This is a genomic window from Pseudomonas sp. 13B_2.1_Bac1 (genome assembly GCF_025466155.1).
GTDB classification, from domain to species: Bacteria; Pseudomonadota; Gammaproteobacteria; order Pseudomonadales; family Pseudomonadaceae; genus Aquipseudomonas; species Aquipseudomonas aylmerensis.
On sequence record NZ_JANLOH010000089.1, the window covers coordinates 112863 to 226802 of the forward strand.

The following is a 113940-nucleotide window of genomic DNA, read 5'->3' on the forward strand; positions in this document are numbered from 1 at the left end:
CGACTGAGCGGAAGTGGAAACCACCATCGGCCAACGTCTGAAGGCGTGCGCGAGCTTGAGGGCCGGGTACATCCGCGTGCTGCACGTCGTAGAAGCCGTCTTCGTCCGATTGCCAGATATCCATAAGCGCGCCGGCAACAGGATGCCCGTCAAGGTCGCGCACGTGGCCTCTGACCCAGCACGGTATGCCCTTGGCACCTTGACTGATATCGGCGCCGTTATCGAAGATGGGCGCCGCGGCCACATAGAACGGGCCAAGAACGGTGGTTTCGGTGCAGGCCTTGGGTTTGCGATTGTTGAGCGTGGTGACCAACATCGACATTCCCAACGTGTCCGAGAGCAGGATGAACTCTTGGCGCTTATCGTCAGTAATGTGCCCCGCGTCGGTCAGAAACTCTATAGCTGCGTACCACTCGGCTTCTGTCAATTTCACCTCGCGACCAAACGCGTGCAGGTGTTGGACTAGGCTGGTCATCAACAGCCGCAGGCGGTCATCAGGGCATGATGAGAGCGACGCGATTACGGCCTGTGTGATGGTTTCTTCGTCAATGTGGCGCATGGCCAAATCCCTTTAAATATGTACGTACAATTATATTCTGTTGCCGCTAAAAAACGCTAGGATTGGGAAATAACTTTTCCAGCTAGTGGAAGAATTACCGCGATGGATCGACTGAAGCAGATTGAGCTGTTTGTGTTGATTGCTGAGCTAGGAAGCGTATCAAGCGCGGCAGAGCGGCTGGCCATTTCCAATGCGGCGGCCAGTCGCTATCTGAGTGCGCTAGAGGGAGCTTTAGGTACACGTCTAGTTGAGCGTACAACTAGACGATTGTGGGTGAAAGAAGCAGGGGCGCGCTTTCTGCACGGTGCCCGAATGATGCTTCTGGCGTACCAAGAAGCAGAAGCTGCGGTAGCCGAGGTGTCCGTCGCGCCCTCAGGCCTGCTGAGAGTGACGTCTTCTCTTTCTTTTGCTATGCAGCACCTCGCGCCGACGATGCTGGCGTTTCGCCAGCGCTACCCGGCGCTGCGAATAGACGTGGTGGTTGCCAATCGCTACCCGGACTTTGGTGGAAACCAGGCGGATTCTATGTGCTGCACCTGGCTACCTGGTGCGACGTGGCAAGCCAGGAACACCGGCAGACCTGAACCAACACGACATGATGATCTATACCTTGGCGAACACTCCCTATGAATTGTCCATGGAGCGTGCAGGGGAGCGGCAGAATATTCGCTTGAGCGGTATTTTTGAGAGCAATGACGGGCAAGTGCTACGAACCGCCGCCCTAGCTGGGTTGGGTATTTTGATTCTGCCGATGTACATCGTTTTTGACGATGTGGTGGCTGGTCGGTTGGTGCCCGTTCTGGATGACTGGGAGTTGCCCGCGTTGACGATCAACATTGCCTACCAAAGTCGGGCTCACCTGTCCGTCAAGGTCAGGGTATTTATCGACTTTCTGGTCGAGCGGTTTGAACGGTTTGAACGGTTTGAACGGTTTGACTATACCGTAAATACCATACGACTCTTGTCTCACCCAAAGAAAACAATCTGCAGGCAATAGCGCCTCATGCTGCTGAGTTTAAATTTGCTAAAGCTCATTTCGAACAAGCAGGTTGATACTCAACCTGCTTATGCAAAACCTTACCCGAGACTCTAAGTGTATGACGACTTATTCAAGAGTTTTAAGTAAGGTACTTCTCAATTGCTTTAACTATAACTGGATCTTCCGGTGCAATATCTGGAGCAAAGCGCTCTACGACATCCCCATTGCGATCAATAAGAAATTTTTCAAAATTCCAGGCAATATCGCTCGAAAACTTTGGAAGCAGGTTGTGTTTCTCTAACATTGAAAACATAGTCTTATCGCCAGATGACGTCCGAGAGGGTTGCTCGGCGATCAATGCAGCATACAATGGATGTCGAGACTCGCCATTAACTTCAATTTTTTTATACATTGGAAACTGTACACTGTAGTTAAGAGTACAGAAACCCGCGATCTCCTCGGACGAACCAGGTTCTTGCCCTCCAAAGTCATTGCACGGAAACCCCAACACTTGAAATCCGTTAGGAGCGAAGCGCTCTCTGAGCGACTCCAAACCAACATACTGAGGCGTCAAGCCGCACTGGGAAGCTACGTTAACGACAAGAAGAACCTTGCCGCGATGCTCATCCAAGGTGGCACTTTTTCCATCGAGCCGTTTCAAAGGGATCTGGTAAATTGAATCGCTCATCGTTACACCTCTACATTCATGATTTATACTAATCCACAAGCGCAAGTGGTCGTCGGGCACGGTTTCGTAGCGTCGAATGAGGGGCGGCAGGCCGTCGTGCCGCCGCTCTGGAATTGAATTCTCTAGGTATCGCACGCCGCGGGGGCAATAATGTCTTAGGCTGAGCGGAAGGTATTGTGCGGATCAATGACGAATTTTTTCGGCACGCCTGCATCGAATTCGCCATATCCGCGCGGAGCATCGTCGAGACTGATGACCTGCACGCCCACCACTTCGGCGATGTTGATACGGTCCCACATAATGGCCTGCATCAGCTGGCGGTTGTACTTCATGGTCGGCGTCTGTCCGGTATGGAAACTGTGCGACTTCGCCCAGCCCAAGCCAAAGCGAATGCTCAGGCTGCCCATCTTCGCCGCCTGATCGACAGCGCCCGGGTCTTCGGTCACATAAAGGCCAGGAATGCCGATCTTGCCTGCCACGCGTACCACGCCCATCAGTGAGTTGAGCACCGTCGCTGGCGCTTCATGCTGTGCTCCGGCGTGGCCATGGCCGCGCGCTTCAAAGCCCACCGCATCCACTGCGCAATCTACCTCGGGCTCGCCCAACAAAGCCGCAATCTGTTCATGCAGCGGCGTATCGGTAGACAGGTCAGCAATCTCGAAGCCTTGCGCTTTGGCGTGTGCCAGTCGAGCGGGATTGACATCCCCCACAATCACAACCGCCGCGCCCAGCAAACGTGCTGATGCTGCGGCCGCGAGTCCCACCGGACCGGCGCCAGCGATATAAACCGAACTACCCGGCCCAACACCGGCCGTCACTGCGCCGTGATAGCCGGTCGGAAGAATGTCGGACAGGCAGGTCAGGTCACGAATCTTCTCCATCGCTTTGTCGCGATCTGGCAGCTTGAGCAGGTTGAAGTCCGCGTAGGGCACCAACACATATTCAGCTTGGCCACCCACCCAATCACCCATGTCCACGTAACCATAAGCGCCGCCGGCACGAGCCGGGTTAACTGTCAGGCAGACACCGGTGTGTTGCTCTTTGCAGGAGCGGCAACGACCGCACGCCACGTTGAACGGTACCGATACTAGGTCCCCGATTTTCAGGTGCCCAACGTCGCTGCCTTTTTCGATGACCTCACCGGTGATTTCATGGCCGAGCACCAAACCAACCTGCGCGGTGGTGCGGCCACGGACCATGTGTTGGTCAGAGCCGCAGATATTGGTGGAAACCACTTTGAGAATGACCCCATGCTCAATTTTTCGACCACGCGGATCCTGCATTTTTGGATAGTCGATTTTCTGCACTTCGACCTTGCCCGCGCCGAGGTACACGACACCACGATTACCAGACATATGCTCTCCTCTTGTTGTTTGCATGGGGTGGCGTTGCCGCCGAATCTCTACCCGAGTCTTAGGGGCCAAGTGTGAAGGCTGGCTGAAGATTTTTTTCGGGATGCCGGCCTGCACAATGTGGGTGCTACACATCCAGCTCCAATACTTCGCTTTTGGAGCGCGAGACGCAGATCAACATGGTTTGATTAGTGGCTTTCTGTTGCTCCGACAAAACCAGGTCGCGGTGATCTGGGATGCCGGCGATTACCCGCGTTTCACAGCTGCTGCAAAGGCCTTCTCGGCAGGAAAAGGGTAGGCCGATACCACTATTTTCCAGGACCTCGAGTATGCTCTGGTCGGGAGGGATACTGACGGTTAGTCCGCTGCGTCGGGCTATCACTGAGAAGCTGGTCGCCAACTCGCTATCCACCTTGGGCGCTGCGGAAAACCATTCGAAATGGGCGTGCTCGGCCGGGCGCTCAGCTGTAGCGTCTTTCACTCTCTCCATCAGCGGACCAGGGCCGCAGCAGTAAATATGGCTGTTCCAGGGCATCGCAGACACTGCCCCTTCGATATCAAGGGGCTGACCATCTTGCTCATCGAGAAAGTGGTAGCTGACCTTGTGCGCGGACAGTTGCTGCAGCTCTTCAAAGAAAGCCGCCCGAAGCCGACTGCGGGCCAAATAGTGAAGATGCCAGTCCTTACCGTTGTCCACACACCAGCGAATCATGGCGAGGATTGGGGTAATGCCAATGCCGCCGGCAATGAAGTCGTAGCGCTCAGCGCTTTCGATCAGCGGGAAATGGTTGCGCGGAAGGCTGGTGCGGATGCTGTCGCCCACCCGCATACCTCCGTGCAGGAAGCTTGAGCCGCCACGACTAACGGGCGAGAGGCTCACGCCCACTACGTAGCGGTTACGCTCAACGCTGTTGTTGCTGAGTGAGTAGTGCTTTATCAAGCCATTGGGCAGGTGTATTTCCAAATGCGCCCCTGGCTTGAAGGGCGGCAAGTCTTGCCCGTCAAGTGAGGTCAGCTCGAAGCTAAGGACGTCCTTGGCTTCGGCATTGATGGCGCTAATGCGCAACGTCAGGTCGGACATCGAGATGTTCCTTCGCTACCGGCAACATCTGCGGTGGCAGTGTGGCCGGCAAATGCTCAAGGGAAAGTCGCTGCGCCGCGATTACTGCACGGCGACGGCGTGGAGGGCCGGCTGGCTTTCCGGCTGATTTTCTTCCTTGATCAACTTGTCCAGCACCCAGCGCATCTGCGACAGCGCATTGTCGAAGGCGATTGGCACCTGTTTTGGATTAGGCGTTTGTTTAAGCACACGCGCCTGTGCCTCGATCATGATCCGGTCTTCTTCGAAGGCCTTGCGCGCAATGAGCAGCATGCCGTCGGCGATCTCATCGGTACTGCCCAAAATGGTGTTGCGGTTTGGCGCCCAAGAGAAGAAATAGCGCGAGCTGTCATCGGTGAGGGGCGTGATCGCTTGGCAGGTAACGTCGTGGCGGAGTGGGCGGATGCCATGGGGCTCCTGGCCGTCGAACTGTTTGACGGTGCCGCCAGGGAAGCCATAGGAATGCATCACCATCACACCGGCGGCCAAGTAGTCGTAGGTGCTGAACAGGTCCATGGTTTCCATATTCACCGCAGCTCTCAGGTGATTGGGCACTGGCTGGTCTGGCATCCACCGTTGAACCCGTACACCTCGCTCAAGGCGCACAACTTTAGGACGAGTGTGTGCCCAATCTTCCCCTACGCCAAAGCTGTCCTTGTGGAGGAAAAACAGGTGAGAGAAATCCAACAGGTTGTCGTTCACCAGTTGGTAGTTGGCGTCGTAGTCGATGCTGCCGGAGCGAAAGATCCAGTCGGGGTCATTCAGTGCCACTGCCGGCGGGATCAGCGCTGGATCCGCTTTGGCCGGATCACCCATCCATACCCATACCCAGCTGTCTTGCTCGATAACGGGAAAGGCTCGGACACAGGCCTGAGGAGGAATGCTGTCCTGCCCTGGAATTTCGACGCACTTTCCGCTCTCGTCGAACTTCAACCCGTGGTACATGCAGCGTACCGAGTCGCCTTCTTTTCGGCCGATAGACAACGGCGCCGAGCGATGGCAGCAACGGTCTTGCAAGGCGGCAATGCTGCCGTCGGTTTTACGGTAAAGCACCACCGGTTCGTTGATGATGGTGCGCGAGACCAGACCGTCTTCGATCTCATAATCCCATGCTGCGACATACCAGCAATTTTTGAGAAACATGAGGCTCTCCTCCAGACTTGTTGTTGTATTTGTGAGCTCAGAGTACGGGGCGCTCCTGTTTCGATCCATGCTATGTTGTATCGAATTTCGGCTGTATTGCGTAGGGTTTGGTTATGGATCTTCTCGGTGATGTACTGCTGTCACTTAAGGTGGAGGCCAATTCAGCGGGCATCTTTGAGCTGAGGGAGAATTGGGGGTTGGACATGCCGCCACTTTCAGATAATTACTCTCTCGCTCACTGCTGCATCGACTCGCCTTTTTGGTTGTTAGTCAAAGACCGGGAGCCCATTTACCTGGAGCCTGGTGACTCAGTATTGCTGTTGCGTGGCTTGCCCTACGCGTTGGCTTCCAGTCCTGCTGCCGCACGTGCTGATCTGCAAAGCTACTGGACGGACCGCGGCTTGCCGCTGCTGGCGCCCGGACACAGACAGGCCGCGCCCTTGACTGGGTTGGAGCTGGGTGAGGGCAACAAGGTGGGGCGTATGCTGACCTTGGCATTTCTGCTGCAGGCAGGAGACGGCAATGTGCTGACCAAGGCCCTGCCTCCGGTCATTCACCTGCGTGGCAGTGCCAGTGGTTTGTTCCCTTGGATCGGCACGCTGCTGGATTTCCTCGTTTGCGAGAACACGGCGAGCCACAACGGTTACACAGCCACTGCCAGCCACCTTTCCAACCTGATTCTGACGAGTTTTATTCGCGCTTACGCCCTGTCACTGCCGTCCCATAGCACTGGCTGGCTGCGTGGATTGGCCGATCGGCGCATCAGTCAGGCATTGGTGTCCATGCATTCCCATCCTGAGGCGTCCTGGACGGCAGAGGCGTTAGCGGAGCGGGCGGGAATGTCTCGGCAAACGTTCGGCCGGTTATTCACCAAGCTGGTGGGGCAGTCGCCTATCGATTACCTGATTGCGTTGCGCATGCAAATGGCGGCTGAGGCCATCCGTGCCGGCCGTCCCGTTGCGTTGGTGGCCGAGCAGGTGGGTTACCAGTCGGAGCGAGCCTTCAGGGAGCTGTTTAAACGGCGCTTCGGCATGCCGCCATTGCGTTACGCCAAACAGACATCCATTCAGTGAAACGCAACGAAGTGATCACTACGACAATTCGCTCGTCGGCTCGGTGGTAACCGCTGCGTCAGGCTCTAGGCCTGGCTCAGCGCCTGGAGGATGTCCTCGTCCGGGAAGGGTTTTTCCAAGCGAGCACCGGGCATAATGATCTGCGGCCGTTCCGAGATCGGCACCTGTTGCAATGCCGCCGCGATACCGGCAACGCTTAGGTTGTCATCGGCCACCAGAATCTCTTCAGTGGCACTCCAGCCGCTGAAGAGATAGGTGCGACCGCCACCAATGCCGAACACACGGCCGGTAAAACGGCAATCCGACGAGGCTAGGTAGACCACAAGTGGCGCCACGTTGCCTGGCGCATAGGGATCGAAGGTTTCGGTGCGGGGCATCATTGCGTCGACAATCGGTACCGCGTCAGTCATACGGGTGCGCGCCATTGGGGCCAGTGCGTTAACTCGCACACCCAAGCGCGCCAACTCTGCTGCAGAGCTCTGTGTCAGAGCCGCCACCGCTGCTTTGGAAACGCAATACGCCGGGCTGCCTGGCATGGGGTTTACACCCGCTGGTGACGAGGTGTTGATGATCGCCCGGCCGCTCTCGGGCCCTAGTTCATGCCAGTAAGCGGCGGCCCAGTGCGACACGGCTGCAGTGCCGGTGAGGTTGACGGCCAGGGTTATTTCCCAGTCTTCCTTGGTGATGGTGGCGATGTCCGTGCCGAAGCGCGAGATTCCGGCGTTGTTCACCACGATGTCAAGGCGGCCAAAATGCCGGATAGCATCTTCGACCACGCTGCGCGCACTGTCCCAGTCCGAAACCGACGATGTGTTCGCTTCGGCCTGACCGCCGGCAGCGCGTATTTCCTTCACGACGTCATGGGCGGGTGCTTCGCTGGCACCGCCGCCGCGGTCGCTTCCGCCCAGATCGTTTACCAGTACTCGGGCGCCTGCTTCTGCCAAGGCCAATGCATGTGCGCGGCCAAGCCCGCGGCCGCCACCGGTAACGATAGCGACCTTTCCTTCAAGCCATTGTTGGGTCATTGCGGTGTTCCTTAACGTTATGCCGCGTCAGTCGAAGAAGGCGAAGAAGCGAGCTTCAACACTGGTACGCGGAATCGCTTGATCCGATGCCGAAGGAATCTCGAATGCGGTGTGCATGGCATTCATGGACGTGGGGATGTCGCTGTCGAAGCCTTTGAAAATCAGCAAATCCTCGGGTGCCATATCGGATAAGTAATACCAACGATGCCCGGGGTTGCTCAAACACAGGCGTGACTCGAAAAAGGCCCCTGGTTTATCACGCGGACCGATCACTGAATCCATCACGATGGCGTCCGAGCCAGAAGCGCTGCGGCCGTCGCAGATGGCCAGTGTGTTGTCCTGTGGTGCGCCGGAAATGACACGCCAGGTCTGGAATACCATAAAGCGCCGATAGGGTTTGAGCTCGAGGCCGATCTCCTCCACAGACCACTTCAGGAACTTGTTTGCGGAGTTTTCGGTGAAGTCCAGGTGAACAAAGGTGGCTGGGGTTGCCCAGGATTTCTTTTTCGCACGATTGGAGGTACGCACCAGCAGGCCGCTGGTTTGGGCTATGACTTCCCGAGCACCGGTTAGTTGTTGCAGGTAGGCAGCGATCTCGGCCTGATAGGTCTCGTTGATCTCGCTATGCACGCCTTGCAGGGTGAGATTTTGCTCGCGCAGTTCCGAACGGGTAGCGGCGGAGCTAGGGTGGCGAACATAGGCAAAGCCGTGTGTGTCCAGATTGAACTGCTCGCGAACCTCGCGCAGATCGTGAATACGTACAGTGTTGGGCACAAAGGCAACGTTCATGTTGGCGTGGTCAACGACATCAAATACGGCACGCCCTGCAATGTCGCCGGCATAGTTGATCTCGGCTTCCACGAAGGGCAAATCTTCGACAGCTTCCGAAAGCTGCTCAGCCAGGTTACTCATTCTTCAGGTCCTCATAGTTGTTGTTATTGGGAACGCGGTCACTGATGAATCAAAAAAACGCAGCCTTGACCGGTGCGCTATCAACGTATTCGCGCGATGCCTGGATCTTCCCGTCGCGTACCACGAACATGAAGTGGTACTGGTTTTGGTAGTGCCGCCCATTGCTGAACTCTGCCTGCGCCTCAACCTCGACAGAGACCCGATCCGCCTCTGCGGTGGTGGTGATTACCTGACTGGAGAAGGAGCGCATCAACGTACCGAGCTGCTTGAACTGCTCACGCAGCGCCTCCTTGCCCACAGTGCCGGACATGGGGTGCCAGAAGGTGGCATCGTCTGCGGCCAGGTCCAGCGCTGAGTCGATATCGCTTGCGGCTACTAACTCCATGTACTTGCGCACCAGAGCCGTGTTGTCGAAGGTACTCATGGGCTGCTCCTTAAAAATAACGGTTGGGGGCGGAGGGTTGGGTTTCTAACTGGCGAGAAAACAGCAGGCGTTCCAGGCGGAATTCTTTGTCGCTAGCCAAGCGGCGCAAACGAGTGAGGTCTTCTTCCAGGCGCTTGGGGTCTGCCGAGTGGTAGATCAGGCGTTTGTTCTCGCTGGCCTGCGGCGATGCAATCTTGAGGAACTTCTCTTTGCGTTCGTCAGCCCAGTGATCGAGTACATTTTCGTCGGCATCGCCGCGCATTACCGCTGTCAGGGTTGGGTAAAGCGCATAGGCGTCGAACAGACCGGATGTTAGGCCCAGCCCGCCAGTTGGGTTGGTCGCATGGGCTGCATCGCCAGCCAGAATGACGCGGCCGACGCGGAAGCGCTGTGCGGCACGCTGGTGCATGCGATAGGGGGAGTACTGCACCAGTTCGTAGTTCGTGACGCCCGGCAGGATGACTTTGAAGAACTCCGGCATGCGTTCTAGAACTCTGTCTTCGGGCAAGTCCGCACTTTCGCAATAGGTGCAGCGCCACAGGCCGGTGTCATCAATCTTGGCGATGATTGCGCCGTATTTAGGGTCGATCATCAGAGTGGAGCGCGCGTAGCCATGCTGTTCAAAGTCGTAGCGAATGTTGGTTGCCACGAAGCGCTCTGGCCAGGTTGTGCCTTCGAACTCGATATCCAGCAGTTCACGCACCGCACTGCGGGCCCCATCAGCGGCAACAACGCGGTCGGCGCTGTATGTACGCAGTTGTCCGTCTTGTTCGGCCGTGAGTGTCGCCATGTGTTCGTCTTGCTCAAGGCCTATTACCTTGGTGTTCCAGATCACCTTCGCATTGGGTAGCCGTAGCAGATGCGCCAAGGCGACTTCAGCGAGTTTGTTTTGCCCCAGATGAAGGTTGTAGGCGTAGGGCGTATGGGGTTCGAGGTCCTTCAGGTTCCACTCGATGCGCTCCTTGGTGGCAAATACCAGGTAGCTATACTCCTGTTTGCGAAAACCTAGTTTTTCGGCGTCCTGCAGGATACCCAATTGATCCAGGCCTGCTAGCACTGACCAGTGATACACCATCGCTCGTGGGGAATTGACGATAGCGGGCTCGCGCTCAATGACAGTCACGTCTACACCTGACCTAGCAAGGCCCAATGCGGTAATGAGTCCGGTGGGGCCTGCGCCCACGATGATGACTTTGCTTTCTGACATTTCAACACTCTCCAGATCGGGCCACGTTTCGGGTTCCGGGTCGGGGTGACCAGCGCTTGGCTGGCCGGCGACTTGAGGGGCGGGCTACTTGACGTTTTCGCTGAGCCAGGACCCGAGCAGCGCCGCAATCGAATCGCTGTTCTTCTCCAGCATCATGGCGTGCCCGTTGCCGGCGATGCCGGCCTCTTCGAGGCGTATATGCTCGACTGAAGCACCGGCCTGCCGGAGAAAGTCCACGGTGCCGTGGTTGTCCATCGCCATCCATGAGGCTTGCGCGGTAACAACCACGATGGGGAAACCCTGGAAGTTCGGTAGCTGGCGAGCGGGCTCCTGCTGGACCAGGCAAGGGATGCAGCCGGGAGGAGCTGGCCGTTCCTCATGAGTCAAGTCGGCCGGTGAAGCCGCAGGGGGGACAAAGGTCAGCGGGGCCGCGGTGATCCCCCAATGAAGACTACCGGTGGGGCGGTCTACAAAAGGAGGGCCCAATGGCTCAACGGCGATAACGGCTTTAACCAGAGCCGGACGTTCATCGGCGACCATCCACCCGCAAGGCCCCCCGGCTGAATGGGTCAGCAGTACCGCTGGGCCAATGAGATCAAGCAGTTCACCGCCTGCTTTGCGCATTAGGGCGTGCATGGTTGCCATCGCCGGGGAGGGGCCGGAGCTTGCAATGAATTGGTCCAGAGCTGGATCGCCAATGGTCCCCTCACCAGGCCATTGGGTCTGCAAGTCGGCACCTGGCCAAGCCATCGGTCCTTTGGCCGGAGCTGAAAAAAGGCTCGAAAGAAATTCGTAGGTCGGCGGTGAGCTCATCTCCCCGAGCAGATCTGGGTGCAGAGGCGAGCGGCCGTGCCCAGGCCGGTCCACCACGTAAACGGCGTAGCCCTGTCTGACGAACCAGTGGGCCCACCCTGGTCGTCCATCTGCTGTTTGCAAATAGTCCAACCCTTGACCGCCACCGCCATGGATCATCACCAAAGGCGTTTCATAGCGCAGGTGGGAGGGAATCCAATATTCGACGTACATCTGGCCGGTTACACAGGTGCCCACCGCAGTGTTAAGCCTATCAATGCCAACCCAAAAACTTCCTTGAGCTGCCAAGCTCAAGGGCGCTTGCGAAGAGGCGTGGAGATCCTTCGGCTTGTATGACTTCACACGATTGCTCATGTCTTTCGCCCTGTTTTTTGTGATTGTTCAAGGAGCGTTTGAGCCAGTCAGGCTCGATTGCCTACATTTCTATGGCGTTTGGTTGTGCGGTGTCAATATGTAGCGTACAAATTTTTGGGTTGCACTGAAGTCGATCATCGTTAGCTTTTCGACCGCATTGGCTGGTTAAAACATTTAATTAGCTGATATATAAGATATTTTTTAAAAAATAAAAAATAAAGTTGACCGAAAAGCGTAGCTCTGCTGATATTTGTACGAACAAATTTGTGAGGCGTTAGGATGATTAGGTCGATGTTATTTGCGCCAGGCAATCAGCCTCGTCGCTCTCATAAAGCGCTCACCTTGGGTGCGGACGCAGTTGCATTGGATCTGGAGGACGCATGTCCGCTTTCCGAGAAAGTCGCAGCTAGAGGCATGGTGATCGAAGCGCTGATGTTGCCCAGAGTTTGCCTGGGTTATGTGCGCATTAACTCACTGGAAACCGAGTTTGCCTTTGGTGATATTCAAGCCGTGGTGCGGCCAGGGATTGACGGTCTGATGCTGACCAAAGTGGAAAGCGCCGAACAGTTGCGCCAGGTGAATTGGCTTATCGGGCAGATCGAGCGTGAGCGCGGTATGCCGGTGGGCCAATTCGATCTGATCCCGCTTGTTGAAACAGCCAAAGGCTTCGCGCAGATCTTCCAAATCGCCGCAGCATGCCCACGAGTCAGACGCCTAGCAGTTGGCTCGGGAGATCTTACGTATGACCTGGGGCTCGAACAAACCATTGGTGAGGAAGAGATTTTCTACTATCGAAATTTGGCAGTTCACGCTTCACGCGCGGCGGGAATTGACGCCCCCATTGATGTCGCCTGGCTGCGTGTGAATGACTCGGCTGGTTATGCGCAAGCCGTAGACCGCACACGACGGCACGGCTTCCAGGGGCGCCTGTGCATTCACCCCAACCAGATCGAATTAGCCAACGCGGCCATGCGACCTTCGGATGAAGTGGTTGAGCAGGCGCGGCGTATCGACGAGGCATTTCGCCAAGCTGAAGAACAAGGCTTGGCGGCCATTCAGGTGGATGGCCTTTTGATTGATTACCCGATTGCGTACCGCGCTCGCCGGGTTCTGTCACTGATTGACCGTATCGACACTTTGGAGACACCGCGAGAGTTGTAGGGGGTTGTCACCGTTGGGGGGGGCGCCGAATAGGCTGCGCCAATTTTTTCATTCCTTTCTTGTTCGTACAAATATTTTAACCGAATTTATTTGGATGTGGCTCATGTGTGAATTATTCAGAGAAATTGTTTGACAGTTTATTCTTTCAGGATTTAAGTTGTCCGTACAAATATTCAGATCGGTTGATGTGCTGCAGAGCGTTTGTGAGTGCATCGTCAACCGGGTCAAACTTGAGCTAGGAGAGTTGCATGCAGCCGTTCGTTTACAACGCATTGCCTTCGCGGGTGGTATTTGGCTTTGGCACGCTAGCCCAAGTTGCCGACGAGATTCGCGGCTTAGGATGCTCCCGGGCATTGGTGTTAACCACTCCATTTCAGCGTGAAGCTGGTGAAGCGCTGGTATCGCAACTCGGCGAGCTGGCCATCGGGCTCTACGACAATGCCACCATGCACACGCCAGTTGAGGTCACCCGCGAAGCACTTGAAGTGGTTAAAAATAGTGGCGCTGACTGCGTGGTGGCGCTGGGCGGTGGATCTACGATTGGTCTGGGGAAGGCAATTGCCCTGAATACCGACCTTCCTCAAATCGTTATTCCCACGACCTACGCCGGCTCCGAGGCGACCCCCATCATTGGGCAAACCGAGAAGGGCCTGAAGACAACTCAGCGCACGCTGAAAGTGCTGCCCGAAGTCATCATCTACGATGTGGATCTGACCCTGAGCCTGCCGCCGACGATGACGGTGACCAGTGGTATGAACGCTATTGCCCACGCTGTCGAAGCACTCTACTCGAAAGACGCCAACCCGCTGATCTCGATGCTCGCCGAGCAAGGCATCGCCGCCATCGCCCGGGCCCTCCCCAGCCTTCAGGTGAATCCTGCGGACAAGGAGGCGCGCTCCGATGCGCTTTTCGGTGCCTGGGCATGTGGTGTGTGCCTTGGCGCAGTGGGTATGTCCATCCACCACAAGTTGTGCCACACCCTGGGTGGCAGTTTCGATTTACCGCATGCCGAAACCCACACCGTAGTGTTGCCTCATGCCGTGGCCTACAACGCTGATGCGACGCCCGACGTAATGGCCCGGATTGCTCGTGCCTTGGGCGCTGAAAGCGCAGCGCAAGGGCTGTTTGACTTGGCGGCCAAGCATGGTGCGCCGACTCGCCTTGCTGACATAGGCATGAACGAGGCGGACATCGCCCGAGCAGTTGATATCGCCTGCTCTTCTCCCTATTGGAACCCGCGCCCGATCGAGCCAGCGGCCATTTGGGAGCTGCTCGAGAACGCTTTTAATGGCCACCGTCCCTGATCACGTTCGTAAAAACTAACAAAAGGAGAACGTCATGAAGCTCAATCCGCATATCCAGCGTCATCACCACATCACTCTCAACGTCGGCGGTGCGCAGGAGGACTACGACTTCCACACCAAGGTGTTGGGCCTTAAAAGTGTCAAGAAGACCGGGCTTTACGATGGTGAAGATCCCATCTACCACCTGTATTACGGAAATGATTTGGGTGAAGAAAGCACGTTGATTACCTGCTTTCCGTTCCGCCAGTCTGGCCGTAAGGCACGACAAGGTAGCGGCCAAATCAAGACCCTAGCGCTATCGGTTCCAGAGTCATCATTGGTGTTCTGGGCCAAGCACCTGGAGAACCATGGCTTCAAACCTGAATTCCAGGAACGTTTCGGTGAAAAACTACTGCACTTCGCTCACCCCTGCGGCATTTGTTACGAGCTGGTCGGCATTGCCGACGATGACCGCAAGCCATACTCCAACGGGGTGGTTCCCGAGGGCTTCGGCATCCGTGGTACCCACGGCATCACCGTGTCGGTGCGTGATCTGGAGAACTCCAGCGAGTTCATGCATTACGGCTGGAGCGGCTCGTTGAAAAATACCGACGGTATCTACAGCCGCTACGAAGTGGGTAAGGGTGGGAGCGGCACCATTATTGACTTCGAACTCGACGCGGATCTGCCGCAAGGCTCGTGGGCATACGGTGAAGGCGTGGTACACCACTGCGCTTTTGAGGTTAGCGGTCTGGACGTCCAGCGGGACGTGAAGTTGCACCTCGAGGGCCTGGGCTATACCGACGTTTCCGACCGCAAAGACCGCGGATACTTTGACTCCGTGTATGTGCGCACGCCGGGTGGAGCGCTGTTCGAAGCCACGGTTTCCAAGCCCAAGGGTTTTTTGGTGGACGAAACCTATGAGGACTTGGGCAAGACTATCCAGGTGCCGCCGCAGATGGCCGCCCGCGCCGAAGAAATTGCTGCGTATCTCGAGCCCTTGAAGTACTAGGGAGAGACGATGATGAGCGAAAACGTCCATATGCAGGCGCCGCTGCAAACCTCGGGCCCGGCTCCAGAGGTTGCGGGGGTAGTGGCAATCCTTATCCACGGGCGTACGCAATCACCGGCAGATATGTTCGCGATTGCGCAGCGGCTAGGCACTCCCGATCTGGCCTGCGTGGCGGTAGAGGCCGCCGGAAACTCCTGGTACCCAGACAAGTTCATGGCACCGCTGGCCAGTAATCAACCATTTCTCGACTTCGCCTTGGAGCGTATCGAATTACTGGTGGTTCAGTTGGAGGAGTGTGGTATCGCGCGGTCGCAGATTGTGCTGATTGGCTTCTCTCAGGGGGCCTGCCTGGCGTGTGAATACCTCTACCGACACCCTGCACGTTGGGGCGGACTTATCGCTTATACCGGTGGGCTGATCGGCCCGGAAGGAACCTCCTGGTTGACTCCGGGAATCCTGTGGGGAACACCGGTTTTCCTGGGTAACAGCGATGAAGATGTATGGGTTCCTCTGTCGCGCACCGTAGAGACGGTCAGGGTCTTTGAGCGCATGGGGGCAGACGTACAACTCGCCGTGTATCCAGGCATGGGGCACCTGGTTAATGACGAGGAAATTAGCTTGGGGAGGGCACTTGTTCAGTCTCTGCTAAACCGCATTTCGTAAACCTGCGGCAAGCAGCAGATGAACCCCGAATGCGGTCGGTCGAAGAGGCAATACTTCTTGTCAGACTAGGCCGCATTGGGGAACGCCTGCGATGCAAAATGAAGATAACAAGGTGCCACCGTTTCTTCGTTCCCTATTGAATAATTTGCCCGTTGGGCGAAGGCTCCTGATAGCCTTCGGTCTGGTGACATTGCTTTCACTGGCGGCTGGACAATTGCATTCCACTTGACCACCCGTTTGCATTGCCGCTGATCGGTCATTTGCATTCGACCTGACCAGCTGTTTGCATCGGATTTGACCAGCGCAATGGGAGCGCCTTGACCGGTAGCTGGCGACCCAAAGCGGACTCTGGCGATTTAACCGTCTGCCCGCCTCTCCTCATGCTCGGGCGAGTTCCACATACTCGCGGCTAATGTTAATTGAGTGCTTCACCAATCCCCTGATGAATGGCAGCCGAGCCTGCTCATAACGCGCGAGCACCGTAGCTAAGGTTTCTCCGGGGCTTCGCCTCGCCAGCAGCTGCGCCACGGTCGAAGCGTCCTCCATGGCAGTCAAAAGCCCTCTGCCTGTCATCGGCGTGATGAAGTGCGCAGCGTCACCAATGATCGCCATGTTGCCTCGGGCAAGCCGCTGGGGAAGGTATTCAGCGATGGGAGAGCCGCTAAGCGTGTTTGGAGAGCGGATACCTGCCAGCACCGCTTCCCGCCATCTTTCCGGCCATATGGTCTGGGCACGATTCTCTAGTGCGGATTTGACACTGTCATCGATCAGGCCTCGGGCGAGAGTTCCGACAACATGCCCTTCTGCGGTCAAGCAATCAGTACGACGCAACAGCTCATCTTGATGGGCATCAAACCAGGCAAATGTGATTTGTCGCTGTCCAGGCTGAACAGAGCCGTCGCGGCCTGGCAGCGTTGCAGCAACGAATCGATAACCGCCTACGAACTCGATCCAAACGCCACCATCCGAGGGCCAGGACACCGGTTTTTGGAGCGCTCGCTCCTCAACAAGGCCACGCCATACGAGATAGCCCGCGTATCGCGCAAACGGGGCCTCAGGTGATATGGCTCGTCGAACAACGCTGCGATAACCATCCGCCCCAATGTCCACTGGTGCCGTTTGCTGATGGTCATCTGCGAAGGTGATTTGAACTGAGTCGTCCAGGTCAGAAACAGAAGACACTCGTCTGTCGCCTTCAAGCACTATGCCGGGAGTCTTGTTCACTCGATCTCGTAACCAGCCATAGAGCGCTGGCCAGGTAGTGAGGTCTCTGTAGGCCGGGACGACAGGGAGCGCAGGTGGCACGCGGGGATCGTACCCGGTTGTTGTGAGAAGAGCCGAGTCGACGGTTAGGCTGTCGCCACCTAAGGCGTGTCTTTCGGAGTGTTCAGGTACACGAACTGTTAAACCTGATGCTGCGCAGGCGAGTGCTAGGGTGAGTCCGGCGAGTGAACCGTCGATGATGGTGATCTCTTTGTCTGAAGCCATTCGTTCAAGATCCGGTGATGAGGACAACCATGAAGGAGGTGACGCCCTGTCGACGGCATTGCAAAAAGGCGACTCATTCGTCGCCTCTATTGTTGATGAATCAAAGGAACGACATCTCGGCTCCTTTGATCATGATCATGGATCAGTCGCCAAATGCTTCCATCAGCACCTGAACCAACTGACCGCCTTCTGGGGTGGCCCAACTGCCTGCCAACTCGGCGATCAACTGGTTGGTGGTAGTGAGGGTCACGCCGGCTTTATCCATGCGGCGCAAAGCGATGTCATCAGCCATAGCAGTAGGCGAAGCACCACCGTCAGCCACGACCTGAACTTCGAAGCCATCGCGTACTAGCGACAGCGCCGGGTATACAGTGCAGACGTCGTTGGTCACACCAGCGATGATGAGTTTTTTGCGGCCTGTGGCTTTCACGGCAGCGGCGAAGTTTTCGTCGTCCATTGCATTCACGATGCCCAGGCGCTTGATGCGACCGGTGAATTCGGTCGGAAGGATCTCTTCCAGCTCACTCAGCAGAGGGCCTTGTGCATACTCCTCCATACTGGACGTCAGCACGACTGGAAGCTTGAGAATGCGAGCAGCTTTGGCGAGCATCAGCGCGTTGCGTTTGAGTTCTTCAAACGGCATGGACTTCGCCCAACCCATGGTGCCGACCTGGTGGTCGATCAGCAGGAGTGCAGTATTGTCGGCACTGAATTTTTCGTACGTCATGGTCTTTCTCCTAGCGACTGTATGGGGTGTATCACCCCGGTTGGGGATCATTAACTTCAATTGGCAGCTTGCAGAGTTCGAAATGCACCGCGCTGATATCCACTGACTGCATTGGTCAATGCCTCTGCGGAAGCAAGCGCCAGGGGCCCTTGCCAGAACACAGGCTGGTTCAAAGGAACGCCTGAAAATATGACCGCTTTGGCGTTGCCACTCTTTGCAGTCAGAGTCACAACTCGATCCGCTGTTTGTGGCAGATCTACAGCAGCCTCGGGCTTAGTCAGGTCGAAGGGTTTGCCGTCAACCAAAACCTCACCGTCGATGGGCATCACGAAGGCGACATGCCCCTCGGGAATAGAGATCGCGACTTCACTCCCATCCTCCAGTGAGATGTCTAGAAGGCGTACTTCTGTAGGCACTACCAGCGGTGACACCGCACCCTCGAAGCTTCCGAAAGGCACGCGAATCTTTGCTCCTTGTGTATATATGACAGGCACATCCTGAGCTTCGAGACTTATCGCAAATGGCGCAGCGTTCTGCTGTCGCTCCGGCAAATTGATGAATATCTGAAGCATGTGGACGGTCTTGCCGGATTCAGCCGGAACCTCCTCATGCACGATGCCTTGACCTGCTGCCGTCCAGTGCAGCCCGCCCGGTTGAATCAGATTGCGGTTACCCAACGAGTCTCGGTTGTCGATGCCTGTTTCCGAGTCCAAAAACAGGTACGAGACTGCTGAAAAACCTGCATGAGGATGGGGTGGGAACGTCGGCCCGCTGATCCACGCGTGATCGACACCCAAAAATGGATCGATTGGTTTTGCGTACTGGTCACCACGTAGGCTGAACGCCCTGAATTGGCTGCCATGGTTCATACGTTGCAAACGTGCACTGGATGACATGACGGTCTCCTTATGCCCGTTCGGACATGGCTGGATAGTCGATATAGCCTTCAGCGCCAGGGGCGTAGAAGAGGTCTTTGTTCGGTTCGTTCAACTCAGCACCGGCCTGGAAGCGTTGCGGCAAATCAGGGTTGGCCAGGAATGCGCCACCGAACACAGCAGCATCAGTCTTGCCTTCTGCGATCAGAGACTGAGCGCTTTCTTTGGTCTGGCCACTGCCGATCAGGTAGCTACCGTCGAACAGAGGACGCAGGGCTGCGTGGTAGTCGAACTGGGCACCAAACAGCGCCACATGCAGGTAGGCGAGGTTCAGATCGCGCAGTTGCGTGACCAGATAGGTGTAGGTTTCCTGCGGGTTGGCATCGACGATGTCATTGAAGTTCATCTCTGGCGAAACCTTGATACCTACGCGGTCACCACCTACTTCACTGACCATGGCAGCGAGTAGCTCCAGGACGAAGCGGGTGCGGTTTTCGACCGAGCCACCGTATTGGTCGTCGCGCTGGTTGCTGCCGGTGGACAGGAATTGCTCTGGCAGGTAACCGGAAGCTGCATGCAGCTCGACACCGTCGAAACCGGCTTCAATCGCCAGGCGGGCCGCGTTGCGGTATCCAGCGATAACATCAGCAATTTCCGAAACGGTCAGTGCGTGCGGGGTGACGAAATCTTGCAGGCCAGTTGAAGTATAGGTTTGACCCGCTGCCTTGATCGCCGAAGGAGCCTGAGGCTGTGCACCGTTCGGTAGAAGCGATGGATGGGACACTCGTCCACAGTGCATCAACTGCATGAAGATGCGACCACCGCGAGCGTGAACGGCGCTAGTAACTTTCTTCCAGGCGGCCACTTGGTCAGCTGTTTCGATACCAGGGGTGCGTACGTAGCCTTTGCCCATGGCAACCGGGAATACGCCTTCGCTGATGATCAGGCCTGCCGAAGCACGCTGAAAGTAGTAAGTGGTGACCAGATCGGAAGGTACGCCAGCATCGTCAGAGCGCGAGCGAGTCATCGGCGCCATGACCATACGGTTTGAGAGGGTGTAACGACCTACTTTGACTTCAGAAAAAAGAGAGTTCATTGCGGTGTTCCTCAGTGGTGATGTGCCTATGATTAATCAATCCGTATTCGGGATAAATCCGGTAAAATTGAAATCACTGATCCACTGATGGAGCAATGCGTTTGGAGTATCTGAATGACATGGCGTTGTTTGTCGAAGTTGTGAAGGTGCGCAGCTTTCGAAAGGCGGCTGAGGCACTGGACATGCCCAATTCAACGTTGTCGAGACGTATCAGCGGCTTGGAGAGGGCCATCGGCCTTCGGCTGCTACATCGCACAACTCGGAAAATTGAACTGACCGAGGCGGGGCAGCTGTATTACGAACGCTGTAAGCGGATCGTCGACGAGGCGAGACTTGCTCATGAACAATTGGGGGAAATGCTGGCGCGTCCGAGCGGCCTTTTGCGAGCCTCACTTCCAGTGGATTTCGCGAATGTCTACCTGGCACCACTGATCGCGGAGTTCGCTCGGCTTTATCCGGGCATCAGCTTTGATCTCGACCTCACACCCCGACAGGTAGATCTGATCAGCGAACCAGTCGACGTCGTGATCCGCATGGGGGAACCCCCAAGCTCCAATCTGATTGCGCGGAAGTTGGCCAGCCTGCAACGCTTCCTGTACGCCTCACCTCATTACCTGGAAGTGTCGGGAGAGCCACAATCACCTTTGGATTTGACTCACCACGAATGCTTGCGACTGCGCGGCCCAGGTTCGGATCGCTGGACGCTTTCGGGCAACGGTGAAACAGAGCAGGTCGATATCAGCGGGCGTTTCGAACTCAACAGTGTCGGAATGTTGAGGCGTATGGCGTCGTTGGATCTGGGGATTACGTTGCTGCCAGAGGGCATCGCCGCTCAGGACGTGGCGGAAGGGAAACTGCGAAGGATTCTGCCTGACTGGCAGGGCTCGCCTGTCTCGGTGTATGCCCTCACTGAAACTCGATTGCTTCCTGCCAAGACCCAGCGGTTCATCGAATTTGTGCGCGATAAACTAGCCGCCCAATAGCGCCACTAAGATGCCATTTGGATCCACAGGAGTTCCCTTTTGGCCGATTTATGCACCTCGTGAAGGGCAGCTTCGGGTCGATTTTCACCGGTCAGGTTCGGCCAGCGGACTGGTCAAATCCGATGCAAACGACTGGTCAAGTCGAATGCAAATGGGTGGTCAAGTCCATGCAATTACTCAGCGGCCATCAGCATTGCCTTCCAGGCACCAAATGCGCTGCTGTCCGATAGCGCGCGCGGCCAGTCGATTGCTGCGATCAATTTGTTACTGCAGCGGGCACGAAGTGCCGAACGGGATTTCGCGTTGCGTCCTGACGCTATTAGAGTCGGTCAGGTAGAGGACACAATTTCCCAGCTCAATGATCGGGCTGAGGCGTTAAGTTCGGAGCGGTTTCCACCAGTTGTGCAAGTTGGCGCGGCTGGAGAGCTTGTGGAGGTGCGGTTAGACCGGACGAGGCAGTCTGCTGCTACGGTGCGTACCCTACGAGTGGCCACGGTGCGGATGGTGCGTGAGAACGCGGCGTTGATTGTGAAGGACGCACCGGATGCGCTTATGGAGCTTCACGCGGAAATCGAGCGGGTCACCTTGGCCAGCATGATCGAGGGTTATGAGCGGATGTTGGCGCAGGCGCTGCTAGAGGGCCGTTGGCAGCGCTTCTTCGAGGAAAGTATCTTCAACTTGACGACGCTCTTTGCTCGGCCGGTGCGCCTGCTCCACACCCAGTTTCATGCCAAAGGGTCGAACCTGGCCGGTTCCGGTGCCCAAGTGGGGGATTTCCTGCTCGGTGAGTTGGGGCAATCGCTGGCGATCGTTGAGATCAAGAAACCGGCTACGGTCCAAGCGCCGAGTTCAGCGGAGCAATCAATCAGGTCCTCTATCAACAGAGTGCTCTTCAAGCAACTGGTTGTTCCACCAGACACAGCCAGAGCTTCGGGACTCATGTCCTGACGCAACGAAGTGCGTAGTTATCGCAGGCATGACTCCAATGGAAGAAGCGCAGCGACGCAGCTTCGAGATCTTCCGTAACGTATGCAAGAACGTTGAGGTAGTGACCTTCGACGAACTATTGGGCAAACTGAAGATCCTGTTGCACCATCTGACTCCACCAGAGCGGAGAGATGGGGAGGCTGACCCATTCTGACAGAGTTGGTTTCGGCGAATATCGATGACAGGGCGATCCGTCCAGACCACTTCTCTGATGAAGTTGTGGCTCAGCCTGGTGTGTATGAAACCCGCACCAATCTGGTAAAGGATGTGCTGCACGGCTGCGGCCGCCAAGCACGTGCGTCATCATATCGACTGAAGTAAAAAATGAGCACTTGTGTTGCACTTAGATATATTTTTTGAACGTCGCCGCCGTGATTGCCATGGTCACCCCAAGCAACACGGAGCAAGGCAGAAATACCGCCATTGGACTGATCGAAAAGGGTAGAGATAGGTAAATGATCCAGGGCACGATCAGCAGTGGCATCACTGCTCGTTTAGCGCGGTGATAGACAAAACTGCTTTCTCGCCCGGCCCCAAACTTACGCAGGTCGCGACGCATCAAGCCATCGATAAAACCGGTGAGCGTGGCTAGCAGAAACAAGGGTATGGCCAGGACCAGAATGGTTAGGCGCACCACGAAGGTAAAGGTCACATACACCGCCGCCAGCACGAAGTCCTCAATGCTCACGTAAAGCTGATTGGTCCAACTCCAGAAACTGATGCCCTGGCTCGATACCCGTGCCTGCTGGGCAAAGTCCGCAAAGCCGGTCTTGACCAATAACCACTGATTGAGCAAATCCAGCCATTGGACAATCGTTGCCCCAGGCTGTTGGATGAGAAGTGAAGATTTGAAGTGCTCGCTGAGCCAGCCTAACTCACTGGTTAGCATGGCCTGACTATGCCGCCAGCCCTGATCGCCCCAGAACAGCAGCAAACCGGCGAACTCGATGAGGATCGAAAACAGCAACGAGGCGATCAGCAAACCGATGATGCGTAAAACCAAGCCAATCGCCGAGACGATTAATCCCGGGCGCTGGATCGGTTTTGGTGGCGTATTCTGGGCGGAAGTCGCCATCGTTCACTCCATTGCACGCTGCAGCGTTGATGTGGGCACGACGCCTGCCGAATACGTGTTTTCTGAATCGAAACCTGTGGCGGGTACGGACTACCCCGCCTGATCCAGATCGAAGTTTATTGTAGGGCCGCCACCACTGTCGCTCCACCATTGCCCCGCCTGCGCGTTGTAGGTGGCCCGCATCCGCTGTGTGAGCTCCTGCAGGTCCTTCGGCATCGCATCGTCATTGGAGGGCTTAGGCAAGGGCATACGGACTTTCCATAGCTGTCCACCGGACTGGAAGGAGAACATTTGCCCCTTGGGCAAGCTGACGATGTGTGCGGGCTCGATCAACGGCACGCTGGTGCTGCTGACGTGATCCTGGGAGGACGAAGTGAAATCTGTATTGGCTTCAGGATCGGAGGTGTCGGTCGCCCCCGACACCAGGGTTCTAGTTAGCACGTTGATCTTGGGCAACTGCTGTGTGAGCAGCTCCGCAGTGGCAGTCTCGCGTACACGGAGCATCTGCAGGGTGTTGAAGTTGCCAACAACCTGGCCAGCTTTGGCGCGGTTGCCGATACGTGCTTCGATATCACTGAGGGTCTGGGTGTAGGCGGTTACCTGAATACCGGCACCACCGCCCTTATTGATCAGTGGGATGAATTCATCACCCATCAACTCGTTGAACTCATCGGCGTGGAGGTTGATCGGCAACTTGTCACTGCTATTACCCGATGGTGGTAGGCCATGGTCGATGCCGTGTTTGTAAATGTGTCCGGCGACCGAGACTAAATCGGCGAACATGGAGTTGCCCACAGCGGCGGCTACCTCGGCGTCGGTCAGAGCATCCAAACCGACGTAGACGATGCCGCGTTTTCGGATGATCTGCATCCAGTCGAAGATTGGCCGCGGGTCATCTAAGTCGGTGTAGTTTGGCGCCAGCAGTTGGGCGGTCTTACCGGTGGTGAGTTTCTCCAGCAGCGGCAGCAGCGAGGCAACGATTTTGTCGAAGTAAGTACGGTCATATCGTACCGCTGAACGCAGTCCGTCCATTACCGGATCAAATACCCGCTTCACCGCTAGGTACTGCTCGATAGCCACCACACGCTTTTCGCGTCCCACCATATGCCGGGGAATATTCTTCTCGGTGAGCTTGCCTTCAAGCTGGACGATCACTTCCCACGCTTTCGGGTCGGTCTTGGCGAAAAACTGCTGGGCGTATTCGATGAACAATGCGTCGATGTTGACCACATGTCGCTGGATCTGCAGGTAGTCCGGACGTCGGCCCAGCTCGATCAGTGCGCGGGCGATGATGTTGACGAAACGCCAGGCGAACTCACGGAAGGCCGCAGAGTTACCTTCGCCACTGAGCTGCCCGGCGATGCGTGATGCCACTTCCGAGATACGCCCGAAGCGTCCCACCGCATTGTATCGAGCGGAGATCTCCGGCCAGCCTAGATGGAAAACATAAAACTCCTTATCCCGACCGGCCCGCTTGGCTTCAACGTACATCCGTTTGAGCAAGTCGGCGTCGCCCTTCGGATCGAAGACGATGACCACCTCATGTTTGACGCGATGAATGTCCTGGGTGATGTACACTTCGGCGAGCCGGGTCTTGCCGACACGTGTAGTGCCGAGCACCAGGGTGTGTCCGACCCGTTCGCCCAGCGGCAGACTGACTTCCGTTTCATCGGGCTCGACCCCATGCAATAGTGGCGAGCCACCGACTGGGGGCAAAGGCCGCAACGGATTGAAGGCACTGTCCCAGGCCGTGACACGGGCCAGTATCGAGAGTGGAAACGGTGCATGCTCCAGGCGCCGTTCGAGTCCTCGTGCCAGACGATAGCGGGTCGGTTGGTCGACATAGTGTGCGACTGCCGGACCCTGGGCCTCGACCAAGCGTTGGGTGTGCAGGCGGGTCCAGCGAAATCCTCGGCCCATGAACAGACGCTTGCGGCTGACCGGAATCTGCCGACTGGTCAGTTCGTAGCGGGGCAGCCGGCGGATATTGCGTCGATAGCGCAGCACCTCCCAGGCTTGTCGCAATCGGATCAGGCCGAACAGGGTATAGGCCAGCGCCGCAGCCAGCCCGATCTCGGGTGAGAGGGCCACCGCCCAGGGCGAGTACACGCACAACACCGCGGCGGCGATGCAGATCGCTACGGTGTACAGCTCCACTGCTGGCCGGAGCTTGGATTCCATCGCATGCTCGGCCATGACCTGACTCACTGTTCCAATGAGGTGGCGGTGATCAAGACGGGGTAGTGCTTTATCCGCAGGCGGGTAGCGATGTCGTTGCCGTTGACCGGCAGGATGGTGATGTCCGGAGCGGCTGCTCGAATTCGGGCCAAAGCTTCCGTATTGGTTACTTCAACCGCTAGACCGGCCGCGCCTATTTCCTGCAGTTCAGTCGCGCGTTGACGCAACCAAGCCAGTGACTGGGGATCCTCACCGACCAGGAAAAATGGCCGTAAGCCCGGCATGTTCAGGGCGCGAGACGTGATTTGGCCGGGACTCAAGTGAGAGCTGCGGACGGGTAGTATCCAGGCTTCATCGGCAAACGTGGCCAGGTCCGCATGCATGGCCCGATCAGGCAGGGTCTTGTAGTTTATTGGCGGCCTGGCGACCTGAAAATGGGGTAGGGTGAAGTCGCTAGGCTGATCCCCGGCTACGGTCAGTTCCGGCTGGGCGAAAGGAGCCAAGAGCAGGATGAAATAGCAGATAAAGGATATTCGCTTCATGGTGGTGTGCCCTGTTTGAAGGAAACCTGCAGTCGTTCGAGTTGTCGGGAAAAGCCGGCGCGGTAACGCGCGGCCGGCGTTCCTCCTGCCGGGCGGTGATAGCGGCCGGCAGCTGACACCCAATCACCGGTAGCGGCGTGATGCTCCTGCAACAGCACGGCGGTCACGGCGAGATTTCGGTAGGGATCAAGGGCTTCGCAGGGGCTGGAAAAGCGTTGCCCGTGGTAACCCAGGTTGGTTTGTCCGAGTCCGGCATCGACCCGCTTGGCGTCATGTCGGGCGAGTGCCTGAAGTAAGGCGTAACATGCGGCCCGGCGAGTGGCGAAGCGGTAGGGTGTTCCGGCGATGTTCAGTGTCCAAGGCCAGGGCAGCAGCCGACCACGAACGCGGATACCACTCTCCTGCTGGGCAATCGCGAACAGCACCGTAGAAGGGATGTCGGCGTCATGCGCCGCCAGTTGGTAGGCAGGAGGCGGCAGTTCGTCAGCCTGGACGGCGAGCATCGTCAGCAGGAGCGCAATACCACTCAGTCGAGGCGTTCCCATTGTCCATTCACCTGTTGAAATGTGGCAGGCAATGGCCCCGGGGCACCCAGGCTGAACCAGCGACCACGGACATGGTTTAGGGTGATCTGCCGGCGTTGAACCTTTGCCGGATCGATGTCCGCTTGCCGAGCCCAGCGACGGACGCGTTCATCCTCGCCTTGGCTGCCCACCAGGTAGATATCGAACGCCGTGTCACTGATTTGCAAACGTTGTGCTTCAGCGGTGCAGGCAGGACAGTGCTCCTCCACAAACAGGGCTGGGCGCGGGGCGACCGATGAGCTGGTAGGGGACGAAGATGCCATGCCCTGGATCGGCAGCAGCCCGGGAAACAGCTTGGTCCAGGCCGCGGTGTAAGCGTTTTGGTAGGCCAATTCACGCTCGGCGCGTTTGGCTTCCAGTGCTACCTGTAATTCGGCATAGCGCTGGCGCTCTTGGTCGGTCTGGGCCTCGACCCCGAGTGCGGTCAGCGGATCGAGGTTCGGGCTCCAGAAACCGCGTGGACCGGTTTGGATCTGTTCGAAGCGCGTCCACTCCTGCTCCGTCAGGCCCCAGCTTGCCGCCTGTTCAGAGTGAGAGCGCCCCAGCGGAGCGGACTGCGTGTCTTGGATCTGTGCCTGTGTCGTGATGGGGTTAGCCATCGCAGCGCCCATGGCCAGTAGCGAAGCGAGACTGACAACGGTGGGCAGTAGCGCTCTGTTCATGATGACTTCTCAAGGGAGGTGCACGGTCTGGTCTGGCTGAGCGTCCACCGCGAAGATGGCTGAGTTCGGCTCCAGTATTTTCAGGCGCCAAGCCCCTTGCTGCTCACCGCCATGTAGCAGCCGGACATCCGTGAGCGAGCGACTGTCATGGGGTGCGACCGCCAGAAAGCGCTCACCACCGCGGGATTCGACACTCAATACTGAAAACGGTGGCGAGAGCGGGGCGAGTTTGGGGCGAACGGTCTTTTTCGGTTTGGTCGCAGAAGGCGTCGGCGGTGGAGGGAATGGCTTTGTCCTGAGGTCCAGGAGCTGCTGCTCGACCTGTTCAAGGCGTGAGCGCAGCGCTGTCAGGTCTGCCTGGGTGGCGCGGGCTGCGAGACCATCGCGCAGTTCCTGTATCTCTTGCGCCCACTGATCCAGCATCGGATCGAGTGTATTGGCCTGTTGCTCACCAGTATCGACCATCTGCTTCAGGTCTTTCAGCGCGTACTGCAGCTTCTCCTGGGCGTCCTTGAGGGCGTTTGAGTCACGTTGCAGGGTGTCCAGGGTTTGTCGGTATTGCGTGTTCGAGCTCTGCAGTTCTGCCATGCGCTGGTACTGGTTATACAAACCACCACTCAGCCCGGCAACCGCCAGGCAAAGTAAGCCGACGTTGAGGGTTTGAAACGTTGAGGCTTTCATGGCCGCGCCTCCGATCGATGGGGCAAGACGGGTGTGATCGGCGCGACACCGGCATCCGTTTTCTGCTGTTCGAAGCAGGTCGAGCGGTTGACTTCATCGATTGTGAGTTGCCAGGCGGGGCCAGCCAACACTTGTAGCGCGCGGCTTAAAGGGATTGGACCAAGCCGGTAATGGGCCGCGGGCAGGGGCCGAGTAAAGAGCACCTTCACCGCTGCGGTATCGGGACAGAGCGAATAGCCCGAGCGCTGCAATACGTACTGCAGTGCATCCTGCACCGAAGGGTTCAGGCTGGATGGGATGCTCACGTCGATGATCTGGGTGAGAAGGTCGCGTTGTTCCGAGGTGGGCTCGGTGCTGACCAGTGTATAGCGGCCATAGCGGAGTTCTGCCGGGTGGCCTCCTTCGGCCGGGTCCCTCGAAAGCCGGGCCTGATTGGAGCCACTGCCGATTTCTGGATGGGGCGGCAATAGGGTGGGGATTTGCGCGGTGCAGGCGCTCAACAAACCCAGTAGACAGACAGGGGTGAAAAAACGCTCCATGGAAAAAACCTCATGTCAGATTCAGTGCAGAACCTGACATGAGGTGAAGGAGCGATTCAGTGAGAAAGTTGATTCAAAGCGGGTCGTGTTAAAGCAGAACGCGTTGTTACTCATCAAAAATGGCGAGTCCATCCAAGATGGTGGCGTCGGGGTCGAAGATCAACAACCGCACATCCGCCAACGCCGCCAGGTATAACACCGTGACCAGGGCTTCCGGTGTGCCGGCGTCGAGTTGCTCTTGTCTCAAGCTTGAGTAACGTTTGCCCTCAATGTTCAGCAAGTTCTCGTCCGTCCATGGTGTGCCGATCAACTTGCAACCGATGCCGCAGCAATCCGGCAACGCGAAAAGTTCGAACAAAAGACCGGTTTGCCTCGGAGCGGAGTGACTGACCCACCCTTCCAGATAAAACATCGCTTCTTCAGGAAGGTGTGCGGTACTAATCTCCCAGGCTCGACTGTAGTGTCCCGTTTCGAAGCGCAAGCGATGGACCATGGCTTGGGCTTCTTCCAGGGAGTACAGATCACCGACGTGATGCTGCTCGTTGAACATCTCGCCCATCACGGCGTAGATCACTTGGCGCACCAGTCCGGTGGACTGGCAGCGTTCATCCAACTCTTCAGGAATGGATTGACCTTCGCTGATCAAGGCGAAATCGTCATTGAACAGGCAGGGGAACAGTTGCAGTTCATCGTCGGGCAGATGGGCCTGTGAGTCGTGCACGGGTCGAAAGCAGGGAGGACAGTCGTTTTCGTAGGTGATCAGTAGCAGCCGTTCGATATGCAGGTTGTCGTAACCGCGAGCAAAGGGGTTTGAGGCCGTCAGCAGGGCTGGGGCTTGGTGTGTGGGGTTCATGAGCGTGCTCCATATGAAAATGAACAAGGCGCCCATAGGCGCCTGTGAGGTTAAAGGCAGCCGTATTCGGCAAGAGAGAGCGGACGACCTTCACCCACGATGAAGTGATCCAGTACGCACACGTCGATCAAGGCCAAGGCCTCTTTTAACCGTGCAGTCAAGATGCGATCCGCCTGGCTGGGTTCCGTACACCCTGAGGGGTGGTTGTGAACAAAAATGGCGGCCGCAGCGTTATGCGCAAGGGAGCGCTTAACGACTTGGCGGGGGTAAACGCTGGCGCCATCAATGCTGCCGTGAAAGAGGACTTCGAATGCCAGCACCCGGTGCCTGGCATCGAGAAAGATCACACCGAAGACTTCATGCTCATGTTGCGCAAGGTGCAGCTTTAAGTATGAGGCCACAGTGTCAGGCGACGTCAGGTTCGGGCCGCGGGCGAACAGCCGACGATCCAGAATATGCAGCGCTTCGTCGATCACCTGGTTTTCTTGGACGATACGATCTGCCTCGAAATCCGGGGTTTCAATCAGTGTGAGTGGGGTGCTCATGGTGGTACCTCCGAAGGGAACAATCAGGGGTACACGCCCGAGGGGAGTGGTATCCCCAAGGTGGGTGTGGAGTCGTGGGCGTTAGCAGATGACGTGTTGTTTACAGCCGAGTGAATCGGTGACGTTGGCCGTGTAGATGTGAACCACAACCATCGCAAGGCAATGGAGAAAAGGCGCTTACTCCCCAGCCGGCTTCGGGATCGAAATCGGTACTGATGGGCATCAACCGAACCAGCCCACGGTGTATCGCGGCGATGCGTTGTTCGACCTCATCCTGCGAGTGATACAGCGATAACGTGCTGTAGTCCTCGTAAGCCGCAGCGAATAGGCAGTCGTCGCAAAGCCAGAAGGATTCCATGTCGGTTCTCCTGTGCTGATTGAAGAAAAGGCGCTCGATTGAGCGCCTTGATGTAAAATATCGTGGATTGTTCAGGCGGACTGAACAGTACGCGTGGCATCACGGCGGGCCGTGCGCGGAGTGGGTGGAGATTCAGGTTCAACCCGAGCCTCTATTGGGTTTTCGGTCTCCTCAACTTCGGCATCAGCCGATGGTGGGGATGGTTCACTGTTTGGCGCTTGCTCAGCAGGTGCTGTTGCTTCCTGCCTGGCGGGCGCTTTGTATTCGAATGTGCCGTTGACCTTGATCCAGTCGATGAACAACAAACGACCTTTCAGGCTGGCGCCCGGTTGGCCTTGTTTATCGCCTTTCTCGTAGAGAAACGGATCGATCCACAGGTCGCCGATACGGAACGACAGCAAGACCTTTTTCTCGGCTTTGACGGCGTCCATGTAGAGACGAATCAAACGTTCAGCTTCGCCTCCAGCGACCTTGCAGTCGAAGCGGGTGTACTCCACCGCATCGGTGGCACCGTGCAGGGCTGCAATATCGCAGGCCATGAATGGCTGGCCGCGGCGGACTTGTACTTCACGAACACGGTTGAGGTAACCGATACCGATGGTGTGCAGGTTAAAGTAAGTGGTCACTTCTTGGGATTGGTTGGCGTGGGCCATGGTGGTTCTCCTGTTTCAAGGGAAAACGGCGACGCACAGTCCCTGACGAGGGAGTGAGTCCCCGTCAGGGTGGGTAAGGTGAAGGCGAGCGATGAACGACTCACCACCGGCAAGCCGATGACGATCAGAACGATGCGCCTTGGGGGAATAGCGGTGCAGCAGAGGAGCGTCTGCGGTGGTGATCCGCAGACACGGGGTAGTGGGCATTCATCACCGCTGAAGCGGTAACCGCGCGAGCCTCCGAACGCTGATCGCACTTGGGTAAACCACCACGAACGTGGCGTAGCCTTGAAGGTTCAAGCTACCTGGGCTGGGCTGTCAACGACAGCGAACCACGCCCTTTGTATAAGCCTGTCACAGGGGAGCGTCAAGACGCTGCAACCCGATTTTTTACGGCCGGAATACGGTGGCAGTCACTGGAATGAGAAAAAGAAGAGCTGGCCTGGTGGGTCACCAGGCGAGGAATAGAAAAGCCACCTTTGACGGTCATACGCAGTCGAAAAGCTCCTCGCAAAGCTTGGTTTAACTGCGCCTTGAGTCGTCAACTGACCCTTGTCGTGGCCTGGGTCGGAATATGCTGGCACGCATCCGCGCACAAAGGGTGCCCAGTGTTTCCCCGGCGGGCCCCGGGGCTGAATACGATCGCCGAGGCGGATGACCGCTGTTGCCTTGTAGAGGCAACACTGGTCATCCGCCACCACGATCAGGTCGAGCACAAAACGGGAACGAAATCCCGCAGAGGAGAAGGCTCCGAACTCTAAGAGTCTGACCGAGCTGCCCGGAGCGAATCGGTCTTGGGTCGCCGTTGGCGATGATCCTGAGGCACTACAGCAGAGAGGGTGGGACGACGTCAAGGCAGAGTGCGCCGCCTCAAAGACCCCGGTATCGGATGCGAGTGAATGAACTCACTTGTTGGCGAGATGAGCGACTAATTGTTCGACGGTTGCCAAGATAAAGGCACGGTCGCTTTCTTTCAGACCGTTCAGCAGACCCGCGATCATTTGGCCCTGGTCATTGGGACGATTGCTCGACTCCGTCAGCAGTTCATCCATCCTGCAGTCGAAAATATCCGCCAGTTGCATCAGCTTGACCACGGAAAGCTCCACCACACCTCGCTCTAGACGCGATACAGCTTCGCTGCCGATCCCCAAGCGTTCAGCCACCTCTTCCTGAGTCAGATTACGCTCGCTGCGGTGCTTCGCGATCATGCGCCCGATTTGGGCTTGGGTTGGATGTTTATGTGCCAAGTGATGAGTTCTCCAGATCAACCCGAATGGTTGAGCAAAGACCCGTTGACATGAACATCCTTAACGGTTGAGTATCGACTTATAAGGTTGTTATATTGGCTGAAATCGCTGTGTAATGCGACGTGGCTTCTATTCCTCCAGGAATCAGAGTCCGAGGTGGTCAGTGAGAATGAGCGGTCTGATAGGGCCAAGCTGAGGAACGGTTGAGCATGGAAGAGAAGTGCGAGAACGTCATGGATCAGATCTGGGATCGAACACTGGAGCTGTTCATCAAGATCCATGATTGCCCAGATAACCCCGAACACTTCGACAGCCTTGTTCATTGGCTCAACGAAAATCCTGATCACCTGAAAGCGTTCAACGAACTGGGGCAGATATGGATTTCGACAGGTATCGCCCTGGCCCGTGAAATCGGACAACCGCTAAGCGACTTAGAGAGGGATCAGTCACCGTTGATGATGCACTGACCCCTACATCACCCCAATGCTTATGTTGATCTCCAATGCCGCCTTATGGGCAAGGCGTATCTTTTTTGATCGGGGCAGTGCCCTTGCAGTCGGGGTAGTGGGAGCATGACCAGAACGGCCCTGATTTTCCCTTTCGCTTGAGCATTGAGGCGTTGCAAGTGGGGCAGGCCGGGCTGGCTTCGACAGGCATGGCTAAAGTCAGTGAGCCGCAGTGTGCGACCTGTTGCGCTATCCAGTTTGCCTGCTTGGCGACGAATGCATCCAGGGTCAGACGTCCCGCTTCGATTTCGTCCAGAGCTTGTTCCCAGATGGCGGTCATACCCGGGTTCGCAACTGCAGCGGGTACGGCCTCGATCAGGGTATGAGCCACACCCGAGACCATTAAGGCACACTTTTCTTAGCAAATAGCCGCGATGTCAAAGTCCTTTGCATAACCAAGTTTTGACAACAAACAACTTTCAGGTATATCCAGGCTTGCTCTTATATCAGACGCTTGGAACTGTGAGGCGGTTTTTTCTCCGGCTCCATATCATAACAATAGCGGAAGCGGTTATTTGTAGAGCATAAGCAGCAATTTCTGGTTCAACTTCTGACACCTCCGTTCCCTTGCCATGACCTCGGTTTTATTTCGGAAGGGTGAGAAATAATGCTTTCAAAGCTTTGAGCTCATCTTTCAAATTGTCATTGGCTCTTATGTGTTGGCTGAGTAGATGTTGCTTGGTGCATTTCTGCTGGCAACGTTAATCCTGCTGGTATTCCGACCCGTATCCAAGCCGTCCTGAGATGCAGGTGCTGAGCGGTGTACCATCGGTACGGGCAGCCGCGAAACTAGAACAATGCGACAAGTAACCGTCAGGGCAACACTATGTCCTGACACCGTCGCCTTGGGCTATGAATATAACCGAGTGAATCCGGTCTGCCCTGACGAGTTGCTGCTGTGTACACTCCACCGCCATCACTTACTTCAAAGGAGATACCGGTGGATCTACGCCAGCTCGAAGCATTTGCCGCAGTCATGTCGGCAGGCAGTGTCACCGGTGCCGGGCAGATGCTTGGTCGTTCGCAACCGACGGTGACGCGCCTGATCCAGGAATTGGAGCAGGAGCTGGGCTTTGCGTTGTTCGAGCGCAGCGGCCCGAAAGTCACGCCCACCCAGAAAGCCTTCAAGCTCTCGGCTGAGGTGGACAGTGCCCTGCAAGGCGTTCGGCATGTGCAGCAGCGCGCGTTGAACATTGCGCGCGACGAGAACCTCAGCCTGCGCGTTGTCGCCACCCCGGCCCTGGCGGCGGGCCTGGTGCCGCCGGCGCTGGCGCGTTTGCCGGCGAACCTGCGGCCGCAGCAGTTGCAGATCCAGAGCCTGACGCCCGAAGGGGTGGTGCAGACGGTGCTGGCCAAAACCGTCGACCTCGGCGTGGTGAGCCTGCCCCTGGAGCATCGTGGCTTGGAGGTGCACTGGATCGGTGAGGCCGCTTGCGTGGCGGTATTGGCCGAAGACTCACCGCTGACAAGCGAGTCGGTGCTGAGCATGCAAACCCTGGCGCAACACACGCTGATCAGCATTTCCAACCCGTTTCGGTTCCGTCGTCGCATCAACAAGGCGTTCGAAGTGACGGGCGCCGAGCCCCAGCACATCCTTGAAACCAACACCTCGCTGACCGCTATGCAAATGGCCCGGGCCGGCCTGGGCGTAGCCCTGGTCGACCCGTTCACCGCGTTTGGCGTGCCGCTCACGGGTGTGGTGGTGCGGCCGATCGAAAGCACCATCCCGTTTTTCTTCGGCTTGATTTCGGCCTATGCCAGCCCGCTGTCCGAGGTGGCCCAGGCGTTGATCGAGACACTGCAAATGTCCTCCAAGGAATTGCTGCCGGGCATGATCATCCACCCGGCCAGCCGCCATGACGCGTTGATGCAACGTATCTACGCCAGCTAAGTCTTTATATTCAATTATGAACTATGCATAGCTCTATTAATTAGTGGATGGAATAAGTGGCGCTGTTTAGTATTCATTTACCGCATTCAGTGCGCCAATGAATACATAAAACGAATTGATGGCTGTTCACCCAGCTCATCTTGCTTCGCGGACATCCAGCCGACCTCGGCAAATCGCCGCACGACCAGTGACACCCTTTTGGCGATTTCTCGGGGAGTTCGCAGATGCAACCCAGCTTTTCATCGACTGCATTTTTTTCACCGGCAGCTTTTGCGCTGACCGGCCTGTGCCTGGCCTCCACGCCGCTGTTGGCGGAGGAGGATCAGGACAACGAACGCAAGAAGGCCGAGCCGGTCATGCAAACCGTGGTCTCGGTGGGCAACCGTGGCAACCAGCGCACCGTGGCGCAAAGCGCCGTGCCCATCGACGTGATCGGTGGCCAGGAGCTGGAAAAACAAGGCGGCAGCACCGCGCTACGCGATGCCCTTGAACACCTGCTGCCCTCCTTCAACGTGGCCAAGGTCACCGGCGGCGCCTACAGCAACGTGGCGCGGGCGGCGGGCCTGCGTGGCCTTGGTGGTGGCTACGTGCTGGTGCTGGTCAACGGCAAGCGTCGCCACGGCGGTTCGGTGGCCTCGGAAAACTCGGTGCTGGTCGAGGGCTGGAACCCGGCCGACCTGGACCTGATCCCCATCAGCGCCATCGACCGTGTGGAAGTACTGCGCGACGGCGCGGCGGCTCAATACGGCTCGGACGCCATCGCCGGGGTGATCAATATCATCCTCAAATCCGACAGCAGCGGTGGCAGTTCCAGCACCATGGCCGGGCGCCGCTCCCATTACGCCAGCGGCGTGGGTTCCAACGGCGAGACCTACCAGCAGACGTTCAATTACGGCCTGCCGCTGCCCAACGAGGGTTTTTTCAACTTCGCCCTCGACGCCAAGAAGCAGGACAGCACCAAGCGTTCCGGGGTCGCCACCGGCGCGTTCTACTACCCGGTCAACGGCCAACCCGACCCACGGGAAAATACCGTGGAAAAGCGCAGCTTCGGCGGCGGTCTGCCCGAGATCGAGCAGATCAACCTGTCGTATAACGCCGAGTTGCCGCTCAACGATTCGACCGCGTTGTACTCCTTCAGCACCCTGGGCAAGCAGGACGCCCTGGTCTCTATTGGTTTCCGGCGGCCCAACTCCAACACCATCATCAACGAGCTGTACCCGGACGGCATCGCGCCGGATTTCACCTTTGAAAGCCTCGACTACCAGAGCACCTTCGGTGCCCGTGGTGATGACCTGGCCGGCTGGGGCTGGGACCTGAGCACGTCCTATGGCGCCAATCGCCAGAAGCAGATGACCGACAACAACCTCAACCCGTCCCTGGGCACCGCCAGCCCGACGGATTTCACCTTGCAGACCAACCAGTTCACCCAGTGGACCACCAACCTGGACCTCAACCGCAAGCTCGATATTGGCACGCGCAACCCGCTGAATTTCGCCACTGGCCTGGAGTACCGCTTTGAGCAGTACCGCACCGAATCCGGCGATGTGGATTCCTACCGCAATGGCAACTACCGCTATCCGGTCGGCCACCCGCGTGCCGGTCAGTTGGCGGCCATTGGCGCCCTGGGCAACTACCTGTTGCTGCCGGAAGACGAAGTGAACCTGCGCCGCAGCAACTCGGCGGCCTATGTCGACCTGGGGTTGGACGTGACCGATAAATGGTTCGTCGGTGCTGCCGGGCGTTTCGAGCATTACACCGACAGCTCTGGCAATACCTGGACCGGCAAGCTCTCCACCCGCTACGCCTTCACCCCGGAAATTGCTGCACGCGGTGCCCTCAGCAGCGGTTTCGTCGCACCCTCGATGGTGCAGCAGGGCTATGCCAAGACCGGCCTGGGCCGCCGTACCGTGGGTAACACCACTCAGGACATCATGATCAAACGCGTACAGACCTACTCGGCCATCGGCCGGGCCCTGGGCGCCGAAGACCTGGAGCCGGTGAAGTCGCAAAGCGTCTCTGCCGGCCTGACCTGGACCCCGGTCAAAGACCTCAACGTGGCGCTGGACGCCTACCTGATCGACCTGCAAGACCGCATCGCGCTGATCAGCCCGTTGTCGGGCGCGGCGGTCGACCAGATCCTTGCCGCCAATGGTTTCTCCCATGTGCAGCAGGTGCAGTACTACGCCAATGCCTTCGACACCCGCACCAAGGGCCTGGACTTGGTGGCCGACTACACCCAGCACCTGGACCGCTTCGGCCGCCTGCGCTGGAACATCGGGGCCAACTGGAACAAGGCGACCATCACCGACCTCAAGGCCAACCCGTCGCAACTGCAAAGCCTGGGCCTGCAACGTTTCGAGCGCACGGAACTGGGCGGCATCACCGACCTGACCCCCAAGAGCAAGTACATCGTCGGCCTCAATTGGCAAGTCAACGACTGGGACGTCGGCCTGCGCACCACCCGCTACGGCAAGGTCAAGCGCCTGGGCAGCGGCACCACTGGTGTGGATGAAACCTTCAGCGCCAAATGGATCACCGATGTCGACGTGACCTATGCCCTGACCGACAACGTGCGGGTCTCCCTGGGCGCCGACAACCTGTTCAACGTCTACCCCGACAAGCACACCGTGACCGATGTTTCCGGCGGTTCCTACTACTCGTCGATCTCGCCATTCGGCTCCTACGGGGCGTTCTACTACAGCCGCCTGAACATCGACTTTTAACCTCTGCGGGCCACCTGTCCGCTCATTTGATCGAGAATTTAAACGATGCCGCACACCACCGCCTCTATCGGTCTACCCGCCCTCGAAGCGCGCCTGCGCGAGGACCTGGAGTGGCTCGATCTTCCCGCCCAGCCCTGGGTGAAACCGCGCCAGCTGGAGGGCCGGCCACTGCTCGAAGTGGCGGTGATCGGCGGCGGCATGGCGGGCATGGCGGTAGCTGCCGAACTGGGCCACCTGGGGGTGCGTGCGGTGGTGTTCGACCAGGCGCCGCAGGGTTTCGAAGGGCCATGGGCAACCACGGCGCGCATGGAGACGCTGCGCTCGCCTAAACAACTGAGCGGGCCGGCCCTGGGCCTGCCGGCGCTGACCTTCCGCGCCTGGTTCCAGGCGCAGTTCGGCTTGGCAGCCTGGGATGCGCTGGACAAGATCCCGCGTCTGCAATGGGCCGATTACCTGCGCTGGTATCGCCAGGTGCTGCGCCTGGATGTGCGTAATGAGCACCGTGTCACCCGTGTAGAACCCCTGGCCGATGGACGGGTGGCCTTGCACATTGAGGCCCAGGGCCAGGCGCAGGTTTTCTCGGCGCGGCACGTGGTGTTGGCCACCGGGCGTGACGGTCTGGGCGGCCCGTGGGTACCCGAGCTGGCGCGCCAGTTGCCACGCGAGTACTGGGCGCATTCGGCCGATGGTTTGCAGGACGCCTGGTTTGTCGGCAAGCGCGTCGCGGTGATCGGTGGCGGTGCTTCGGCGATGGACGCCGCGGGTACGGCGCTGGAAGCCGGTGCCCAGAGTGTCGACCTGTTGGTGCGGCGCAAGGATTTGCCGCGCATCAACAAGGGCAAGGGCGCCGGTAGCCCAGGCATGACCCACGGTTACTGGCGGCTGCCGGATGACTGGAAATGGAGCATCCGTCACTACCTGAACCTGCAACAGGTGCCGCCGCCCCATGGCAGCACCTTGCGGGTGTCACGCCACGCCAATGCACGCTTTCTGCTGAGCAGCCCCGTCGAGTCGGTGGCGGTTCAAGGCGACGGCAGCCTGTTGCTGCACACCCCCACGGCGCGGCTGAGCTACGACTTTCTGGTGTTCGCGACCGGGTTTCGCAGCAACCTCGACCTGCGCCCGGAGTTCTCACCGTTTGCGCCCCATATCAAGCTCTGGCGCGACCGCTTCAGCGCACCCGCCGGCCAGGAAGACCTGGAACTTTCGCAATTGCCGGACCTGGGTCCGCTGTTCGAATTCCAGCCGCGCACACCCGGCGCCTGCCCGGGTCTGGAGCGCGTGCATTGCTTCAGTTACCCGGCCGCGCTGACCTACGGTGGCGTGTCGGGAGACATCCCGGCCATCAGCGAAGGTGCCAAGCGCATGGCCCAGGGCCTGGCGGGGCAGTTGTTCAACGACGACGTCGCGCTGCACTTCGCAGCCATGCAAGCCTACGCCGAGCCGGAGCTGCAAGGTGATGAATGGCAGGTCGGCAGCCTGCGCGCCGAGGAGCGGCGCACATGACCGCATGGTTACTGCGGCGCGTGGGTCAGGCCGTGCTGGTGATGCTGCTGATGACCTTGATTGTGTTCGTCGGGCTCAACGCCATCGGGAACCCGGTGGACATTCTGATCGGCGAGGACCTGAACCAGGCCGAGCGCTTGCAAGCCATTGCGCGCCTGGGCCTGGACCAGCCGCTGTGGCAGCAATACCTCACGTTCCTCAACGGCGCGCTGCACGGCCACCTGGGCAAAAGTTTCGTGCATCACGAAGACGCCTTGCAGCTGATTCTGCAGCGTTTGCCGGCGACCTTCGAACTGGCCTTCAGCGCCTTGTTCATGGCGATTGTGATCGGCGTGCCCCTGGGCCTGTTTGCCGGGTTGTACCCCGATCACTTTGCCTCGCGCCTGATGATGACCGGCAGCATCGTCGGTTTCTCGCTGCCGTCGTTCTGGGTCGCGCTGATGCTGATCATGCTGTTCTCGGTGCACCTGGGCTGGCTGCCCGCCAGTGGTCGCGGGGCTACCCGAGAGTGGCTGGGCATTCAGTGGTCTTGGCTGACCCTGGACGGCTGGCAGCACTTGTTGCTGCCGGCGCTGAACCTGGCGTTGTTCAAAATCTCCCTGGTGCTGCGCCTGACCCGTGCCGGCGTGCGCGAAATCCTGCCCCAGGACTTCGTCAAGTTCGCCCGGGCCAAGGGCCTGTCACCGCTGCGAGTGACCCTTATGCATGTGTTGCGCAATACCTTGATCCCGCTGGTGACCGTGCTCGGCCTGGAGCTGGGCTCGACCATCGCCTACGCGGTGGTCACCGAAAGCATCTTTGCCTGGCCCGGCGCCGGCAAGCTGATCCTCGACAGCATCAACAGCCTCGACCGGCCGGTGGTGGTGGCGTACCTGATGGTGGTCGTGGTGATTTTCGTCACGCTTAACCTGCTGGTGGATGTGCTCTACCGCCTGCTTGATCCGCGCGTGCGCCTGGAAGGTGCGCAGTGAGCGTGCACACCCTGCAAGTGCAATCGCTGTGGCAACGTGGCGCGCTGGATTTTTTGCGTTCGCCCATGGCCATTATCGGCCTGTTGATCCTGGCGGTGATCGTGCTGGCGGCGTTGCTCGCGCCGTGGATTACCCCGCAGAACCCCTATGACCTGATGCAACTGGACGTGCTCGACGCACGCCTGGCCCCAGGCGCCACCAGCAGCGAAGGGCATTACACCTATTGGCTGGGCACCGACGGCCAGGGCCGCGATCTGTATTCGGCGATTGTCTACGGGCTGCGCATCAGCTTGCTCGTGGGTGTCGGTTCTGCGTTGATCGCAGCAGTGATCGGCACCTTGCTCGGGCTGATTTCGGCGTATGCCGGTGGTTGGGTCGATGCCTTGCTGATGCGCCTGGTGGACCTGCTGTTGTCGTTCCCCGGTATCCTCATGGCGCTGATGATCCTGGCCTGGCTGGGCAAAGGCGTGGGCAATGTAGTGCTGACCTTGGTGGTGCTGGAGTGGGCGTATTACGCGCGCACCGCCCGTGGCCAGGCGCTGGTGGAGAGCCGCCGCGAGTACGTCGAGGCGGCACGCGGCCAGGGCATCAGCCGCTGGCGCATTCTGGTCGGGCACATCCTGCCCAACTGCCTGCCGCCATTGATTGTGATCGGCGCGTTGCAGATCGCCCGCGCGATCACCCTGGAAGCGACCTTGTCGTTTCTGGGCCTGGGCGTGCCGATTACCGAGCCGTCCCTGGGCTTGCTGATTGCCAATGGCTTCCAGTTCATGCTCGGCGACGAGTACTGGATCAGTGTGTTTCCCGGCCTAGCCCTGCTGCTGACTATCGTCGCGATCAACCTGGTCGGTGATCGCCTGCGCGACGTGCTCAACCCGAGGTTGCAACGATGAAAGCGCTGGATAACGCGGTACTGCCAGCGACCCTCGAGGTGCGCAACCTGTCGACGTCTTTCCACACCCGCGATGGCATCCTGCCGGCGGTGCGCGACGTGTCCCTGCGCCTGCAACCGGGACGTATCCTGGGGCTGGTGGGGGAGTCGGGTTCGGGTAAATCCGTCACCGGGTTTTCCATCCTCGGGCTGGTGGATGCTCCGGGACGCATCAGCGGCGGCGAGATCCTGTTCCAGGGCCGTGACCTGACGCGCTTGCGTCCGGAACAGTTGCGCCAGTTGCAGGGCAACCGCATCGCGATGATCTTTCAAGACCCGATGATGACCCTCAACCCGGTGCTGCGCATCGACACGCAAATGATCGAGGCGGTGCGTGCCCACAACCCGATGAGTGCGCGGGAGGCGCGTCAGCATGCCTGCGACACGCTGGCATCGATGGGCATTGCCAGTCCCGGAGAACGACTGCGCGCCTACCCCCATCAATTGTCCGGTGGCATGCGCCAGCGGGTGGCGATTGCCATTGCGCTGCTGCATCGCCCTGACCTGATCATCGCCGATGAACCGACCACGGCGCTGGACGTGACCATCCAGGCGCAGATTCTCGGTGAAGTGCAGAAACTGGTGCGCGAGCAGGGCACCGCGCTGGTCTGGATCACCCATGACCTGTCGGTGGTCGCCGGCCTGGCCGACGATGTGGCGGTGATGTACGCCGGGCGCATTGTCGAGCAGGGCACTGTGGATGCGGTGCTCGACCGACCGCTGCACCCCTACACCCAAGGCCTGATCGACAGCCTGCCGAGTCGCAACCAGCGCGGCCAGCGGCTGCGGCAGATTCCGGGGATGGCCCCCGACCTGCTGTCGATGCCCGCCGGTTGTGCGTTCGCCGAGCGCTGCAGTCGCGTCAGCAGTGCCTGCATCGAGCAGCCGCCGGCCCTTGAAATCGAACCCGGACGCAGCGTGCGTTGTTTCCACCCTGGAGTTGCCCATGGCCAATGAATCCGTGCCGCTGATCGAGTTGCGACAGGTCAGCAAACAGTTTGGCCAGGCGCCCGGTGGCGTGATGCAGCGCCTGGGCCTGAGCCGCCCGCGGCCGCAGACCCGTGCGGTGGACAGCGTCGACCTGCGTATTGTGCGAGGCGAAGTGGTGGGGCTGGTGGGGGAGTCCGGCTGCGGCAAATCCACCTTGGGGCGCATGGTCGCCGGCCTGCTGCCCACCTCCAGCGGCAGTGTGACGGTGGACGGCCAGCCCATGCAGGCATTGGGCGCGGCGGAAAAGCTCAAGGTGCAGATGATCTTCCAGGACCCTTACGCCAGTCTTAACCCACGGCTGCGGGTCGACCGCATTGTCGGCGAAGGCGCGTTGCGCCAGGACCTCACCGACCGTGCCGGGTTTGACGACTATGTCAGCGCGCAGTTGCGCCGCGCCGGCCTCAGTCCCGAATTGCGCCAGCGTTATCCGCACCAGTTCAGCGGCGGACAGCGCCAGCGTATCGGTATCGCCCGCGCCCTGGCGGTGCAGCCGCAGTTGCTGGTGTGCGACGAGTCGGTGGCGGCGCTGGACGTGTCGATCCAGGCGCAGATCCTCAACCTGTTCATGGACCTGCGAGAACAGTTGGGGCTGACCTACCTGTTTATCAGCCATGACCTGGGCGTGGTCGAACACCTCTGCGACCGCGTGGTGGTGATGTACCTCGGACGGGTGGTGGAGTCGGCGACGGTGGACGAACTGTTCGCCCGCGCCAACCACCCCTACACCCAGGCGCTGTTGGCGCAGATTCCCAAGTTCGATTTGCGCCGCAGCCAGTACCAGGCGATTCGCGGCGAAATCCCCAGCCCCTTGAACCCGCCCACGGGCTGCCACTTTCACCCGCGTTGCCCGCATGCCACGGCGCGTTGCCGTGAAGAAATCCCGCTGCTCAGAGAAGTGTCACCCGACCACCTGAGCGCCTGCCACCTCAACCTTGCCTCTTAGGAATTTGCCATGAAGCCCTTGCTGCTGACGCTACTGACTGCCGCGCTGTTGACCGGCGCCCACGGGGCCACCGCCCAGCCCTTGCGCATTGCCTACGCCGACCCGGTGTCGTCGTTGGACCCGCAGTTGAACAACCACGCCGGTGACCGTTCCATCGCACTGCATGTGTGGGAATCCCTGCTGGACCGCCGCGACGACAAGAACCTGCCGGGCCTGGCCGAAAGCTGGACCGCGATTGACGCCAACACCTGGGAGTTCAAGATTCGCAAGGGCGTGAAATGGCAGGATGGCCAGCCCTTCACCGCCGATGACCTGGTGTTTTCCCTGGAGCGTGCGCGCAATGTGCCTGGCAGTGTCGCGCCGTATTCCAGCAGTTTGCGCACGGTCGAGTCGGTCAGCGCGCCAGACCCTTACACCCTGCGGGTCAAGACCGTGGTACCCAACCCGCTGCTGGTGCAGAACATCGACTCGGTCTACATCGTCAGCCGGCATATCGGCGCTAAATCCAGCACCGAGGACTACAACAGCGGCAAGGCGGTGATCGGCACCGGACCTTATCGGCTGGTGTCGTATGCCCAGGGCGACCGCACCCTGTTCGAGCGCAACAAGGACTACTGGGGCAAGCCGCCGCTGTGGGACACCGTGGACTATCGCTTCATCGCCAACCCGGCGAGCCGCACCGCCGCGTTGCTGGCCGGTGACGTCGATGTGATCGACAAGGTCTCGCCCCAGGACGTGAAGAAGCTGCAAGCCACGCCGAGCGTCAAGGTGTTTGCCTACCCAGGCCTGCGCGCGCTGTTGATCCAGCCGAGCTTCCGTCCGGGGCCGAATGAATTCGTGCGTGACAACCAGGGAAAACCGCTGGCAGAGAACCCGCTGCGCGATGTGCGGGTGCGTCAGGCGCTGTCGCTGGCGATCAACCGCAAGGCGATTGTCGAGCGCATCCTGCAGAACACCGTAACCGAGGCCAACCAGTGGATGCCTGCCAATACCTTTGGCTACAACCCAGAGGTCAAGGACATCCCCAACGACCCGACCCAGGCGAAAAAACTGCTCGCCGAAGCCGGCTATCCCGAAGGTTTCCAACTGACCGTGCACGTGCCCGGCGACCGCTACCCGCTGGCGCCGGAAACGATGCAGGCGGTGGCGCAGTTCTGGGCACGCATTGGCATCAAGGTCGATTTGCAGGTGGTGCCATGGTCGGTGTACGCCAGCCGCGCCAATAAAAACGAATACGCGGTCACGGTGATCGCCTGGGGCAATGGCACCGGCGAGGCCGGTTATGGCTTGCTGAATGTGCTGGCCAGTGCCGATGCCAGCAAGGGCGTGGGCTCGTCGAACTGGGGCCGCTACAGCAACCTGCAGGTGGATCAGGACCTGGAGCTGTCATCGGCCGAGTTCGATGAGGGCAAGCGCGAGGCGATCCTGCGTGACTCGGTCAAGCGTGTGAGCGACGACGTGGGCATCCTGCCGTTGTTCCACTACCAGAACATTTGGGCTGCACGCAAAGGTCTGCGTGTCGACCCGCTGGTGAGCGACCGCACCACCGCGTCGATGGTGACGGAGGAAAAGTGATGGCGCGCCTGGCAATCACCCCGCTGGATGGCCTGCTGGATGAGCCGCGCCACATCGTGGTTGATGGGCTGGCGCCGGGCGCGCAGGTGACCTTGACCAGTCGCACCCTGCGTGGCGGCGACCGCGCCTGGCACAGCGCGGCGACGTTTGTCGCCGACGCCCACGGGTGTGTGGACCTTGAGCGCGACGCGCCGGTGGCCGGTGATTATCGCGGCGTCTCGGCCATGGGCTTGCTGTGGAGCCAGCGGATCGAGCAGGGCCACAGCGCGGCGGTGTTTCCCGATACGGTGCTGGAACCGTTGCACACCCGTATCCAAGTCCAAGGCAGTGACCAGGCGTTGGTGCTGGTGCAGCGCCTTGCGGCTGTCGGTGTTACCCGGCGCGAGGTGCGCGAGGACGGCCTGGTGGGCACGCTGTTCCAGCCGCCCGGAGCGGTGCCGCACCCGGCGGTGATGGTGCTAAACGGTTCCGGTGGCGGCATCAACGAGGCGCGCGCCGCGCTGTATGCGTCGCGCGGTTACAGCGCGCTGGCCCTGGGGTATTTCAAGGCACCGGGGCTATCTGACTATATCTCCAATACCCCGTTGGAATACTTCGAGCAGGGTCTGGCGTGGATGCGTCGCGAACTGGCGCCGGTCGATGGCTTTATAGCCCTGAGTGGCCAATCCCGAGGCGGTGAACTGGTGCTGCTGTTGGCCAGCCTGTTTCCCGAGTCGGTATCGGCGGTGATCGGCTACGTGCCGAGTGCCTTGGTGCATGGCGGGCAGGCCGCCGCCGACCCGGCGGTGGGGCGCGACGGCCCGGCCTGGTTGTATCGCGGCCTGCCATTGGTGCACCTGTGGAACAACAATCGCCATGCATCGTGGGCCGCCCGTGATGCGGGGCTGCGCAATGTGCTGTCGATGAACACCGCCCTTGAGGATACGCACGCGGTGGAGCGGGCGCGCATTGCGGTGGAAAAGATTCGCGGCCCGGTGCTGACGTTGACCGCAGGCGACGACGCGGCGTGGCCGTCCAGCCGTTTCGGGCAGATGGTCAGCGAGCGCCTCATACAGTTCAACCACCCATGGCCGGTGCTGCAACGCGACTTTCCCCTGGCCGGCCACAGTATTTTGTTGCCCTACATTCCGACCACCTACAGCGATGACGGTCAGCCCGAGGCGAACGCCCAGGCCAACGAGCAGTCATGGCTGGCCGTGGTGGATTTTCTGCATGATGCGCTGGCCGAGCGCCGTGCACAGTTTAAGGAGTTGCAATGAACAGTCCCGTATTACCCGACCTGCTGACCCGGCTATTGCTCACCGAGCATAGCCCGGTACACGGCCTGCGCCAGGCGCGGGCCAAGGTCACAGACGCCACCGAAGGCAGCTACCAGGCGTTGTTTGCCGACGACTTGCCCGGCAGCCTGAGCCTTGAAGAACGCCTGTTGGTGGCTGAATACGCCTGCCAACTGACGCCGCAACCGGAGTTGGCGGCGCACTACCTTGAGCGCCTGCAAACCCTGGCACCGACCAAGGATTCGCCACGTCTGAAGGCCATCCTCGACTTCACCCGCACCTTGGTGCTGTCGCCCGTTGAAGGTGATCGCGAGGCGTTGACGCCGCTGCTCGACGCGGGCCTTGAGACGGTGGATGTGGTCACCCTCGGCCAGTTGATCGCGTTTATTTCCTATCAAGTGCGCCTGGCGAGCGGGCTGAAAGCGCTGGAGCAGTTGCAATGAGCGACCCCCTGGACATTCAAGGCTTCACCAACCGTAGCCTGGGCTGGAAAGCCTGGCTGCCGACGCTGGATCTGGCCCAGGCCAACCCCGCGCAAGTGGCGGTGTTGGAGGAGAGTCATCCCCAGGCCAAGGTCTCGGAGTATTACCTGACGCTGATCCACCAACCCGACGTGCTGCGCCAGCGTTCCCTGGCGTTCAACGCGATCATGTACGCACCGGGCGGGTTGTCACGGGCTGAGCGTGAGTTGGCCAGTGCGGTGGTGTCGCGCATCAACCAATGCGTGTACTGCGCTTCGGTGCATGCCCAGCGCTTTGAACAATTGGCCAAGCGCAATGACGTGATTGCCCAGGTGTTCGCCGACCCGCACAGCGCCGGCACCACGCCACGGGAACAGGGCATTGTGCAGTTCGCCATCGACCTCACCCTCAGCCCTGGCGAGATCAATGCCGCCTCATTGCTGGCCCTGCGCGAGCAAGGCCTGGATAACGGTGAGATCCTTGATCTGATCCATGCCATCGCGATTTTCGCCTGGGCCAATCGCTTGATGCTGAATCTGGGAGAGCCAGTATGGCCGTGAACGGCCTCACTAAAGGTTGCGGACACACCATGATAGTGTTGCATTACACTGTCGTGAAACAACAGCGCCAGGAGTTCTGGCTGCGTTTGCTGCAGGGCCGCCAGGCTGTCCGGGCGGGCGGTGAGGCAGCGCTTCAGCCAGCTTGAGGAACTCTGGGTTGTGCTAGTTGACGCCGATGGTGGGGATGTCGCGTCTGATCATGCTGGCGCGGGTCTGGGCCAGCCTGTCGTTGTTCCACAGGATCATTGCCATCGGCAGCTGTTGTTCCACCGCGGTGCCCAACTCTTGCACGGTGAACTGGAAGCCGCCGTCGCCGACCATCATCGCGCGCTCGGGGCGGTGATCCGGTGATCTAGTCGCCGATAACTGCTGGTCGCCGTTGGTGATGATTTCAAGGACTACAGCAGATAGTTCGGGAAGACGTCAAGGCAGAGAACTCACCGTTCTCATGATGATCGTCTCATGGCACATCATGAGCGACGCGTATCTTTACTGATTGACACAGTGCCCTTGCAGTCCGGGTAGTGGGAGCATGACCAGAACGCCCCTGATTTCCCCTTTCGCTTGAGCATTGAGGCGTTGCAAGTGGGACAGACAGGGCTGGTTTCGACAGGCATGGCTAAAGTCAGTGAACTGCAGTGTGCGACCAGTTGCGCTATCCAATTTGCCTGCTTGGCGACGAATGCATCCAGGGTCAGACGTCCCGCTTCAATTTCGTCCAGAGCCTGTTCCCAGACTGCGGTCATACCCGGATCTGCAACCGCTGTTGGTACCGCTTCGATCAGGGTATGGGCCGCCGCCGAGGCCATTAAGGCGCGTTTTTTCTTCAGCAAATAGCCGCGATCAATTAACCCCTTGATGATGCTGGCTCGCGTGGCTTCGGTACCGATACCGGTGGTGTCCAGAAGTTTCTGTTTCAGGCGTGGATCGGTGACCAACTTGGCCACATTTTTCATCGTCTTGATCAGATCGCCCTCAGTGAGAGGTTTGGGGGCGGTGGTGCGCTTGGACTTGAGTGCGACGTCGTCCACTGCGCACTGAGGACCTTGTTGCAAGACGGGTAAGACTTGGGACTTGTGATTGGGCTCACCCTCCTCGGTGTTTTCGTAGAGCAAGCCTTTCCAGCCCTGAACCAGGATCTGTTTGCCAACAGCGGTCAATCGCTCTGCGCCGCACTCCAGTTCGATCTGGGTCCGATCAAACTCATGGTGCGGAAGAAATTGCGCGAGGTAGTGGCTACGGATCAGTTCGTAGACTTGGCGCTCTTGTTCAGACATCCGCGCAAGGTTGGCCGACTCGGTGGTGGGGATGATGCCGTGGTGCGCGGTGACCTTGGCATCGTTCCATGCCCGTGAGCGCAGTGATCGATCGAGGCTTCCGAGTGCGTGCCGCAGTGCGGGATCTGTTTTGAGCAGGGCATCGAATACTGCGGGTACCTCGTCGAACATACTCGCTGGCAAATAACGGCAATCGCTGCGCGGGTAGGTGGTGGCTTTGTGGGTTTCATACAGGGCTTGGGCGATGTTTAGGGTTTCCTGAACGCCGAGCCCCAGCTTGCGCTCGCAGATTTCCTGCAGAGTACTCAGGTCGAAGGGCAGGGGCGGTGGTTCTCGGGAATGCTCAGTCTGCAGCGAGAGTACTGTGGCGGTCTTACTGCAAGAGATCGCTTGGACCGTTTGACTGGCAATCGCCTGCTGCAGACAACGACCGGCTTCATCTCGTCCTGAGTTGGGTGGTAACCACGATGCGATAAATGGTTGTCCCATAGAAGACAGGTACACATCCACTTCCCAGTAGGGCACGGAGACAAAGCTGGCAATCGCGCGATCCCGATCGACCACCAAGCGCAAAGTGGGTGTTTGGACGCGTCCAACCGACAGTACACCGTCGTAGCCCGCCCGCCGACCAAGAAGGGTAAACAAACGACTGAGGTTCATGCCGATCAGCCAGTCGGCGCGGCTACGGGCGAGGGCTGAGTGGTAGAGCGGGAAGGTCTCCTGACCAGACTTCAGCGAGGACAGTGCTTTGCGAATCGACGCGTCGTTGAGTGCGGACAGCCATAGGCGCTGAACAGGGCCTCGATACTTGCAGAGCTCCAGTAACTCGCGGGCAATCATTTCACCTTCGCGATCGGCGTCGGTGGCGATGACAACGGTGGCCGCTTCACTGAGCAGGCGTTTGATGATTTTGAACTGTGCCGCAGTCTTGGGTTTGACCTCGACCTGCCACTGCGCAGGAATGATCGGTAGATGATCCAGCGACCAACTCTTGAATTGTTCACCATAAGCTTCAGGCGGGGCTGTATCCAGCAGATGGCCGATACACCAGGTGACGGTTGTCTCTGTACCGATCAGGCAACCATCACCACGCCGAGTGGCTCCGAGAACCTTGGCGATGTCACGACCTTGGGACGGTTTCTCACAGAGGAAGAGGCGCATAGAACTGCTCCGGATTGAGTTCGGAGCAGCGTTGTTGGAAACCGCAGGTGAGGAATATGAGAAACCTGAATCGAAGGATCCTCATATTAGTCAGTCAAAGCAGCCAGGAATGGGCGAAGTTGTACCCCGTCGTATCCTGACGACAGTGTGCATATTCACGAGCAGAGAGAAAAAACGGCTCAGCAACTTCGCGCAAAGGCGCAATTTTTATGCCTGAAGTCTGTCAGTCCGTCGGTGGTTGCCCTCTGCGTTTTCTGGGTTTCGACGCAGGTGAACTGGCCTGTTCTGTACTTTTCCCGACGTGTGTCGCTGATGCCGCCGGTTCACTGGAGCGTTCCCGCGTGACCACGCTGTGCACCCGATGAGGCAGGATGCCGACGCGACGGGCCTCAATCTTGAAGGTCACCCGTGCGTTGTCTTCGCTATCCTCCCACTCATCACGCACGGTGCGGCCTTCGACCAGTACACGCATGCCTTTCTGGTACAGCGTGCTCCAGTGTTCAGCCTCGCGGTGCCAGAGCTCAACCGGCGCCCAATAGCCGCCTCGATCTTCATAGCTGCCTTCGCGTGGTACGGGGTTGTCGAAGTACACATTCAGCCGCAGTAAACGCCGTGGCTCATCATTGCCTGAGGCGAATTCTTGGAACTCTGGCGCACTGCCGATGTTGCCTTCGCCGACGAAAAAAGTACTCATCGTGATACCTCCACTGCAGTTGTGAACTGGCGCAGCAGCCGTTCGGCGCTGGCCGTTTTGATCGCGCAGGTTGTGGCCTGGCGATAGAGCGAATGCATCACACTCATCTGCAGGTTCAGAGCGATGCGATTGCATTCGAAACGGTACAATCCCTCGCGTACGACCTGCGGCAGGGCTTTGTTGCAGACCAGGTGTTCCCAGACAGCAACCCCCATGCGGGCGAAGTCACGGGTGCGCCAACGTAAAAAGGTGCTGCCAGCGCTGGTGTTCTGCAGCACCAATCGGATATCCAGCAGTGAGTAAGGAGGCTGTCCGGCCTGCTGCACCAAAGCCGCCATCAGGTGACATAACTGCGCCTCGATTTCCCTCGCCACCTGCGCCAGGTGCTCCAACTCTCCCTTACCCTTAAAGGGCTTTAAAAGGCCTTTTAGGGAGGCTGCGTGTTCGAGCTGTCGATAGGTATCTGGTGTCAACGCGTCGAAGGGCATTGGTTGAGCCGAGGTCAGGGGATTCATACTTCGTCCTCCGGCTCATCCACTGTCGCAGAGGGCTCTTCAGCGTCCTCTGCCAACGCGTCGACATCATCCACTGCCACAGCACTACGACGAATGATTGGCGGTGCAAACTGGGAGCGGCGATGACCCTCAAGAACGTCCATCGGGGGTAAACCCAGTTTCTCAATGGCCGCAATGGCCCGGGCGTTATTCGCCGCCATGTCATCACGCGTGACGCCGGCATGCCGATAGCGCTGTGCCTGACCGAACAGGCTCCGCAGCAGATGGGCGCCGTCGTCGATCCAGGCTTCCATGTCGATACGGCCGATCAGGGCGGTGTGATGGGCCAATAGGGTACGACGCACCAAGGTGTCGTAGTCGGTCAGGAGGTAGACCGCCAGAAAACCCAGCTGGCTGCCGATGTATAACGGCAAGGTGACGGGGTGGATGTTGAGGTTGTCGCCCATGTCGATCTGTGTCGGCAGGTCATGTCTGATCCGATCCAGCTGTTGGGTCAGTTCCCGCATCCCAGCCTTGGCCTGCATCAATTTTTCTTCGAGTTGCACCATGGCCCAGTCGGCATAGGGATCGTCCTGGGCCGCGGTTTGTTTGATCAGGTTGGTGACACTGATGTAGCCGGCCATACCCATGATCGAGTGGACGCCTTCACGTGCGGCTCGACCTTGCCAGATGCGGGCGGCATGGTGGGTGTGCAGGGTCAGGGTGATGCTGCTGCGCAATGAACCCAGATTGAGTTGATAGTGGTCGGCCACGGTGTTGCCCTCGCATTGGCTTGGACGGGAACGTTGCGACAGATGAGGGTCAAGGGCAGCCAAAAAGCTGAATGCGGTCTGTTCGGTTTGAGAGGGTTAATTCGGAGACGTTCGTGAGTGATGCCGGTGGCATGCGTTCCAGGGATGGCGATGGCTGTATCGGTCGGATTGCGCAGATTCGGCCCTTTGCGATCTCACATTAGAACTCAGTAGATTTGATGCCACTGGCATCAAATCTACTGACGTCCAGGGCGTTTTCCGCGCAGTTGGCGTAGCTCCTTCAGGCACGCTTGGGCGAGGGCGGAAGCGGGTTCGCCCTGTTTTTGGGACGGACGTGACGGTGCTGTGAAGGGCGTTTCTGCAATGGATGAGGGCGCTGTCTGACCTGCCCAAGGACGAAAATCGCCGTTCAGTGCGCGCTGGATCAGACCCATCAGATATGCCGCTGGCTTGCGGATACCTCCTGCCGTACAGCGTGCACCCGCTTCATTGAGCACCGCCTGACGATCCGCGGGTTTGAGCTTGTTTAGCGCCACGGCGACGGCCTGACGCTCGCTTAGACTCAGGTGCAGCGGATCGGGCCAGTGCAGGTTATCCATCGCCGGGGTCGCGCGCGGTATAGTACAAGTACTTTCTTTTAATACAGTACAGGCGGCGTTCGGATTCCGAACTGCGCCGGAAACATTGGCGTTTAGACCCGATTCGGAATCCGAACGAGGGCTTGCACGATTCCGAACGAGGTGATCTTCCCCCAGTTCGGAATCGTGCATAGTGGAATTGGTTGCCTGATCCAATCCTTGCTGCATCCAGTGTTCACCCCAGCTGTCGAGCCGCGTGGGTAGCTGACCTAAATCGATACGGGTGTCCTGTCGAATTTCTTCCAGCATATGCTGAGCGACAATGCGCACAGCCTTGGTCGCATGACCGAGGGCATGTCCGACCAGCGCCAGGTAATCCTGATCCAGTTCCAAGGCTTCGGCGGGGGTTAACGGCTCATCGTGCAGAACATATAGCGAACCTTGCAGGCGCCCGCTGAGTTGATCACGTCCGCGACTCACCAAACTGAGCCAGCGTGTCAACCTGAGCATCGTCAACACCCGAGCGATGGTTTCACGGGAGGCTGATGCACCGTAGGGCACGCTCGACAGGTAAGGCTGTAAATCCTCATAGCGCGGCGTGACCACGCCCTGGCCTTGCAGCATGAGTCGAAACACCTGCCAGGCATTCCGTTCCAATGGCGTCAGTCGATTATCCAACAGCAGCCGACGTGGCACGACTTCGTGAGATTGGCCACTGAACAAAAAGCCAGCCTGTAGGGCCTGGTTGGAGGGTTGTTCAGAGGTGGGGCGTGCGGGCCAGCGTTCACTCAGCTGCTGGGTGCATTGCTGCAGGACACGTTGCCAGCGATTGGAAGGTGCAGTGTTCATGTTCCGTTGCTGTACTGGTCGATCTGCTGCCACACGATGGTCAAGCTGATCTGTTGCTCCTCCGCCAGCATCATCATGGCGTCGAGCTGATCCCCGGTACCGTCATGAGCGCGCAGCTGACACCATCGCTGCCAGAGCGCATGTTCCTGCGCTTCACTCAAATTCTGAGGGCGGCCCTTACGGGTTTCTATCTTGAGCAGGCGCCGACGCAGGGCGGTTTCGGAGTGCGCCAGGCCGAAGCACTGATACATGATGGTGCTGCTGGCGCCGAGCTTGAGCGCTCGATTGATCAAGCGCTCGTTTTGCTCGTCGCGCTCGGCTTGTTCGATCAACCGGTGCAGCACCGGCGAGTCGATCTTGACCTCTACCCAGGGTACGTTGGCATGGGCTAGGCGTGACAGTGTGGTGGGCGGTAAGGATTTCAGCAAGTAGATGTCGTCTTCACCCAGTCCCAGTGCCTTGCAGCGCTGCAGGTTACCCTGGCGCAGCTCATGCAGCACCTGGGTCAGCATGGCCTGGTTGAGCACATTGAAGGACAGGTTCATGGCAGCTCCTTCGGTGACTCATTTTGAGGGGTAAGCGTTAGGTCGATCAGGCGACGGGCCAGGCGGATCAGCCGATACAGCTTGATGAGCAGCCCGTCGGGCAGTCGCTGCAGTCCCACGTCCACGGCGGGACTGTCTGGCAATGGGAGTTGATAGATCCCCAGCAGCAACTGGCCAAACAGCGCTGACGGCAGTTGCTTACGATCTTCCCAGTTGACCTCGTCTTGAGCGCGCAACAGGGCCAGGAGCAGTAGGTGAACGCCCGTCGCGCGAGGCGCTGAAAGATCCAGACGCTCGATGTTCAGGGCGAAGCCCAAGCCATCCTGCTGATCAATGATGCTCTCTGGATGTCCGGCATAGGCCGACATTTCCCGTGCCAGGGTGGCAATGGCGGATCGCAGTTGTTCGGGGCTATCTAGTGCTGGTGCGATGGTCCAAATGTCGTCGATCGCATAGGTGTCGACCGAAGATGCAGCGTCGGTAATAGTCTCGCGATCGATCTGTTCACGAATCTGTTGAACACGTGACGGAGCGCTGACTGCTGATATGGCATTCGTTTGAGGCGGTGTGAGCAGTTCCTCCTGCGCTGTTTCGATCTGGGACTTGGTCTTAGTTGATTTGGGATGAGGATCGGAGGAAAGAGGTCCTGCCGAGGCTTCATCAATGCTCGGCAGATGGATATTCTCCGAGAGCGCGGTGAGGGCAACGCCAGGCGTCGAGATGAGCCGTTGGGTGTCGCTCAACTCCAGGGCCAACATACGGTAGGACTGTCCGAGTAAGCGGCTCATTCGTTCGAGCAATTCATCCTGGATTTGTTCGAGATCGAAGGACTCGGGTTCTGCATCGAAATAGCCCAGGGTCTCGAGCCAGAAATCGACGAACGCAACGGGGACGGTTGGATATCTGTTCCAGGTTCGTTCTGCCTTGCTGCGTAGGCCGATCAGGCGTTCGATCTGGGGCCTGCCCAAACCGGCATACAGGGTTTGTGGAATGGCGGGCAACAAGTGTTCGAGGGTGTCGAGCATGCGGCTGATGTGCGACTGTGAAATAGGGTAACCCCCAGCGGCAAGACGTCGTGCCAGTTCACGTTGCGAGAGCACAGCTCCCTCTGCTTCGAGCATGGCTTTGAGTTTGGCCACCGCCAGAGCCCGTTCGATGAAGGTGAGTTGGCCGTGCAGATCGCTTTCGGCCAGATGGCCGAGTAGCGCGGTGATTTCATTGCTCCAAGGTCGGAACAGGCAATGAACGCGAAAGAAACGTTCGTCGCGGGTTTCCTGCCACAGCTCGCCGAGAATCGCCAAGCGCGTATTCCCGCCGTTGCGGATGATGAAGTAGGCTTCTCCCGGTCGACGGGTGATTGGCGGCGGCTGATCCAGCCCTCGTTCACGGATCGAGGCCTTGATATCGTCATAAAGCGGATTACGGATGAAACGCGGGTTATGTTCGTAGGGCCGCAACTGCTCCAGAGTGACCAGCATAGGTGTGTCAGTGAGTGGATCGGACAGCCGCTCCAGCGATGGGCCGCGAGGGAAGTGGCCTTGGTGCAGCTTATCGGTGATCTCCTCCTGACTGAGCTTCTTCATCGAAACATCCTCAGTTATCGCCGGTTGCGCAAATGGTCACCGACCTCGAACTTGACGATCTCGGCAGTCCCCGAACCTTCGAAGTGCCGGGAAAGTTCTGCGAGGAACCACCCCATGGCCGAGCGACCACCCTGCAGGCGAAAGACCACGGTGCAGTATTCCTCGCAAGGTGGGTGGTGTATTCGAATGGATGGTTGAACGATGATGGGAAGTTGATCCAACATCAAAAGACTCCTTGCCAAACGCGGTTGGCCTCAAGGTAGAACAAACACAATGACTGGGCGAGAAATGCCGGCTGAGCGATTCGTTTCATCGAATCGCCGCGTATCTGCTCACCGTAGAGATCGCTTCGCGCCATTCCGGAAATAACTCAATGGCCAGAGCTTGCAAGGTTTCCAGCGCTGATGGCGAGCGTCGTTGACGTGACTGGCGCGTCTCGATGCGGTGGACCGGTAGGCCGAGGGAGGCGGCGTTGAGGTACGCCACTCGGTCCGGAATTACGGTGTCTAGAACCGAGATGTTGTTAGCCCCAGCGAAGTTCTCGCGCAGGCCACGGATGATCATCCGGGTGTCCACTCGAATGGCATTCACCTGGTTCAATAGCAGTCGCAACGGTGGCTGTGGAATGCCCATGTGGCGGAAAGGTTCGAGTTCGCTCAGCAGCTTCAAAGTGCCGCGCTGCAGTTCGCGGGCGGCGAGCATTTCCGGCGTGATGGGAGAGAGAGCGAGGTCTGAGGCTAGTAAGGCCATCTCCAGCAGTACGCTGCGCGCGCCTTGGGTGTCGATCAAAAGCAGGTCGTAATTGGGGCGGAAGGCATGCAGCAGGTTACGCAGACGCAGTCGCCCATCAGGGGCATACAGCAGCAAGGTGCTCAGTCGGCCTTGATCGTCGTTGGAGAAGATTAGATCGAGCCCAGCAATCACTGTCTTGGAAATAATCAGTGCAGGCGTAGTTAGGTTGAGGGCGATAAGTTCATACGCACCTGCATTAGCCTTTTGGCTCAAGGCGTAATAGCTGGAGAGGGTAGGTTGGCTATCCAGATCGAGCAACAGAACGCGTTGGCCAGCATCTGCCAGCAGACCACCGAGGTTGGCGGCTACTGTGGTTTTACCCACGCCGCCTTTGGTGGAAACCACCGATATCACTCGCATGGCATCAGACCTGCTGACCTAAGCGCTCAACGACCCACTGCTCAATTTCCAGCGAGTCCCAGCCGACTGCGCGCAGTCCGATGCGTTTGGCTTGAGGGAATTTACCTTCCTTCATCAGGTTGTAGATGTGAGCCCGCTTGAAGCCAGTTTTCCGTTCGACTTCTTCACGCCGCATGATGTGACGTTCTGCTTGCAGCTGAAGTGCTTCAGTGGACATGTTGGTCACTCCTGGCGCCGATTGGCGCGTGATGGGAAGTGACCTGAATTGAATAGCAGAAAAGCGAAGGAGTCATTGCAATGCAAGAGGAGTGTTTGCACTGCAATGCTCAGCTTTTGGCCTTGGAAAGACTACGTCTGCCGGCCGCGAATTTTTCATCAAGTGAGCGCTTACTTAGTCCCACGACCTCGCCATAATGCGCGGTTATAGAGTCGACAATAGAAGTCTGGCTATCGAAGATCGAATGCTTTCTTCCAGACTGTGACGAACCAAGCATGATATTGACTAAGGCTCCGATTACGTTCAGAAAGCTGGCTTTGCTGTTTTCGCTGACTTGTTGTTTGTCCTCGGCGAGCATCCGAAGGCTTTCGCGCTCTAATCCAACCGCATTTAGCTCGCTAATCAGCGATTGAAGTTTGGCTTCTGTCACTTTTAGCTGCACCTGCAGGGCGTCACGATCTGCCTGTAAAATCAGATAGGTGCTGTAGTGAATTGTTTTCTGATTATATGCCGCTTGGTTAAAAAGAAACGATGGCCGCTGATCTGGATGATAGTGCAGTATCCACCGCTTTAGGTCCGAATGCCTTAAGGTCAGTAACCTGAAATCGACTGGAGTGCCTGGGGTAACCGTGACCCCAAAAGCTCCGTACGGAATCTCCTGATTTCGAATAGCATCTAGTATCTTACCTACGCAAGTGTGCAAGCATGGCCATTGGGGAAAGGCCTTTATGAGCAGGTCCGAGTTGTCCCAAGCTGATTCAATAATCTGTGCCTCATGAGCAATGAGATCACACCAGCGTATTGCCGCTTCGATGGGTCTGTAAAAAAGCTTTTCAATGGCAGTAAAATTATTAGGTTCGTACATAGCGGTAGCCTTCTACCCAAGGGCAGCTCGCTAGGGTCTGTCTAAATGTCTAACACGATGACATAGGCTTCCGTGCGGTTGCTGTCCAGTGTGTTTTTTGTGCATGTAAGTCGCGGCTTCGCAGCGTGAAGGATGTGTTTTTTACCCAACGCATACTCACTTGTGCACGTTCGTCAATCTCCGTTGGTTACTGAGCAAGTGACTTGAATCGGTATGGCGACAGCCCTAGTCAATTCCCATATCGACGTGCGGTCGCCCCATATTACTGTTTATGCCGTCGAGTGCCCTAGCTCCTATTGGTTTGATCTGGGGGGCGTGGGTGGGAGTAATGATTTTAATTATTGGTAAGTGTGAAGTCCCCCCTAATGAGTGAAATAAGGTTTGCTTTTTTTTAGTGCTGTTTTAGATCTATTTTTTTGGTGCTTATGTCGATTTTTTCGGTTATGAGCTAATGTTCAATCGTTATAGTGGCAGCCAATTTTGTTGTGCTAGGTTTTCAGTGGTTTTATCTGCACAGCAAAGGGAGGCCGCTACGTGAATGGATTTATAGAAACCGACAATCTTAGTTACTTTAAGGTTGATCGTCAGGCATATATTTCATCCGGGGTTTATCAGCAGGAGCTTTACGCGGTCTTCGATAAAAGTTGGCTATATTTGGCGCATGTAAGTGAACTGCCAGCTACCGGGGACTTTTTGACGCGTGATGTTGGTGGGCGCAATCTCATTTTTCAGCGCCAGGACAACGGTGAGCTTTGCGTATTCCTCAATGCTTGTTCGCACCGTGGTGCGCGAGTATGTTCCGAAATGCGCGGCAATACCCAGCGCTTCACTTGCCCGTACCATGGCTGGACGTATGACAGCCAGGGCGCGCTGGTCGGCCAGCCCGATCGGGCTGCTTACCAGTATCGCGGCCAGTGCGACCTTGACCTTTCACTGACCCGGGTGACCCATTCGGTTTACAAAGGTTTTGTGTTCATCCACTTTGCGCGCAAGCAGAACTCCCTTGAGGAATACCTGGGCCAAGCCGCCGATTACATCGACCTGATTCTCGACCAGTCCGAAGATTCGCTGGAAATCATTCCCGGTGCGTTCGATCATGCAATCCAGGCCAATTGGAAGCTACTGGCCGAGAACGGTGTGGATGCTTACCATCTGCCGTTCGCCCATAAGCGCTACCTCGAATACCTCAATACTCTGGGCACCGACCCCGCGTCGCATAAACGCACCGGCCAGGGGTTATCGCTGGGCAACGGCCACGGCTTGATCATGAGCGGTCCACCCTCCACTGGGCGCCCGATCGCTTATTGGAGCCCGCTGTTTCCCGACGCATTGAAAGCGCCGATCAATGCCAAATTCGAGCGCCTGGTGCAGCGCTTCGGCCAAGCACGTGCTGAGACCATCGCCCATACCAACAAGAGCCTGTTCATCTTTCCGAACCTGGTGATCAACGACATCCTGGGCTTGAACATCCGTACGTTTTTTCCCGTTTCCGCCACTCAGGTCAATTTGACGGTGTGGGGGGCTGGATTCAGCAACGAGAATCGCGAAGAGCGCGCAGCGCGGATTAATGGCCTGATTTCGTTTATCGGCCCCGGCGGTTTTGGCACACCTGACGATGTCGAGATTCTTGAATCCTGCCAGCGGGCCTATGCCCATAGTGCCTTGGGCTACAGCGATTTTTCCCGGGGCATGGGGCCTGGCACCCAACGGCATACCGATGAAGAACAGAACCGTAGTTTCTGGCGTGAATGGAGCCGACGCCTGGGGCAACAGATCCCGTTGCGGCAGCTGGCCATCGCCGTTTAACCCATCACTCTCATTGATACCTGGCAGATCCTCCACGCGCTGCAGCTTGGGCTACGTGGGGAATATCGGGCACCGCAAGGACATGTCTCATGTGCGGAATTGCCGGATGGACCGATTGGACCCAAGACCTGCGGCCACAGCACCAGGTCATCGAAAACATGACCCGAACCCTGGCGTTGCGCGGGCCGGACGCCGAAGGGGTTTGGACCGCACCTCACGCGCTGTTGGGGCATAGACGGCTGTCGATCATTGACCTGGCTCACGGCGCACAGCCCATGGCCGATGCCTTGGGCGAAGTGGCCTTGACCTACAGCGGCGAGGTCTACAACTTCCAGGCGCTGCGCGAGGAATTACAGGGTCTGGGCCAAGTCTTCAGCACGCAATCGGACACCGAAGTCGTGCTGCGCGCCTACCTGCAATGGGGGGAACTGGCGTTTGCCCGGCTGACCGGGATCTTTGCCTTTGCCCTCTGGGATGCGCGCGACGAAAGCCTGTGGCTGGTACGCGATCGCTTCGGGGTCAAGCCGTTGTATTTCTTTCCCACCGCCGCTGGCGTGTTGTTCGCCTCCGAGCCCAAGGCGATCCTTGCCCACCCTGAGGTACGGCCGGTACTCGATGCCAGCGGGGTGGCCGAGTTGTTCGCCCTGAGCACGGCACCCACACCAGGCCATGGGGTTTACCAAGGCTTTTATCAGCTTAAACCTGGGCATGCCTTGCGATTCGATGCCAAGGGGCGGCGTGACTTGGTTTACTGGGAATTAAAGGCTGGCGTGCACACCGACAGCCCGAGCGAAACCGCTCGGCATGTCACCACTCTGTTGCGCCAAGTGGTGGAGGAACAATTGGTGGCCGATGTGCCGCTGGGCAGCTTACTGTCCGGTGGCCTCGACTCCAGCGCCATCAGCGCCTATGCGGCCCAGGCCCGCCAACGTCATGGGCAGTCGTTGCCGACGTTCTCGGTGGACTTCACCAATGGCGGTGAAGGTTTTGCGCCAACTCCCTGGCAAAGCAGTTGGGACGAACCCTTCGCCCAGTTGGCGTCGGCTGCGCTTGGGACGCCCCACACCACCTTGGCCGTCGCCCCCGAGCAGGTGCTGGAACAGGAAGAGGCGGTGCTGCGAGCCCGCGACCTTCCGGGCTGGGGGGAACTGGACAGCTCGCTGTATCTGCTTTTCCAACAGGTGCGCCAGCACACAACCGTGGCGTTGTCCGGTGAGTCGGCGGACGAAGTGTTCGGCGGCTATCCGTTTTTCCATGATCAACAGGCCCTGGAGTATGCAGGCTTCCCCTGGCTCGCCAACAAGAGCGGCCTGTGGGAATTGCTGCGCCCAGAAGTCGCGGCGCGAGTAGCGCCCAAGGATTATGTGGCGCGGCGTTATCAGGAAGCGCTGGACGAAGTGCCGCGCCTGCCTGATGAAAGTCCCCAGGAGCGTCGTCAGCGTGAAGTGACTTACCTGGCACTGACCCGTTGGCTGCCGGCAATGCTCGATCGCAAGGACCGCATTAGTATGGCGGTGGGCCTGGAGGTGCGCGTACCGTTCTGTGACCACCGGCTGGTGGAGTATGTATGGAATGTGCCGTGGTCAATCAAGAGCGTGGCAGGGGAGGGCAAGACCCTGTTGCGTAACGCCGTGCGCAGTGAGTTGCCCGAAGCGATTGTCGAGCGCAAGAAAAGCGGCTTTCCCGCCAACCCCGACCCGCGCTATCTGGAGCTGTTGCGTAGTCAGGCGCGGCAACTGTTGATCGACGGAGACTCGCCAGTGTTCGAACTGCTAGACGCCCGCCGCGTCGGTGAGTTGATTGAACTCGGCCAGCCGCTGCCCAGCCCGCGAGCGTCCAGCAGCCCCACGGCGGGTTTGGCCTACCTATTGAACCTGGACCGCTGGCTGCGTCTGTACCAGGTTGACATCCGCCTGTAGCGCACCCTTTAACTGTCAGGGGAAATGCCCATGAGCCTTCCATTGAACATCAGTGCTCCGACCTTGCACGCCCGGGTCAGTGACTTTCTGATAAACGAAGCCGAGCTGTTGGACAACCGCGAGTTGGAAATCTGGATCGGCCTGTTCGAACAGCCCGCCCGGTACCGCGTGTTGCCATTGCAGAGTCATCTGGCCGAGGGTGAACCCGATTCCAGCCTGTTCATTATTGCCGATGACTATATTCGCCTGCGTGAGCGCGTCGACAGCCTGCTCAGCGGCCATACCTGGATGGAAAAACCGGCCTCACGCACCCGGCGTCTGGTGAGCAACGTACGAATCAAGTCTCAGGACGGCGAGCAACTGACGATCAAGAGCAATTTCGTGGTTCACCAGTTCCGCAACCAGCAGACCTGGTACTTCGTCGGCGAGGCCACGCATGTGCTGCAAGACAGCCCTGGAGGCCTGCGCATTCGTGCGCGGGATATCCGCCTGGACCATGAAACCATCAGTGCCCAGCGGCGCATCAGCATCATTTTGTAAGGCAGGAGTCGTTCATGAGCCATTCACTGCTTCCCGGGTTTGAGTACTCGACCCTGATCACCCACGGCGCGCAGATTCAGGTGGCGGTCAAGGGCAGCGGCCCGCCGCTGTTGCTGTTGCATGGCTACCCGCAGAACCACCTGGCCTGGCACCGTCTGGCGCCACGCCTGTCCGAGGATTACACCGTGGTGTTGGCGGACTTGCGTGGCTATGGCGAGTCCCGCGCCCTGGAGCCGAATGCCCCTGGCAGCTATGACAAGAGCGCCCTGGCCCTAGACCAGGTGCAGGTCATGCAGCAACTGGGGTTTGAGCGTTTTGCGGTGGTGGGGCATGACCGTGGGGCGCGCGTCGCTTATCGCCTTGCGTTGGAGTATCCCGAGGCGGTCAGCGCACTGGTGTCGTTGACGGTGGTGCCGATTCTGGACGTGTGGGGCGGGGTCAACAAAGCCTTTGCATTGAATGCCTACCATTGGTTTTTGCTGGCGCAGCCGTTTGATCTGCCGGAACGACTGATCGGTGCCGACCCGGCGTACTTTCTGAATTGGACATTGCAGCGTATGGCCCAGGGCCGGGAGATTTACCATCCGCTGGCGCTGGAGAGCTACCATCGCGCCTTCGCCCGCCCGCAAGTGCTGCATGCGATGTGCGAGGACTATCGCGCCGCCGTGGGCGCTGACACCGATGCCGACCTGGCCGATCGCGACGCCGGCCATCAAGTACGGTGCCCGGTGCTTGTGTTGTGGCAGGACCGTCCCTATGCGCCGGCCAGCCACCCGCTGACGGTGTGGCAAACCTGGGCGCCGGATGTGCGCGGTGCCGCAATCGCTGCCAGCCATATGCTGCCTGAAGAAGCCCCCGAGGCGGTGCTTGAGCAGCTGTCGCCGTTCCTGCAGCAGGTGTGGCCATGAGCGGCGCCCAAGGTGCGCTGTGGCGCCAGCGCCTGTTCGAGGCTCATAGCGCGATGAATGCGTATTTGATCGCACAGCACCGGGTGCAGGACCTGGCGGATTGGGTCGACGTCACCTCCAGGATCTTTCACGACCTGCCGCCGCCGGAGTCCACCGACAGTGCGGCCTGGCAGGCGGTTTTTTTCCGCACCCAGGCTCTGATCGAGCAGTTCATTGTGCAGCGAAAACATCTCTACGACCTGGACCTGTGGGCACTCGCCACCGGCCAGGTATACCGCGCCCTGGAGCCGGACGGGCAGGGTGTGCCGGATGTCGCTGCCGAACGCCTGGGGCGCCAGGCCGCGCTGTATGACACCCGCTTCAAGATCCATTCGACCGCCGATGGCAGCCGCTTCCAGGTCCAGCACTGTGGCATCTGGGATTACCGCGAGCGTGCTCGTGCTAGGGGCGTGCCCATCACCTTGAAGTCGGCCTGTACATACTGCACCAAACTGCTTTCTTCGCTGGTCCAGGCCAAAGGGTGCACGGCTCGCTGGGAGTTGTTCGCCGACGATCAACACCATGGCTGTGAATGGATCATCACCACCGACAGTCTTTCCCACACAGGAGCCGTCGAACATGAACGCGATCATTGAACAGGCCCGTACCCTGGGCGGTTATGAAACCTCCAGCCAACTCCTGCAACTGCGCGACCAGGACTGGGTCCTGGCACGCGCCATGATCGAGCCCAAGCGCTTGCTGGACCTTGGATGTGGCATCGGCTCACTGCTGCAGGGCGCGGTGGAACGCTGGCCGGAGCTGGAGCAGGTATGGGGCATCGAGCGCTCGCAACTGCGCCTGGACCTGGCGCGCCAACAGTTGCAAGGCACCTCGGCCGAGGTAGTTTTGCAGCAGGGGGACTTACTGGAGCTGCCGGCGGTGGAGCAGCGCTTTGACCTGATCAGCATGACGGCGGTCTTGCATTGGCTGTACCCGTCCGAGGAGCAGTTATTCCAGTGGGTGGCCCAGCAACTGGATGCGCAGGGCGTCTTTCTGTTTACCTCCCATCATCCACTGTCACAGCAGGGGCTGGGGGGCGAAGACGAGCTGGTGGCCGAGGCGTTGCTGGCGATGAAACTGGTGGTGCCCGGGCATGTGCGACAGCACTTCAACGAGCATACGGTGTTGCCCATGGGCACCCGCACCCGGCCCAAGGCCGAACTGGAAAGCATCGTGCGGCGTTACTTCGATGTGCGCTCCATCGCCAGTCGCTCGGCGGCACTGCGCATCGACAACCTGGAGCAATACCAACGCTTTCATGCTGCGACCTTCGGCACTTATTTCAGCCCCTTGGTGCCGTTTGCGCGCATCGAGGAATTCTTCGCTCGGCTTGGCACGATTGCCGAGCAGCGCATGGCGCGCCAGGGCTATGTGACCGACATCCCAGTGAGCGTATGGCGTTGTGTGCCCAGGTCTTCGAAAGTGCCGGCATAACCTTATGAATAAACAGTCTTGGTCGGTGCTGAAAAACCTGCCGGGCAGTTGCACACACAGTTACGTGATTGCCATAACTCGCCCAAATACCTCACTGACATCGAACTGCGTTACGCCGCGACTCAGCAATTGAAGCTGGCTGTGGGAGTGAACAACGTGTTTGACGTCAAACCCGACAAACTGCCGCCGGAAAGCACCTAATTGGAGTTCAACCACTACGACACCTACGCCTCGCAAATCAGCTTCAACGGGGCTTTCTATTACGTGAATGCGGTTTACAGCTTCTAGGGAGGTGAGGGTCATGGCCATTGAATTACGCGGCGGCGTGCGGGCTTGTGCAGTGGTGGGCGACACGGTGTTCGAACGTCAGGCCGGGCGTTTTTTGCCGGACATTCGCAGCCGTCCGGTGTGCCCGTTCGACATCCAGCAGAAAGCCCGGTTGGAAGAAGCTGATGGCCTGGACAGCGCACTGGTCACGGTGGCCAGCGCCTGGCCGGATCCCTGGCTGGTGGCCGGTTATGCGTTGTCTTCCACCAGCACCCTGCGGATCACCGTGGCCCATCGCCCTGGTGTTACGCAGCCGACGGTAGCGGCGCGCTCGCTGGCGACCCTGGATCGCTTGTCCCAAGGGCGCACCGCAGTGCATGTGGTAATAGGTTCGAGTGACGCCGATGTGCGTCGCGACGGAGATTTTGCCGACAAGGAGCAACGCTACCGCCGAGCGTTCGAATACCTGGAAATTTTTACCCGCGCCCTGGAGAGTTGCGAGCCGTTCGATTACGCCGGGGAGTTTTATCGCCTGGAAGACGCCGGCAGTGGCTTTTTGCCGGTGCAACAGCCACGCCCGCCGTTGTCCATTGGTGGATCGTCGGAGCATGCCCAGCGCCTGGCTGCGCGGTTTGCCGATATCTACGCCGGTACCTTCGACAGCCTTGAAAACACCCAGCGCCTGAAGGCAAAGCTGCAGGCCTTGGCCGATGGTCGAACGCTGAAGTTGTGGAAGCACTTCCAAGTGATTCTCGGCGATACCGAGCAAGCCGCCCAGGACACCGCCCGGCAATGGCGCGAGACTGCGCTTGGCCTGTTACTGGCGCGGCCGGCGGCGGAGCTGAGCGCTTCACCGCAGATGGCCCGAGACCACGAGCGCCAATTGCTGACGCAAACCCGCCCGGCCCAACGCCAGGAATGGGCGCAGGCCGTGGTGCAACGGGCCTTCGACGGTGTATGGGTGGGCACTGCGGACAAGGTGGCAGCGGAAATCCTGGCGTATCATCAGGCCGGTATCGATATCGTGCAATTGGAGGCCACCACCGAAAGCGCCCAGGATATTCAACTGCGCCGGCAACTGATCGAGCGCTTAAGGGGCGCGCCATGAGCGAGTCAGCGCTGTCGACGAGCGAGGCGGTGCCGGCGCGACGGGCTGCGGAATTCACCCCGGTGACCCTGGGGGTGTTGCTGGCTTCGATTATTGGCGTAATCGTCGGCCCCACCGGCTTGGTCATCAGCAGCTTCTCGCTGTTTATCGAGCCTATCAGCAGCGAATTGCACTGGGACCGCAGTCAGGTGGCGCTGCTGGTGACTTGGCTGGGGCTGGCGGTGGCGATCAGCAGCCCGTTCAAAGGCTGGGCCGTGGACCGCTGGGGCGCGCGCGCTCTTGTGCTGCCGCTGACCGCGCTGCTGGCGGTATGCCTGGCCAGCACGGCCTGGACGCGGGCCGATTGGCAGTTGTACCTGTTGTTTTCGATCATGGGGCTGCTGGCTCCCGGCAACATTCCCTACGCACGGATTCTGGGAGGGTGGTTCACCCATCGGCGAGGCACTGCCTATGGCTTGCTTGGCCTGGGCTTTGGCTTGGGCGGCCCGTTGGTGTTGTACGTGGGCAATCTGTGCATCGAGGCGTTTGGCTGGCGCACCACCTACCTGATTTACGGCGTGTTCGAGGGTGTCGTGGCGCTGCCGTTGTTATGGTGGCTGTTTCGTGAGCGGCCGACCGCAACGGTTGCACTTGACCAGCGCCCGACCTTGGGCCTTACGCCGCGCCAAGCTTGGAGCGGCCTGACGTTCTGGCTGATCCTGGCGAATTTGCTGCTGGGGGTGTTTGCGGTCACCGGCGTGATGATCCACGGCTTGCCGCTCTTGGTAGAGAGGGGGCTGGCGCGGTCGGACGCGGTGGAGGTGCTCTCGGCCTTATGGCTGGGCATGATCGTGTCTCAACCGCTGTTGGGCCACGCCCTGGACCGATACGACAGCCCGCGGGTGGCGCTGCCCTTCGCGATACTGGCGGTGCTCGGCATGCTGGTACTGGTGCAGGCCGACCATCCTGGCTGGCTGTGGGGGGCGGTATTTTTTATCGGCCTAGGCGCGGGAGGCGAAACCGGTACGACCCAGTATTTTCTGACGCGCTATTTCGGCCTGCGCCACTTCAGCGTGATCTACGGTTCGGTGCAGCCGTTTACCTTCGCCATCTCCATCAGTCTCGGCACCTGGTTGCTCGGGTTGGTCTATGACCGTTCGGGCTGTTATGCGCTGTCGAGCCAGGTGCTGCTGGCAGCGTTCGCGGTCGCTGCGTTGTTGCTGTTGGCATTGGGCCGTTACCGCTACACCGCCACCGGATTATCCAATGAGGGAGCCACATCATGACTGAGGCTGTGGCCGCTGTGCCTGATCGAGACCGTATCGCTCCTGGCGTCTGGCTGCTGGCAGGCCTGGCGTTTGTGGTGGGTACCGTGGAGTTGGTCGTGGCGGGGATTCTTGACCAACTGGCGCAGACCTTCGCCGTGAGCCAGGGCCAGGCAGGCTTGTTGATGAGCCTGTATGCGCTGGTGTATGCGCTGATGGGGCCCGTGTTGATCTACCTGAGTGCCAGCGTGCGTCGGCGTCGCTTGTTGCTCGGGGCGTTGCTGGTGTTCGTCGGCGCGAACCTGGCGGGGGCGGCGGCAGGCAGCTTCACTTGGCTGCTGCTCAGCCGCTTGTTGGTGGCGGCCAGTGCTTCGGTGACGGTGGTGGTGGCGATCACCGTGGCGGTGGCGTTGGTGCCGTCCAACCGCAGTGGCCAAGCCATCGGGCTGGTGTTCGCCGGCATCGTCGCATCGCTGGTGTTGGGTGTGCCGCTGGGCACCTTGATTGGCGAGTACTGGGGCTGGCGCAGCCTGTTCCTGCTGCTGGCGGGCCTGGCGCTGCTCAGCATGCCGCTGGCGTCGCGCTGGTTGCCGGATCTGCCCGGTGCTCCGGGCATTGCGCCGAGTCGGCAATGGGCGGAACTGGTGCAAGGCAAAGTCTTCCTGGTCCACGCCGCCTCGATGCTGCAAATGACCGGCCAATTCACCCTGTACACCTACATCGTGCCGTTTCTGGTGCGCAGCATGGGCTTGTCGAAAACGGTGATCAGCCTGGTGCTGCTGGTATATGGCATTGGCGGCATCTTGGGGGCGGTGGTGGGCGGGCGCGCGGCGGATCGCTGGCCGCCACCGCACACGTTCGTGGTATTTCTGGTGCTGCATGCCCTGGCCATGAGCGTGCTGCCGCTTGCGACTGTGTCTTTGTGGGTGCTGTTGGTGGCGGTGGTGGCCTGGTGCATTTTCAACATGGCACCGGGCCCAGTGATCCAGAAATACCTGGTGGGCCTCAACCCGAATACTGTCGCCGTGCAGGTCAGCCTCAACACCAGTGCAATACAACTCGGCGTGGCCTTGGGGGCGTTTCTTGGCGCCGGGTTGGTGGATCATTTTTCCGTACAGGCTTTGCCCTGGGTCGGCGCGGCCCTGGTACTCGGCGGTGCCGGGTGCGGTTGGTGGTCGGCATGGCTGCCCAAAACACAGGAAAACGACTGATCGTCGAGAGAACTTCAACCTGGCAAGCTCACTACCGTCGTATCCGTTGGCGTGGGGTGTCTCAAGTGACTGAATGCATATGGATAGCCCTTCACCTTTCAAGAACACGCTGATTGCCCAACTGTTTCAGCAGAACTATGGCTGGCTATGCCGGCGCTTGTCGCGCCACACCGGTTGTAGCCACAGCGCCGAGGACTTGGCTGCGGAAGCTTTTTTGCAAGTCTGGATGCTGCCTGACCCGGGGGCGATTCGCTCGCCCAGGGCGCTGCTGGCAACCATCGCCCAACGCCTGATGTACGAGAGTTGGCGGCGCAAGGACCTGGAGCGCGCCTACCTGCAAGTGCTGGCCGAGATCCCCGACCAGGTGCATCCCTCGCCCCATGAACAATGGATGCTGATCGAGAGTCTGCAAGCCATAGACCGCTTGTTGGATGGCCTGTCGGGGCAGGCCAAGACGGTGTTTGTGCTCAGTCAGTTGGAGGGCCTGACCTATGTGCAGATCGGCGAGCGCGTGGGCCTGTCGCTGGCACGTATTCATCAGTTGATGAAAGACGCGCTGCGTTGTTGCTACCGGGGCCTCGAAGAATGAGCCAGGCGGACCGCGACGACGCGGTGTTGGAAGAGGCGATTGAATGGATGGCGCAGATTCAGTCCGGTTCGTTCGACAGCCAGCAGCAACAGGCGCTAGAACAATGGCGCGGGCAATCGCCACGCCATGCGCGGGTCTTCGATCAGTTGCTCAAGGGCCTGGCTAGCGTCCAGGCATCCCCTTGGCGTGGGCGTACCAGCGCGCCGCTGCTGCGTGCGCTGGAGCAACCTTCGAGCCGCCGGCGATTTATCGGCAATAGCCTGAGCTTGCTCGGTGTGGCCGTGGGGGCGGGGCTACTGGTCCGATGGTTGCAATCGGGCATGGGCTTACCCGGCGAGTGGGTGACCGGCACCGGGGAGCGTCATCGCTGGCTGCTCGACGACGGCAGCCGGCTGGAGCTCAATGCCCGTAGTAAAGTGCTCCCGCTTTTCATTGACCAGCAACGCGGGCTGGTATTGCGTCGTGGCGCGTTGTTGCTGGAAATCGCCGGGAACCCCGTATCGGCGTTCGAAGTCACCACCTCGGCCGGGATTGTGTCTAGCCAGGCCGGGCAGTTGCAGGTGGCCGAAGAGGGCGTGTGCATCCGTCTATTGACCCTGCGCGGCGAGGCGCTCCTGCGCTTGCCCACAGGGGAAAGCGTTGTGGTTCCCAGCGCCCATTCCCTGCTGTTCGATGCCCGTAGAGTACTTGCCCGAGACGGCCTGCAGCCGGACGAAGGGTCGTGGGCCAGCGGTTGGCTTGAAGTCAATGACAAGCCGTTGAGCTGGGTCGCGGAGGCGTTCAGGCCTTATCTGCCCGGTGTGGTCATGCTCGACGACAAGGCTGCGAAAATTCGCGTCAACGGCCTGTTCCCGCTGGACGATATGCTCATCTCCCTTGAGATGCTGGAGCGCAGCCTGCCGGTGGCGGTCAGCTGGTATAGCGATTATTGGGTCAGTATTACTGCCTCATAGCCACCCACTTAGGTTGCTTGGGTGGTGAATGCTGGCCCGAGGAGATCTCAATAGGATCGCACTGGGCACACACTGCTCCACAGGCAATGCCACTCCGCGCGGAATGACGGCATAACCTTATAAAAAAACAGTCTCGATTGGCACTAAACAATCCTGGGGGCAATTGCACACATAGGGACGTGCATCCCTCAGGTAAATCGATAATGACCATAAAATGTATGTCTCGCGTGCCTCACAGCTCCGTGATCTGGGCGGTGGGGCTCACCTGCCTGGTGTCTGCGCCGCTGCTTTGGGCCGAGCCTGTCGCTGCGGCCGGCAAGGTCCAGGTTCTGGCTTTTGATATTCCTGGCGCAAGCCTGTCCCAGGTGCTGTTGAGCATTGTCCGGCAGAGTCGTACGCCGATCTCGTTTGACCAGGCGCAGGTCGAGGGGTTGTCGGCGCCGGCGATCAAGGGCTCGTTGAGTGTTGATCAGGCGCTGGAGCAAGCATTGCGCGGCAGTGGCTTGGGGGTCAGCCGCGACAATGGCGTACTGACGTTGCACCCTGTAGCGTCCGCGCCGGCAGCATCCGTCGTGCCGCATGCGCCGACGTCGACGGGCACGCTGGCGACGGTAGTGGTGACCGGCACTCGCCAGACCAATGTGAAAGCCAGCGAGAGCCTGAGCCCCATCGACGTGGTGAGCAGCGAGCAACTGCAGAGTAGCGGGGCGACTGATCTGCGCGACATGCTGGTCAAGCTGCTGCCCGCGCTGACTCGACAGGCGCAGCCGTTCAATGCATCAGCCTTGACCCATACCCAGTCGTTGCGCGGCCTGAGCCCCGACCATGTGCTGGTTCTGGTCAACGGCAAACGTCGTCATGAGACGGCAAACCTGAACATCAGTGGTGGTTTGCAGAAAGGCTCGACGGGCGTCGACCTGGATACCATTCCCGTCAGCGCCATCGAGCGTATCGAGGTGCTGCGAGACGGGGCGTCCGCTCAGTACGGCTCGGACGCCATTGCCGGGGTGATCAATATCATCCTCAAGTCTGCCGACCATGGGGCGCTGTTCAACACTGATATCGGGCAGTACGGTGCCGGTGACGGGCTGTCCCAGGGCTCGGGTATCAACGGCGGGCTGGCGTTCGGTGAGAGCGGTTTTCTCAACCTGAGTGCCGAATACCGTGAGCAAGAGCGTACCGTCAGGAGTGGTATCGATAACCGCACGGGCCATCGTGACAACATTTCCATCGGCGACCCTGCCTTCCATCGCCAGTCGGTGGCATACAACAGCGCTTATGGTTTTGACGATGACGTCGAGCTGTATAGCTTTGGGACCTATACCAGCCGAAAGGGCTCGTCGGCGGCAAACTACCGTCTGGGTTCGGTGGCTCCGACGATCTACCCGCAAGGCTTTACCCCGCGTCCCAACAATGACGAGGATGACTATTCGGCCGTCTTCGGCATCCGCGGTAACTCGCTATTCGACCAATGGCACTGGGACCTGAGTACGGCCTATGGCGCCGATCGACCCGAGATCAGCATGACCCAATCGGTCAATGCTGCGCTCTATCGCAACACCGGCACCAGCCCCACCAGCTTCGATCTGGCCACGTATCGCAACACCCAGTGGACCAACAATTTTGATATCGGCCGCGCCTATGACGTCGGGTTCCTGGCCAAACCGTTGAATGTCGCGCTGGGCCTGGAGCAACGGCGGGAGACCTATCAGATCAGCGCCGGCGATCCGGCTTCGTACGACCTGGGCGGAGCCGAGGGGCTGGCCGGGCTCTCACCGCTGAGCGCGGGCAAATGGTCGCGTGATGTGCTGGCGTCCTACATCGATCTGTCGTCGTCGATCACCGAGAAATGGCAGGTGGACGTTGCCGGCCGCTACGAGCATTTCAGCGAGTTCGGCAGCACCACCAATGGCAAGTTATCCACCCGCTATGACTTCACGCCGGCGGTGGCGGTGCGCGCCAGTGTGAGCAGTGGCTTTCGCGCGCCGTCTCTGGTGCAGGAGCACTATACCGGCCTGAGTGTGGGCCCGGACATCGCCCTCGGGCTGCTGGCGGCCAACTCGCCGGCCGCCAAGCTGTTGGGGGCGAAGGACCTGAAGCCGGAGAAGTCCACCAACTTCAACCTCGGTCTGGTGCTGACTCCGCGAGCCGATGTGAGCCTGAACATCGATGCCTACCAGATCCGCATTCGTGACCGTATCGTCGACAGTGGCACCTATTCGGGTACCGAGGCGATTGATGCGTTGACGCTGGCCGGAATCTCATTGCCCGCAGGCCTGGACACGGTCAGTACGCACTACCTGGCCAATGGTGCCGACACCCTCACGCGAGGGGTCGATATCATTGGACATTACCTCACGCCCCTTGGCGCTTATGGCGCGATTGACTGGGAAGCATCGGCCAACTTTAACCGCACCAAAGTAGAAAAGAACCACCAGGGCGCTAACGGTGATGTGCTGCTCAATGCCCAGCAGATTGCCTGGCTGACATCTTCCACGCCGCGCAGCCAAGTGTCGTTGGGCGGTACCTGGAGCCTGGATGACCTTGATGTGAGTCTGCGCCTGACACGCTACGGCAAGACCACCTCAGAGCTCGACTATACCGTGGGGCCCAACGCCTGGTCCCCCACGGTGTTCAATCACTTCGTTAACAGCCCGAAATACATCACCGATGTCGCCGTGCGTTATGCGGTGAACCGCAACCTGCAACTGAGCGCGGGCGCCGACAACGTGCTGGACGTACGCCCTGACAAGCTACCGGCCGCGAGTACTACTTACGGCGATGTGTTGCGTTACGACACCTACGGCTCACAGATCGGTTTCAACGGCGCATTCTACTACGTGAAGGCGCGGTATCAGTTCTGATCCTCAACTGATAGTGGCTAATGGGATACGACTATGACCCTTGAAATTCCAAAGGGCGGTCACGCGGAGTATTCGCCGGCCGCTCTCGGTGTGCTGTTGGCTTCGGTGATCGCCATCATGCTTGGCCCCACCGGCATCCTGCTTACTACCTTCAGTTTGTTCATCGCGCCGATAAGCCTCGAATTCAACTGGGGCCGCGCCCAGGTCGTGTTGCTGGTGACCCTGTTCGGTCTGGCGGTGGCGCTGAGCAGCCCGATCAAAGGCTGGCTGATCGACCGCTGGGGGGCCAGGCGGTTGATGCTCGTCAGCACTGCGTTGCTGGCACCACTGCTGATGGCATTGGCGATCATCGGAGAAGTCTGGCAGCTACGCGGGTTGTTTTTGCTGCTGGGTATCGTTGCACCGGGGAATATGCCCTACGGCAAGATTTTGGGCGGTTGGTTTGTGCAGCGACGTGGCATGGCCTATGGATTGTTGGGACTGGGATTTGGCATCGGCGGTCCGTTCGGGTTGTGGGTGGGGCATGTGTGCATCGAGGCATGGGGGTGGCGTACCACTTACTTCGTGTATGGCGTTCTGGAGGGCGGAGGGGCGTTGCCATTGTTATGGTGGTTATTTCGCGAGCGTGCAGTCCCAGCCGTCCAGCAAGCCGCGCCTGCGGTGGAGCAGGGCATGTCCGAGTTCGAAGCCTGGCGAACGCCAACGTTCTGGTTGCTGTTGATCAACCAGGTGCTGACGGTATTTGTGATGTCGGGCGTGATGACGCACGGGGTGCCAATGCTGATGGAACGTGAACTGACTAGAGCTCAGGCTGCTACCGTGCTGTCGGCGTTGTCGATCGGCATGGTGGTGTCCCAGCCACTGATGGGGGGCTTGATGGACCGCTTCCAGACGCCCAGGGTCGCGCTGCCTTTTGCGTTGATCGCCGTACTCGGCATGCTGATATTCCAGTCTGCGAACGGCTCTGCCGGCTTGTGGCTCTCGATATTCTTGATCGGCCTGGGAGGCGGTGGCGAAAGCGGTACGACCAAGTACTTCGTCGCACGCTACTTCGGTTTGCGCCGCTTCAGTGTGATCTACGGGGCGGTGCAGCCGTTCACGTTTGCCCTGTCGATCAGCCTCGGTGCCTGGCTCATTGGCGCGCTGTATGACCAGGCCGGCTCTTATGTGTTGGCTGAGTGGACGTTGCTTGGTGCGTTTCTCCTGGCGACGTTAATCTTGCTGGGATTCCGACCGTATCCAAGCCGCCCCGAGGTGCAGGTGTCGGGCGGTGTACATCGGATTGGGCAGCTATGAGACGGAAGTAATGTGACAACCGCAGCAGGCTGGTGTCGATCAACATGGCAAAAAAGATTGGCATGATGTGGAGGAGGCGATGTACCTTGCGGATCGGGTGGTAGTGCTGCAACCCCGTCCTGGCCGGATCACGGATATTGTTGATATTGATTTTGCCCGTCCGCGTCAGCGCAGTGGCTATGACTTTTACCGGCTCAAAGAGGCGCTGCTGCATAGGCTGACCAAGGAAGGTGAGTATGAGCTTGCAGAGCAGAACCTATTGAAAGAACCTCCGCTGAGGTTTATTGCCCAATAAGCGGACACGCTTAATTCCGCTGCATGCTATATGGGGTCATGTCGTTTCACTACTGCCTTCAACGGCTGTGCGGATCGCCTCGCTGCTGAGATCGGGAATCAGTGTCTGAATGAAGGCGATAGCGTAACCGCGCAGAAAAGTGCCGCGCCGCACGGCGATGCTGGCGATGTTCGGTGGTATCAGGTTTTCCTGTTCGAGGCAGATAATGCCTTTGTCTCGATCTGCGTTGTAGGCCATTTCGGCAACGATACCAATCCCCATCCCGAGTTCGACGTAGGTTTTGATCACGTCGGAATCGATGGCAGTCAGTACGATGTTGGGTGTGACGCCCTGATCGTAGAACGCTTGGTTGATACGCCCACGTCCGGTCATTCCTTCTTCGTAGGTGATGATGGGATATTCGGCAATGTCCACAAGTGATGGATTATCGATCTCGGTCAAGGGGTGACCAACCGGCACCACCACTCGGTGCCACCATGTGTAGGCCTGGAAGAGCGCAAAGTCCGATTGCTTGGAGAGCGACTCAGTGGCAAAGCCCAGGTCGGCACGTCCATCGCGCACCATCTCGACGATCTGTGCGGGGGAGGTCTGGTGCAGCGCCAACTTGACGTTGGGAAACGCATTGCGAAAAGCCGCTACGACCTTGGGTAGACGGTAGCGCGATTGGGCGTGGGTACTGGCTACCGTGAGTCGACCACTGGCGAAACCCAGGTATTCATCGGCGGCGTCCTTGAGGTTGTCCTTCTCTACCAGAATGCGTTCGATTATTCGCGCGATATCGCGGCCAGGTGCGGTCAGGCCCGTCAATCGTTTGCCGTAGCGCTCGAAAATCGATACCCCAAGCTCCTCTTCCAGCTCGCGTAGCTGCCGGGAGACGCCTGATTGTGAGGTGCATAACACGTCAGCGGCTTCGGTCAGATTGAAGCCCTTTCGGATGGCTTCTCGCACCGAGCGCAGTTGTTGGAAATTCATGGTGCCGCCCCCTTGTACAACCCCTTGGCCTCCCGCCAGGAATGCGCTCCATTGCGCGATTGCAAATGTGATTCGAACCGTATCTTAGAGAATTTAAGAAGGCCTTAAAAGTTATTAATAATTATCTTGTTATTCGATTTTTGAATAAAAAATAATTATTGGGTGGCGGTCATTTTGCTGCCACGCATGCTTTTCAGCAGAAAAATAATAAAAATGGCCGCCATCAGAAAGAACATGATCTGCAGGTTGAGCCAATGCCCCACCGTTCCGCCGATTACGCTGCCGACCAGTCCTCCCGCAGGCCCGACGAAGGTGGTCAGGCCGGCGATGCGCCCTTGGCCCCGCTGTGCGCCAACCTTGGCGAACCAGGAAATAGTCATGATCTGCAGCATGCCCAGACCCATTCCCAGAACGATGGCGCCCAACCACAGCATCCAGTCCGTCGCTGCCGCTCCGAGTATCAGCAGGGCACAGATAACAATCACACAGCCGAAGCGAAAGAACAGCTGTTCACCCATGCGCGAAGCGAGGCTGCCCATTCCGAGCAGCGCCAGCACATAACTGGCGCCCTGGGCGGAGATCAATCCGGCCGCTTGGGTCGGGTCGAAGAGAAATGCCTGAATGGCAATGACGACAATAAAGAAGGTATAGAACTGATTGACGGCCTGAATGCAAAATTCGCGCAGGCAGGCATCACGCAGCAGTTTGTCGCTCCCCACCAGAGCTATTTGAGCCGTGAGTTCGGCCAGACTGAAGGTGCGCGCATGGGCCTGTGTAGGTTGATAGTGACGAAATATATGCGGTGCCAGCAGGACCAGCACGAAGAAGGTGCTGCCTATGGCGACATAGCCACCGGCGAAGCCGACGCTGTCCAGCAGCCAGGCGGCTACCAACGGTCCCAGCAATAACATGCCGATCATATGGGTTGCGCGAAACCAGCCGGCCATGCCGACGCCGACCCGACCGATCTGCTGCATGAACATCGCGCTCAGGGACACGATACGCAGCGGCATGAAACAGCTGATCAGCAGAATGATCAGGCACAGCAGGGTGGATGAATCGATCCAGGGCATTGCCAAATACAGGGCACCGCTGGCCAGGGTGCCTATCGTGAACATGCGCAGCGGGCCGTGTTGATCGACCAGCACTCCGGCGGGCAGGCTCATGAGCAGGATGCCGACGCTTTGCGCACCGGCTATCAGGGCCAGTTGAATGGCGTCTGCCTGCAATTGCACGGCATACAGTGACAACACCACTTTGGCGACGCCGACGCTCAATCCGGCCAGTGCATTGAGGCAAAGAAAACCCGCCAGCACGTTGCGCTGCCCTTGCAGATCGTTGGCGTGTTTGTCGGCTGCCAAGGGTTGCGCGTTTTTCACCAGGTCAGTCTCCACGTGTCGATACCGGCGTGTATCGAAGGCACCTGCGGTACTGCCGAGACTTCGGAAAAATCGCTCATGACATCGTCCTTGATCGCCACGAACAGCGGGTTCGCCCGTTCACGCGGACGCGCCAGCGGCACTTCGACGATGCGTTTGATTCGCCCCGGACGGGGTTCCATGACCACGATGCGATCACCGAGGAACACCGCTTCTTCGACATCATGGGTGACCATGATCGTGGTGATGCGCTCCTGGCGCAGGATGTTCTGCAATTCGCGCTGCAAATGGCTGCGAGTCAGGGCATCGAGTGCTCCGAAGGGCTCATCCAGCAGCAGGATCTGCGGGCGGCTCACCAGCGCACGGGCGATGGCCACGCGTTGGCTCATGCCGCCCGAGAGTTGCGACGGATAGGCGTTTTCGAACCCCTTGAGGCCGACCATTTCGATATGGGTTTGCACCGACTCCTGCTTGTCTGCGGCGCTAAGGTCGGCATTGAGCAGGCTGATGGCGACGTTCTGGGCCACGGTCAGCCAGGGGAACAACCGGTGTTCCTGGAATACGATGCCGCGTTCCAGGCTGGTGCCGACGATGCGCTTGTCGTCCACCAGAATGTCGCCCTGGTAATCGTCCTCCAGGCCGACAATCAGCCGCAGCAGGGTCGATTTACCGCAGCCGCTGCTGCCGACCACGCTGACGAATTCGCCGGGGCGTATGCTCAGGTCAATGTTCTGCAACACCTGCAGTGGCCGGTTTTCTACAGCGTAATGCTTGTTCAGGTGGCGAATTTGCAGAGCGGCGGCATGGGCCATGGTGCTCGTCCTTCAAAGTAGTCAGAAAAAATGGGGTGCGGCGTTTACACCGGTTCTCGCCAGCGCAGCAGGTAGCGCTCCAAAGCCTTGGCGGCGATGTCCAGGGCGAAGCCGACGGCACCGACCAGCACGATGCCCAGCAGCATCAGGTCCATGCGCATCTCGGCGCGGCTTTCCATCAGCAGCACGCCCATCCCGTCGCCCGAACCGAGCATGTATTCGGCGCCTAGGGTGGCCAGCCAGGAGAACACCAGCGCCAGATAGAAACCGTTGAAGAGGGAGGGCAGCGCTGCCGGCATCAGTAGTCGACTGAACATCTGCCAGCGTGAAAAACCGCTGACGCGGGCGACGTCGACCAGCTCGCGTGGCACGCTGGACACACCCTCGAATGTATTGAGCAGTACGGGGAAGAATGCGGCCCAGGCGATAAACGCCAATTTGCTGCTCTCGCCAAAACCGAACCACAGTGACAACAACGGCAGCCAGGCAAACAACGACACTTGCTTGATCGAGTGCAACGTCAAGGCGAAGAACCGCTCGGCGCGCCGCGATACACCCAGCAGCACACCGAACAGCAGCCCAAGGCTGGTGCCGATGATCAGGCCACTCAGCCCGCGCAGCAGACTCTGCGCCAGGGTCTGCCAGATAGCAGCGCCCGCTTCGGTGCCGAAGGCGGCATCCAGCACCTTGTCGGGAGCGACGAATAAGGTGGAATCGGTCAGCCCGAACGCGTACACCGTCCACCATATGAACAACAACAGTGCAGGCAGTGTCAGACCGCGCCGCAGGCGACGTAGAGCAAGGGGATTCATGGGCATTCCTCAGGCGAAACCGCTACGTCGCCAGCGCAGGATGCGCCGCTCGATCAGGGCCAGACCCAGGTCCAGAAGAAAGCCGATCAGGCCAATGGCAGCCACCGCTACCAGCATCACGTCCAATTGGTAGAGCTGACGGCTGTCGACCATCAGAAACCCCAGACCCTCGGACGAGGCCAGCAGCTCGACCACCACCAGCGCCAGCCAGCTCTTGGTCAGCGCATAACGGATGCTGCTCCACATCGACGCAAAGGCAGCGGGAAAGATGACTCGCCACAGCAACTGACGATGGCCGAAGCCATAGAGGCGACCCACTTCAATGAGCCGTGACGGCACCGCGCGGATGGCATTGCAGGTGTTCAGCGCCACGGGCAACAGCGCGGCCTGGGCCACCAGAACAACCTTCAGGGTTTCGCCGATGCCCAGCAGCAACATCAGCAACGGCAACCAGCCAAGCAAGGGCACATAAGCGATCATCCGTACCAGCGGATACAAGTAATCGCTGACGCATTCGGACAGCCCCATGGCCACCCCCAGCAACAGGCCGATGCCGCTACCCATGAGAAAGCCCAACAGCACCCGTTGTGTGCTGATCGACACATGCTCGGCCAATTGGCCGCTGCCGATCATATCCAACGCGGTGTTCAGCACCATCTCCGGGCCCGGCAGCACTTGCGAGGCGATCAACTCGTAGCGAGCGCTCAGCCACCAGAGCAGCATCAGGCCGACCGGCAACAGCCATGGCCAGACGAAGTGCAAGACGCCGCCGGTCATGCGCGACAAGGTGATGCTCGGCAGCGTATCGCCGGTGGGCAGGGAGAGCAGGGCGCGGTTCATTTTCACTCAGTCGCCTTGGCTATCGGGGTGCCGTGGGCGTCCAGTGGCTGCCAGTGGTGCTCAAGCTGCAGTTCTTTCAGCGCCCGGTCGAGAAAACTGTGATCCATCCACTGGTCCAGGTCGAAGTCCTTGCCGCGCAACAGTTTCAGCTCTTTGGCCAGGCGATAGGTGTCGTGGTACTGGGCGACCAGGAACGGGTCGAACAGCGGACTGGCGCGCTGGCTCCAGGGGCGATCATTGGTGTCTTCCCTGATTGCGTCCTGCAGGCGGAAGCTCCACCACGGGCCGAAAACCGCTTCTTTGTTGGCCGGATCCGATCCCCATTGGGCCGCGCGAACCAGTACCTTGACGATACGCGCGGTGGTTTGAGGGTATCGACTGGCGAAATCGTCGCGCACGATCAGGCCTGTCTGGGCGGTGGCGTTGGTATCCCGGTCACGGGTGGTGTAAACGATCCTGGCTGCGCCGTTGTTACGCAATAGCAGCAGCTCGGCACCGCCGAACACCGCGTCGATATCTCCGGTGCCCAGAGCGGTATTGGAGGTGGCCTGGTCGAGACTGACCTGTCGCACATCGCGTTCGCTCAGCCCGTTGGCGGCGAGGATACGGATCACTTGCAAGTGAATGTAATTGCCCTTCAAGTAGGCAACGCGCTTGCCCTTGAGGTCTGCGACCGACTTGATGGGGGAGTCGGGTTTCACCGCCAGATAGGCATTGCTGAACTTGCTTACTGGCAGGATGTAGCGGGTCTTTACACCCGCCGAGCGGCCGATCAGCGAGATCAGGTCGCCCTGGCCGGCAAAGTCCAGTTGGTTGCTGGCCAGTGCCTCACCCACCATCGGCACGGTATTGAGGCCGATGAACTTGAAGGTGGTGTCATCATTTTTGAATTCTTCCTGGAACAACCCATTGGCATGGGCGATACCGAGCAAACCCCAGCCCCAGTAATCCTTGCCAGCGACACCCAGGGCGGGGCCGCCCAGGCGGATTTCCTTGGGCGCGGTTTCTGCCAGGGCCGAGGTGGCGCCGACGATAAGGGCAGCGGCGAGGGCAATGCGCCGCCAGAATGCGGCGACCGGCAATACGGATTTCACTGAACACTCCTGGTTGAGGATTGGGCGGCGGACAGCAGGTCCGGTTGCTCCTTGACGATGCTTTGATACAGCGGCTGGAAGTTCAGCCAGCCGTTGTAGGGACCAAAACGCTCGGCGCTCTTGCGCGCATGCTCCTCTTCCATGGTCAGGGTCGAGCTCATGGAGTCGGCGGCGATCTGCGACTGACAGACCTTTTCCAGAGAGATGAACAGGTAGGCCGTTTCGTCGACGCTCTGGCCGACCGTGAGCAGCCCGTGGTTCTTCAGCAGCAGCGCGCGGTTGCCTTCCAGCGCTTGCGCCAGCAAATCACCTTCGCCGTGGGCATGACTGTCGTAGATCGCGTGTTTGCCGAAGAACACCGCCGATTCAGCACTGGCTGGCGGGATCAATCGGCCATTGGTGGTCCAGGTGCGTCCGTAGAGAGAGTGGACATGGGCCACCGAGACGATGTCCGGGCGCAGCGAGAGAATCGCCGAGTGCAGGGGAATGCCGCCCGGGTGCGGATAGCCGTCACCTTCGACCAGGTCGCCGTTGAGATCGATCAGCAACAGGTCGTCTGCGGTGATCAGGTTGAAGCTCAGACCGAACGGGTTCATCCAGAAATGGTTGGGGTTTTCCGGGTCGCGTGCGCTGATGTGGCCCATCACGCCTTCGTCATAGCCGAGTTTGCCGAAGATGCGGAACGCGGCGGCAAGCTTGTGCTTGCGGTGCAAGCGCTCCTCTTCGACCGTGGCGAACACTGGCGGTTGCGGTCGTGGATAGCTCTTGGCTTTTTCGAAGCGCCGCTCGATGTCCGATTGTGGCGCGGGTTGCCGGTTGAGCCGGGTGACATCGTTCATGCCTGCTTCCTCTCGGTATCAACCAGGCGACGCGCGGCGGCGTAGCGGTTTTCGGGGAAGTCCAGGCCGAGGTTGCCGCGAAAGGTTTCGGCTTCGTATTCGGTACGGAACAATCCGCGCTCCTGGAGGATAGGAATCACTTTGTCGACAAAGCGCTGGGTCAGGTTCACGTTGCCAAACACGATGAAACCATCGACCACGGGCTGCTCGAACAAGGCCTGCAATTTGTCGGCGATCTGCACTGCGGTGCCGACGAAAGCGCCACGCGGGTTGGCTGCGCGCAAGGCGAGCTGGCGCAGGGTGAGTTTTTCCTCACGGGCGATGCGTTTGTAGTACTCGGCGGTGGATCTGAAGCTGTCTTTGCCGATGTCACCCAGGTCCGGTAACGGCTCGTCGAGGGGGAACTGCGAGAAGTCGAAGAAACTGAAGTAACGGCTCAGGTATTTCACGGCGAAATCGATATCGATGTACTGCAATGACTCCTGGTACAGACGTTCGGCTTCTTCTTCGGTGTCGCCGACGATCGGCCCGATGGAGGGCAGGATCAAGACGTGTTCCGGGTTGCGGCCATAGGCTTTCACCCGGCGCTTGATGTCCTGGTATTGCTCTTGTGCCTCGGTCAGGTCACCGCTACCGATGCTGGCAAAGTCGGAGAAGATCGCGTCGGCGTAACGTGCGGCCAGATCGCGTCCGGCCTCCGAGGCGCCCGCCTGGAATTGCACCGGCCGGCCTTGCGGTGAGCGCTCGATGTTCAGCGGGCCTTGGACCGAGAAGAACTCACCTTGATGATCGAGGGTGTGCATTTTGTCGAAGTCGACATACTGGTTGGTCTCGCGGTTGCGGACGAAGGCGTCGTCTTCCCACGAATCCCACAGGCCGTTGACCACGCCCACGTATTCCTGGGCGATGCGGTAACGCAGCGCGTGGTCATGCAACTTGTCGTGGCCATAGTTCTTGGCCACGCCTTCCAGCGCTGACGTCACCGCGTTCCAGCCGGCGCGGCCATTGCTGATCTTGTCCAGGGAGGCGAGTTGGCGAGCGGTGGTGAAGGGTTCGCTGTAGGAGGTGGTCATGGTGCCGACCAGCCCGATTCGCTCCGTCACTGCCGCAACGGCCGAGAGCGCGCTGATGGGCTCCAGGCGGCTGAGGAACGGCCAGGTAGCGTCTTTGGTGATGTAGGCCGAGTCGGCGATGAAGGCGAAATCGAATTTGGCGGCTTCGCCGAGTTGAGCCAGTTTGATGTAGCTACGGATGTCGGCGGCAGCGCCGTCCGGGATTGCCGGATCGCGCCAGTGGCCGCCGCCACCTTGAATGCCGATGCCAAAACGGATTGTACGATTGTCGGTGCGGGCCATGAGTGGTGTCCTGCAGGTTTGAGCGGCGACTCGCGGAGGGAGCAGCGCTGCTGTCGGTTGAATTCGACGCGGCTGTCCTGTGCAGGGTGAGCGCGGTGGCAGCCCCAAGATACGAAAGCACCGGGGCTACTGGAACTGATAAAAACGGCGTTTCTTATGCAGTAAAGTCGTAAGAAGCGTCTGAAGAGGGACTGAAAGTTATCACCGCAGCGGGTATTTCTTTAATACCCAGAGGTTTAGGGCTTATTCCTGTCTTGCGACGACAGGGTCAAGCGCCGCGTGGGCGACCAGTTCGTCGCGCAACTGCGCGCCGAAGGTCCAGTCCGCCAGTTCGGAAGCCGCGCCGAGATGGCCGTGGGCGCCGGCGATTTCCAGGCGTGCCCCCCACGCGTTGGCGAAATGTTGCGCGCGTGGCAGGCTGACTTTCGGGTCGTCGGTACTGGCGACCACCACCGTCTTGAACGGCAGCACTTGCAGCGGAACGGGGGCAAATCCCCGGGTGCCGGGCGGGTAGTCAGGCGCTTCGATATCACTGGGCGCTACCAGCAACGCTGCCTGTACCGGGCCGCTGTAACGGTTGGCCCAATGGACGACCAGGCTCACCGCCAGCGAGTGTGCGACCAGCACCACTGGTGTGTCCTTTTCGCTGATGGCCGCTTGCAAGGCTTCGACCCAATCGTCGAGGTCAGGATTCTGCCATTCCTGTTGCAGAACCCGTTGGTAGGAAGGGTTGTGTTTTTGCCAATGGGTTTGCCAATGTCCTTCTCCCGAGTTGCCTCGTCCGGGAAGAATCAGAACACGTACATCTGTCATCTGTGAGTCCTCGTCATGCTGGTTTTGCCGGCGCAAGCGTGATGCATCGTTGTGCTGCGCCGCGTGTGGAGCATCAGGCGGATCATGCTAGGGGATCGGAGCAGGGGGGCGAACCGATTTAAAGTGCTATGCAAAGCCACTTCATGCATATGCGCCTGCCCGCGCAGGCGGGCAGGCGCAAGGAACCGTCAGAAGTCGTAACGTGCGCCGGCCAGCCAGGTCCGCGGCGAGTTGTAGGTGTAGCCGTACTGGGACGGCGTTTCGTAGGTCTTGTCAAACAGGTTCTTTCCCGTGACGAACAGGGTCAGCGGCGTGCCTCTCGGGGTATAGAAGGCACCCAGGTCGACATAGGTCTGCGCCGGGGTCTCGTAGGTGTTTTCGACACCCGTGTAGAACTTGCTTGAGCGCCGCACGTTGCCGTTCAGGCGCAAGTCGCCTCCCGGTACGGAGAGGTCGTAGACCGTGTTCAGGTTGTAGGTCATGCGCGGTGCGAAGGGCAGCTGGTTGCCGGTGTAATCGGCGAGTGAAGAGACGTCGTCGGGCAGGAACTGGTCAATCGTGGCGCGCAGGTAGGAGGCCGAGAAACTGGTTTTCCAGTTGGGGGTGATCTGTACCGAGGACTCCAGTTCGGCACCGTAGGTGTGCGCGGAATCAGCGTTGGCCAGCACCGCACCGACCACCGGCACACCGTTGAACACCGGGTTGCTCAGGTTGGTCTGATAGTTCTCATAGTTGTTGTAGAACAGGGCGATGTTGTTCTGCACGCGATTGTTGAAGGCCGTGGTTTTGATCCCCCATTCATAGGACGTGACCTCTTCGGGGTCTATCGGACGTTCGATCAGGTCCAGACGGTTGGACGGTGCCGGGTTCCAGCCCCCGGACGTTTCACCCTTGGCCCAGGTGAAGTAGGTGAACAGGCCAGGGTTGAACGTGTAATCGAGCGTGAGCTTGGGGGTGACGGCACTGTTTTTTTCGTTCCAGTCTTTGAAGGCGAAGCGTTGGTTGAGGAAGTCGCCATTGGCGTTGCTGTCATAGGCATCGCCGTCGAGGATGTGTTCTTCACGGGAGTAGCGCAGCCCCCCGGTGATTCCGAAGGCATCGGTGACCTTGTAGTGCAACTGGCCGAAGACGCCTTTGCTTTCCTTTTCATTGCGCGAACGGGTGACTTGCCAGGTGGGCGCTGCGCCCAGCGCGCTCAGGCGATCGAAGTCGAAATGCTCGTGGAAGTAGGTCGCCCCGGTGACGAAATCAAAGCGGTCGTACTCACCGAGCAACTGGAATTCCTGGGAGGACTGGCGCTGATTCACATCCTGATAGAACTTGAAGAAGGTGTAGGTCTCACGCCCGTCGCTGTCCCATGGCTGGCCATCCTTGATCCGGCGAAAGGCGCTGATGGACTTGAAGGTCAGGTGGTCATTCAATTGGTCGGTGATCTTGAAGGACACGCCGCCATTTTTCTGATCGGTGCGGGTGTCCCAGGCGGCCAGGGTGCGGTTGTCTTTGAGGTGAGGCGTGAGTGGCGACGGGACGCCGTTATCGGAATTGTCGTTGGCTTCGTCGATGGCCAGATCAAAGCGCAGGCTGTCGGTGGGGCGGAACAACAGTTTGCCCCGTACCTGATCGGTATCGAAACCGTTGACGTCCTTGTGCAGCGTGTAGTTGTGGGCATAGCCGTCGCTGCGACGACTGGAAACCGCCAGGCTGCCCAGCAGCACCTCGGGAATCAGCGCGCCGCTGAAATAACCCTTGGATTCGAAGGTGCCGTAGTTGCCGGCTCCGGCCTCGACCGAACCGGTGAACTGTTCGCTTGGATCCCGGCTGATGATCTTGATGGCGCCCGAGCTGGTGTTTTGCCCGTACAGGGTGCCTTGCGGACCCCGCAGGATTTCTACTCGCTCGATGTCCGGCAGGTTGGAATAGGCGTTGCCGAACTGGCGGGCGACATACACGTCGTCGAGGTACACGCCGACCGAGGGATTGCCGGCCGGGCGAGAGTTACCAATACCACGGATGAACACGTACTGTTGGTTGATGTACGGACTGGGCAGGGTCAAGCCTGCGGCCTGGCCGGCGAGGTCCGCCAGGGTATGCACCTGACGTTCCTGCAACTGGCTTTCGCCGACGGCGCTGACGGCCACCGCCGTTTTTTGTATGTCGGTGGTACGGCGCTCGGCGGTGACCGTCACGGTGTCCAGCGCGGCCTCTTTTTTGTCTTTCCCGGGCTGGTCGGCCGTTTCGTTACCGGTGGCATCGACCGCCCCGGCGATGCCGCTGAACAATGTCAGCACCGAAACCAGAGCCAGATGCAACGGCCGGCGGGCGAAGGGTGCTGCGCGCAAAGTATTACTCCCCATCTCAAACCTCATATCAAATAATCGGAATCGCGGATTAGTCGCATGCCGTGCCACTTCCAGCGGGCGGGCGCGAAGGCGTAAACCTTCGTGCAACAAACTCCGGCCGACTGGTGGGGGGTGCGGAAGAGGTGGAAGCGTGGTGATGCGGGCAGAACGACATATATGGCACTGCGGCCATGTGCAGGCAGGTTAAACAGAAGTGCGGGGAGTGCGAACTGATATTATCGGCGTTGCTTGCGCGCCGATTTCATATAGCTGTGCGGCATAAGAGAATCCGGGGTTGCCGCTTCATGAAGCCTCAACCAACTCCTGCAGCAAGGCGTAGCCATAAGGCCAGTCACCCAGTTCGGCCAGTGAGCCGAGGTGACCGAATGCGCCCGGTACCAACAGGCGTGAACCCCAGGCCGTGGCAAATTGTTGGGCCCGTACCAGCGTCACCCGTGCATCGTCGGTGCTGGCGACGAGGATGCTGGGAAAGGGCAGGCCCACCAAGGGCATCGGCGCGAAGCCCAGGGCGCCGGGCGGGTAGGACGGTTCTTCGACATCGCTGGGCGCTACCAGCAACGCACCCTTGACCGGCCCTTGATAGGCCGGGCCGGCATGCCGTGAAGCCCAGTGCGCCACCAGACCGACCGACAGCGAATGGGCAACCAGTATCGCCGGTGAGTCGTCTTCGGTAATGGCCTGTTGCAGGGTCTCGACCCATTCCTCGACATCGGGGTTGTCCCAGTCGCGCTGAAATACCCGGCGGTAGTTCGGGTGGCTGCGCTCCCAGAACGTCTGCCAGTGCTTGTCGCCGGAGTCGCCTCTGCCGGGCAGGATCAGTACGCGCGTTTCGGTCGGCATCGTGGGCTTCCTCGAACATGAAACGCGCAGGCTAGCCGATGCGCCCTGATCCGGCGACTGGTCAATTGGCATAACGACATAACCAGCGTGCCTCAGCGCAAGGCGTCGCCGAAGCGGTACTCATGACTCAGCTCGTCCAGTCGTGCCTTGAAAGCCGGGTCCAATTGCAGTTCGCTGGCAGCCAGCGTTTGATCAAGCTGTTCGGGGCGGCTGGCACCGATCAGTGCGGTGCTCACCGTCGGATTACTCAGTACCCAGGCAATCGTCGCAGTGGTCAACTCGACGCTGTAGTCTGCCGCCAGGTTCTTGAGTGCTTGCACCGTGGCGAAGTAGCGCTCCTGCCAGTAACGATCCTGATAGCGTCCGGCGATGCTGCCGAGGGTGAAGCGTGTACCTTCGGTTGGCGCTCCGGGATGGTGCTTGCCGCTGAGCAAACCTCCGGCGAGGGGGTTGTAGACGACCACGCCCAAACCCTGTTCCTGGGCCAACGGCAGCAACTCACGTTCGATCTCGCGAAACAGCAGGCTGTAGCGCGGCTGCACGGAAACGAAGCGGGTGAGCTGGCGCGTATCGGAGCGGCCGAGCGCCAGAGCCAGGCGATAGGCGAGGAAATTCGACACGCCGATGTAGCGCACCTTGCCCGAGCGCACCAGGCTGTCCAGCGCCTCCAGGGTTTCGTCGACAGGTGTTTGCTGATCGTCGGAATGCAACTGGTAGAGATCGACGTAATCGGTGTTCAGACGACGCAATGACGCCTCCAGCGCGTCGATCAGATGCTTGCGGGAGGCTCCCTGGTTCCAGGGTTGCGGGCCCATTTTTCCGACTGCCTTGGTGGCGAGGATCACCTGGTCGCGCTTGCCCGGTAGCCATCGGCCGATAATCTCCTCGGTTCGGCCGACGGTTTCCAGGGTGCCGCCGATGGGGTACACGTCGGCGGTGTCGACGAAGGTCACGCCGGCATCCAGCACCCGGTCGAGGATGGCGTGGGAGGCCGACTCTTGGGTCTGCAGGCCGAACGTCATGGTGCCGATCCCCAGGCGGGATACGACGAGGCCGGTGCGGCCGAGTGTGTTGTATTGCATGGCGGTGTCCTCGGTGGGTAAGGGAACGAAGTGGGACGATTCGATTCGGTGTTCTGTGCATTCACGGGCGTGCAGACAGAGCACTCACGCTGGTTTTCGCCAGCGCAACAGGCGTGTCTCCAGAAGGTGAGTCAGCCAGTTCAGCCCGAAGCCGATAGCCGCGACAAGGAATATGCCGAGCAGTACGTGATCCATGCGATACAGCTCCTGGCCATCGATCAGCAGGTTGCCCAGCCCGTTGCCGGAGGTGAGCATGTACTCCGCCCCCAGGGTCGCCAGCCAAGCGTAGATCAGCGCCAGATAGAAACCGGTGAAAATCGACGGTACTGCTGACGGCAGAACGACGCGGGTGAGCAGTTGCCAGCGGCTGAACCGGTGCACACGAGCGACCTCGACCAGGGCGGTGGGGACGCTGCCGACGCCTTCGAAGGTGTTGATCAGCACCGGGAAAAACGCCGCCAGCGCGATGAACACGATTTTGCTGGTCTCGGCCAGACCGAACCAGGCCATGATCAGCGGGATCCAGGCGAACAGCGAAATCTGCTGCACGGTGCGCAACGTCGGGCCGAACAACAAACGGCTCAATCGCGACAAACCGAGCAGCAGGCCTGTCGCCAGACCGGCCGAGGCACCCAGCACCAGTCCGTTAACGTAGCGCCCCAGGCTGGTGAACAGCGCGGTCCATAATTGGCCGTCATCGCTCATCTCGACGGCCGCGTTCAGTACGCTCTGCGGCGTGACAAACAGCGGTCCGGCGTAGCCCCCGGTTGCGGCTGTCTGCCAGAGCAGCAGACCAATAAGCGGCAAGATGGCGCCGAGTACATAGGGCCGCCAGACGGGCACGTGCACCTGGCTCATGATGCGAACGCCTGTTGGCGCCAGCGCAATAGATGCCGCTCGCCGGCCTCAAGCAGTTTGTCGAGGGTGAAGCCGACCGCGCCGACGATGATCACCGCCGCCAGCAGCACATCCATCTGCATCAGTTGTTGGCCGTTGGACATCAGGTAGCCCAGACCTTCCGACGACGCCAGCAATTCCACCAGCACCAAGACTAGCCAGCAGTGCGTGAGGCCATAACGCAGACCGCTCCAGATTGCAGGCAACGCGGCGGGCAGCAGCACTCGCCACAGTCGCTGGCCATAACCGAAACGATACACCCGTGCCAGATCCAGATAGCTCGAGGGTACGTTGCGCAACCCCTGGTAGGTGTTGAGAGTGACCGGAATCAGCGCCGCCTTGGCGATCAGCACGACCTTCAGTGTTTCGTCGATGCCGAGCAGCAACATCAGCAGCGGCAACCAGCCGAGCAGCGGCACGCAGGCCAGCATGCGGAACGCCGGATACAGCAACTCGCGGATGATGTTTGATAGCCCCATGCCGAACCCGATGAATAACCCGACGCCGGCACCCAGCGCGAAACCGCCGAAAACCCGTTGCAGACTGACTGCCAGATGCCGCCACGCCTCACCGGTGTGCAGCATCGTCAGCAGGGTGTCGAACACTTGGGCGGGAGGGGGCAAGGTCTGCGCACTGATCCAGTTTTGCTCGGTGCCCAGCCACCAGAGTGCCAACAGTACGAAGGGCACCGGCCAGGCCAGCAGCATGCTGAAGACAGGGCGCCACTCCCGGCGCCCGTGGACCGACGCAGAACCCGCCGATACGGCGCGGGCCTGCGTTTCATTCAGGCTGAGCGGTGTTGTCATGGTTGCACCTTGGCTACCGGCCGACATTAGCGAGTCCGTTGTCCATTGGCATCCAGCGCCACCCAGTAGTGTTCCAGACCCAATTCCTTGAGCGCGGCCTCAAGCGGCTGCGGATCAAACCATTGCTGAATATCGAATTCAGCGCCGCGCAGCAGACCGAGTTCGCCGACCAGCTTCTGTGTGTCCTGATACTGGGCGACGTAAAACGGATCGAGCAACGGGCTGACGCGGTCCGCGATGGGACGGTCGCTGTAGTCTTTCTCCAGCGTCGCCAGACTCCGTCCACCCTTGGCCCAGATCGCAAAGACTTCGTCTTTGTTGGCCGGGTCGGAAGCCCAATGCGCGGCCTTCACGAGCACCTTGACCACCCGCCGGGTAATGTCCGGGTAGCGTTGGGCGAACGCCTCACGGACCAGAATGCCGGATTGCGCAGTCAGCCGCGCCGAGCCGCCCTGGGTGCCATAGATCACCTGGGTCAGCCCTTTGTTCTGGCTCTCCAGAGACTCCGCGCCCGCGAAGATTGCGTCGATGTTGCCGTTGAGCAAGGCATTGGTGGCCGCCGCGCCGAGCAGGCTGACATTGCGGATGTCTTTTTCGCTCATGCCTTGGGTAGCCAGGATGCGAATGACCTGCAGCTGGATGTAGTTGCCCTTGAAGTACGCGACCTTTTTGCCACGCAGATCGTTCACCGATTTGATCGGCGAGCCCGGAGCGACCAGCAGATAGGCATTTTCCAGACGGCTGCCGGGCATCAGCAGGCGAGTCTTGATGCCCGAGCTTTTGCCGATGATGGAAATCATGTCCCCGTTGCCCGCGAAGTCGATCTGGCCGTTGGCCAAGGCCTGACCAACCATGGGGCCGCCACCTTTGAAACCGGGGAACTCAAACGTAATGCCATCCTTGGCGAATTCCTCTTCGAACCAGCCTTTGGCCCGCGCGACACCGGTTGCACCCCATACGCCCTGGGTGTCGCCGTGCAAGGCCGGCGCGCCGAGACGGACGACCTGCGGCTGTTCCTGAGCGTGCGCGGCTGCACCGAACAGTAAAAACCCCAGCACCCAAAACAGACGACTCATGACTGACCACCCTTGGCGTTTCGGTTTTCCGGGAACGACAGGCCGAGGTTGCCGCGCAGGGTATCGGCTTCGTATTCGCGACGGAAAATACCGCGCTCTTGCAAGATCGGTACGACCTGCTCGACGAATTCACGCAGTCCTTGCGGCTGCAAGTAGGCGTGAAGGATAAAGCCGTCGACGACTTCGTCTTCGAACAAGCGTTGCAAGCGATCCGCGATCTGCTCGGCAGTGCCGACGAACTGCAGCCCCCGGTTGGACGCGCGCAAAGCGAGTTGGCGCAGCGTGAGTTTTTCTTCCCGGGCAATGCGCAGATAGTTCTCGGCGGTGGATTTGAAACTGTCCTTGCCGATGTCGCCCAGGTCCGGCAACGGTTCATCCAGCGGGAACTGGCTGAAGTCAAAAAAGCTGAAGTAGCGACTGAGGTATTTCACCGCCACATCAATGTCCAGCAGTTCGCTGACTTCGTGATACTTGCGTAGCGCATCCTCTTCGGTGTCGCCGATGATTGGCGTTATCGCGGGGAATATCAGGATGTCGCCCGGCTGGCGACCGAACGCCACGGCGCGGCGCTTGATATCGTCGTAGTAGGCCTTGGCCTGGACCACGTCTTCGACACTGCCGGAGAAAATCGCATCGGCCTCGCGGGCGGCCAGTTCCCGACCGTGTTCCGACGCGCCAGCCTGGAATAGCACCGGGCGGCCTTGAGGAGAGCGCTCAATGTTCAACGGGCCTTGAACCGCGAAAAACTCACCCTTGTGGTTCAACGTGTGCATTTTGTTCAGGTCAGCGTATTGGCCAGTCTGTTTGTCACGCACGAAGGCGTCGTCCTCCCACGAGTCCCACAGCCCCTTGACCACCTGGATGTATTCGTCGGCGATGCGATAGCGCAGCTCATGTTCGTAGAGTTTTTCGCCCCCGTGGTTGCGCGCATGGCCCTCCAATGCGCCCGTCACCGCGTTCCATGCCCCACGGCCACCGCTGATCAAGTCCAGCGATGCCAATTGGCGTGCGGTGGTGAAGGGTTCGCTGAAAGAGGTGGTCATGGTGGCGGCCAGGCCCAGGCGGGAAGTGGCCGAGGCTACCGCAGCCAGGGCCGTGATCGGCTCCAGTCGGCTGAGAAAATACGGGGTGGAATCCTTGGTGATAAAGGTCGAATCGGCGATGAAGCCGAAGTCGAACTTGCCGGCTTCGGCGATCTGCGCTGCTTCGATAAAGGTGGCGATACTTGATGCGCTATTGGTGCTGCTGGCGGGATGGCGCCAGGCCTGGACGTGCGCACCCAGGCCGGAAAGAAAGGCGGCCAGGCGCAGTTGGCGATTGTCGGAACGTGCCATGTGGGTTACCTCGTGCTCTAAGCGTTGATCAAAAGAAGTCGCGGCGAACGGTGAACATGAACTGACGTTCGCGGTTGTAGTTCTCAGCGATGTAATTCAGGCTCGGGATGTAATAGCCGGGTAACTCATAGGTCTTGTTGAGCAGGTTCTTGCCGGTTAACGAGAGGGTCCAGTCACCGTCGGCGGTGGTGTAGAACACGCTGCCATCCAGGTAAGTGGTCGCGGGCATTTTGGTGTAGTCGTTGGTGGCGCTGGTTTCGGTGAAGGAGGTGCCCTCCGAGCGCACATCGGCGCTGAACCGCAAGTCCGCGCCATTGGCCAGCGGCACGCTGTACGTGCTGCCGACACTGCCGCTCCAGCGTGGTGCGAAAGGCAGCTCGGAGCCGGTAAAGTCAGTGTTGGCCGAACCGGTCGGGTTGAGAAATTCATCGAAGCGGGTTCGCAGATAGGCCAGCGTCAGGTGCAACTCCAGCACCGGCGAAGCCTTGAATGACGACTCCCACTCGGCACCGTAGGTATGCGCCTTGCCCGCGTTGGCGATCACCGCGCCGCTGACCAGTTGCCCGCCGATCACCGGGTTGCTGATCGACGCCTGATAGTCCTCGTAGTCGTTGTAGAACAGCGCGATGTTGTTGCGCAGACGGCCATCCCAGACAGTACTTTTCAGGCCGACTTCATACGCCGTGACTTTTTCCGGGTCCACCGGCACTTCGGCAATGGCCTGAGTAGCCGATGCGGCGTTCCAGCCTCCCGAGGTTTCGCCGACCGCCCAGGTGGCATAGGTCAGCAGCTCTGGCGTCCATTGATAGTCGAGCGTCACTTTCGGGGTGACGGATTGATATTCCTTCTTCAGATCCTTGACCGAGTACAGTTGCGCCAGACGCTGGCGTTGCGCATCGCTTCGATACGCGGCGCTGTCCATGTCGCGCCATTCCTTGTTCAGGCGTAGCCCCAACGTGAGCGCCAGTTTGTCGGTGAAGTCGTAAGTCCCCTGGCTATAGAGCCCCACGCTCTCGGTTGTGCTGCTACTGTCGATGATGCTGAAGCTGTTTCTGTTCCAGCTGAGGCGGTCCATCTTGAAGTTTTCGTGCCACAGCATCAGGCCGGTGATGAAGTGAAAGCGATCGTAGTCACCGATCAACTGGAACTCCTGGGAGTATTGATCCTGGTTCAGATCCTGATCGAAGCCTGACAAGAAAGTCGGGTACGGATCGTCCGAGGGCATGTCCACGTCGAAGTTGCGGTACGCACTGACCGACTTCCAGGACAGATGGTCACTCAGACCGCCTTCGAGCTTGAGCGAGACACCGCCGCTGTCGTAATTCTGATGGGTGTTGATGTCGGAGAAATTCTTGCGCTTGCTGCTGCCCGGATAATTCAGTGGCGTGGCGCCGGACGAGTAATGACCGTGCAGCCCGTCGACACTGAGGGTGGCGGCAAAATCATCCGATGGCGTCAGCCGCCAGATCGTGTGGAACTGTTTGCTGTTGGTATCGTTGACTTTGTCATTGCGAAACTCGTTGTCGACATCACCGTCGATCTGGCTGCTGGCCAGGGCAACACTGGCGCTGAGCAAGTCGGGGCTGAGGCTGCCAGCCAGATAACCCCGGGTTTCCAATTGGCCCTGATTGCCCGCGCCGATACTGGCCCAGGCGCGGGTGTTCTGCGTGGGTTGGCGAGAAACGATCTTCAGTGCCCCGGAACTGGTGTTCTGCCCATACAGCGTGCCCTGCGGCCCATGCAGGATTTCGATGCGCTCGATGTCCGGCAGGTTGCCTAGCAGGCTGCTGCCGAACGAACGTGGAATGTAGACATCATCCAGATACCAGCCGACCGAGGGGTTGCCGATTGGGCGCGAGGAGCCGATGCCTCGGATGAATACGCTCTGGGTATTGGGGAAGCGATTGGGCAGGTTCACCCCGGCGGCCAGGCCGGCGAGATCCGAGAGTTTGTTGACGCCACGTTTTTCCAGCACCTCGGCATCGACCACGTTGACCGTGACCGGCGTTTTCTGCAGTGAGGTTTCCCGGCGTTCGGCGGTCACCGTCACTTCGGGAAGGCGCGCTTCGTCGCCGGTTGTTTCCTTGGCAAGGGCAGTGCTGGCGATACCAGTATTGATACCGAACAGCACGACCAGTCGGATTGCGTTGCTCAGCCTGTCGACACGACGTGAAACCGGGGCGTAGGGGCGCCCGGACGAATGTTGGTCCATGGTGTTCTCTCAACTTACATAGCGGTCATCTGTGCCCCTCCATCGATAGATAGGTCGGAACGTTTTGGTATTCGCAGGTGCTGGATCAGGGCACTGGCAAGAGCAGGGCGTCTTCGATCAACGTTGCCGCCCGATCCACTTCATGCTCGGTACTGAACCGCCCCAGGCTCAGGCGAATGGTGCGCAGCGCTTCCGCCCGGCGCAGCCCGAGCCCCAGCAGCACATGGGAAGGTTCGTTGCTGGCCGAGTTGCACGCCGAGGTCGAGGACAAGGCCAACTCATCGCTCAGCGAAAAATCCCGGTCGGCGGTCAGGCTCAGCGTGTGCGGTACATGTCCGGTGCGCTCGCCGTTGACCCGCACCGGCAAGCCCTTGAGATTTTTCAGCAGCCTTGCGCGCAGGGCCAGGATGCGCGCGTGCTCCTCGATTTGTACTTGGCCGGCGATGGCGAATGCCTGGCCCATGCCGACAATCTGGTGGGTGGCCAGGGTCCCGGAGCGCAGGCCTTGTTCATGCCCGCCGCCGTGAATTTGCGCCTGCAACCGAGGCTGGGCGCGCTGGCCGACATACAAGGCGCCGATCCCTTTAGGGCCATAGGTCTTGTGTGCGGAAAAGGACATCAGGTCGACCGGAAGCCTGGCCAGATCGATGTCCACTTTGCCCGTTGCCTGGGCGGCATCGACATGAAAAAGTGCGCCATGCTCACGCACGATCTGGCCGATGGCGTCGATATCGGTGAGCGTGCCCAGTTCGTTGTTGACCAGCATCAAGGACACCAGAAAGGTGTCTGCGCGCAGCGCCTGGCGTAGCGCTTGAGGCGTGATGGCGCCGTCTTGATCGGGCGTCAGATACGTCACTGAAAACCCGTGGCCTTCCAGTTGGTCAAGCGTGTCGAGCACCGCTTTGTGCTCAAGTCGGCTGCTGATGATGTGGCCTGTGGGTTCACCTCGAGCCTGAGCGACGCCTTTTAATGCGAGGTTGTTCGATTCGGTAGCACCCGAGGTCCAGACAATCTGTTCGGGACGTGCGTTGACCAGCTCAGCGACTTGTTGGCGCGCCCGTTCCACCAACGCTCTGGCGCGCTGGCCAAAGGCATGGGAACTGGACGCCGGATTACCGAACGTGCCCGCTTGGCCCAGGCAATCGATCATTCGGGCGATGACGCGTTCGTCGACAGGCGTGGTGGCGGCGTAGTCGAAGTACAGTGCAGACGCGGTGTTGCTTTCGGCCGTTGTGGCGGGCCAGCTCCAGGGAATAATGCGCGACATGATGGTTTTTTCAGACCTCATCGAACAGAGCGGTCGACAGGTAGCGCTCGGCGAAGCTTGGAATGATGGTGACAATCACTTTGCCTTCGTTCTCTGGGCGCTGCCCGATGATCCGTGCGGCGGCCAGAGCGGCCCCGGAGCTGATACCCACCGGCACGCCTTCGAACCTGGCAATTTTTCGCGCGGTATCGAGGGCGTCGTCGTCACTGATCGCAAGGAATTCGTCGATCACTTGCAGGTTGAGAATCTTCGACAGGAAGCCCGAACCTATGCCCTGGATTTTGTGTGGGCCGGGTTTGCCACCCGACAGAACCGCGCTGCCGGCGGGCTCGACGCCTATGATCTGGACCGAAGGTTTGTAAGCCTTCAGCACTTCACCCACACCGGTAATGGTGCCGCCGGTGCCAATCCCTGCCACAACGATATCGACTTCACCGGCGGTGTCGTTCCAGATTTCCTCGGCGGTCGTGACCCGGTGGATCGCCGGGTTGGCAGGATTCTCGAATTGCTGGAGCACGATCGAATCGGGGATCTCTTTCTGCAGTTCGTGAGCCCTGGCGATGGCGCCGCTCATGCTTTGGCTGGCGGGCGTCAGCTCCAGTTCGGCGCCCAGAAACCGGAGCATTTTGCGTCGCTCTTCGGACATGCTTTCCGGCATGCACAGAATCAACCGGTAGCCCCGGGCAGCCGCGATAAAAGCCAGAGCAATGCCCGTATTACCGGAGGTTGGCTCAATAATTGTCGAGCCGGGCTGGAGACGCCCGGATTGTTCCGCGTCGTTGATGAGCGCCAGGCCAAGGCGATCTTTCACCGAAGACAGTGGGTTGAAGAATTCGAGTTTGCCTAACAATTGAACCGGGATGTTCAGCTCGGCTGCGAATCGGTTGAAGCGCACCAGCGGTGTGGCGCCGATGGTGTCGATGATGCTTTCGTAAACTCGGCCTCTGAATGTCGACATGATTCCTCACAAGTACTCTACGCATACGATAAATGCCCGCACGCGAATACGGGCGAGTCAGGGAGAGAAAGCTATCGCGGGAGAGAGCCAATGAAAAACGAAAAAAATGGCGAAGCTTAGACGGCTAGCGAGATAGGAGGGGCGTCAAAGTGCGGATATTTTGAGTCGAGCCCTTGCATTATTATTCCTCATCTACGCGTCTGTCATGCAGAGTCCGACCTCCAGCTCGGAGCTACCAGACGCTCTGCCCCACACTCGTAAACGCTTCGAAACCACCTGTGGCCACAGTTCTTTCAGTGCGTGGTGAAACACACTCGAGGATCAGTCGCGGGTTAACTATATGCCAATCGAAACTTAGCTCATACCGTCATCGTATATACGTAGTTCGCTGTTTTCCGACCTAAGTCGGGTTACTCCTGAGGCAGAACTTCATACAACTGTCACGTGACGGCAGGTCGATAAAACTGACCCAGGGAAACTTGTCCCGCCATTTCCAATTAGCAGAGATAAGGGGCACGAAATGCGTCATAAGTTCATGCGCGCAATCATAGGCAGCGTACTGACCGCAGCATCAATGATGGCGCATAGCGAGGATGCGGTGACGTTCGCCATCCAGGCTGGGGATGTGCATGCGGCTGTAGAGCAATTACATTCGATGGGCTATCGGGTTACGTTGGGCTCAGGCGTTGGCGGGCCAGCTCGGGCAGTCATCGGCAAGATGACCCTGCGCGAGGCGCTTGACGTCATGTTGGCAGGCAGCGACCTTGAGGCGAGTTGGTCGCGTGGTGAAGCGTTCATTCGTCCACGTAGCGTCGGCACGGCGGACGGGCGCAAGATCGGCGAGGTTCGCGTCGCAGGCGATGTGCAGAGCGGTCAGGGCGGCATCGCTCAGCGTGGCGTCAACGGTAGCAGCGATGAAACTGCCACCGAGCATAGCCGGGCCTATTCGCCAGCGAAGGTTCGCATCGGTGGCAAGACACCGACCACGTTGCAGCATTCTGTGCAGAGTGTATCGGTCATCAGCCGCCAGCGTATCGAAGACCAGCAGATGAACTCTCTGGGCGACGTGATGCGCTGGGCCCCTGGTGTGACCACATTACAGCGTGGTTCCGACAGCCAACTGATGCCTCATTTTTTCTCGCGCGGCTTTGAAATCCGAAACTTTCAGATTGATGGTGGTGCCCCCATCAACTATGGCTCAGGCAACGACTATACGTCTTCGCTGACGCCAACGTTCGATATGTCGCACTACGACAATGTTGCAGTGCTGCGCGGCGCTGACGGTATCAACTCTGGCGTGGGTGACCCCGGCGGTGTGCTTTCGTTGGAACGCAAGCGACCGGTAGCCCAAGCGCAATATACGGCAGAGTTGAGTGCAGGCTCATGGGACGCGCGCCGAACGATGTTCGACGTATCTCAACCCCTTAGCGAGGATGGACGCTGGCGTGTCCGTGCGGTGGCCACCCACGATGAGAGCGACTACTTCTACCGAGTCGCCGATCGCCAGTTGGACAGCGGTTATGTAAACCTGGAGTTCGATCCCGACGAGCATACCCGTATCAACGTCGGTGGCAGCTACACCGAGCAGGATGCCGTGCCCTTTAGTCTGGGTTTGCCACTGTACGCTGATGGCGGTGATATGGCCCTGTCGCGCTCAACGTTCATTGGTATGCCTTTCGCCAATCAACACACTCGCAATAAGGAAGTGTTCGTACAGCTTGAGCACTTCTTTGCACCGGACTGGTCGGTTAACCTCAACTTGTCGGGTATCAATCAGGACTCGAATTCGCTCTCTTCATCGGTGTTTCTCGTCGACGGCGTGAATCGCGACACCGGTACTGTCGACGGCCAGATCATGTTGGACCAACGCAAATTGCGTTCGCAGCAACGAGTCGCGGATGCTTACGTAACCGGCGGGTTTGATCTGTTTGGGCTGCGGCAAAAGCTGGTGCTCGGCGTCAGTCAGCAGAAGCAGGATGATCGCAACGATGCGGGCGGCAATTACTTCTATCCGCAAGGCCCGATCGACATTGTCGGTTTCGACCCGAGTGCTTGGGCGCGGCCCGATCTTTCGCAGTTCCAGCGGGACGCCATCACCGTACCTGCCTACTGGCGCGAACAGAGCGCAGCGTACGGCTCACTTCAATTGGAGCTTATTGAAGGGCTGCGTGTGGCCGCATCGATGCGCTACAACCGTTACAAGACGGAGCAGAGCACGATCTACGGAGGGGACTTCCCTTCAGTCCAGAATACTCGCATGAGCGAGAACAAGCGCTTGCCGCCAACGGTCTCTGTCAGCTATGACCTCACGCCGCAGACCACCGTCTACGTGAGCCATGCCGGCATTTTCAACACCAATGCGAACAAACTGACGGCTGCAGGTACAGTCCTTGAGCCTGAAACCGGGCGCACTATTGAAGTCGGCCTGCGCCGCAGTGACTTCAATGGTCGCCTGAACAGCAGTCTCGCGTTTTTCGACACTGTGCAAGAACACATCGCCCAGGACGATCGGGAATCACCCTCGACCGATAACCCGGACACTGGCATCTCCTGCTGTTATTTCGACAGCGGCAAAAAGACATCCAAAGGCTTTGAGGCGGAGATCATCGGTGCACTGACTCCCAGCTGGCAATTGGCGTTCAGTTATACCCGTAACACGATTGCGTTCAGTTCGCCCCAGTTGGCACCCAGCAACTTTCTTACACAGGCTCCCAAGCACACGGCCAAGCTATTCACCAGTTACCGCCTGGGCAGCGCGGGTTGGGCCGGCAGAACCACTCTAGGTGGAGGCCTGCGTTATCAGAGCGAGACAGTCACCAATGGCTTTGACGGCAACGGCGAGAAGCTTGTCACCCGGCAAGGCACCTACGCGGTGACCGACCTTTTTGCACGGGTGATGCTCAGTCGTAAGGTATCACTACAGGCCAACCTGGCTAATGCGTTTGACCGGTATTACTACGCGAGCGTGGGCAATGTCAGGGGGCAAAATTTCTATGGTGAGCCGCGCAGCGTGTCGTTACTCCTGAAGATGCAGTTCTGATCAACACATAACAGAACCCGACTTTCGCGGGATCGTCCTGTGCATGGAAACACCTTAGGTTACCGCTCCATTGCTGCGTCAGCGATTGCGCCGCGCAGCCTGCTTATTGTTTAAGGAGAGTTTCAATGAGTGAGATTTCAACGCTGGCCGTGCTGGGCAAAAATACCGGTGTGCCGGACATCAATCGCCCCCTTACGCCGTCGCAAGCGGAGGCCTTCAACCGGATCGAACGGGTGATGAAGGCTGCCACGGCCATTGGCCTGATCGCGGCACCGGGATGCGGGAAGTCAACGGTTCTGCGGCATTTGGCCGAGCAGCACGGCGGGATCGTCATTACCGTCGCTAACATGACCGAAGCGGCAGGTTTGAAGCCGGCCAATGAGTTTGAAACCACCATTGGCCGTATGATCGCCACGCATCTGCAGAATTATCCGTTGGTGGTAGTAGACGACTTGGACTACTTCGTCGGCCCAGCCTCCAATGCGTCCACACGCCCTGGCTTTGTGCGAACGGTGTTGCGCCAACTGCGCATGCAGGCGCAGGCGTCCGGCCGCCATCTGTTGTTGGCGGGGCACCCTCCGGAGTCCTGGGAGACGGCGGAATCTCAGTTTGGTGCAGATACAGCTGTGGTGCCGCTGGCCAGTTTTGGACCGCAGGATTATGCAGTGGTCGCCCGTGCGGTTGCGGGGGGGGAGGCGGTTGCCGGTGTCGACTTCTCAATGCTGCATCGCTTTGCCGGGCACCTCAATGGTCACCAACTGCGGCTGGCGTTCGGCATGCTTGTCGGCCAGGCCAGTATCACCACCGAAGATGTGATCGAGTCACTGAAGAGCCATGTAATGGTCTCCAACACGCGGGTTGATGAGGTGGAAGACATAAGCTTCGACCAGTTGCCGGGGCACGAACACATCGTCGAAGCACTCGAGACCAATATTGTCTTTCCAATGGAACACCGTGACCTAGCGGCGCGCATGGGCCTCAAGCCAAAGCGTGGGGTCCTGCTGTTCGGTCCTCCCGGAACCGGCAAGACTTCGATTGGTCGGGCATTGGCGCACCATATGCGCGGAAAGTTCTTCCTTATTGACGGCTCCTTCGTCAGTGAGCCGCCCGCCGCGTTTTTCGGCAAGCTTGAGCGCGTAGTACAAGAGGCCAAGGAGAATGCGCCGTCACTGCTCTTTATCGACGACGCCGATGTGCTGTTCCAAATCCAGCACATTGCCGGTTTGTCGCGCTACCTGTTATCGCTGCTCGATGGCATCGAAAGCGAGACCGCCAGCGGCGTGTGCGTGATGATGACTGCGATGGATGTGCGACCGATTCCGGAGGCACTGCTGCGCTCTGGCCGAGTCGAGCTGTGGCTGGAGACCCGTACGCCTGACGAAAGCACCCGTGAGAAGATTTTGCGCCGATGGCTTGAAAGCGATACCGAGACGTTTGAGGGGCTTGACTGTGGCGCATTGGCCAAGCTTACCGAAGGCTTCACGCCTGCCGACCTGCGTCGCCTGGTAGGCGACGGCAAGGCGCGCCTGGCCGCGGATATCGTGCGCAAACGACCATTACGCTCTGCCGATGCGTATTTCCGCCAGGCTGTCACGGAGATTATTGCCGTGCGCAACCGTATGGCGTCCATGCTGGGCGGCGAAACGTTGCAGGTGCCCGTTGCACAGGATGGCTATCCAACCAACCACTACGAAGCTATGGATGGGTACTGAGATGACGGTAAGTATCGAGCGTTTCGCAGCGGAGCAGGCCGTTGTCCTTGGCGACAACACGGATGACCTGGCACTTGACTGCACGCGACACGAGCTCGCCAATGGGTTGGTGGTGATCGTGCACCCTGCGCCTGAGGCTGCTCAGGTTTCCTTGACCGTCTGCTACCGCGTTGGCTCCAAGGACGAAGGCCCTGGCCAGACCGGCAGCGCCCACCTGTTTGAGCACCTAATGTTTACCGGGAGTGCCAATCTGCCCGGTGGCTGGGCCGAGTCAATGAAGGCCGTAGGCGGCACCAACGTCAATGCGTACACATCCCATGACCGCACGTGTTTCTACCAGACAATTCCGCTCGGCAGTCTTGCCTTTGCATTATGGGCGGAGGCTGATCGCATGGGGCATTTCCGCGAGCATCTGAGCGACGCGGCATTAGCTCGCGAGAAAGCTATCGTGCTTGAAGAAAAGTCGCAGCGAGAGGGCGTGCCCCTGGGTGAAGTGTCGGAATTGGTGCTACAGAGTCTTTTCCCTCCTGGGCATCCCTATCATCACACTGTGATTGGTTCGGTTGAAGATATTGCTGGCGTCAGCCTCATTTCTGCACGTGATTGGCACCACCGCTACTACGGACCCGACAATGCGGTTGTGGTGATCGCAGGACCGATTGATCCGCAACAGACCTTGGCACTGGTGAAGGAGCACTTCGACCATCTCCCTCCGTCGGGGCGGGAGTGGACCTGCACGCAAGCTTGGGTGCCTGCATTGGCACAGCGACGACGCGCACGCGTCGCCTCACACGCAATCGACTATGACGAAGTGCAACTGATCTGGCCGGTGGCAGAATTTGCTGATAAGGGGTCAGCACACCTGGCCGTTCTAGCCGATTTACTGGGTGGCAGTGAACTGTCGCCACTCTATCTTGAACTGGTGAAGCCTGGGCATGCTCTCAATGCCTCGGCCATTTTCACTCCTGGCGAAGTGTGTGGCCAATTCCTGATCAGTCTCTCGTTAGAGCAAGGGCGGCGGCACACCGACGTTGCGGAGCGCGTACGCGGTGTCATTGCCAAGGTGCTGGATGGGCCAGCCGACAGCGCCAGTTTCGAGCGCCTGTGCCGTCAGAAGCGGATCATGACCGTCATGCGCCTGGGAAGCGTGAGTGCGCGAGTGGCGATGATGATCGATGGGGAAATGTCGGTACGTGATCCGTGGCACTTCCAGCATGAGCTGGCCGATCTACAGACGACTGATGCAGAGAGGGTCATCGCGCAGGGGCGTCGCTGGCTGTCAGCCGAGCCATTCGTGCTGGAAGTGCACAGCCAAAAGAAAGTCGCCATTACCGTGACCGACAGTTTGCGCTCACCGCGTCCGTCGGTCATACCTCAGGTTGAGGCAACCAATGACATTGAATGGGATGAAGTGGCACTGTTCAACGGTACTCGGCTCGTTACCAGCCAGCGGCCCGGGGCGCGTGACTTCGTTCTTCGCCTGGAACTGGCGCGTGGCAATGGCGTGGAGTCCGAGGCCGAGCGCGGTTTCTGTGCACTGCTTTCCACATTGCCCTATCACGGGATTGGCGAGCGCAGCCCGGAGGAGACACGCATCCAGACCCAGGAAGGCGGTATTGGTATCGTCTGTGGCGCCACCGTGTCGTATTTTTCGATCGAACTCAACGGCCCGGCAACCTCCGCTGCACAAGCGGTAGAACTGCTCGCCGATCTGGTATTGCGTCCACGGCTGGATACTTTTGTATTTGACGAAGTTCGACGTGATCAGCGCAATGGACTCATCGAGGCCAAGGTGGATCGCTTGGACTGGGCTATGCAGTTGCCCCGAGCTCGGTTATACGGCGCGCAAAGCATCGAGATACGGGATGCCGAAGGCAGTGCTATGGCCATCGAGCAGGCAACGAGAGCGACAGTACTGGCCTTCCACGAGCGACTGTTTGATCCTCAGGGCGCACGTTTATTTGCCACCGGCTCAGAGCAGGTACTGGCGACTGTCCGGCCACGACTGTCGGCATTTACCTCGCGCTGGCGGCAGTCCGTGGCACCTTTTCCCGAGCCTGTCGTGCCGGCACTGCCTGATCGCGCCGACGAGCGCATCCAGTTTGTAGCGGCTGGCCCGAGTGATCAAGCGGTGATTCAGCTGGCGCTATTGCTGCCACATCCCCTGAATCTGCTGGCCCGCGAGACTGCGCGAACCTTGGTGGCGATCCTCCAGGAACGTATCAATCATCGGTTGCGCGAAGAGCTGGGCTGGACCTACGGGGTTAGTGCCGGCATCGCTGAAGCCGAGATGACGGCTCTGCCGCCGTGCCTGATGCTCACCACGTCAGTCAACGCTCAGCATGCAGGCGAAGCGGTTCTCGAGATACGTACATTTATCCAAGCGTTCGTTACCGATGCTCCGCCGACCGCAGTGGAGATGCAGGAGCAACAACGCCAAGCCGGTATCAATCTGTCCTACGCCAGCGCGAGCACGAGCGGCCTTGCCATGAGTGTGCTTGATGCGTTCCGCCTTGGCTTGAAGGCGCCACTGGGTGCACGCCGTGCGGCACTGGCTAACGTGTCTGCTGCCGCAGTCGTTCAGGTACTGCAAGATGCCCTGGCAAACGGCCCCGTCGAATGGGTTGTGGCCAGTACCGCGACCGGTGTGGCCGACGGGTTGTCAGTTGCCGGCCTGCCGATTGATGGAGAGGGCGGCCAGGCATGAGCGACCAGCGCGAGGAAAACGCCCCATCGGCGGCTCGCGGCCGCTCATGGAGGTACTTGTTGCGTTGGGGGCAACGACCTGAAGAAAAAGTGCTTGCCGAGGCCCCTCACATCGCGGGCTCACTTGTGCACGTCGATAAGCGTAGCTATGCCATCGACCGTCTGTTTTTCCAGCGGCTGTGGCGTCTTTGCCGACCTTATTGGGTACGCAACGGTGCATGGCCGTCCTGGGTGGCGCTCGGGGTGCTATTTGCGCTGGTCATCGCGTTCAGCCTGGGGGGTGCGCAGATGGCGCAATTGTCGGCGGACCAGACCAATGCTCTCGTTGCCAAAGAGGCAGCCGAGTACTGGCATTTTTGGACACTCATCACCTTGGCGGGGTTGGTTCGTTTCGGTGCCAGCATCGTGCAGACCTATGTGGGGGGGCGCCTCAATTTACACTGGCGGCAGTGGTTGACGCTGTACCTGGTTGACCGCTACCTGGAGCACCGGACCTACTATGAGATCACCGTCGATTCGGAAATTGACAACCCTGATCAGCGTATCCAGGAGCATGTGGATCCTTTCGTCAAGGCGGTTAGCGGGTTGCCTCAGCAACTGCTGGGGGCGGGCTTCGACATCATGGTGCAGATCGTCATCCTCATGGCGATCTCACGCACAATGCTGATTGCGACATTCATCTACGCGGTTTTCCAAACCGTGTTGACGTTGTACTTGTACAAACCGACCATTCGACAGAACTGGGATTCGACGGTAGCGGAAGCAGACTTGCGTTATGGCCTGCTGCACGTGCGCGATCATGCGGAAACCATCGCTTTCTATCGTGGCGAGGCGCAAGAGCGGCGGCACATTGAGGCGCGGACGCGACTGGCGGTGTTACGCCAGTTGGTGATTCTCAAGTACCAGCAGTTTATGGCTGTCGTTCAGCAATTCTCCAATTTGGTATGGGGTGCGTTGCCCATGGTTATCATCGCTCCGCTCTACTTCACCGGTGAAATTGAGTATGGCGCGATCATGACCGGCATCGTTGCCTCTTCGCTGATTCTGCAGAGCCTGTCGACGCTGATGAACTACATCCCCACCTTGAGTCAGATGGCGCCGATGGCTGTGCGCCTGGCGGAGATCCAGGAAAAGTTTGACCGGTTGGGTGAGCAGCGTAAGAGCGAGTCAGGTGTTCCGCGCTTGGCGTTCCTCGAAGGTGACGGTATTTGCCTGAAGGGTGTAACGCTGCAAACGCCCGGAGGAGAGCAGACACTGGTGCGGGACCTATCGGTCGCGGTGGCATATGGCGAAAGCCTGGTCATTGTCGGTCAAACCGGCTCGGGCAAAAGTTCTTTGCTACGTGCCATGGGTGGGCTTTGGACGCGTGGCAGTGGCACCGTCATCATGCCGCCACGCGAGCAGACGCTGTTCCTACCGCAGCGTCCGTACATGGTACTTGGAACGCTGCGCGACCAGGTTTTGTACCCGCAACCGGACGCATTAATCGACGACTTCACCCTGCAAGGCATTCTGGAGCGCGTAGGTCTGCCTGATTTGGTGGCGCGCAACGGTGGCCTGGATACCGAGCGTGACTGGGCACGCATCCTGTCGCTGGGCGAGCAGCAGCGGATCGGCTTTGCCCGCGTGCTGGTCATCAGGCCACGTTTTGTACTGCTCGACGAGGCGACCAGTGCGCTCGACCTAGCCATGGAGCAACGGCTGTACGAGCTGCTCAGGGCCAGTGGTGCAACCTATGTAAGTGTCGCGCATCGGCCGAGTGTGGTCGCGTTCCACCAGCGTGTACTTAACGTTGGCTGCGACGAGCAGTCAAACGAGTCATGCCGTGCAATTGAAATCAACCCGCATATGCCACGAGATGAAGCTCGTGAGGTGGAAAATAGCGATGAAAAAACTCATTAAGTTTTTATTAATTGCCGGTGTTTCATGCGTGGTTTGTTCACGTGCCGCGTGGGCAGGGCAGGACGGTGGCTTGTCCATGGGGGCGATCGCCAGTGCAGCGACCCCAACCGTAAAAGCCGTGATGATCCTGCTCGTGCTGATCTCGATCGCTTCCTGGAGCGTGCTGGTGCGCAAGTTGATCGCATTACGCCGGTTGTTTCACTCGACCCGGCACGCCGAGGAGCGGCTCCAACTGGCTGAAACCCTTGAGTCGGTTGTGGAGGTGGGTGATCTCACTGTCCTTGCACTGTTGGATGCTGCTCATGATGAGGTGCGGCGATCAAAGAGCCTGGTAGCCGCAGGGCTGACTGAAGGGCTTAACGCTCGCCTTGCGTTGACGCTGGACCGTGTTGAAGAAGCGGCCGCGCGCCAGGCCGGGAGCGGTGTCAGCTTGTTTGCCACGGCGGCCAGTGTCACGCCCTTTATCGGGTTGTTCGGGACTGTGTGGGGGATCATGCATAGCTTCGTCGGCATCGCCCAGGCCAACAGTACAAGCCTGGCTGTGGTAGCGCCTGGTATCGCCGAAGCGTTGCTGGCCACTGCTATCGGCCTGGTTGTGGCCATTCCGGCAACCGTTATGTACAACGTGATTGGAAAATGGGTGGCGCACTACCGGGCGCGTCTGTCTGACTGCTCTGCGCACATTGCAAATCTGGCGAGCCGGGACGCTGAGCGCGCCCAACTGCCGCGGTACGGTGTCAGTGGTCTGCGCGCGGTGACGGAGGCATAAACCCATGGGTAAGTTGACGAAACAGCGTTTTGCGGGAGAGTTCGAACTCAACGGGGAAATTAACGTGACCCCCTTTATCGACGTCATGCTGGTGCTGCTGTTGGTGTTCATGATTGCGGCACCGCTTTCTACGGTAAACCTGCCGATTGAGTTGCCGACGTCCAGCGCCCAGGTAGCACCGCCGCTTGAGCAACCGGTGACGATCAGCGTTCAGCGCGACCTGACGCTGTACCTTGGAGAGTCTCCCGTTCTGGCCTCAGATCTGCCAGCCGCCCTGGCTTCACAGGGAGCCACGGCTTCGACGACGGTGTTCCTGAATGTCGACAAACAGGTCAGCTATGGGGACATGATTGGCCTGCTCGATACGTTGCGCAAGGCCAACTATACCCAAGTGTCTCTCGTTGGCCTGGAGAGCAAAAATTGATTCGTCATGGGCGCATCGTGTTGCGGGCCCCCAGCTGGCTGACCACATTGTTTGTCGCAGTAGTTCACGCGGTGGCAATCGCCTGGATACTGGGGCGGACCGATATGACGACAACAGAGCCTGTCAGCATGCCGCCGCTGGTGTTGAAAATTGCGCCACCGGCGGCCCCGCCTGTGCCTTCGCCGCGTGATTTGTCGGTGGCATCGGCGGCTGCCTCCATGGCTGTAGAAGCGCCAACTGTTGAAGTTCCGGTGACCAAACCACTGCCAGAGGTATTAGAAACAAAGCACGGGATACTGGCGAAGGTGCCACCGAAACAGCCTCAGCCCAGGGATAAAAAGCCGCAACCGCCCAAACCAAAGAAAACCGCTCCGACCGCGACGCCACCTCAGATCGCCGCGCATTCCACTCCGACAGCACCGAGTGAAGTCCCGCAGACCGTCGCACCGCCACCGGTAGAGGCCGCGCAAAAAGCAACTGACAGCGCTGCCCAGGCACAAGGTGCTGCGACCACTGCACTGGACGCTTTGGATAGTTGGGAGGCGCAGGTGCTGGCTCGTCTTGCCAGCGCCAAGCGCTACCCCCAAAATGCCCGCATTGCCCGCGAGCAGGATACCGTCACGGTCAGTTTTACTGTGGCGCCTGACGGCAAGGTCGGTGCGGAGAAAATTGTGCACAGCGGCGGGTATCAGAGTTTGGAGGAAGAAGCATTGGACTTGGTCTCACGTGTATCGCCCTTGCCACCGCCACCGGACGGCGAGCCGCAACGACTGTCTCTACCCATTGATTTTTACTTGCGCTGATGTGCCCATTCGATAGTGCCATCGTCAGCGCCTTGCCGCGTCATTGGGTCGATCGCCTGTTCGCCGCAATGCTGCCCGGGCAGAGCGAAACGTTCTGGCTGGCCGTGGCCGAAATCGTGTTGGAGTTGCTCCCTGACGATGTGGTGGTGGTGTGGGAGACGTTCGACACGCGTGCATTCCATCGAGGCGCCGACGGTACGCTCACGGTGCATCGCGGCGCGCACGCACATGCTTTGCGCGCGCCTGCAATTTACACCGCATTCAATCTTCCTTTCAGTGATTCGGTACGCACATTCGATAGCAGCGCGCTGGCCAACGCTGGTTGGGATGAAACACTGCTGTCGGCGGCTTCGCGACCACCGGCTGCAGCCACATTGGACTTTCTTCAGGGACAGGAAATCCATGCCACGATCGCCATTTATGGGCATGCGGGCATGTCCCAGATTCGCCGGCAGGCGCTGGAGAAATTAAGACCGGTGCTGCCTCAATGTGTATCAGCGTTGTTCGAACGACGCCGATCGGTTGCGGCCGGAGCAGGGCTTGCGGAGTTCCTGCGCGAAGTTCCGGTCGGCCTGGTTCTGGTTGACTGGTTCGGTGTGGTGTTGTCCGTCAATGACGAAGGCTGTCGGCAAGCGGCGATATGGAATGAAGCGCCGCGAAAGGTCAGCCTCAAGGGTGCGCGTCAACGCTTTGCCGTGCCCGACGATTTGACGCAAGGCTGGGATCATTTACGCAGTGAATGGATCAACTGGCTGCGCGGAGAGGGGGCACGGCCGCAAGCGCTGGTTATAAAGCACAATGCGGATCCCATGCTGGAGGTTGCGATCGAACTTGTTCACGACCATGGCGCGCCCACCACCACGCCGTGTTTTATCGCACGCTTTGCGGGTATCCATGCGCGTGGCGATGCTGGTGTGCCGATTCCGACGCCAGCGCAGATCGCGATTCTTTCACAGTTGTCGCCTGCCGAGCGCTCCGTTGCGTTGCTGACCCAGAGCGGGCTGAGCAATCAGGAGATCGCCGATCAGCTAGGCAGGCAGGTCGGTACGGTCAAAGACCATCTGACAAGTATTTACGAAAAGCTTGGCGTCAGCCGCAGAACGCAGTTGGTCAAGGCGTTACACCTCGAGTGAGTGGCGTTTGTTCTTGGGCGTGCAATCAAGACTGTTACGGTCACGGGCAGGGGACCGGCCAGCAGGAAGTGCTGGGGACTCCAGGGATTCGCTGCTCGATGCGTTGTCTGCTGCTGACTGTGGCCCTAGTGTTGCCAGCAGATATCGAGTGATTGGTTCTGTGCAGAGATATAGTTGAGGAGCAGAGTGGTATTTGGCTCCGTGAAAAAGATATGGACATCACAAATAGCTGGTTGTTGGCCGGTAAAAAATTGACGCGATTTTATCCAGTAACGATGAAATGGCGATTGGCGGGGCGATGACACTACGACAATCAGAGATAAAGGGCGTTCTTGTTCGAGGGGTTGAAGGTACTTCCGGCAGGTTGGCCGCGATCCAACGAGGCCTCCTGACGGCATCTGTGTTTCAGGATGATAGAGGCCAATCAGAAGGTGCTCTGGAGGACGCCATGAAAATGAATGTTAAAAAACAGTTGAACAGAGTTTGTTCATTCCCTATCGCTTTATTTCACCCGAGAATGTTGCGAAATTTCAAAGGCTAACTAATAAGTAGTATTCCTATACGTAATGTAAAAACGAAAGAGCTGCGCTATAAAACTGTCAGGCCTAACCCTGACAGCAGCATCGCTGCCTGGCTTTTGGAGATAATAGCGCCCTTGAACATCTTCGCATCGACAAGGCGCAGTCCATCGAGGCTGGCCTCGCGCAAATCAGCCTGGTCGAAACGAGCATTATTGACCCGAGCCAGCGACAAGCTTCCGCCCTCAAGAAAGACGGCATGACGAAAGTCACAGTAACTCAGATCGGCGTCGGCAAAGTCGAGGCCTCGCAGCTGCGATTTGTAGAATGAAAGGCCGGACAGGCAGGCGCTGCGCAGCACGCAGTCGGAAAAACTTAAACCCAGGGTAGAGGTGTCAATGAAATTGGCGCCCGTCAGCTTGCAGCCGTCAAAGGAGGCGTGAGCCAGCTTGCTGTGGTGCCACTGGGTATTGTTCAGATCGGAACTGACGAACCTGGCATCAACCAAGGTTGCCGAGCGAAACATCGCGTGTGCTGCTCGGCAATTCAGCCACTCGGTGCTATCGAGCTTTGCCGCGGTCAGATTGCTGCCTGCGAAGAGGCAGCGCTCGAAGTGTGCGCCTTGCAGATTGACCCTCGACAGATCCTGTCCGCTGAAGTCGACGCCAGTGAACCAGAGGGGCGAGGACTGCCCCTGGATCAACTCCGTTAGAGAAGTTGCGTCGAACTCGCCGGGACCAATCTTCAGATAATCACTTTCAGTGTGCATTGACCCTCCTGGGGTGTTCGATGATCAGCGTCAGGGCTCAGTAATTGCGATTTTCGGCTGCATCAGCACGCCATCCACCGCCCAGGCTCTTGAACAGATTGGTCAGTGCGATCTGTCGCTCGGTACTGACCACAATCAACGTGGATTGATCGTTGAAGGCGCTGCGCTGGGCATCCAGGTAGCGCAGATGGGTATCCACTCCGCCTTCGTAGCGGGCCTTGGCCAGCTTCAGCGCTTCCTGGCTGGAGTCGGCCAAGGCCCGGCGGGCGACTTCCTCGCGGCGCAGCGTGTCGGTGGCAGCTAGGTTGTCGGCGACCTCGCGGAAAGCGCTCTGGATCGTGCCTTCATAGTTGGCTACTGCCGAGTCCTTGCGCACCTTGGCTAGGTCCAGACCGGCGCGGTTACGCCCACCGGCGAAAATCGGCAGTGACAGGCTCGGGGCAAAGGTCCAGGCGTTCGAGCCGCCGTCGAACAGGCCGGATAACGCCTTGCTGGAACTACCGACCGAGCCGGTCAGTGACAGGCGCGGGAAGAACGCCGCCCTGGCGGCACCGATGTCGGCATTGCGCGCCCTGAGCCGGTGTTCGCTGGCGAGGATATCCGGGCGTCGCTCAATCAAGCTAGACGAGGTGCCGGGGGCGATGTCCTGCACCAGCAGCAGCGCATCCTGCGGTGTGGTGGGCAGGTCGCTCGCTGCATCCTGTGTACCGATCAGCAGTTGCAGGGCATGGCCGGCCTGACGTAGCTGCCGATCGGTGCTTTCCAGGTCGGCCCGGGCCTGTTCGGTCAGCCCCAGGGCCTCTTGAAAATCCAGTGCCGTGGCGGTGCCGGCCTTGCGTCGCTGGGTTATCAGTTCCAGCGAGGCCATGCGCGTCTCAAGCGTCTGTCGGGTAAGCGCAAGGCGCCGTTGTGCGCCGTCACGGGTCAAGTAGGCCTGGGTGACTTCGGCCACCAGAGCGATCTGCGTGCCGCGGGTTGCTTCTGCAGTCGCCAGGTACTGTTCCAGTGCTGCGTCGGACAGGTTGCGCACCCGACCGAACAGATCGAGCTCGAACTCGCTTATCCCGAGGCCGACCTGATAAGTGCTGTTGACCTGTGGGTTGTTTGTGGTCGAAAGGTCACCGGGCAGGCGTTGGCGATTGCCGCTGGCGGTGGCGTTGAGCGACGGTACGCGGTCGGCGCGCTGGATCCGGTACTGGGCGCGCGCCGCGTCGATGTCTAGCAGCGCCTGGCGCAGGCTGCGATTGTTGTCCAGGGCGGCCGCCACCAGGCGGCGCAGCTGTGGGTCAAGAATAAAGGCTTGCCAGTTCAAGGCATCGGCATCGACGGCAGCGGTGTCGGTTGTTTGCGGTGAGGTGTCGCCCCATTGCACCGCCACCGGCGATTCAGGCCGATGGTAGTCGGGAGCCAGCGAGCAGCCCCCCAGTGCGATGCTCAGTGTCGCTACGGTGGACCAGCGGAGGTTATTCGAGCGCATGGGGGTTACTCCGTGGTCCGGGTTTCGCCAGAGGCGGATGATTGAGCTTTGCGTTGCAGCCAGGACAGCACCCAGACGAAGAACACCGGGACGAAAATCACCCCCAGAAGGGTGGCGCTGAGCATGCCGCCAATCACCCCGGTGCCGATGGCGCGCTGGCTGGCAGCGCCGGCTCCGGTGGCCAGGGTCAGCGGCACGACGCCGAGGATAAAGGCCATGGAAGTCATCACGATGGGGCGAAAACGCAGGCGCGCAGCTTGAATAGCTGCCTCGCGTACGGGCATGCCTTGCTCCCACAGTTCTTTGGCGAATTCGACGATCAGGATCGCGTTTTTCGCCGCCAGGCCGATGATGGTGATCAGGCCGACCTTGAAATAGACGTCATTGGGCATGCCGGCGGCAGTAACGGCCAGCACGGCGCCCAGCGCACCTACCGGGACGATCAGCATTACCGTCAACGGGATGGCCCAACTCTCATAGAGCGCGACCAGCAACAGAAACACCACCAGGAAGGCCAGAGCAAAGACCGTCAAGGCTTGGCCGCTGGCGACTTTCTCCTGATAGGACAGGCCGGTCCATTCGTAACCTATTCCAAGTGGAAGTTCGGCGGCCAGGCGTTCCAGTTCGGCCATGGCTTCGCCAGTGCTGACCCCGTGGGCCGCATCCCCGGCAATCTTGATGGACGGGTAGCCGTTGTAGCGGGCGATCTGCACGGGGCCTTCCTCCCAGCGGGTCGTGATGAATGCGCTCAGAGGCACCAAGGCGCCGCTGTCGTTGGGCACATACAGCTTGAGCACGCTTTCCGGGGTCATCCGGTCGGCCTGCTCGGCTTGCACCACCACGCGTTGCAGGCGCCCGGCATTGGCGAAGTCATTGATCACCGTGGAGCCGAACGCCGTTGACAGAGCGTTGTTGATCGAATCGAAACTCACCCCTAGCGCTCGGGCCTTCTCCCGATCGATATCCAGGCGCAACTGCGGTGCTTCCGCCAGTCCTTCCATAATCGTGTAGAGAATCTTCGGATTGCCGTTGGCCTTGCCCAGCAACTGGTCACGCGCTGCCAACAGGGCTTCTCGGCCGAGTCCGGCGCGGTCTTGCAGTCGCAGGGTGAAGCCGCCGGAAGTGCCCATGCCTTCAATCGGCGGCGGGCTCACGGCCATGACGGTGCCATCATTCAGGCTGGCAAACCGTTGGTTGAAGGCTGCCGCCTCGTCCGCTGCCGACTGTCCCTTGCCGCGCTCCGACCAGTTTTTCAACGTCGGGAAGGCGAGGCCGGCGTTTTCGCCTTGGCCGGAAAAACTGAAACCCAGCAACATGGTCATCGAGGCTGTGGTGTCCTGGGACATCATGTAGCGTTCCAGTTCTCGGGCCGTCTGGTCAGTGCGGTTACGGGTGGCCCCAGGAGGGAGCTGGACATCGATAATCAGGTAGCCCTGGTCCTCCACCGGGACGAAAGACTCGGGCAGGCGCAGGTAGAAAAAGCCCAGTAGAGCGACGATGCCCGCATAGATCAACATGTAGCGCCCGGTCCGTTTGACCAGTTGGGTATTGAGGCGCTCATAGCGCTGCGTGAGGCGGTTGAAACCCCGGTTGAACGCGCCGAAGAAACCGCGTTTTTCGTGATGCCCGGCGGGGACGGGTTTGAGCAGGGTGGCGCACAGCGCCGGGGTGAAGGTGAGGGCCAGAAAACCCGAAAACAGAATGGACACCGCCAGCGACAATGAAAACTGCTGGTAGATCACCCCCACCGAACCGGACATGAAGGCCAGCGGCAAGAACACCGCCGACAGGACCAGGGTGATACCGATGATTGCGCCCGACACCTGGCCCATCGCCTTGACCGTCGCCGCAGCGGGGCTGAGTCCTTCCTCGGCCATGATGCGCTCGACGTTTTCCACCACCACGATGGCGTCGTCCACCAGGATGCCGATGGCCAGTACCATGCCGAACATGGTCATCATGTTCACCGAGAAACCCAGCAGGTACATGAAGGTCAGTGTGCCCAGCAGGCAGACCGGTACCACGATGCCCGGGATCAAGGTGTAGCGGATGTTCTGCAGAAACAGGAACATCACCAGGAACACCAGGACCATGGCTTCGATCAGGGTGTAGATCACTTTGTCGATGGCTACGTCGACAAAGCGCGAGGTGTCGTAGGGAACGGAGAACTCGGCATCGCTGGGCAGGTTGACTGAGAGTTCGTTCAGGCGTTGCTTGACTGCCGCCACCGTTGCAATGGCATTGGCGCCGGGGGCGAGTTGCACAGCGGCGGCAACGGCAGGCTTGCCGTTGAGGCGCGACTCGAAGTTGTAGCTTTGACTGCCCACGGCGATCCGCGCCACATCGGCCAAGCGCACAGTCGAGCCGTCCTGTTTGGCGCGCAGGACGATGCGGCCGAACTCCTGCGGGTTGTCCAGCGTACCCTTGACCGCCAGGGTCGCGGTCAGCTCCTGTTGCGACGAGCCGGGGGTGCTGCCAAAACTGCCGGCCGGCACCTGGACGTTCTGCGTGCGGATCGCCGCATTCACATCGTCGATGGACAGCCCGTAACCGATCAGTTTCTGCGGATCGATCCAGACCCGCATGGCGGCTTCAGCCGCGAAAAACTGCAGCCGGCCGACACCTTTGACGCGACTGATTTCATTGTTGACGTTGCGCGCGGCGTAGTCGGCGAGGGCGACGGTGTCTTTGCCGGCGTTGTCGCCTTTGTAGCTCAGGGTGTAAATCATCAGGAAGCCGGAGCTGGCTTGCTCGACCTGCAGGCCCAGATCGAGCACGGCCTTGGGCAGGCGAGCCTCGGCTTTCTTGATCCGGTTCTGGACATCGACCTGGGCCAGCGGTGGGCTGGTCCCGGGTTCGAAGGTCACGACGATCTCGCCGGTACCGTTGGAGTTGCTGGTGGACTCGTAATAGAGCAGGCCCTTGGCGCCATTGAGTTCTTCCTCGATGACGCTGGTGACCGAATCCACCAGGACTTTCGCCGAGGCGCCCGGGTAGTTGGCGGTAATGGTGATCTGCGGTGGCGCGACGACCGGGTACTGGGCCACCGGAAGCAACGGGATGACCAGCAGACCGGCGAGCATGATGAACAACGCGACGACCCAGGCAAAATTCGGGCGTCGGATAAAAAACTGAGACATGTCGTTTCCTTGAGCGCTACGCCCTTACTGGACCTTGGCCTGCTGGGTAGTCAGCGATTTGGCAATGACTTTGTCGCCAGGATTGATGCCGTTCATTGCGCCGGTGACGATCTGGTCACCCACGACCAGTCCCTTGGTGATCTGCCAGCGGGAGCCCTGCATGGCGCCGGTGTTCACCGGTTTGGCTTCGATTGTCTGGTCCTGGCCGATGACCAACACTCGTGCCTGACCATCGGCAGAGCGCTGCACGGCTCGTTGCGGTATCAGAATGGCGGCCTTGTCCAGGCCTTGTGGCGCACTGACGCGCACGTACATGCCCGGCAGCAGCGCCGTTCCCGGGTTGGCGAAGCGCCCGCGCAGCGAGATCTGGCCGGTGGCGCGGTCCACGGCGACATCGGAGAACAACAGTTCGCCCTGGCTCCGGTGCTCTGAGCCTTCGACACTCAGCGTCAGCGGGGTTTCAGCATTGCCGGTAAGGCGCCCCTGTTCGATGGCGGCGCGCATCCGTAATGCATCGGCCGCGGGTTGGGTGAAGTCGACGTAGATCGGGTCCAGTTGCTGGATGCGCGCCATCATGGTTGCGTCGCCTTGACCGACCAATGCTCCCTCGGTGACCAGGGCTCGTCCTATGCGCCCGGCGATAGGGGCTTTGACCGTGGAGTAGCTCAGGTTCAGGTTCGCTGTCTCGACATCGGCCTGGGCCGAGCGCTTGGCTGCCAGCGCGCTTTGCAGGGCCGCTTTGGCGGTATCGAAGTCCTGCTGACTGACGGCCTCGATCTTGACCAGCGGTTCATAACGCTTGACGGTCGTCTGAGCCTGGAACAGCGCAGCATCGGTCTTGGCCAGCTCGCCCTGAGCCCGCGAGAGCGCAGCCTTGAACGGCGCCGGGTCGATCTGAAACAGCAGATCGCCGGCTTTGACATCCGTGCCTTCCTCGAAATGCCGAGCCAGCACGATGCCCGCTACCCGTGCGCGCACTTCAGC

At 59.3% G+C, this 113940-nt stretch carries 105 protein-coding genes and 2 pseudogenes (2 of these 107 running past the window's edge); 45 read left to right on the top strand and 62 right to left on the bottom strand.

Annotated elements, in window-relative coordinates:
- Positions 1-559, bottom strand: the 5' portion of a protein-coding gene (locus NTD80_RS20820; protein ID WP_262134788.1) for an intradiol ring-cleavage dioxygenase. It extends 308 nt beyond the left edge of the window; 559 of the gene's 867 nt are visible here — the first part of the coding sequence; it begins with the start codon at positions 557-559; its stop codon lies beyond the left edge, outside the window.
- Between the two features lie 102 nt (positions 560-661).
- Between NTD80_RS20820 and NTD80_RS20825 the strand changes: the two genes are divergently transcribed.
- Together NTD80_RS20825 and NTD80_RS20830 are read left to right on the top strand one after the other, a co-directional pair.
- Positions 662-1189, top strand: a complete 528-nt coding sequence (locus NTD80_RS20825) for a LysR family transcriptional regulator (RefSeq protein ID WP_262134789.1) — start codon at positions 662-664, stop codon at positions 1187-1189.
- Positions 1107-1556, top strand: a complete 450-nt coding sequence (locus tag NTD80_RS20830; RefSeq protein ID WP_262134790.1) for a substrate binding domain-containing protein — start codon at positions 1107-1109, stop codon at positions 1554-1556. Before NTD80_RS20825 ends, NTD80_RS20830 begins: the two co-directional genes overlap by 83 nt.
- A gap of 121 nt (positions 1557-1677) precedes the next feature.
- Here NTD80_RS20830 and NTD80_RS20835 read toward each other — a convergent pair whose 3' ends face one another.
- The 4 genes from NTD80_RS20835 to NTD80_RS20850 form a co-directional block, all read right to left on the bottom strand.
- Complete coding sequence (locus NTD80_RS20835) at positions 1678-2226, bottom strand: glutathione peroxidase (RefSeq protein WP_262134791.1); 549 nt, start codon at positions 2224-2226, stop codon at positions 1678-1680.
- A gap of 155 nt (positions 2227-2381) precedes the next feature.
- Entirely contained in the window at positions 2382-3581 is a 1200-nt protein-coding gene (gene fdhA / locus NTD80_RS20840; RefSeq protein ID WP_262134792.1) for a formaldehyde dehydrogenase, glutathione-independent, read from the bottom strand.
- 124 nt (positions 3582-3705) lie between these two features.
- Positions 3706-4659, bottom strand: coding sequence for a PDR/VanB family oxidoreductase (locus NTD80_RS20845; RefSeq protein ID WP_262134793.1), 954 nt, complete (start codon positions 4657-4659; stop codon positions 3706-3708).
- Positions 4660-4740: 81 nt separating this feature from the next.
- A complete protein-coding gene (locus tag NTD80_RS20850; protein WP_262134794.1) occupies positions 4741-5820 on the bottom strand; it encodes an aromatic ring-hydroxylating dioxygenase subunit alpha in 1080 nt (359 codons plus the stop codon).
- A 113-nt stretch (positions 5821-5933) separates the two neighbouring features.
- Here NTD80_RS20850 and NTD80_RS20855 point away from each other — a divergent pair, with 113 nt between their 5' ends.
- Positions 5934-6893, top strand: a complete 960-nt coding sequence (locus tag NTD80_RS20855; RefSeq protein ID WP_262134795.1) for an AraC family transcriptional regulator — start codon at positions 5934-5936, stop codon at positions 6891-6893.
- Positions 6894-6958: 65 nt separating this feature from the next.
- On the opposite strand, the gene NTD80_RS20860 is transcribed toward NTD80_RS20855, so the two are convergent.
- The 5 genes from NTD80_RS20860 to NTD80_RS20880 form a co-directional block, all read right to left on the bottom strand.
- On the bottom strand, positions 6959-7918 hold the full coding sequence (locus NTD80_RS20860; RefSeq protein ID WP_262134796.1) for an SDR family NAD(P)-dependent oxidoreductase: 960 nt from the start codon (positions 7916-7918) through the stop codon (positions 6959-6961).
- Between the two features lie 27 nt (positions 7919-7945).
- Positions 7946-8830: a CmcJ/NvfI family oxidoreductase gene (locus NTD80_RS20865; RefSeq protein ID WP_262134797.1), complete on the bottom strand. Its 885-nt coding sequence runs from the start codon at positions 8828-8830 to the stop codon at positions 7946-7948.
- Positions 8831-8879: 49 nt separating this feature from the next.
- On the bottom strand, positions 8880-9254 hold the full coding sequence (locus tag NTD80_RS20870) for a nuclear transport factor 2 family protein (RefSeq protein ID WP_262134798.1): 375 nt from the start codon (positions 9252-9254) through the stop codon (positions 8880-8882).
- 10 nt (positions 9255-9264) lie between these two features.
- Positions 9265-10461, bottom strand: a complete 1197-nt coding sequence (locus NTD80_RS20875) for an FAD-dependent oxidoreductase (protein WP_262134799.1) — start codon at positions 10459-10461, stop codon at positions 9265-9267.
- Positions 10462-10545: 84 nt separating this feature from the next.
- Positions 10546-11628 carry an alpha/beta hydrolase gene (locus NTD80_RS20880; RefSeq protein ID WP_262134800.1) on the bottom strand — a complete coding sequence of 361 codons (1083 nt, stop codon included), beginning with the start codon at positions 11626-11628 and terminating at the stop codon, positions 10546-10548.
- Positions 11629-11919: 291 nt separating this feature from the next.
- Between NTD80_RS20880 and NTD80_RS20885 the strand changes: the two genes are divergently transcribed.
- The 4 genes from NTD80_RS20885 to NTD80_RS20900 all read left to right on the top strand — a co-directional run bounded on the left by NTD80_RS20885 (position 11920) and on the right by NTD80_RS20900 (position 15747).
- A complete protein-coding gene (locus NTD80_RS20885) occupies positions 11920-12789 on the top strand; it encodes an HpcH/HpaI aldolase/citrate lyase family protein (RefSeq protein WP_262134801.1) in 870 nt (289 codons plus the stop codon).
- 248 nt (positions 12790-13037) lie between these two features.
- The gene (locus NTD80_RS20890; RefSeq protein ID WP_262134802.1) at positions 13038-14093 is read left to right on the top strand and encodes a maleylacetate reductase; all 1056 of its coding nucleotides are present in this window, start codon (positions 13038-13040) and stop codon (positions 14091-14093) included.
- Positions 14094-14127: 34 nt separating this feature from the next.
- The gene (locus NTD80_RS20895) at positions 14128-15084 is read left to right on the top strand and encodes a VOC family protein (RefSeq protein WP_262134803.1); all 957 of its coding nucleotides are present in this window, start codon (positions 14128-14130) and stop codon (positions 15082-15084) included.
- 12 nt (positions 15085-15096) lie between these two features.
- Entirely contained in the window at positions 15097-15747 is a 651-nt protein-coding gene (locus tag NTD80_RS20900) for an alpha/beta hydrolase (RefSeq protein WP_262134804.1), read from the top strand.
- A gap of 378 nt (positions 15748-16125) precedes the next feature.
- Here NTD80_RS20900 and NTD80_RS20905 read toward each other — a convergent pair whose 3' ends face one another.
- From NTD80_RS20905 to NTD80_RS20920, 4 genes are all read right to left on the bottom strand, one after another.
- The gene (locus NTD80_RS20905) at positions 16126-17235 is read right to left on the bottom strand and encodes an FAD-dependent monooxygenase (RefSeq protein WP_315974942.1); all 1110 of its coding nucleotides are present in this window, start codon (positions 17233-17235) and stop codon (positions 16126-16128) included.
- 142 nt (positions 17236-17377) lie between these two features.
- Positions 17378-17962: an isochorismatase family protein gene (locus tag NTD80_RS20910; protein WP_262134806.1), complete on the bottom strand. Its 585-nt coding sequence runs from the start codon at positions 17960-17962 to the stop codon at positions 17378-17380.
- A gap of 56 nt (positions 17963-18018) precedes the next feature.
- On the bottom strand, positions 18019-18858 hold the full coding sequence (locus tag NTD80_RS20915; protein ID WP_262134807.1) for a pirin family protein: 840 nt from the start codon (positions 18856-18858) through the stop codon (positions 18019-18021).
- Positions 18859-18868: 10 nt separating this feature from the next.
- Positions 18869-19933, bottom strand: a complete 1065-nt coding sequence (locus NTD80_RS20920) for an alkene reductase (RefSeq protein WP_262134808.1) — start codon at positions 19931-19933, stop codon at positions 18869-18871.
- 101 nt (positions 19934-20034) lie between these two features.
- Here NTD80_RS20920 and NTD80_RS20925 point away from each other — a divergent pair, with 101 nt between their 5' ends.
- The 3 genes from NTD80_RS20925 (at position 20035) to NTD80_RS20935 (ending at position 22057) form a co-directional block, all read left to right on the top strand.
- Positions 20035-20916 carry a LysR family transcriptional regulator gene (locus NTD80_RS20925; RefSeq protein WP_262134809.1) on the top strand — a complete coding sequence of 294 codons (882 nt, stop codon included), beginning with the start codon at positions 20035-20037 and terminating at the stop codon, positions 20914-20916.
- Between the two features lie 504 nt (positions 20917-21420).
- Positions 21421-21864: a DUF4263 domain-containing protein gene (locus NTD80_RS20930; RefSeq protein ID WP_262134810.1), complete on the top strand. Its 444-nt coding sequence runs from the start codon at positions 21421-21423 to the stop codon at positions 21862-21864.
- 37 nt (positions 21865-21901) lie between these two features.
- Positions 21902-22057 carry a DUF4263 domain-containing protein gene (locus tag NTD80_RS20935; protein WP_262134811.1) on the top strand — a complete coding sequence of 52 codons (156 nt, stop codon included), beginning with the start codon at positions 21902-21904 and terminating at the stop codon, positions 22055-22057.
- A gap of 189 nt (positions 22058-22246) precedes the next feature.
- On the opposite strand, the gene NTD80_RS20940 is transcribed toward NTD80_RS20935, so the two are convergent.
- The 12 genes from NTD80_RS20940 to NTD80_RS20995 all read right to left on the bottom strand — a co-directional run bounded on the left by NTD80_RS20940 (position 22247) and on the right by NTD80_RS20995 (position 31820).
- Positions 22247-22978 (bottom strand): TIGR03747 family integrating conjugative element membrane protein, encoded by a 732-nt coding sequence (locus NTD80_RS20940; RefSeq protein WP_262134812.1) that lies wholly within the window; start codon positions 22976-22978, stop codon positions 22247-22249.
- Between the two features lie 90 nt (positions 22979-23068).
- Entirely contained in the window at positions 23069-25174 is a 2106-nt protein-coding gene (traD, locus tag NTD80_RS20945) for a type IV conjugative transfer system coupling protein TraD (protein ID WP_262134813.1), read from the bottom strand.
- Positions 25175-25182: 8 nt separating this feature from the next.
- A complete protein-coding gene (locus tag NTD80_RS20950; RefSeq protein WP_262134815.1) occupies positions 25183-25698 on the bottom strand; it encodes an integrating conjugative element protein in 516 nt (171 codons plus the stop codon).
- Positions 25695-26243 carry a lytic transglycosylase gene (locus NTD80_RS20955; protein ID WP_262134816.1) on the bottom strand — a complete coding sequence of 183 codons (549 nt, stop codon included), beginning with the start codon at positions 26241-26243 and terminating at the stop codon, positions 25695-25697. Before NTD80_RS20955 ends, NTD80_RS20950 begins: the two co-directional genes overlap by 4 nt.
- Entirely contained in the window at positions 26225-26944 is a 720-nt protein-coding gene (locus tag NTD80_RS20960; RefSeq protein WP_262134817.1) for a TIGR03759 family integrating conjugative element protein, read from the bottom strand. Before NTD80_RS20960 ends, NTD80_RS20955 begins: the two co-directional genes overlap by 19 nt.
- Positions 26945-26953: 9 nt before the next feature.
- Positions 26954-27625, bottom strand: a complete 672-nt coding sequence (locus NTD80_RS20965) for a chemotaxis protein (protein ID WP_262134818.1) — start codon at positions 27623-27625, stop codon at positions 26954-26956.
- The gene (locus NTD80_RS20970; RefSeq protein WP_262134820.1) at positions 27622-28164 is read right to left on the bottom strand and encodes a PilL N-terminal domain-containing protein; all 543 of its coding nucleotides are present in this window, start codon (positions 28162-28164) and stop codon (positions 27622-27624) included. Before NTD80_RS20970 ends, NTD80_RS20965 begins: the two co-directional genes overlap by 4 nt.
- A 106-nt stretch (positions 28165-28270) precedes the next feature.
- The gene (locus tag NTD80_RS20975; RefSeq protein WP_262134821.1) at positions 28271-29017 is read right to left on the bottom strand and encodes an ABC transporter substrate-binding protein; all 747 of its coding nucleotides are present in this window, start codon (positions 29015-29017) and stop codon (positions 28271-28273) included.
- Positions 29018-29067: 50 nt separating this feature from the next.
- Complete coding sequence (gene radC, locus NTD80_RS20980) at positions 29068-29562, bottom strand: RadC family protein (protein ID WP_262134822.1); 495 nt, start codon at positions 29560-29562, stop codon at positions 29068-29070.
- A gap of 100 nt (positions 29563-29662) precedes the next feature.
- Positions 29663-29920, bottom strand: a complete 258-nt coding sequence (locus NTD80_RS20985) for a hypothetical protein (RefSeq protein ID WP_262134823.1) — start codon at positions 29918-29920, stop codon at positions 29663-29665.
- A 71-nt stretch (positions 29921-29991) separates the two neighbouring features.
- On the bottom strand, positions 29992-30573 hold the full coding sequence (locus tag NTD80_RS20990; protein WP_262134824.1) for an STY4534 family ICE replication protein: 582 nt from the start codon (positions 30571-30573) through the stop codon (positions 29992-29994).
- 905 nt (positions 30574-31478) lie between these two features.
- Positions 31479-31820 carry a helix-turn-helix domain-containing protein gene (locus tag NTD80_RS20995; protein ID WP_262134825.1) on the bottom strand — a complete coding sequence of 114 codons (342 nt, stop codon included), beginning with the start codon at positions 31818-31820 and terminating at the stop codon, positions 31479-31481.
- 209 nt (positions 31821-32029) lie between these two features.
- Here NTD80_RS20995 and NTD80_RS21000 point away from each other — a divergent pair, with 209 nt between their 5' ends.
- Positions 32030-32287, top strand: coding sequence for a hypothetical protein (locus NTD80_RS21000; RefSeq protein ID WP_262134826.1), 258 nt, complete (start codon positions 32030-32032; stop codon positions 32285-32287).
- Positions 32288-32330: 43 nt separating this feature from the next.
- On the opposite strand, the pseudogene NTD80_RS21005 reads toward NTD80_RS21000, so the two are convergent.
- Positions 32331-32700, bottom strand: a pseudogene (locus NTD80_RS21005) (topoisomerase DNA-binding C4 zinc finger domain-containing protein); the annotation flags it as partial.
- 566 nt (positions 32701-33266) lie between these two features.
- Here NTD80_RS21005 and NTD80_RS21010 point away from each other — a divergent pair.
- The 11 genes from NTD80_RS21010 to NTD80_RS21060 all read left to right on the top strand — a co-directional run bounded on the left by NTD80_RS21010 (position 33267) and on the right by NTD80_RS21060 (position 46154).
- A complete protein-coding gene (locus NTD80_RS21010; protein WP_262134827.1) occupies positions 33267-34217 on the top strand; it encodes a LysR family transcriptional regulator in 951 nt (316 codons plus the stop codon).
- 224 nt (positions 34218-34441) lie between these two features.
- A complete protein-coding gene (locus tag NTD80_RS21015) occupies positions 34442-36940 on the top strand; it encodes a TonB-dependent receptor plug domain-containing protein (RefSeq protein WP_262134830.1) in 2499 nt (832 codons plus the stop codon).
- Positions 36941-36985: 45 nt separating this feature from the next.
- On the top strand, positions 36986-38446 hold the full coding sequence (locus NTD80_RS21020; RefSeq protein ID WP_262134831.1) for an FAD-dependent oxidoreductase: 1461 nt from the start codon (positions 36986-36988) through the stop codon (positions 38444-38446).
- Entirely contained in the window at positions 38443-39417 is a 975-nt protein-coding gene (locus NTD80_RS21025) for an ABC transporter permease (protein ID WP_262134833.1), read from the top strand. The genes NTD80_RS21020 and NTD80_RS21025 overlap by 4 nt, the downstream gene beginning before the upstream one ends.
- Positions 39414-40310 (top strand): ABC transporter permease, encoded by an 897-nt coding sequence (locus tag NTD80_RS21030; RefSeq protein WP_262134834.1) that lies wholly within the window; start codon positions 39414-39416, stop codon positions 40308-40310. Before NTD80_RS21025 ends, NTD80_RS21030 begins: the two co-directional genes overlap by 4 nt.
- Positions 40307-41305 carry an ABC transporter ATP-binding protein gene (locus tag NTD80_RS21035; protein ID WP_262134835.1) on the top strand — a complete coding sequence of 333 codons (999 nt, stop codon included), beginning with the start codon at positions 40307-40309 and terminating at the stop codon, positions 41303-41305. Before NTD80_RS21030 ends, NTD80_RS21035 begins: the two co-directional genes overlap by 4 nt.
- The gene (locus NTD80_RS21040; protein WP_262134836.1) at positions 41295-42281 is read left to right on the top strand and encodes an ABC transporter ATP-binding protein; all 987 of its coding nucleotides are present in this window, start codon (positions 41295-41297) and stop codon (positions 42279-42281) included. Before NTD80_RS21035 ends, NTD80_RS21040 begins: the two co-directional genes overlap by 11 nt.
- Positions 42282-42290: 9 nt before the next feature.
- Positions 42291-43856 carry an ABC transporter substrate-binding protein gene (locus NTD80_RS21045; protein WP_262134837.1) on the top strand — a complete coding sequence of 522 codons (1566 nt, stop codon included), beginning with the start codon at positions 42291-42293 and terminating at the stop codon, positions 43854-43856.
- Complete coding sequence (locus NTD80_RS21050) at positions 43856-45115, top strand: acyl-CoA thioesterase/bile acid-CoA:amino acid N-acyltransferase family protein (RefSeq protein ID WP_262134838.1); 1260 nt, start codon at positions 43856-43858, stop codon at positions 45113-45115. Before NTD80_RS21045 ends, NTD80_RS21050 begins: the two co-directional genes overlap by 1 nt.
- Positions 45112-45576 carry a CMD domain-containing protein gene (locus NTD80_RS21055; RefSeq protein WP_262134839.1) on the top strand — a complete coding sequence of 155 codons (465 nt, stop codon included), beginning with the start codon at positions 45112-45114 and terminating at the stop codon, positions 45574-45576. The genes NTD80_RS21050 and NTD80_RS21055 overlap by 4 nt, the downstream gene beginning before the upstream one ends.
- Positions 45573-46154 carry a peroxidase-related enzyme gene (locus tag NTD80_RS21060; protein ID WP_262134840.1) on the top strand — a complete coding sequence of 194 codons (582 nt, stop codon included), beginning with the start codon at positions 45573-45575 and terminating at the stop codon, positions 46152-46154. Before NTD80_RS21055 ends, NTD80_RS21060 begins: the two co-directional genes overlap by 4 nt.
- 162 nt (positions 46155-46316) lie before the next feature.
- On the opposite strand, the gene NTD80_RS21065 is transcribed toward NTD80_RS21060, so the two are convergent.
- The 12 genes from NTD80_RS21065 to NTD80_RS21120 form a co-directional block, all read right to left on the bottom strand.
- The gene (locus tag NTD80_RS21065; RefSeq protein WP_262134841.1) at positions 46317-46478 is read right to left on the bottom strand and encodes a thiamine pyrophosphate-dependent enzyme; all 162 of its coding nucleotides are present in this window, start codon (positions 46476-46478) and stop codon (positions 46317-46319) included.
- Positions 46479-46624: 146 nt separating this feature from the next.
- Entirely contained in the window at positions 46625-48592 is a 1968-nt protein-coding gene (locus NTD80_RS21070; protein ID WP_262134842.1) for a DNA topoisomerase III, read from the bottom strand.
- A 223-nt stretch (positions 48593-48815) separates the two neighbouring features.
- Positions 48816-49286, bottom strand: coding sequence for a single-stranded DNA-binding protein (locus NTD80_RS21075; RefSeq protein ID WP_262134843.1), 471 nt, complete (start codon positions 49284-49286; stop codon positions 48816-48818).
- Positions 49283-49801: a DUF3158 family protein gene (locus NTD80_RS21080; RefSeq protein ID WP_262134844.1), complete on the bottom strand. Its 519-nt coding sequence runs from the start codon at positions 49799-49801 to the stop codon at positions 49283-49285. Before NTD80_RS21080 ends, NTD80_RS21075 begins: the two co-directional genes overlap by 4 nt.
- The gene (locus tag NTD80_RS21085; RefSeq protein WP_262134845.1) at positions 49798-50553 is read right to left on the bottom strand and encodes a PFL_4669 family integrating conjugative element protein; all 756 of its coding nucleotides are present in this window, start codon (positions 50551-50553) and stop codon (positions 49798-49800) included. The genes NTD80_RS21080 and NTD80_RS21085 overlap by 4 nt, the downstream gene beginning before the upstream one ends.
- A gap of 236 nt (positions 50554-50789) precedes the next feature.
- On the bottom strand, positions 50790-51980 hold the full coding sequence (locus NTD80_RS21090) for an STY4528 family pathogenicity island replication protein (protein WP_262134846.1): 1191 nt from the start codon (positions 51978-51980) through the stop codon (positions 50790-50792).
- Complete coding sequence (locus NTD80_RS21095) at positions 51977-52525, bottom strand: DUF2857 domain-containing protein (RefSeq protein ID WP_262134847.1); 549 nt, start codon at positions 52523-52525, stop codon at positions 51977-51979. Before NTD80_RS21095 ends, NTD80_RS21090 begins: the two co-directional genes overlap by 4 nt.
- On the bottom strand, positions 52522-54108 hold the full coding sequence (locus tag NTD80_RS21100; RefSeq protein WP_262134848.1) for a ParB family protein: 1587 nt from the start codon (positions 54106-54108) through the stop codon (positions 52522-52524). Before NTD80_RS21100 ends, NTD80_RS21095 begins: the two co-directional genes overlap by 4 nt.
- 14 nt (positions 54109-54122) lie before the next feature.
- Entirely contained in the window at positions 54123-54332 is a 210-nt protein-coding gene (locus NTD80_RS21105; protein ID WP_007900988.1) for a hypothetical protein, read from the bottom strand.
- Positions 54333-54417: 85 nt separating this feature from the next.
- Positions 54418-55260, bottom strand: a complete 843-nt coding sequence (locus NTD80_RS21110; RefSeq protein WP_262134849.1) for a ParA family protein — start codon at positions 55258-55260, stop codon at positions 54418-54420.
- A 4-nt stretch (positions 55261-55264) separates the two neighbouring features.
- Entirely contained in the window at positions 55265-55477 is a 213-nt protein-coding gene (locus NTD80_RS21115) for an AlpA family transcriptional regulator (RefSeq protein ID WP_262134850.1), read from the bottom strand.
- 109 nt (positions 55478-55586) lie between these two features.
- Positions 55587-56342, bottom strand: coding sequence for a hypothetical protein (locus NTD80_RS21120; protein ID WP_262134851.1), 756 nt, complete (start codon positions 56340-56342; stop codon positions 55587-55589).
- 534 nt (positions 56343-56876) lie between these two features.
- Here NTD80_RS21120 and NTD80_RS21125 point away from each other — a divergent pair.
- From NTD80_RS21125 to NTD80_RS21195, 15 genes and pseudogenes are all read left to right on the top strand, one after another.
- Positions 56877-58148: an aromatic ring-hydroxylating oxygenase subunit alpha gene (locus tag NTD80_RS21125; protein ID WP_262134852.1), complete on the top strand. Its 1272-nt coding sequence runs from the start codon at positions 56877-56879 to the stop codon at positions 58146-58148.
- An 89-nt stretch (positions 58149-58237) separates the two neighbouring features.
- The gene (gene asnB, locus NTD80_RS21130; protein WP_262134854.1) at positions 58238-60067 is read left to right on the top strand and encodes an asparagine synthase (glutamine-hydrolyzing); all 1830 of its coding nucleotides are present in this window, start codon (positions 58238-58240) and stop codon (positions 60065-60067) included.
- A 30-nt stretch (positions 60068-60097) separates the two neighbouring features.
- Positions 60098-60607 (top strand): aromatic-ring-hydroxylating dioxygenase subunit beta, encoded by a 510-nt coding sequence (locus NTD80_RS21135; RefSeq protein ID WP_262134855.1) that lies wholly within the window; start codon positions 60098-60100, stop codon positions 60605-60607.
- 14 nt (positions 60608-60621) lie between these two features.
- Positions 60622-61515 carry an alpha/beta fold hydrolase gene (locus NTD80_RS21140; protein ID WP_262134856.1) on the top strand — a complete coding sequence of 298 codons (894 nt, stop codon included), beginning with the start codon at positions 60622-60624 and terminating at the stop codon, positions 61513-61515.
- Complete coding sequence (locus NTD80_RS21145; RefSeq protein ID WP_262134857.1) at positions 61512-62150, top strand: hypothetical protein; 639 nt, start codon at positions 61512-61514, stop codon at positions 62148-62150. Before NTD80_RS21140 ends, NTD80_RS21145 begins: the two co-directional genes overlap by 4 nt.
- Positions 62134-62988: a class I SAM-dependent methyltransferase gene (locus NTD80_RS21150; protein WP_262134858.1), complete on the top strand. Its 855-nt coding sequence runs from the start codon at positions 62134-62136 to the stop codon at positions 62986-62988. The genes NTD80_RS21145 and NTD80_RS21150 overlap by 17 nt, the downstream gene beginning before the upstream one ends.
- A 75-nt stretch (positions 62989-63063) precedes the next feature.
- A pseudogene (locus NTD80_RS31405) lies at positions 63064-63276 on the top strand (hypothetical protein); the annotation flags it as partial.
- Between the two features lie 13 nt (positions 63277-63289).
- Positions 63290-64363 (top strand): LLM class flavin-dependent oxidoreductase, encoded by a 1074-nt coding sequence (locus tag NTD80_RS21160; protein WP_262134860.1) that lies wholly within the window; start codon positions 63290-63292, stop codon positions 64361-64363.
- Positions 64360-65628, top strand: coding sequence for an MFS transporter (locus NTD80_RS21165; RefSeq protein ID WP_262134861.1), 1269 nt, complete (start codon positions 64360-64362; stop codon positions 65626-65628). Before NTD80_RS21160 ends, NTD80_RS21165 begins: the two co-directional genes overlap by 4 nt.
- On the top strand, positions 65625-66818 hold the full coding sequence (locus NTD80_RS21170; RefSeq protein ID WP_262134862.1) for an MFS transporter: 1194 nt from the start codon (positions 65625-65627) through the stop codon (positions 66816-66818). The genes NTD80_RS21165 and NTD80_RS21170 overlap by 4 nt, the downstream gene beginning before the upstream one ends.
- Before the next feature lie 79 nt (positions 66819-66897).
- Positions 66898-67407 carry a sigma-70 family RNA polymerase sigma factor gene (locus NTD80_RS21175; protein ID WP_262134863.1) on the top strand — a complete coding sequence of 170 codons (510 nt, stop codon included), beginning with the start codon at positions 66898-66900 and terminating at the stop codon, positions 67405-67407.
- Entirely contained in the window at positions 67404-68360 is a 957-nt protein-coding gene (locus tag NTD80_RS21180) for a FecR family protein (protein WP_262134864.1), read from the top strand. The genes NTD80_RS21175 and NTD80_RS21180 overlap by 4 nt, the downstream gene beginning before the upstream one ends.
- Positions 68361-68578: 218 nt before the next feature.
- Positions 68579-71224 carry a TonB-dependent receptor gene (locus tag NTD80_RS21185; RefSeq protein WP_262134865.1) on the top strand — a complete coding sequence of 882 codons (2646 nt, stop codon included), beginning with the start codon at positions 68579-68581 and terminating at the stop codon, positions 71222-71224.
- Between the two features lie 33 nt (positions 71225-71257).
- Positions 71258-72520: an MFS transporter gene (locus tag NTD80_RS21190; protein WP_262134867.1), complete on the top strand. Its 1263-nt coding sequence runs from the start codon at positions 71258-71260 to the stop codon at positions 72518-72520.
- Positions 72521-72599: 79 nt separating this feature from the next.
- Positions 72600-72815 (top strand): hypothetical protein, encoded by a 216-nt coding sequence (locus NTD80_RS21195; RefSeq protein ID WP_262134868.1) that lies wholly within the window; start codon positions 72600-72602, stop codon positions 72813-72815.
- Between the two features lie 36 nt (positions 72816-72851).
- Here NTD80_RS21195 and NTD80_RS21200 read toward each other — a convergent pair whose 3' ends face one another.
- From NTD80_RS21200 to cysK, 19 genes are all read right to left on the bottom strand, one after another.
- Positions 72852-73787: a LysR substrate-binding domain-containing protein gene (locus tag NTD80_RS21200; RefSeq protein ID WP_262134869.1), complete on the bottom strand. Its 936-nt coding sequence runs from the start codon at positions 73785-73787 to the stop codon at positions 72852-72854.
- Positions 73788-73942: 155 nt separating this feature from the next.
- Entirely contained in the window at positions 73943-75166 is a 1224-nt protein-coding gene (locus NTD80_RS21205; protein WP_262134870.1) for an MFS transporter, read from the bottom strand.
- Positions 75163-75978 (bottom strand): ABC transporter ATP-binding protein, encoded by an 816-nt coding sequence (locus NTD80_RS21210; protein WP_262134871.1) that lies wholly within the window; start codon positions 75976-75978, stop codon positions 75163-75165. The genes NTD80_RS21205 and NTD80_RS21210 overlap by 4 nt, the downstream gene beginning before the upstream one ends.
- Before the next feature lie 44 nt (positions 75979-76022).
- The gene (locus tag NTD80_RS21215; RefSeq protein WP_262134872.1) at positions 76023-76790 is read right to left on the bottom strand and encodes an ABC transporter permease; all 768 of its coding nucleotides are present in this window, start codon (positions 76788-76790) and stop codon (positions 76023-76025) included.
- Positions 76791-76799: 9 nt separating this feature from the next.
- A complete protein-coding gene (locus NTD80_RS21220) occupies positions 76800-77630 on the bottom strand; it encodes an ABC transporter permease (protein ID WP_262134873.1) in 831 nt (276 codons plus the stop codon).
- 2 nt (positions 77631-77632) lie between these two features.
- On the bottom strand, positions 77633-78724 hold the full coding sequence (locus tag NTD80_RS21225) for an ABC transporter substrate-binding protein (RefSeq protein ID WP_262134874.1): 1092 nt from the start codon (positions 78722-78724) through the stop codon (positions 77633-77635).
- Positions 78721-79563, bottom strand: coding sequence for a class II aldolase/adducin family protein (locus NTD80_RS21230; RefSeq protein WP_262134875.1), 843 nt, complete (start codon positions 79561-79563; stop codon positions 78721-78723). Before NTD80_RS21230 ends, NTD80_RS21225 begins: the two co-directional genes overlap by 4 nt.
- Positions 79560-80918, bottom strand: a complete 1359-nt coding sequence (locus NTD80_RS21235; protein ID WP_262134876.1) for an LLM class flavin-dependent oxidoreductase — start codon at positions 80916-80918, stop codon at positions 79560-79562. The genes NTD80_RS21230 and NTD80_RS21235 overlap by 4 nt, the downstream gene beginning before the upstream one ends.
- A gap of 243 nt (positions 80919-81161) precedes the next feature.
- The gene (locus NTD80_RS21240) at positions 81162-81731 is read right to left on the bottom strand and encodes an RBBP9/YdeN family alpha/beta hydrolase (RefSeq protein WP_262134877.1); all 570 of its coding nucleotides are present in this window, start codon (positions 81729-81731) and stop codon (positions 81162-81164) included.
- Between the two features lie 188 nt (positions 81732-81919).
- Positions 81920-84085, bottom strand: a complete 2166-nt coding sequence (locus tag NTD80_RS21245) for a TonB-dependent receptor (RefSeq protein ID WP_262134878.1) — start codon at positions 84083-84085, stop codon at positions 81920-81922.
- A 288-nt stretch (positions 84086-84373) separates the two neighbouring features.
- The gene (locus NTD80_RS21250; protein WP_262134879.1) at positions 84374-84931 is read right to left on the bottom strand and encodes an RBBP9/YdeN family alpha/beta hydrolase; all 558 of its coding nucleotides are present in this window, start codon (positions 84929-84931) and stop codon (positions 84374-84376) included.
- Positions 84932-85023: 92 nt separating this feature from the next.
- Positions 85024-86013: an aldo/keto reductase gene (locus NTD80_RS21255; protein ID WP_262134880.1), complete on the bottom strand. Its 990-nt coding sequence runs from the start codon at positions 86011-86013 to the stop codon at positions 85024-85026.
- Between the two features lie 84 nt (positions 86014-86097).
- Entirely contained in the window at positions 86098-86871 is a 774-nt protein-coding gene (locus NTD80_RS21260) for an ABC transporter permease (protein ID WP_262134881.1), read from the bottom strand.
- The gene (locus NTD80_RS21265) at positions 86868-87716 is read right to left on the bottom strand and encodes an ABC transporter permease (RefSeq protein ID WP_262134882.1); all 849 of its coding nucleotides are present in this window, start codon (positions 87714-87716) and stop codon (positions 86868-86870) included. The genes NTD80_RS21260 and NTD80_RS21265 overlap by 4 nt, the downstream gene beginning before the upstream one ends.
- Before the next feature lie 26 nt (positions 87717-87742).
- Complete coding sequence (locus NTD80_RS21270) at positions 87743-88792, bottom strand: ABC transporter substrate-binding protein (protein ID WP_262134884.1); 1050 nt, start codon at positions 88790-88792, stop codon at positions 87743-87745.
- Complete coding sequence (locus tag NTD80_RS21275) at positions 88789-90126, bottom strand: LLM class flavin-dependent oxidoreductase (protein WP_262134886.1); 1338 nt, start codon at positions 90124-90126, stop codon at positions 88789-88791. The genes NTD80_RS21270 and NTD80_RS21275 overlap by 4 nt, the downstream gene beginning before the upstream one ends.
- A gap of 28 nt (positions 90127-90154) precedes the next feature.
- Complete coding sequence (locus NTD80_RS21280) at positions 90155-92338, bottom strand: TonB-dependent receptor (RefSeq protein ID WP_262134887.1); 2184 nt, start codon at positions 92336-92338, stop codon at positions 90155-90157.
- Positions 92339-92423: 85 nt separating this feature from the next.
- Positions 92424-93605 carry a cysteine desulfurase family protein gene (locus tag NTD80_RS21285; protein ID WP_262134888.1) on the bottom strand — a complete coding sequence of 394 codons (1182 nt, stop codon included), beginning with the start codon at positions 93603-93605 and terminating at the stop codon, positions 92424-92426.
- Between the two features lie 10 nt (positions 93606-93615).
- Positions 93616-94563: a cysteine synthase A gene (gene cysK, locus NTD80_RS21290; RefSeq protein ID WP_262134889.1), complete on the bottom strand. Its 948-nt coding sequence runs from the start codon at positions 94561-94563 to the stop codon at positions 93616-93618.
- Positions 94564-95083: 520 nt separating this feature from the next.
- On the opposite strand from cysK, the gene NTD80_RS21295 reads away from it, so the two are divergent.
- The 8 genes from NTD80_RS21295 (at position 95084) to NTD80_RS21330 (ending at position 107052) form a co-directional block, all read left to right on the top strand.
- On the top strand, positions 95084-97603 hold the full coding sequence (locus NTD80_RS21295; RefSeq protein WP_262134890.1) for a TonB-dependent siderophore receptor: 2520 nt from the start codon (positions 95084-95086) through the stop codon (positions 97601-97603).
- Positions 97604-97728: 125 nt separating this feature from the next.
- Positions 97729-99315 (top strand): AAA family ATPase, encoded by a 1587-nt coding sequence (locus tag NTD80_RS21300; RefSeq protein WP_262134891.1) that lies wholly within the window; start codon positions 97729-97731, stop codon positions 99313-99315.
- Position 99316: 1 nt separating this feature from the next.
- Positions 99317-102022: a M16 family metallopeptidase gene (locus NTD80_RS21305; RefSeq protein ID WP_262134892.1), complete on the top strand. Its 2706-nt coding sequence runs from the start codon at positions 99317-99319 to the stop codon at positions 102020-102022.
- A complete protein-coding gene (locus NTD80_RS21310) occupies positions 102019-103923 on the top strand; it encodes an ABC transporter ATP-binding protein/permease (RefSeq protein WP_262134893.1) in 1905 nt (634 codons plus the stop codon). Before NTD80_RS21305 ends, NTD80_RS21310 begins: the two co-directional genes overlap by 4 nt.
- A complete protein-coding gene (locus NTD80_RS21315; RefSeq protein ID WP_262134895.1) occupies positions 103907-104692 on the top strand; it encodes a MotA/TolQ/ExbB proton channel family protein in 786 nt (261 codons plus the stop codon). The genes NTD80_RS21310 and NTD80_RS21315 overlap by 17 nt, the downstream gene beginning before the upstream one ends.
- Positions 104693-104696: 4 nt before the next feature.
- Complete coding sequence (locus NTD80_RS21320; RefSeq protein ID WP_262134897.1) at positions 104697-105116, top strand: biopolymer transporter ExbD; 420 nt, start codon at positions 104697-104699, stop codon at positions 105114-105116.
- Positions 105113-105919, top strand: coding sequence for an energy transducer TonB (locus tag NTD80_RS21325; protein WP_262134898.1), 807 nt, complete (start codon positions 105113-105115; stop codon positions 105917-105919). Before NTD80_RS21320 ends, NTD80_RS21325 begins: the two co-directional genes overlap by 4 nt.
- Positions 105919-107052: a helix-turn-helix transcriptional regulator gene (locus tag NTD80_RS21330; RefSeq protein ID WP_262134900.1), complete on the top strand. Its 1134-nt coding sequence runs from the start codon at positions 105919-105921 to the stop codon at positions 107050-107052. Before NTD80_RS21325 ends, NTD80_RS21330 begins: the two co-directional genes overlap by 1 nt.
- 588 nt (positions 107053-107640) lie before the next feature.
- On the opposite strand, the gene NTD80_RS21335 is transcribed toward NTD80_RS21330, so the two are convergent.
- The 4 genes in view from NTD80_RS21335 to NTD80_RS21350 are tightly spaced (at most 37 nt apart) and all read right to left on the bottom strand, a layout consistent with a single transcriptional unit that may run on beyond the window.
- Positions 107641-108339, bottom strand: a complete 699-nt coding sequence (locus NTD80_RS21335) for a pentapeptide repeat-containing protein (protein WP_262134901.1) — start codon at positions 108337-108339, stop codon at positions 107641-107643.
- Positions 108340-108376: 37 nt separating this feature from the next.
- Positions 108377-109816 (bottom strand): efflux transporter outer membrane subunit, encoded by a 1440-nt coding sequence (locus NTD80_RS21340; RefSeq protein ID WP_262134902.1) that lies wholly within the window; start codon positions 109814-109816, stop codon positions 108377-108379.
- Positions 109817-109821: 5 nt separating this feature from the next.
- Positions 109822-112956, bottom strand: a complete 3135-nt coding sequence (locus NTD80_RS21345; protein WP_262134903.1) for an efflux RND transporter permease subunit — start codon at positions 112954-112956, stop codon at positions 109822-109824.
- A gap of 24 nt (positions 112957-112980) precedes the next feature.
- Positions 112981-113940: the 3' portion of an efflux RND transporter periplasmic adaptor subunit gene (locus NTD80_RS21350; RefSeq protein ID WP_262134904.1), read on the bottom strand. Its footprint extends 195 nt past the window's final position; 960 of the gene's 1155 nt are visible here — the last part of the coding sequence; its start codon lies off the right edge, out of view; it ends in the stop codon at positions 112981-112983.

What these genes read in the sequence shown, in the direction of transcription:
- NTD80_RS20960 (WP_262134817.1), bottom strand. Translation starts at nt 26,944, where the DNA reads ATGAACAGAGCGCTACTGCCCACCGTTGTCAGTCTCGCTTCGCTACTG.
- NTD80_RS21260 (WP_262134881.1), bottom strand. Translation starts at nt 86,871, where the DNA reads ATGAGCCAGGTGCACGTGCCCGTCTGGCGGCCCTATGTACTCGGCGCC.
- NTD80_RS20880 (WP_262134800.1), bottom strand. Translation starts at nt 11,628, where the DNA reads ATGAGCAATCGTGTGAAGTCATACAAGCCGAAGGATCTCCACGCCTCT.
- NTD80_RS20865 (WP_262134797.1), bottom strand. Translation starts at nt 8,830, where the DNA reads ATGAGTAACCTGGCTGAGCAGCTTTCGGAAGCTGTCGAAGATTTGCCC.
- NTD80_RS20920 (WP_262134808.1), bottom strand. Translation starts at nt 19,933, where the DNA reads ATGAACTCTCTTTTTTCTGAAGTCAAAGTAGGTCGTTACACCCTCTCA.
- NTD80_RS21275 (WP_262134886.1), bottom strand. Translation starts at nt 90,126, where the DNA reads ATGGCACGTTCCGACAATCGCCAACTGCGCCTGGCCGCCTTTCTTTCC.
- NTD80_RS21285 (WP_262134888.1), bottom strand. Translation starts at nt 93,605, where the DNA reads ATGTCGCGCATTATTCCCTGGAGCTGGCCCGCCACAACGGCCGAAAGC.
- fdhA (WP_262134792.1), bottom strand. Translation starts at nt 3,581, where the DNA reads ATGTCTGGTAATCGTGGTGTCGTGTACCTCGGCGCGGGCAAGGTCGAA.
- NTD80_RS21175 (WP_262134863.1), top strand. Translation starts at nt 66,898, where the DNA reads ATGGATAGCCCTTCACCTTTCAAGAACACGCTGATTGCCCAACTGTTT.
- NTD80_RS21080 (WP_262134844.1), bottom strand. Translation starts at nt 49,801, where the DNA reads ATGAATCCCCTGACCTCGGCTCAACCAATGCCCTTCGACGCGTTGACA.
- NTD80_RS21230 (WP_262134875.1), bottom strand. Translation starts at nt 79,563, where the DNA reads ATGAACGATGTCACCCGGCTCAACCGGCAACCCGCGCCACAATCGGAC.
- NTD80_RS21255 (WP_262134880.1), bottom strand. Translation starts at nt 86,013, where the DNA reads ATGCAATACAACACACTCGGCCGCACCGGCCTCGTCGTATCCCGCCTG.
- asnB (WP_262134854.1), top strand. Translation starts at nt 58,238, where the DNA reads ATGTGCGGAATTGCCGGATGGACCGATTGGACCCAAGACCTGCGGCCA.
- NTD80_RS21210 (WP_262134871.1), bottom strand. Translation starts at nt 75,978, where the DNA reads ATGGCCCATGCCGCCGCTCTGCAAATTCGCCACCTGAACAAGCATTAC.
- NTD80_RS21215 (WP_262134872.1), bottom strand. Translation starts at nt 76,790, where the DNA reads ATGAATCCCCTTGCTCTACGTCGCCTGCGGCGCGGTCTGACACTGCCT.
- NTD80_RS21240 (WP_262134877.1), bottom strand. Translation starts at nt 81,731, where the DNA reads ATGACAGATGTACGTGTTCTGATTCTTCCCGGACGAGGCAACTCGGGA.
- NTD80_RS21200 (WP_262134869.1), bottom strand. Translation starts at nt 73,787, where the DNA reads ATGAATTTCCAACAACTGCGCTCGGTGCGAGAAGCCATCCGAAAGGGC.
- NTD80_RS21340 (WP_262134902.1), bottom strand. Translation starts at nt 109,816, where the DNA reads ATGCGCTCGAATAACCTCCGCTGGTCCACCGTAGCGACACTGAGCATC.
- NTD80_RS21090 (WP_262134846.1), bottom strand. Translation starts at nt 51,980, where the DNA reads ATGAACACTGCACCTTCCAATCGCTGGCAACGTGTCCTGCAGCAATGC.
- NTD80_RS21220 (WP_262134873.1), bottom strand. Translation starts at nt 77,630, where the DNA reads ATGAACCGCGCCCTGCTCTCCCTGCCCACCGGCGATACGCTGCCGAGC.
- NTD80_RS21330 (WP_262134900.1), top strand. Translation starts at nt 105,919, where the DNA reads ATGTGCCCATTCGATAGTGCCATCGTCAGCGCCTTGCCGCGTCATTGG.
- NTD80_RS20900 (WP_262134804.1), top strand. Translation starts at nt 15,097, where the DNA reads ATGAGCGAAAACGTCCATATGCAGGCGCCGCTGCAAACCTCGGGCCCG.
- NTD80_RS20915 (WP_262134807.1), bottom strand. Translation starts at nt 18,858, where the DNA reads ATGTCATCCAGTGCACGTTTGCAACGTATGAACCATGGCAGCCAATTC.
- NTD80_RS21075 (WP_262134843.1), bottom strand. Translation starts at nt 49,286, where the DNA reads ATGAGTACTTTTTTCGTCGGCGAAGGCAACATCGGCAGTGCGCCAGAG.
- NTD80_RS21345 (WP_262134903.1), bottom strand. Translation starts at nt 112,956, where the DNA reads ATGTCTCAGTTTTTTATCCGACGCCCGAATTTTGCCTGGGTCGTCGCG.
- NTD80_RS21190 (WP_262134867.1), top strand. Translation starts at nt 71,258, where the DNA reads ATGACCCTTGAAATTCCAAAGGGCGGTCACGCGGAGTATTCGCCGGCC.
- NTD80_RS20975 (WP_262134821.1), bottom strand. Translation starts at nt 29,017, where the DNA reads ATGAACCCCACACACCAAGCCCCAGCCCTGCTGACGGCCTCAAACCCC.
- NTD80_RS21120 (WP_262134851.1), bottom strand. Translation starts at nt 56,342, where the DNA reads ATGTACGAACCTAATAATTTTACTGCCATTGAAAAGCTTTTTTACAGA.
- NTD80_RS21265 (WP_262134882.1), bottom strand. Translation starts at nt 87,716, where the DNA reads ATGACAACACCGCTCAGCCTGAATGAAACGCAGGCCCGCGCCGTATCG.
- NTD80_RS21020 (WP_262134831.1), top strand. Translation starts at nt 36,986, where the DNA reads ATGCCGCACACCACCGCCTCTATCGGTCTACCCGCCCTCGAAGCGCGC.
- NTD80_RS20935 (WP_262134811.1), top strand. Translation starts at nt 21,902, where the DNA reads ATGGAAGAAGCGCAGCGACGCAGCTTCGAGATCTTCCGTAACGTATGC.
- NTD80_RS20890 (WP_262134802.1), top strand. Translation starts at nt 13,038, where the DNA reads ATGCAGCCGTTCGTTTACAACGCATTGCCTTCGCGGGTGGTATTTGGC.
- NTD80_RS21235 (WP_262134876.1), bottom strand. Translation starts at nt 80,918, where the DNA reads ATGGCCCGCACCGACAATCGTACAATCCGTTTTGGCATCGGCATTCAA.
- NTD80_RS21250 (WP_262134879.1), bottom strand. Translation starts at nt 84,931, where the DNA reads ATGCCGACCGAAACGCGCGTACTGATCCTGCCCGGCAGAGGCGACTCC.
- NTD80_RS21060 (WP_262134840.1), top strand. Translation starts at nt 45,573, where the DNA reads ATGAGCGACCCCCTGGACATTCAAGGCTTCACCAACCGTAGCCTGGGC.
- NTD80_RS20905 (WP_315974942.1), bottom strand. Translation starts at nt 17,235, where the DNA reads ATGGCTTCAGACAAAGAGATCACCATCATCGACGGTTCACTCGCCGGA.
- NTD80_RS21105 (WP_007900988.1), bottom strand. Translation starts at nt 54,332, where the DNA reads ATGTTGGATCAACTTCCCATCATCGTTCAACCATCCATTCGAATACAC.
- NTD80_RS21180 (WP_262134864.1), top strand. Translation starts at nt 67,404, where the DNA reads ATGAGCCAGGCGGACCGCGACGACGCGGTGTTGGAAGAGGCGATTGAA.
- NTD80_RS21015 (WP_262134830.1), top strand. Translation starts at nt 34,442, where the DNA reads ATGCAACCCAGCTTTTCATCGACTGCATTTTTTTCACCGGCAGCTTTT.
- NTD80_RS21160 (WP_262134860.1), top strand. Translation starts at nt 63,290, where the DNA reads ATGGCCATTGAATTACGCGGCGGCGTGCGGGCTTGTGCAGTGGTGGGC.
- NTD80_RS21140 (WP_262134856.1), top strand. Translation starts at nt 60,622, where the DNA reads ATGAGCCATTCACTGCTTCCCGGGTTTGAGTACTCGACCCTGATCACC.
- NTD80_RS21165 (WP_262134861.1), top strand. Translation starts at nt 64,360, where the DNA reads ATGAGCGAGTCAGCGCTGTCGACGAGCGAGGCGGTGCCGGCGCGACGG.
- NTD80_RS21280 (WP_262134887.1), bottom strand. Translation starts at nt 92,338, where the DNA reads ATGGACCAACATTCGTCCGGGCGCCCCTACGCCCCGGTTTCACGTCGT.
- NTD80_RS21245 (WP_262134878.1), bottom strand. Translation starts at nt 84,085, where the DNA reads ATGGGGAGTAATACTTTGCGCGCAGCACCCTTCGCCCGCCGGCCGTTG.
- radC (WP_262134822.1), bottom strand. Translation starts at nt 29,562, where the DNA reads ATGAGCACCCCACTCACACTGATTGAAACCCCGGATTTCGAGGCAGAT.
- NTD80_RS21025 (WP_262134833.1), top strand. Translation starts at nt 38,443, where the DNA reads ATGACCGCATGGTTACTGCGGCGCGTGGGTCAGGCCGTGCTGGTGATG.
- NTD80_RS20895 (WP_262134803.1), top strand. Translation starts at nt 14,128, where the DNA reads ATGAAGCTCAATCCGCATATCCAGCGTCATCACCACATCACTCTCAAC.
- NTD80_RS21270 (WP_262134884.1), bottom strand. Translation starts at nt 88,792, where the DNA reads ATGAGTCGTCTGTTTTGGGTGCTGGGGTTTTTACTGTTCGGTGCAGCC.
- traD (WP_262134813.1), bottom strand. Translation starts at nt 25,174, where the DNA reads ATGGCCGAGCATGCGATGGAATCCAAGCTCCGGCCAGCAGTGGAGCTG.
- NTD80_RS21300 (WP_262134891.1), top strand. Translation starts at nt 97,729, where the DNA reads ATGAGTGAGATTTCAACGCTGGCCGTGCTGGGCAAAAATACCGGTGTG.
- NTD80_RS21305 (WP_262134892.1), top strand. Translation starts at nt 99,317, where the DNA reads ATGACGGTAAGTATCGAGCGTTTCGCAGCGGAGCAGGCCGTTGTCCTT.
- NTD80_RS21045 (WP_262134837.1), top strand. Translation starts at nt 42,291, where the DNA reads ATGAAGCCCTTGCTGCTGACGCTACTGACTGCCGCGCTGTTGACCGGC.
- NTD80_RS21035 (WP_262134835.1), top strand. Translation starts at nt 40,307, where the DNA reads ATGAAAGCGCTGGATAACGCGGTACTGCCAGCGACCCTCGAGGTGCGC.
- NTD80_RS21310 (WP_262134893.1), top strand. Translation starts at nt 102,019, where the DNA reads ATGAGCGACCAGCGCGAGGAAAACGCCCCATCGGCGGCTCGCGGCCGC.
- NTD80_RS21335 (WP_262134901.1), bottom strand. Translation starts at nt 108,339, where the DNA reads ATGCACACTGAAAGTGATTATCTGAAGATTGGTCCCGGCGAGTTCGAC.
- NTD80_RS20860 (WP_262134796.1), bottom strand. Translation starts at nt 7,918, where the DNA reads ATGACCCAACAATGGCTTGAAGGAAAGGTCGCTATCGTTACCGGTGGC.
- NTD80_RS21115 (WP_262134850.1), bottom strand. Translation starts at nt 55,477, where the DNA reads ATGTCCACTGAAGCACTTCAGCTGCAAGCAGAACGTCACATCATGCGG.
- NTD80_RS20940 (WP_262134812.1), bottom strand. Translation starts at nt 22,978, where the DNA reads ATGGCGACTTCCGCCCAGAATACGCCACCAAAACCGATCCAGCGCCCG.
- NTD80_RS20870 (WP_262134798.1), bottom strand. Translation starts at nt 9,254, where the DNA reads ATGAGTACCTTCGACAACACGGCTCTGGTGCGCAAGTACATGGAGTTA.
- NTD80_RS20965 (WP_262134818.1), bottom strand. Translation starts at nt 27,625, where the DNA reads ATGAAAGCCTCAACGTTTCAAACCCTCAACGTCGGCTTACTTTGCCTG.
- NTD80_RS20825 (WP_262134789.1), top strand. Translation starts at nt 662, where the DNA reads ATGGATCGACTGAAGCAGATTGAGCTGTTTGTGTTGATTGCTGAGCTA.
- NTD80_RS20845 (WP_262134793.1), bottom strand. Translation starts at nt 4,659, where the DNA reads ATGTCCGACCTGACGTTGCGCATTAGCGCCATCAATGCCGAAGCCAAG.
- NTD80_RS21135 (WP_262134855.1), top strand. Translation starts at nt 60,098, where the DNA reads ATGAGCCTTCCATTGAACATCAGTGCTCCGACCTTGCACGCCCGGGTC.
- NTD80_RS21100 (WP_262134848.1), bottom strand. Translation starts at nt 54,108, where the DNA reads ATGAAGAAGCTCAGTCAGGAGGAGATCACCGATAAGCTGCACCAAGGC.
- NTD80_RS20985 (WP_262134823.1), bottom strand. Translation starts at nt 29,920, where the DNA reads ATGGAATCCTTCTGGCTTTGCGACGACTGCCTATTCGCTGCGGCTTAC.
- NTD80_RS21185 (WP_262134865.1), top strand. Translation starts at nt 68,579, where the DNA reads ATGTCTCGCGTGCCTCACAGCTCCGTGATCTGGGCGGTGGGGCTCACC.
- NTD80_RS20850 (WP_262134794.1), bottom strand. Translation starts at nt 5,820, where the DNA reads ATGTTTCTCAAAAATTGCTGGTATGTCGCAGCATGGGATTATGAGATC.
- NTD80_RS21050 (WP_262134838.1), top strand. Translation starts at nt 43,856, where the DNA reads ATGGCGCGCCTGGCAATCACCCCGCTGGATGGCCTGCTGGATGAGCCG.
- NTD80_RS20910 (WP_262134806.1), bottom strand. Translation starts at nt 17,962, where the DNA reads ATGACGTACGAAAAATTCAGTGCCGACAATACTGCACTCCTGCTGATC.
- NTD80_RS21110 (WP_262134849.1), bottom strand. Translation starts at nt 55,260, where the DNA reads ATGCGAGTGATATCGGTGGTTTCCACCAAAGGCGGCGTGGGTAAAACC.
- NTD80_RS20835 (WP_262134791.1), bottom strand. Translation starts at nt 2,226, where the DNA reads ATGAGCGATTCAATTTACCAGATCCCTTTGAAACGGCTCGATGGAAAA.
- NTD80_RS21315 (WP_262134895.1), top strand. Translation starts at nt 103,907, where the DNA reads ATGAAAAAACTCATTAAGTTTTTATTAATTGCCGGTGTTTCATGCGTG.
- NTD80_RS21095 (WP_262134847.1), bottom strand. Translation starts at nt 52,525, where the DNA reads ATGAACCTGTCCTTCAATGTGCTCAACCAGGCCATGCTGACCCAGGTG.
- NTD80_RS21150 (WP_262134858.1), top strand. Translation starts at nt 62,134, where the DNA reads ATGAACGCGATCATTGAACAGGCCCGTACCCTGGGCGGTTATGAAACC.
- NTD80_RS20855 (WP_262134795.1), top strand. Translation starts at nt 5,934, where the DNA reads ATGGATCTTCTCGGTGATGTACTGCTGTCACTTAAGGTGGAGGCCAAT.
- NTD80_RS20885 (WP_262134801.1), top strand. Translation starts at nt 11,920, where the DNA reads ATGTTATTTGCGCCAGGCAATCAGCCTCGTCGCTCTCATAAAGCGCTC.
- NTD80_RS21145 (WP_262134857.1), top strand. Translation starts at nt 61,512, where the DNA reads ATGAGCGGCGCCCAAGGTGCGCTGTGGCGCCAGCGCCTGTTCGAGGCT.
- NTD80_RS21320 (WP_262134897.1), top strand. Translation starts at nt 104,697, where the DNA reads ATGGGTAAGTTGACGAAACAGCGTTTTGCGGGAGAGTTCGAACTCAAC.
- NTD80_RS20950 (WP_262134815.1), bottom strand. Translation starts at nt 25,698, where the DNA reads ATGAAGCGAATATCCTTTATCTGCTATTTCATCCTGCTCTTGGCTCCT.
- NTD80_RS21195 (WP_262134868.1), top strand. Translation starts at nt 72,600, where the DNA reads ATGTACCTTGCGGATCGGGTGGTAGTGCTGCAACCCCGTCCTGGCCGG.
- NTD80_RS20955 (WP_262134816.1), bottom strand. Translation starts at nt 26,243, where the DNA reads ATGGGAACGCCTCGACTGAGTGGTATTGCGCTCCTGCTGACGATGCTC.
- NTD80_RS21000 (WP_262134826.1), top strand. Translation starts at nt 32,030, where the DNA reads ATGGAAGAGAAGTGCGAGAACGTCATGGATCAGATCTGGGATCGAACA.
- cysK (WP_262134889.1), bottom strand. Translation starts at nt 94,563, where the DNA reads ATGTCGACATTCAGAGGCCGAGTTTACGAAAGCATCATCGACACCATC.
- NTD80_RS21040 (WP_262134836.1), top strand. Translation starts at nt 41,295, where the DNA reads ATGGCCAATGAATCCGTGCCGCTGATCGAGTTGCGACAGGTCAGCAAA.
- NTD80_RS21070 (WP_262134842.1), bottom strand. Translation starts at nt 48,592, where the DNA reads ATGCGCCTCTTCCTCTGTGAGAAACCGTCCCAAGGTCGTGACATCGCC.
- NTD80_RS20970 (WP_262134820.1), bottom strand. Translation starts at nt 28,164, where the DNA reads ATGGAGCGTTTTTTCACCCCTGTCTGTCTACTGGGTTTGTTGAGCGCC.
- NTD80_RS20990 (WP_262134824.1), bottom strand. Translation starts at nt 30,573, where the DNA reads ATGGCCCACGCCAACCAATCCCAAGAAGTGACCACTTACTTTAACCTG.
- NTD80_RS21055 (WP_262134839.1), top strand. Translation starts at nt 45,112, where the DNA reads ATGAACAGTCCCGTATTACCCGACCTGCTGACCCGGCTATTGCTCACC.
- NTD80_RS20875 (WP_262134799.1), bottom strand. Translation starts at nt 10,461, where the DNA reads ATGTCAGAAAGCAAAGTCATCATCGTGGGCGCAGGCCCCACCGGACTC.
- NTD80_RS21170 (WP_262134862.1), top strand. Translation starts at nt 65,625, where the DNA reads ATGACTGAGGCTGTGGCCGCTGTGCCTGATCGAGACCGTATCGCTCCT.
- NTD80_RS21065 (WP_262134841.1), bottom strand. Translation starts at nt 46,478, where the DNA reads ATGATGGTCGGCGACGGCGGCTTCCAGTTCACCGTGCAAGAGTTGGGC.
- NTD80_RS21295 (WP_262134890.1), top strand. Translation starts at nt 95,084, where the DNA reads ATGCGTCATAAGTTCATGCGCGCAATCATAGGCAGCGTACTGACCGCA.